Consider the following 113,599-nt stretch of genomic DNA (forward strand, 5'->3'; position numbering starts at 1 on the left):
CAATCACCACCGCGGCCACACAGCACTCGGCGGTCAACCACCAGCCAGCCGTGTACCTAACCTCTCAGGTCAGTACATCTAGCCACGCGAAATATTATGGATCCGCGCGAGGACCAGACGGGCGGAGCGCATGTTGTTACCCTTTAATCGGCTATGGACTGGCTAGCTGCAGGGCTTTGGCGAGGTCAGCGCAGCCGCACTGGTTCTCGATGAGGCCGATTTGGGAGGACAGAGCCTGTGAGCTTTTTCACGCTGCCGCCGGAGATCAACTCGCTGCGGATGTTCCTCGGTGCCGGGAGTGCGCCGATGTTGGAGGCAGCGGCCGCCTGGGACGGGCTGGCCGCGGAATTGGGCTCGGCGGCCGACTCGTTCGGCTCGGTGATTTCTAACTTGGCAAGTCAGGCCTGGCAGGGGCCGGCGGCAGCGGCGATGGCCGCCGCGGCGGCGCCTTATGCGGGTTGGCTGGCAGCGGCTGCGTCGCAGTCCCTCGGCGCGGCCGGGCAGGCGCGCACGGTGGTCAGTGCGTTCGAGGCTGCTCGGGCTGCCACCGTCCACCCGGGTGCGGTGGATGCGAACCGCAACGCATTCGTGCAGCTGGTGATGTCGAATCTGTTCGGTCAGAACGCGCCGTTGATAGCGATGGCCGAGAGCATCTACGAAGAGATGTGGGCGGCCGACGTGACCGCCATGACCGGTTACTACGCGGGCGCCGCGGCGGCCGCCGCGCAGGTGGTGCCGTGGCAGACGGTGCTGCAGAGCTTCCCAGCGCTGACCGGCGGGATTGCCGGTGCAGTCGGGGCGCTCGCGAATTCTGCCGGTGCCGGCACGGGTGCCGGAGCCGCGCCCGTCGGGCCTGTCGGTGCCCAGGGTGGCGGCGGTGGTGGCGGCGGTGATGCAGCCGGCGCGGCGGCAGGTGGTGGTGGCGGAAGTTCCGCCGGTGGCGTGGCAAGCGGTGGTGGCGGTGAATCGGCTGGCGCGGCGCCGGTGAGCTACACCAACGGCTATACCGGCGGCGGCGACGCGGCCGGCGCGGGCAGTGCCGCTGCCACGACGGCCAACACTGGCGTCGGTAGTCCCGGAGTTGTCAGTCCCGGGGGCGTCAGTCCCATGGCCGGCTTGGGCATGTTGCCGATGGCGATGGCTGGGCTAAGTCGTGCCGGTCTGCTTGGGGACAGCCCCTCGATGCCGGTCCCCGCCAAGGCTCAGGAGACCGAGAAGGAAACCGAGGAAGTCACTCCGGACGAGGTCGTCGAGGCTCCGGAAGCCGAAACCCCGGAAGTCGAAGTGCCGGCCATGAGCGTATTGCCGTCCGCCGCGTCCGACATCGCGGCGAAGGCGGCCCCGGGCGAAGAAAGGCCGGCCGCCGCGTCAGCGACTACCGGCGCAACCGGAATCCCGGAGACCGGCCTGCGCGCTGCCACGCCGGCACAGGAAACCGAAGAGGTTTCGGAGGCCGAAGAAAATGTCGCGACGCTGCGCCCGAAGATCGCACCCGGGGAATTTCATTCGCGGGGTCCGGCCGCAGAGGAAGAGGCCCCGAAGATCCAGATCCGCGGCGGCTAGCTCGCAGCCTCGGTACGGGCTAGTGGGCCGGGGCGCGCAGCAGGCTCAGCACCGTCCGGCCCAGCACGATGGGGTCCAAGGGATGCGGCACCGCGGCTTCAGCCCGTGACCAGCTCGCCAGCCATGCATCGTCGGGACGTCCGGTAAGCACCAGAATCGGCGGGCAGGACGACAGTTCGTCCTTGAGTTGCTTGGCGATTCCCATGCCTCCGGTCGGCGTGGCCTCTCCGTCGAGAATGGCGAGGTCGATGCCGCCTTCGTCCATCGTCTTGACCACCATCGGACCGGTGGCTATCTCCACGTAGTTCAACTCGGGCAGGTCGGGGTGCAGCCGTTTGCCCAAGGCCTGCATCACCTGTTCGCGGGTTTGGACGTTGTCGCTGTAGACGAGGATCCGAAGTGGGCTGCTGTCAGGCACGTTGCAGATGTTAATTCACGCGCTGTTGGCGGGACGCACGAAGACGGTTTCAGCCGACACGGTCACGGTGTCAGACATCACGCCGAGTTTGTTCCAGTCCAGGTCAAACCGGGTGCGATCGATTTCGCCCTTCCCCGATATCCGGACCGAACCGTCGTCGAGTTCGGCAATCGTCACCAATAGCGGCACCGGTTGGGTGACGCCCTTGATCGTGAATTCGGTCTGCAGCTCGGCCGCCTTGCCGCCGTCCGGAGTCAGGCCGTTGACGACGACACTGATCTGCGGGAACCGTTGGACATCGAAGAAGTCCTCGGATCGCAGATGCCGGTCACGCTGGCCGATGCCGGTGTTCAACGACGCGGCCTCGATGTCGACGCGGCCCGAGACGGTGCCCGCACCGGTGAGCTGGCCCTGGCCGCTGAACTCGGTGAATTTGCCTTTGACCGGTATCAGGCCCCACATGTTCTTGATCTTGAAGCCGATCTCTGAACGATCGGGAGACAGCGTCCAGGAGCCGGCTGTCTCGGGATCGGTGAGCAGAGTTTCCAGTGTCGTCATCGTTGGTCCCCCTTGTCTGCGGAGGTGTCGAGTAGGGGCGCCAGGTCGGCGGGATCGAAATACTCCTCGATTCGGTTGATAAGACCTTCTTTGTCCAACTTGATCACGATGCAAACCCGCATCGCGATCGCCTCGCCGGTGTGGCCGGTGGCGTGCAGTACATGCTGTTGGACGAACCCGTCCTCGAACAGTTGTCGGTCCAGGGTTTCGTAGCTGCGTTGCGCGGTGGTTGAGATGAACCAACTGATCACGCGCAGCGCGCGGTGCTTGTTGTCGTATCTGGTGGGCCCGCCGCGGCCACCGGTTCGCCACACCGCGATGTCGTCGCTCCACATCCGCTCGACCGCTGCCTGATCGCCCTTCTCGATTGCGCTGAAGAGTCGATCGGCGATCTCGGTGACAGACATGGGTGAGCTCCTACTCGTTGTCGTATCCGGGATGGGCGGCCGCCAACCGATGACGTACCAGGGTGCGCAGGCATGTGGTGAGCTGGTGTTCGCGGTCGCCACCATCGAACTCGCCCGCGCGGATGGCGGCGGCAAGCGCGGCCTCGTCGGCGAAACCCAGGCCGTCCAGGGCGGCACGGACCTCAGCTTCGCCGGGATTCTGCAACTCCCGCTCGATCATCCGTAGGGCATTGGCGGCCACCCGGGAGTGGAAGTTGACCTGCCCGGTGGTGGCCTCCCGGACGTCGCTCTCCAGAAATTCCGCGACGGCGGCGACGAGTTCGGCCGCGGTCGGTCGGCCATGCAGATTCACGACGCGGCCCCTTCGAGCAGATCAAGCAGATCCCATTCGTTCTCGCAGACCCGGCGGCCGATCGTGGCCAACTCCACCGAGCGGGTCTGGCCACTGAGGTGGCGTTCGGCCTGATAGCGGCAGATCACCCCCCAACGCAGCGTGGCCAACACCAGCCACCAGCGAAACGTGGCCCGATCGAGGGTAGTTGCGCTGGCTTCCTCGTAGGCCTGCAGGAAGCTCTCGATACTGCCCAGGCCGCCAGCCGCGTGGCTGGCCGGCGCGCCGAACCGCCACGCGCGCACGCAGAACCAGGCCAGGTCCTCATAGGCCGCACCGGTGTGTACCAGCTCCCAGTCCAGGACGGCGGCAAGGTCGGATCCGTCGACGATGAGGTTGCCCATCCGGTAGTCGCCATGCACCAGCACCACCGGCGCCGGGTCGGGCTGGTGCGCGACGAGCCAGCGGAAGGCCCACTCGAAGGTTGCGGTGGTGTCGCCCATGCCGTCGAGCCGTTCGCGCCACTGGCCGATCGGGTCCTCCCGGGTGAGGCCGGGGTCGGTGGCGTCGGCGCGGTGGATCGCGGCGATGGCCTGCGCGCACTGGCGCAGCAGACGCTGCGGGTCGTCAAGTTGACGATGGATGCGCCGGACGATCGTCTCGCCCTTGATCTCTTCGCAAATCAGGAACGGATTGCCCAGTGTGGCAACGGAATCGTCGGCGATCAGGACATGGGGGACGGGAGCCCCGGCGGCCGCCGCCGCGGCTTGGACCCGTGCCTCGAGTTCCATGCCGGCGTGCACGTCGTCGGGTGGTCCGGTACGCAGGATCAGCGCTCGTCGGTCGGCGCCGGTGACCGCGTCGAACGCCCAGGTGGTCCGGCTGGCACCGCCGGTGAGCGCTCGCAGGTTGTCGATCGTCACCTGTTCTTTCAAGACCGACCCCAATAGCGCGCCGAGGTCCGTTGCCAGCGTCACCTCTTGCCGAACTTGAACAGCCGCTGGGCAACCCGGCGGATCTGGATCTCCTCGGCACCCTCGGTGATCCGGTAGCGGCGGTGGTGGCGGTAGATGTGCTCGAGCTGCTCGTGCCGGCTGTAGCCGATGCCGCCGAGCACCTGCATGGCCCGGTCGGCCGCCTCGCACACCAGCCGGTTGGCGCGATAGTTGGCCATCGAAACCTTGTCGGAGACCTCCATGTGGTGGTTGGCGTCCAACTGGGTGGCCGCGTAATACACCAGCAGCCGCACCATTTGCGCTTCGGTCTGCAGTTCGACCAGTGGCCACTGCACCGCCTGGTTCACCGCCAGCGGTTTGCCGAACACGATCCGCTCACCGGCGTAGGCCACCGCGCGATCGATGCAGTATTGCGCGGCCCCCAGGCTGCTGGCCGCTTGACGAATCCTGTTCTCGTGCAAGAACGTTTGGCCCACTTCCAGGCCGCGGTCCACTTCACCGAGCACCGCGTCGTCGGGCACCCGGACGTCTTTGAGTTCCACTTCACCGTGGTCGGTGGGCATGTTGAACGTCCACCAGTAGTACGGCACGGTGAAGCCAGGGGAGTCGCACGGCACCAGGAATGCGGATATTCCGCGGGCCTGTCCGGGTTCACCCGATGTGCGGGCGAACACCAGATCGTGCGTGGCTCTATGCACCCCGGTGTTGAATCGCTTGGCGCCGTTGATAATCCAGCCGTCGCCGTCTTTGACCGCGGTTGTCTCCAGCCAGGTCGCGTCGGAGCCGTGGTTGGGCTCGGTCAGACCGAACGCCATCGAGCGTTCGCCGGTGATCAGTGCCTCGGTCCATTCCTTTTTCTGCGACTCGGTGCCGAACCGGTCCATCATGATGACTTGCGGGAAGTTGCCGACTATCGACGATTCGTCCTGCAGGTCGTTGTGCAGCCCGAGTCCCTTGTGCGCCAAATGTTCCCGGATGACGGCCATGTCGATGTTGCTGCCGTCACGACCGCCGAACTGCGACGGCAGACCGTAGCGCAGCCAGCCCGCTTTGTCGGCCCGGCGGCGCATTTCGCCGAGCAGGTCTTCCCACTCACGTCGAGGGATGCCGCCGTTGTCCCAATCGGTGCGGGCGTTCTCCCGTCGATGGTCGAAGTACTGGATGTGTTCGCGTTCGAGCGGCTTGATCTCGGCGTCGATGAATTGGTCCATCTCAGCGAGTAGGCCCGGAAGGTGTTCTGGGAGACTGAAATCCACGTTGATAGCTCCTATTGGTCAAGCATTGGTCAAGCTTTGGTCAAGCACCGTACAAAGTTTTCTTCCAAATCCTGGACAGCATGGCAATGGCGTCCTCGTCGCTGATCGTCACCCCCAAATCCTGCTTACCGACGAAGACAGTGGTGAAATTCTCGAACAACAGCGCGATGGCCGCCGCAGTGTGTTCCGGGTTGAGCTCGGTGCCGTAGCCCTGCTCTTGGGCGCGGAGAACCGAGGCGGCCACGATGTTCATCCCGAAGCGGCGAAACTGGTTCTGCACAGCGGCGAAACGCTGTTGGGTGGCCGCCAGTTGGGCAACGGCGATCATGATGCCGATGTTCTGTTTGAACATTCCCCAGTAGCCGGTCACCACGGAGGTGAAGAATGCATCGTCGGCGGGGGAGTCGGGCAGGTGGACGCTGAGCCCGGATGGTTCTACGACGTCGTGCAGGAACGACTCGGCCAGAGCGGCCAGCAGATCTTCCTTGTCGGTGAAATAGCGGTAGAACACCGCCGAGGACTTGCCCGCAGCCGAGGTGATGTCGGCCAGTGTCGTTCCGTGAAATCCCCGCTCGGCGAACAGCTTCCGGGCAGCCAGTTCGATGGCCTGGCGGGTCTGCCGGCCTTTGGCGCTCACCAGTTCAGCGGGCATCAGGTTCTGATCCGGTCTCCTGCACGCAGTAGCGCGCTCGGCAGATCATGGCCGACGGCCACTTTCGCGACCTGTGCGGCCGCGATGGCGGCCTGCAGATCCACGTCGACCTCATATCCGCTGTCGGTGAGGAGGTACACCAGGTCTTCGGTCGCGATGTTGCCGGTGGCCCCCGGCGCGAACGGGCAACCCCCGAGCCCGCCCACCGATGCGTCCAGTCGGGTGACGCCGGCGCTCACCGCCGCGTAGGCGCAGGCCAGTCCGGCGCCGCGGGTGTTGTGGAAGTGGCCGCCCAGCGGCAGGTCCCCGATCACCGGACGCAGTTGCGCGATCAGCGAACTTACCCGGCCCGGGGTGGCGGTGCCGATGGTGTCGGCGATGGAGAACCGGTCCACCCGCTGCTCGAGGGCGGCGGCCCCGATGTCCAGCACCTGCAGCGGGTCAGTGGGTCCGTCGAACGGGCAGTCCCATGCGGTGGCGACGATGATTTCGACGGCGGTGTCGCTGTCGTGGGCGATGGCGACGATCTCACCGATCTGGGCGGTGGCTTCGGCGCTGGAGCGCCCGACGTTGGCCCTGCTGAACGCGTCGCTGGCCGCCACCACGTATTCGATGGATCGCAGCCCCGCGGCGACGGCGCGCTTTGCGCCGTTGGGACTGGCGACCAACGCGGAGAATTCGATGCCGGGGAAGTTGTGCAGTTCGGCGGCCAGTTCGGCGGCATCGGCCATCGACGGCACTTTCGACGGCGAGACGAACGCGGTGGCTTCCACCTCGCGGACCCCGGTGGCGGCTATCGCGGCCAGCAATTCCAGCTTGGCCGCCAACGGAATTGGCCGCTCGATCTGCAGGCCGTCACGAAGTGCTACCTCGCGAATATCGACACGGTGTGCGTTCACAGCACCTCCTCGGCGACGAGTTGCGCGATCTCGTCGGCGGTCTTGCCCAACAGCCCCGTGTAGACGTCCTCGTTGTGCTGGCCCGGGCGGGCCGGGCCGGCATTGCGCACGGCGCCAGGGGATTCCGAGAGCACCGGCACAATACCCGGCCCCAATACGTCGCGGCCGACACGTTCGTCAAAGTGCGGCACCAGCATGCCGCGAGCCCGCAACTGCGGGTCGTCCACCACCTCGGCGACGGTGTTGATCGGTCCAGCGATTACGCCTGCGGCCGAGAGGGTTTCGATGATCTCTGCGGGCTGACGTTCGGCTGCCCAGGCGCCGATGATCTCGTCGAGTTCGTCCTGGTTGCGGCCGCGAGCGCCATGCGTGGCGAAGCGGTCATCGGTCACCAGTTCGGGACGTCCCATGGCCGTACACAGCCTAGCGAACACGGTGTCCTGGTTGGCTGCGATCACCACCCAGGATCCGTCGGCGCTGCGATAGATGTTCGATGGCGCAATGCCCTCCAGCCGGGTGCCGGAGGGCCCGCGGATCACCCCACCAACGTCGTAGTCTGGGATCGTGGATTCCTGTACGGCCAAACAGGATTCGGTCAGCGCGACGTCGACGACCTGCCCGCGCCCGGTGACACTGCGACGGTAAAGCGCGGCAAGTGCGCCCTGAGCGCCGAACATGCCGGCCAGGGTGTCGCCCAGGGACAGTGCGAGCCGCGGCGGCGGACCGCCCGGGAAACCGTTGAGGTGACGCAGCCCGCTGGCCGCCTCGGCCACCGATGCGTAGCCGGCCTTGTGCGCGTCCGGACCGGTCTGCCCGTAGCCGGAGACCCGGACCAGGATGATGCCCGAATTGCGTTCGCTGAGCACGTCGTAGCCCAGGTTCCACTTCTCCAGCGTGCCGGGACGGAAGTTCTCCACCACGATGTCGGATTTCTCGACCAACTCGAGGAACAGTTCGCGACCACGAGGCTTGCGCAGATCAAGGGTGATGGCGCACTTGTTGCGCGCGTGCACCGTCCAGAAGACTCGATGGCCGTCCACCTCGGCCTGACCCCAGGTGCGCAGCGGATCCGGGGCACCGGGTGGTTCCACCTTGAGGACTTCAGCGCCCATGTCGCCGAGCAGCCTGCCGACGAAGGGGCCGGCGATCAGGGTGCCTAGTTCGAGCACCCGGACACCGTCTAGCGCTCCGCTCACTCAACCCTCGCGAAGTCATGCCGGACCAGCCAGTCGGTGACGATGTCGACCGCTTGGCGCAGCTTGTCGCGCTGGTCAGGTCCCGCGTAATAGTGTGTGGCGCCGGGGATTTCGTGCATCTCCTTGTCCGGGTGGCCGATCGCCTCGTAGAGCCGTCGGGTATGGCTGGGGGTGCAAGCGTCGTCGCCCAGGTTACCGATTACCAGGGCGGGGATCGCCAGGTCCTGCCCGCACGCTACGCCGTCGCCGCGCGCGTCGTCATAGCTCCACTGAGATAACCAGCCACGGAGAGTGGAGAACCGCGCCAGTCCAACGGGGCTCATGTTCACCACCTGCGGATCACCCAGGTAGCAGGTACCGGGCGTGCGTTCATTGGGGTCGACGGTCGGATCCAGCCAACGCGGGTCGGCCATGGTGCCGTGCACCACGAAGCCGAACTCGTCATCCGGGCGGCCGGCAGCGGCCAATTCGGCCAACTTCTCCTTGACCCACGCCGTAATGCGCCTGTTGCGGTCGATCTGCGCCTGCCGATACCGGGTCAGGAACTCTTCGGAATAGGGCGGCTGGTTCGGGTTGTCCGGGTTGTACAGGTCCAGTTCGGGATCGCGCTTGGTGGGATCGGATTCGTCCAGAATGGACGCGTCCAACCATTCGGTCAGGGTGCCGTGCCTGCTGATGTGCGCGGCCAACAGCATGATGCCGTCGGCGGCCGGCAGTTCGAGCTGAGTCAGGTCGGGTCCGTCGCCGGACGGGCTCGATGTGATGGTCGCGTGCTGGGCCTGCTGTTGGTAGAACACCGACAGGGAACCGCCGCCGCTCCATCCGGCCAGCACCACCTTCTGGTAGCCCAGCCGGTTCTTGGCGTCCTTGATGCACTCGCCGAGATCCTCGACCACCTTCTCCATCTGCAGCGCGGAGTCGGTGCCCCGGAATCGGCTGTTGCAGTAGATGACATGGTGACCGGCGCGCGCCAGCGCATTGATCATCGGCAGATACGCCCCGCCGCCGATCGGATGCATGAAAACCAGAACGGTGTCAGATGGTTTGTCTTTGGGCTTGAGCAGATAGCTTTCCAGCACGGTGATTTCGGCCAGGCCGCCATAGACGTCACGGACACCGGAATTGTTCTGGAAGGCAACGAGATAGGGGATGCGGTCGTAGTCGTGTTTCACGGTCGCCGTTGTCATGAATGTTGTCCTAGGTCGTGGGCCAGTACCTCAGCGGACGGCGTCAGCCGCCGGCGCGTGTCGATGGCGATCACCTGCCAGTCGACCCGCGAGTAATCGTCGAACTTGCGGCGGGCACGCTCGCGTGCCTTCTCCGGTGCTCCGTGGTGAATTCCTTGCGGCGCATGCGAGATCAAGCCGGGCGGCATTGGTATGCCGTACAGCGAACCACCGTGGAAGAACGCGATCTCGTCGTAGTCGACGTTGCGGTGATACCAGGGGGTGCGCTCGGTGCCGGGCACTCCTTCGGCGGGCTTGGGCAGGAAGTTCATTACATAGACACCGGTTGCCTGCATGAATAGGTGCACCGTAGGTGGCAGGTGCATGCTGTCGGAGGTGACGACGTTGTAGTCGGCGATGTTGAAGGTGAACGCGAAGTTGTCGCCCCGCCAGCCTTCGGTGTCGATCGGATTGTGTTGGTAGTACAGCGTTGTCGGGCCGTCTTCCCCCATCTCCCGGTGGACGAGTCGAACCTCGTACTCGTCGCGTCCGTCGTCTTCGATCGGTGCGGGATCGGGGATAACTGCCTGGGACGGATCGAACGGGAAATGCCGTCCCAACGGTCCGGGCGGGGGTACCCGGAATTCGTCGGTGGCCTCGATCATCAGCAAAGTGGTTTGGGCGTCCGGTATTTGGCGCCAGGTGCAGGCCTTGGGCAGGTAAATCCAGTCGCCTGGCCGGTAGCTCAGCGGTCCGAACTCGGTCTCCAGCAGGCCGGCGCCATCGTGTACGAAGCACAGTAAGTCGCCGTCGACGTGGCGCGCGTAGAACGGCATCTCGTCGGTGCGGCGACTCAGCAGCACCCGGCAGTCGGCATTGCTGAACATCAGCAGTGGGCCGCCGTTGGCGTCGGCGGCGTCGCTGGGTTTGAGTTGGTCGGCCAGCACGTCGACCGGACGTAATGGCCCGACCGCCCGGAAGGCGGTGGGGTCGTTGCGTCGGTAGATGTTGGCGGTGCGTCCGGTGAAGCCACCGCGACCCAACTCGTCGTCTTTAAGACCGTCAAGATCGGCGTGCACACGCCGCGGCGTCCTGCCTTTGCGCAGGTGGATGAAGGATTCCATGGCCCGCTTCCGATTGTCAGAGCAGCAAAACTAAAACTGACGTTACTTTTTGTTTTGCTCGGAAGCAAGCCTTTGCCCGCAGGAGTTTTGGATCAGCGGACGCGCAGCACGACCTTGCCTTTGGCGGTGCGATTCTCCAGCGACGCCACGGCCGCCGCCGCCTCCTCCAACGGGAAGACCTCGGGTTCCGGAGCCGCCAATTTGCCGGAAGTGAACAGTTCCTCCAGCGCGGCCCACTGCTGCTCGAGCGCGCCCGGGTGGCGTCCGGCCCAGGCTCCCCAGCCCACACCGACAACGTCGATGTTGTTGAGCAGCAACCGGTTTACCTTCACGGTTGGGATCTCGCCGCCGGTGAAACCGATGACCAGCAGTCGGCCGGCCGGGGCCAGCGAACGCAACGAATCGGTGAACCGGTCACCGCCGACCGGGTCCACCACGATGTCGACACCGCGGCCGCCGGTCAACTCCTTGACCGCGTCTTTGAATCCGTCGACCCGCACCACATCGGTGGCACCCGCGGCCGTGGCGATCTGACCCTTTTCCTCGGAGCTGACTACCGCGATGACGCGCGACGCGCCCAGGGCCGGTGCCAATCGCAGCGCCGAGGTACCGATCCCGCCGGCTGCACCGTGCACCAGCACCGTCTCGCCCTGTTGCAGCCGGCCACGGACGGCCAGCGAGAAGTACACCGTCAGATCGTTGAACAGCACACCCGCGCCGGCTTCGAAACTGAGGTTGTCCGGCAGCTTGAACAGGCGGTCGGGGGCAAGCACCGCAACCTCGGCCATCGCGCCGGTGAGCATGGTCAGACCGAGAACGCGGTCGCCCGCGCGCACGTGCGCACCGTCCGGGGCCGACCGGACCACTCCGGCGATTTCCGCGCCGAGCACGAACGGCGGGTCGGGACGGTACTGGTAGAGGCCGCGGGTGAGCAACGCATCGGGGAATGCCACCCCGGCGGCGTGTACGTCGACCACCACACCGTCACCGGTGGGTTCGTCGATGTCTGCCACCTCGATCGCGTCCGGACCATCAAGTCGAGTCACCCGTGCTGCGCGCATGCCGATCACCCTACTTCCGGGACGCTAACCTCAGTCCATGGACCCATTTCCGCTCGGTCGCGTTTCGGTGTCACGGCTTGGCTTCGGGGCGATGCAACTTCCCGGAACAGGTGTCATGGGGCCGCCGCGCGATCACGACGAGGCGCTGGCGGTATTGCGCCGGGCGGTTGAGCTGGGTGTCAACCACATCGATACCGCACAGTTCTACGGGCCGGACGTGGCCAACCAACTGATCCGCGAGGCGCTGCATCCCTACCCGGCGGACTTGGCACTGGTCAGCAAGGTGGGCGCGCGCCGTGACGACCGGGGCGCTTGGCTGCCCCTGCCCGACCCGGCCGACCTGCGCCGCGACCTGGAGGCCAACCTGCGCACCCTCGGCGTCGAGCAACTCGCTGCGGTCAACTTGCGGATCTTCGAAAGCAAAGAGCCGGACCAGCTCTTCGACGACCAGCTCGCGGTCCTGATCGCCGCCCGCGACGAGGGGCTGATCGGCGGAATCGGGCTCAGCGAAATCACCATCGAGCATCTGCTGCACGCCCTGGAGGGAACTGAAATCGTCTGTGTGCAAAACGCTTTCAACTTAGTGCACCGCGCTGCGGGGCCCGTTCTTGACGAATGCGCCGCACGCGGCATTGCCTTCGTGCCGTTCTTCCCGCTGGGCGCGGCCTTCACCGGCCCAAACAATCCGGTACTTGGACACGAGTTGGTGCGTGGTGCCGCGCAGCGCCTCGGTTGTACTCCGGCGCAGGTCGCTTTGGCGTGGACGCTGAGCGTGGCGCCCAACATCCTGCTGATCCCGGGCACCTCGTCGGTACAGCATTTGGAAGAGAACTTGGCGGTCGCCGACATCGAACTCGACGACAAACTGCGCGCACAGCTGGACGCTGGCTAGTGCTTGTTCGTGCCGCGACCAGTGCCGACGCGAAAGCCTGCGTCGAGATCTACCGGCCGTATGTGCTCGACACCGCAATCACCTTCGAGACCGAAGTGCCGACGGGTGAGCAGATGTCGGCCCGTATCGAGGCCGCTCGTCCGACCTTCGAGTGGCTGGTTCTTAAGGCTGACGACGCCGACGACGCTGTCATAGGTTATGCCTATGCGCACCAACTCAATCCACGCGCCGCTTACCAATGGTCGGTGGAGACGAGCGTGTACCTCGCGCCGGGCCGGGTGCGCTCCGGAGGCGGACGCATGCTTTACGCCGAACTGCTGGACAGACTCGCCAACCGCGGATTCCGGCAAGCATTTGCGGGCATCACCCAACCCAACGACGCCAGCAACGGCTTCCACACATCCTTCGGTTTCGCACCCGTGGGCCATTATCGGCGGGTCGGGTGGAAACTGGGCGCGTGGCACGACGTGCAGTGGTGGCAGCGCGACTTGGGCGCTGACGACGGACCGCCGGCCCCGATCCAACCCTGAGTGCGTCTGCGCGCGGGCTACTTAAGCTCGGAGGAGGACAGACCCAGCAATCGGCGGGCGACCACCAGCTGCTGAATCTGTTGGGTCCCTTCGAAGATATCCAGGATCTTGGAGTCCCGTCCCCACTTCTCCAGCAGCGTCTGCTCGGAATAGCCAGTGGTGCCGGCCAATTCAACGGTCTTGAGCGTCACGTCGCTGGCCATCCGGCCGGCCTTGGCTTTGCTCATCGACGCTTCTTTGGAGTTGGGAATGTTGTTGTCGGCCTGCCATGCGGCGCGCAGCGACAGCAGATAGCTGGCTTCCCAGTCCGATTCCATGCGCAGGAACTCGGCGGCCGCCGCGCTCTGGACGTGAGACGGCCGGTCGTAGTCGATCTCGACCCCGGCGTCGGTGAGGATCTTGCGGATCTCTTCCAGCGCGGCGCGACCAATCCCGACGGCCATCGCCGCGACGATCGGACGGGTGTTGTCGAAGGTCTCCATTACCCCGGAAAAGCCTTTGCCGACTTCGATTTCCGGGTTGCCCAGGATGTTGTCCTTGGGGATGCGGGCGTTGTCGAATCGGATCACCGCGGTGTCGGAACCCTTGATGCCCAGCTTGTGCTCGAGTCGTTCGACGGTGACGCCGGGGTGCTCGCGCGGCACGACGAAAGACTTGATCGCCGCGCGCCCGACCGACTTGTCCAGCGTCGCCCACACCACGATGTGAGTGGCGCGGGAACCGGCGGTGACGAAGATCTTCTCGCCGTTGATCACGTATTCGTCGCCGTCGAGGCGGGCGGTGGTGCTCACCGCCGCCGAGTCCGAGCCGAATCCTGGTTCGGTGATGGCCATTGCGGCCCACACCTTGCCCAGGCGTTCCAGTTGCTCGTCGGTTGCGACAGCGGAGATGGCCGCGTTACCGAGCCCCTGATACGGGATGGACAGCATCATCGCGACGTCGCCCCAGCTGGCTTCGAGGGTCTGCAGCAGCGCGGCCATGTTGGCGCCGTTGTGGTTGTCCTCTTTGGCCGCGCTGCCGCGCAGCTCATCGGCCCCAGCGAAGCTGAACGACTCTGACGCTCCCTCAAAGAGATTGATGAGCGTGTCCAGTTCGACCGGGTAGGCGTGCTCCTTGAGGTCGTACTTGCGGGCTATCGGCCGCACCAGTTCGGCGACACCTTGGTGGGTCTTGGTGATGACCGCTTGCAACTTGCCCGGAAGCTCCAGATTGATTGCCATGATTGATCTCTCGCTTAGAAGTCTGGTCTTAGATGACGTCTTAGATGAGTACGACACCCTCGGCCACGCCGATGGCCCGCAAGTCGCGGTACCAGCGTTCGACCGGGTGCTCTTTGGTGTAGCCGTGGCCGCCGAGCAGCTGCACCCCGTCCAGACCGATCTGCATGCCCTTGTCCGCGCCAAAACGCTTGGCCAGCGCCGCTTCTCGAGCGAACGGCAGACCTTGCTCGGCGCGCGATGCCCCGCGCCAGGTGATCAGGCGCAGGCCGTCGAGTTCGATGGCGATGTTTGCGCACATGAACGCTACGGCTTGACGACGGGCGATCGGCTCACCGAAGGCTTCGCGTTCCTTGACGTAGGGAATGACGTAGTCGAGCACCGCGTGGGAGGTGCCGACCGCCAGCGCTGCCCAGCCCAGTCGCGACAGTGCGATCGCCTCGGAATAATCGGCGTCGGTCGCTTGGTCCTCGCCCAGGCGTGCGCTCAACGGCACCGAAACCCCGGCCAGCTCAATCTGTCCCAGCGCCGCCGCGCGGATTCCCATGCTCGGGTCAGGCTTTACGGTCAGGCCCTTGGTCGAAGATTCCACGATGAACAGCGCCGGCTTGCCGTCGAGCTGAGCGCCGACGATGAAGAGCTCGGCCTGCGCCGCCGCGGGCACCAGCGACTTGACGCCGTCGAGCCGGTACCCCGATGGGGTGCGCACCGCGGTGGTCTTGAGGCGGGTGGGGTCGAACAGCGGCTGGGGCTCCGCGATGGCCACACAGGCCTGCGGGACGTTTTCGCCGGCGAACTCCTTCAGGTACGTCGCCTGTTGGTCGGCGCTGCCCCAGTGGGTCAGCGCGGACGCCACCCCGCCAGGCGCCAGGATGGGCAGGGCCTGGCCCATGTCGCCGTACGCCAACGCTTCGGCCACCAGCACATTGGTGACGGTGGAGCGATGTTCGGCGATGCCGTCGAAGTCCTCGGGGATGTTAAGAGCGGTGATTCCCAACTCCGCGGCCTTCGCGATCAGGCCGTCCGGGTAGCTCGCAGCCTCGTCGGCGTCATGGGCGGCCGGACGGAGTATCTCGGCGGCGAACTCCTCGACGGTCTCGACGATCATCTTCTGGTCGTCGTCGGGGGTCAGGTCGAAGTAGTTCTTGCCGCTGGACTTCAGCCGCGTCGGCCCGCTACCTAGGCCCTGCACCCGCTTGAACTGTCGCGTAGCTGCGGCGGTGGTGGAGAACACCTTGGCCGTGCCGTAGCGCAGAGTCCGGTTGAGCGGGTCGCGCAGCTTGTACTTGTCCAGAAATTCCTGGCCGACGAGCGGCGTGATCAGCGCGATGGCCACGTCGACGGCAGTGCGCTTGTGTGGTTTCATCCCGATCGCAGTCTGGCCATCACGGCCCTTCTTGGTGCGTGAGCGGGTCCCGGCAGCGGGAAGTGTGTCAGTCATATCAGCAGCCTCGGTCGTTGGGCGATGCGTTTAACCGTATCTTACTCCGGAGTAAGATCTACAGGGCTGTGTTAGCTAATTCACATCGTTGTGCAGGCGTTTCAGCACCTGATCGTGCAGCAGACCGTTGGTCGCCACGGCGCTGCCGCCGTGCGGTCCCGCGTCGCCGTCCAAGCTGGTGAACCGCCCTCCGGCCTCGCGCACCAGTACGTCGAGCGCGGCCAAATCCCACACCGATACCTCGGGTTCGGCGGCGATGTCGACGGAACCTTCGGCCAGCAGGCAGTAGGACCAGAAGTCTCCGTAGGCGCGCACCCGCCAGACGGAATCGGTCAATTCGACGAACCGTTCGCGCAATCCCAGCTCGAGCCATCCGGACAGGCTCGAGAACGACAGACTCGCCGAATTCAGTTCTGCGACAGCCGAAACCGAAATCTGACGCGGATCGCCGCCGTCGACCAAGGCGAACGCGCCCTGCCCGCGCGCCGCCCACCACCGCCGCTGCAGGGCGGGCGCACTCACCACGCCGACGGTCGGGACACCGTCCTCGAGCAACGCGATCAGGCTGGCCCACACTGGTACCCCGCGCACGAAGTTCTTGGTGCCGTCGATCGGGTCGATGATCCACTGCCGGCCGCGCGCGGTAGTCGTGCCGCCGAACTCTTCGCCTAGGACGCTGTCGTCCGGGCGCTGAAGGGCGATCTGCGCGCGCAACTCGGTCTCCACAGCCTGGTCGGCGTCGGTCACCGGGGTCAGGTCGGGCTTGGTATCGATACGCAGGTCCAGCGCGCCGAACCGGGCGCGAGTCACCGCATCCGCCCGGTCGGCCAGCGTCAAAGCGAACTGCAGATCGGTTGGCGTCATGGCAGCAGTCCTACCATGGCTCTATGTGGGAATTCATGGTGCTGCTCTTGCTGGTGGCGGTGCTGGCGGCGTTTGTGGTGCCACGGTTCATCCGGCCCGGCCCGCGCGGCGCCCTGGCCAGCGGCACCCTGCTGGTGACCGGGGTCAGCGGCGGGGCAGCTGACGGCGATGAAATGGCGGGGGAGCGGTTCGTGACCATCTCCGGCGTCATCAATGGACCGACGGTCAACGAGCATGCGGTGTACGGGCGCATGGTCGTCGCTGCCGGCACGCCGTGGCCCACAACCGGACAGCAACTGCCCGTCGTGTATTCGCCTAACAATCCGGACAATTGGAGCTTTGCGCCACCTGAGGAACCGGAACCGCTGGACGGGTGACGCACGGGATTCAGGCAGGCCTCAACCGTGGTGATTGATGTTGTCGATCGCGGTGCGCAACGCGTCCGGATTGCGCAAGAACGGCGTGATGATGTCCACCGGAAGCGGGAACACAACCGTCGAGTTCTGATCCGCTCCCAACTCCAAAAGGGTTTGCAGATAACGCAACTGCAGTGATGCCGGACTCTTCGAGAGGGTCTCGGCCGCTTGGCGCAACTCCTCGGAGGCCTGCAACTCGCCACGAGCGTTGATTACCTTCGCGCGGCGCTCCCGTTCCGCCTCGGCTTCGCGTGCCATCGCCCGCTGCATCGACTCGGGAATCTCCACGTCCTTGATCTCGACCACCCGCACCTGCACTCCCCACGGCTCGGTCATCGTCTCGATGATCGTGCGCAGGTCGCTGTTGAGGTCCTCACGGTGCGCCAGCAGGGTGTCCAGATCGGCCCTGCCCAGCAGCGAGCGCAGCGTCGTCTGGGCGATCTGCGAGGTTGCCACGGCGTAGTTCTCCACGGCCAGAATCGCTTTCAGCGGTTCGGTCACCTGGAACATGACCACCGCGTTGACTCGCGCCGGCACGTTGTCTCGGGTGATCACCTCCTGCGGCGGGATGGTCAGCGTCACCAGTCGCTGGTCGACCCGGATCATCTTGTCCACCAACGGAAGCAGGAACCGCAGACCCGGCTGGTAAAGCGGACGCACGTGGCCCATGCGGAACACCACCCCGCGCTCGTACTCGCGAAGCACCGACAGTGACACCACGGCAAGCACGGCCACCAGCACGATCACGACGACGACAACACCGATGACAGTGCCGGTCATGCTTTGTCCTCCTTGCCTTCCCAGCCGCCCCAGCGGGTGGAATAGCGGTCGACCGCCGCGGCCACCTGATCCTCTATCGCGGTGCGGTGCGGCAGATAGTCCGGCGCGTTGGCGGGGGTGTTCCACAGGTGACGGGCAAGCGGTAGCCCCAGTAGCGCGACGATCACGACGGTACCGGCCAGGATCAGCACCTCGGCAGGGGAATGGTTGGCGACCACCATCGCCAACGGCAGCACGATCCCGAAAGCGGCTACGGCGCAAGCGATCCCACGGTGGAAGCGGCCCGCTTCCGAATGCGGCCACGGATCGACCTCGCGGCTGATCTCGCGGCCGTGATCGGAGGTAGTGCAGGTGGACTTGACCGGACAACTGTTGCACACCACCGGCAAAGCCCGATACCGCATCACCCGGTGCTTGGGGTCGAACGACGTCGGCCACAGCCAGTGATCCTGGGGACAGACCCAGGCGTCATGGTCGGGACGGTAGTTGAATTGGCCGGTGCGCCAAGTCGCCGCACGCGCCGAAGCGTGCCGGGCCATCAGGTCGAAGCACCACCCGATGGCCAGCAGCATCAGCGAATATCCGGCAATCAACCACACCGTCGTCGCGGGCGCGGCCACAGGTCAGTCCTTCGCCTCCGCTGGTACCACCGCAGGGTTCTCGGTGTACAGCGGATGCTCGGGTAGCTCCTCCACGGTGGTGCCAGAACGGAAGTGGCGCAGCGCGGTCAAAGCGATCCAGACGAAGGGCAACACGCCACCGACGATCAGGATGATGTCACCGGGCATACGCAGCCATTCGAGCACCGCATTTCCGGGTTTGGTGATGTAGCCCAACGAGCGTGCCTCGTAGTAGCCATCGTTGACAGAGTGGAACAGTTGCATCACACCCAGCGGCAGCAAGGTGACGAAGACCATCCAGGCCAACCCGATGTTCATGCACCAGAACGAGATTCGGGCCCACTTCTCCGGCCACTTGTCGGCCGGAATCACGTAGCGGAACGCGAACATGGCCAAGCCCACGGCGAGCATCCCGTACACGCCCATCATGGCCGCGTGGCCGTGGTTGGCCGTGAGCGCGGTGCCGATCTGGTAGTAGGACACCACCGGAAGGTTGATCAGGAAGCCGAAGATCCCGGCGCCCAAGAAGTTCCAGAAGCCCACGGCCACCAGGAACATCACTGCCCAACGGTGCGGGAACGGATTGGCGTCGCCGGTCTGCTGGCGCGCACCGAGCTGCAGGAACGCCCATGCCTCGACGGTCAGGAAGGTCAGCGGGATGACCTCGGCCGCCGAGAAGAACGCGCCAAGTGCCATGTGCTCCACCGGGGTTCCGGAGAAATACAGGTGGTGCATCGTGCCGATCACGCCGCCCGCGGAGTAAAGGATGACGTCCAGGAAGATCACACCCAGGGCGATGCGTTCGCGCACCACACCGAGCAACACGAACATGTAGGCCACCATCACGGTGGTGAACAGTTCGAGGAAGTCCTCGACCCACAGGTGCACCACCCAGAATCGCCAGAAGTCGGCGACGGTGAAGTGAGTGTCACTGCCGGCAAGCAAGCCCACGGTGTAGAACACCGGAATTGCCAAGCCGGAGAAGAAGAACAACCACGGCATGTTCATCTTCGACTCGCCTTTGAGTCTGGCCCGCATGCCGCGCCAGATGATCGCGATCCACACGAACATCCCGATGATCAGCAAGACCTGCCACAACCGTGGCAGGTCCAGGTACTCCCACTGCTGGGAGAACAGGCCGCCCTCGGGTATCACACCGTAGATGGACAGTGCCTCGGTGATCATCGAGCCGAACACCACGAGCGCAACCGCACCCAGCAGCACATAGGCCAGCAGGGCCTGACGTTTGGGCTCCCGGCGGGCGATGAACGGCACCAGGAAGATGCCGCCGGCCAGGAAGGCTGCCGCGGTCCAGAACAGGGCCAGCTGCAGGTGCCAGGTGCGGGCCAAGTTGTACGGAAGTACGCGGGCCAGGTCGAAGCCGAAGAAGGTGGACAGATCGGCCCGGTAGTGCTCGGCCGCCGCGCCCAGCAGCGTTTGCAACAAGAACAGCACCGACACGACGGCAAAGAACCAGATGCATGCTCGTTGTGCCGGGGTCAGGCTGACCTCGCCCGGCTGTCGGAACGACAGAGTGGACGTCTCGGCGCCGTGCCACCCAACTTTCTGGCTCCACCTCCCGTAGATGGCGAACATGATTCCAATACCGCCCAGCAGAGCAATCAAGGACAACGCCGACCAGACGACCACCGACGCGGTCGGGCCGTTGTCGACGCGCTGCTCGGCCGGCCAGTTGTTGGTGTAGCTGTACTTGTGTCCGGGTCGCTCAGCCGAGGCCGCCCATGCGGTCCACGCATAGAAGGCTGTCAACTGCCGGATTTGCGTTTTGTCAGTGATCAAATGCGGCAGCAAGCCGTACTTCGTGGAGTTCTCACCGAAGATCTCGGCATAGTGGCTTTGGATCCGGTCGAAGGCCGCGCCCTGCCGATCGGTGAATACCAACGTTTTGGTGTCGGCGTTGTAGCGGTTGGTGCGGAACTCTTTGACCACTTTTTCGCGCGGCTCGGCGACACCCTCCGCGCGGAATTGATTGGCGACTTCGTCGGTTGCCATCCGTAGGTAGTCGGCCGTGTAGTCGGGTCCCAGGTAGGCGCCGTGGCCGAGCACCGATCCGTACTCCATCAGCCCACGGGCCTGGAAGAGTTCTTGGCCCTTAGTGATGTCGTCCGCGGTGAACAACACCTGGCCAGATTCGGTAACCACCTTGTCCGGCATGGGCATTGCCGCGGTATACGTGCGGTAGGCCAAAATGCCCATTACCAAAAAGCCGAAGATCATGACCAGGGCGACGCCCTGAACCCACCCTCTACCGATCAGTGGTTGATCTGATTGGTTGCTGGGACTCGGCGATGCAGGATTCGAGGACGGACTTTCCCGTAGGGCCATTCAGATCTCCTGTCTAGGCGGAAAGTTGGGCTATGGGTTATGGGCTATGGCTGTGTCACCGGGCGCCGGACATCTGACCCGCGTGCGGCCCCCGCAACTATCCAATTCGGGTTGTCCCGCATAAGCAAGATTAGATTTCGCCCACCTGGATTTTCCTAGGGACTTATGGCCCTAGAGCCGGGACCAACGCCTCTGGGTCCGAAGGATGACGGGCAATAGCGTGGAACGTAGTCAGAAGGTCTAGGTAAGGGAGACCGCGATGAGCACCCGCGAGTCAACTCCTGCAGTCGTAGTTGGTATCGATGGATCCAGGGCGGCAGTGCAGGCGGCCCTGTGGGCCGTGGACGAGGCCGCCGATCGGAACGTGCCGCTGCGTCTGGTTTACGTCGTCGATCTTTCGAAGCTCAGCGGTGGCGTCGAGCAACGCCAGGCAACCGCCCGCACGGCACTGTATGACGCCTTCCGCGCGGTCGAGGCCACCGGCAAACGGGTCACCGTCGAAACCGATGTGCTGTGGGGCAAGCCGCTCAACAAGTTGATGGAGGAATCCAGGTCAGCGGCCATGATCTGTGTTGGCTCGATGGGCCTCAACCACGCGCGCAGCGGCCAGGGCTCGGTCGCGGGCACACTGGCCGGATCGTCGCTGTGTCCGGTCGCGGTGATCAACCGGTCGCCCGACGCGGCCGACGCCGCTCGGACCCCTAGGGTCCAGCGGGTGGTCGCAGAAGTGGACAATGGTGCCGTGCTGCGACACGCATTCCGGCAGGCTCGGCTCCGTGGCGTCCCGCTACGTGCCGTCTGCGTACAGGCGGCGCCGGCACTGGTGGCCGCGGGCGGTGAAAGTCGGACGGAGCCAACAAAATTGGATCGGCGGCTGAGCCGGTGGACGCGACTGTACCCAGATGTGCCGGTCGAGCAGGCCGTCGTCCGCGGCCATCCCTACCGCTACCTGGCCGACTGCGCCACACCGAACCAACTGTTGGTCACCGACTCGCATACCGCCCAGGTGTGCAGCGTGTACAACGCGGGATCCTCGGTATTGACGGTGCGGTGTGGCAACTTGTAGGGACTGACTTCGGAGGGTGCGTTGGTAAAAGTCTTCTTGGTCGACGATCACGAGGTGGTACGGCGCGGCCTGATCGACTTGCTCGGCGCCGACCCCGAACTCGACGTTGTGGGTGAAGCCGGTTCGGTAGCCGAAGCGATGTCCCGAATCCCGGCGGCCAACCCGGATGTAGCGGTTCTCGATGTCCGGCTACCCGATGGCAACGGCATCGAACTGTGCCGTGATCTGTTGTCCCGGATGCCCGAACTGCGCTGCCTGATCCTGACTTCCTACACTTCCGACGAGGCGATGCTCGACGCGATCCTGGCCGGCGCCAGCGGGTACGTCGTCAAAGACATCAAAGGCATGGAACTGGCCCGCGCGGTCAAAGAGGTGGGTGCTGGCCGGTCGCTGCTGGACAACCGTGCCGCAGCCGCCCTGATGTCCAAGCTGCGCGATGCCACCGAGAAGCCGGACCCGTTATCGGGCCTCACCGACCAGGAGCGAACCCTGCTCGGACTCCTCAGCGAAGGTTTGACCAACAAGCAGATCGCCGACCGGATGTTCCTGGCCGAGAAGACGGTGAAGAACTACGTCTCCCGACTGCTGGCGAAGCTGGGGATGGAACGCCGGACCCAAGCCGCGGTATTCGCAACGGAATTGAAACGCTCCCGGGCACCCGGTGACCGTCGATGAGTTCAGACGACGCCGGTCTGCATCCGCTGCGCCAAACGCTGTCCCAGCTGCGACTGCACGAGCTGCTGGTCGAGGTGCAGGATCGGGTCGAGCAGATCGTCGAGGGCCGGGACCGCCTCGATGGCTTGCTGGAGGCCATGTTGGTGGTCACCTCGGGTCTGGAGATCAACGAAACCCTGCGATCGATCGTGCACTCGGCCACCAAACTCGTCGAGGCCCGATACGGTGCGCTGGAAATCCACGATCGGGACAACCGGGTATTGAACTTTGTCCACGAAGGTATCGACGAAGAAACCGTGCGGCGCATCGGCCACCTTCCCGAGGGGCTCGGCGTCATCGGTCTGCTTATCGACGAGCCTAAAGCGCTACGGCTGGACGATGTTTCGCAGCACCCAGCCTCGGTGGGTTTTCCCACCCACCATCCGCCGATGCGGACGTTCCTCGGGGTGCCGGTGCGGGTGCGCGACGTGGCGTTCGGCACGCTGTACCTGACCGACAAGACCAATGGACAACCCTTCAGCGATGACGATGAGGTGCTGGTGCAGGCGCTGGCCGCCGCGGCAGGTATCGCAATCGCAAATGCGCGGCTCTATCAACAAGCCAAGGCGCGCCAGTCGTGGATCGAGGCAACCCGCGACATCGCCACCGAACTGCTGTCAGGCACCGAACCCGCGACGGTCTTTCGGCTGGTTGGCGAGGAGGCGATCAAGCTGACCGCGGCCGATGCCGCGCTGGTAGCGGTACCGCTGGATGAGAATACCCCCGCCGCCGATGTGACCGAGCTGCTCGTGATCGAAACGGTTGGCGTCGATTCATTGACTTCGCTTGCCGGGCAGACCATTCCGGTAGCGGGCACCGCCTTGGGTGAGGTCTTCGCCAACGGCACGCCACGCCAGATCGACCGGCTGGACCTCGACGGCATGGCCGGCCTCGTCCCGGCGGGGCCCGCGTTGCTGCTGCCACTGCGCGCCACCGATACCGTCGCCGGAGTTGTCGTGGTGCTACGCCACGGCGGACTTGGACCTTTCACCGACGAACAGCTCGAGATGATGGTCGCATTCGCCGACCAGGCGGCGCTGGCCCTGCAACTGGCGACCTCACAGCGGCAGATGCGCCAACTAGACGTGCTGACCGACCGAGACCGCATCGCCCGAGATCTGCATGACCACGTAATCCAGCGGTTGTTCGCGGTGGGACTTTCATTGCAGGGGACTGTCCCGCGGACGCGTGAACCTGAAGTGCAACAACGACTTTCAGAGGCTATAGACGACCTGCAGGCGGTCATTCAGGAGATCCGGACCACCATTTTCGATCTGCACGGGGCATCGCAGGGCATCACCCGGTTGCGGCAACGAATCGATGAGGCCGTCGGCCAATTCGCTGGAGCGGGGTTGCGCACCACCGTGCAATACATCGGCCCGGTGTCAGTGGTCGATGCCGGGTTGGCCGATCACGCTGAGGCGGTGGTCCGGGAAGCGGTCAGCAACGCCGCCCGTCACGCACGGGCCGTGACGTTGGCGGTGCGGGTCCGGGTCGAAGACGACTTGTGCATCGAGGTCAGCGACAACGGTTGCGGCATGCCCGACGATTACACCGGCAGTGGCCTGATGAACCTGCGGCGCCGTGCGGAAGAAGTTGGCGGTGAGTTCACGGTCGAAAACCAGCCCGGTGGTGGAACTTTGGTGCGTTGGTCAGCGCCGCTCCTGCAGTAGTGACTACTCAGTGACTACTCGGGCCACTCGACGACCCGGGTTAGCCGACGTCGCGGGGTGGCCGGCAGCGGATCGGCGTTGACCGGGGCCCAGCCCACCCGCAGCAGCATCTGCGGGTAGCCACTGGCGCCGAATACGTCGGCGCGAACAGCAGCACGGGTCTCCGGGATTTCCAGTGGCTCGCTGATCGGACAGCAGGCCAGCCCCATTGCGGTGGCGGTCAGCAAGACGATGCTGGTGGCCTCGCCGGCGCGAAGTTGCGCCAGCGCATCGTCGTTCTCGGTGCCCAGTGCCAGGATCGCGGCGCTGTCGTCGGCGGGCGAGATGCCCGACGGCTGGGCCAGACTGGGATCCGCGAACAAACGGCCCGGGAACGGGGAGTTGACGTCCGACCGTGGCGCGCTGCGAGCCGGAACACCGGCCACCGAACCGTAGCGTCCGCTCCACGTAGTGAGTTCGCGCATATATTCGGCGTCAATCGCGTGACTCGAGACCGCCGTCACCGCAATAGCTTTCATTCTCTCGATGGCATCGACCTGACGCAGCATGACTCCGGCCCGAGCCGCGCGGGCGGCCATTTGTGCGATGTCTCCGCCGGGGACCGGCCAAGAGCTGTAGGCACGCCGGTCGGTCCGGCGCCGCGGGATGGCCGCAGCCAGCGCGATGTCCGCCTGATCGGGAACCTGAGGTACCACCTCGATGGCGGCCAGGTGGCGGGCATCGGCCGGGTCGGGGAAGCGACTCACCTTGGCGTGCCAGCCCATCGACGCCAGCGCGACGACGCAATGATGTAGCGCGATGCCGCAGCTGATCATCAAGTCACGCCCGTCCGGGTCGGTGCTCTGCAGCTGCAGCTCGGGTTCTGCGAACAGATCCAACTGCGCGGCGCCCACTCGCCATCGCCACGGCTGAGTGTTGTAGATGGACGGCGCGCGGGTAGCCAGCGTGAGGACCGTCCGCAGCGTGTCGGCATCCGGGAATTGCGCGTTCATGGGCGCCGAGCCCTTCTTGTCGATGACGGTGATCATGCATTCCAGGATCGTCCGCTTACCGGTGCCGTGGCAGAGCACGAAGCCCTGGTACCGAGGGACCTTTGGCCCTGCTGTGGACCACCCCGGCGAGGGGATAGTGGGACTACGAGTAGCAGATAACTTCCACCGTGATGCAAGGGGCGTTTGTCATGGACCAGCTGACCACACTGGATGCCGGGTTTCTCAAGGCCGAAGACGTGGATTCGCGGGTCAGCCTGGCCATCGGGGGCTTGGCCGTGGTCGAAGGACCGGCCCCGCAACAGGAGGCGCTGGTTGCGGCATTCGGACAACGCATCCGCAGCTGCCCCCGGTTCGGACAGCGGCTAAGGTTGCACCCGTTGGACCTGGGCGCCCCCGAGTGGGTGGACGACCCCGACTTCGACATCGAGAGGCACGTGCGGCGTGCCGCGTTGCCGCAACCGGGCGACGAGCGCGAGCTGTACGCGCTGATCGCCGACGTGATGGCCCGCCGTCTGGACCGCGATCGGCCGCTGTGGGAGGTCTGGGTCATCGAGGGCCTCGCGGAGGACCGCTGGGCGATGCTGACCAAGCTGCACCACTGCATGGCCGACGGCATCGCGGCGACACATGTACTTGCCGGGCTGTGTGATGACGGCATCCGCGGCAACAGTTTTGCCCACCACGTCCAAAAAGCCCACGCGAGCAAAAAGGGGGCCGACAGCGCCAACCAGAGCCGGGGGTTGCTCGGCGGGTTGTGGGCCGCTTCGGCCGCGCTGACCGCGGGCATCATCCAGGCCGCGCACGGCGCCGGCGAAATCGCCGCGGGCCTAATGAACCCAGGGGGGTCGTCGCTGAACGGCCCGCTCAGCGACCTGCGTCGCTACAGCGGGGCGCGGGTGGCCATGTCCGACATCGAGCAGATTTCGAAAAGCTTCGATGTCACCGTCAATGATGTTGCCTTAGCAGCGATTACCGAGTCTTACCGCAACGTCATGATCGAGCGCGGTCTCAAGCCCCTGCGTGATTCGTTACGGACACTGGTGCCTGTATCGGTGCGTTCGGCCGATGCGTTCGAAACTGCCGACAACCGAGTGTCGTTGCTGCTGCCCAATTTGCCGGTGGACGAGGAGAATCCGGTGCAGCGGTTGCGGACCGTCCACGACCGCTTGAATCGGGCAAAGTCCAGCGGTCAACGGCAGGCGGGAAATGTGTTCGTATCCCTGGCAAATCGTGTTCCGTTCGCGTTGAGTGCCTGGACGGTGGGTTTGTTGATGCGACTACCCCAACGTGGGGTGGCGACCGTGGCAACCAACGTGCCCGGGCCGCGCTTGCCGTTGCGGGTGTTGGGCAAGCAGATAGTTGGGCTGTACCCGGTGCCGCCCCTGGCGATGGATTTACGGACCGGGGTGGCAATGCTCAGCTACGCCGATGACCTCTTCTTCGGGATACTCACTGACTACGACGTGGTCGTCGACGCAGACAAACTGGCACGGGGAATTGAGGCGGCCGTGGCGAGACTGGTGAAAATCAGTGAGCGGCGCCAAAACCCGCCCCGGCGTGGACCGCTGTCCCTGGTGGTATGACGTGAGCCGACCTTGCGCGGATTTGGCTGATCGTGAGGACATTGCGGCCCTGCTGCAACACTTCTACGGCATGGCGCTGCAGGACGAGGTTTTGTACCAGCCGTTCAGCGACCTCAGGGCTGCCGGGCTCGACGGGCATATCCCGACGATGTGCGACTTCTGGGAGACGGTGTTGTTTCGCGCCGGCCGTTATCGAGGCAGTGCGCTGACGGTGCACCGGGCACTGCATGACCGGACGCCATTGGCGGGCCGCCACTTCGTCCGGTGGGTGACGCTGTGGCATGCGGCCGTCGACGACATGTTTGACGGACCCGTTGCCCGGCACGCCAAGGTGCAGGCCGGACGAATCGCGTGGTCGATGCACCGACGGCTTTGCGGCGCTGATGCCCAGGCACCTGAGCTCGATGCGCTGCTGGTGCGCTGAGACCGCTTACGAAACGGTTTCGTTGCGGTCGGGCTCCGGCCCGAAAACGAAACGGCGGCCGGTGATATCGGACGGAACCACCCGCACATAGTTGGGCTTGACGGTCGCGATCCACGGGTACAGTCCGGCCCGGTCGGCTTCGGCGATGTCGGCGTCGGTCTTCAACAGTTGGGCGCGGCCGCGCACGATCACACTCCAGCCCTGCTCCACGGTGTGGTCGTCGGCCTCGAAGAGCACCGTGCGGTTGGCTATCGCCGAGAACAGCTTGGTGCCGGCGGCCGTCCGGAACAGTATCGAGCGGTGTTGGACGACATAGTTGACTGGGAAGATCTCCGGTTCACCGGCGAAGTTGGTCACCAGCCGACCGAGCGTGGCGGTACCCAGCAAGTCCCAACTCTGGCTTTCGGATAGGACGGTGATCGGTTCGTCGGTCATCGGCTCAACCTTTCATGGCGAATTTCCAGGACAGTCTCAAGGGGTCGGCGTGGAGTCGGAGCCGGAAGTGCCTCCATCGCGGGCGTTATTCCCACGCGGATCAAGACTTGCGGTTCGCCGCGTCTGCCGATCAGTTCGCGGACGATGTCGCGACTCTCGCTCGATTCGATCAGGTGGGTCAAGGTGCAGGTCGCCATTCCGGACATGGTGCATTCCAGTAGCACCGTTGAGAGTACTTCGCCGCACCGCAGTACATCGGCTCTTGTGTCATCCGGTGTCGACAACACCAGAATCTTCGAGCAGTCCGAAGCTACTTCCGGACGCCGATCCTGGTGGCCGCGCACCGGAAATTCCCGGGCCACGCCGACCCGCGAACGTTCGGTTTCAGACAACAACGCCGAGGGCGGCATACCTTCGGACAAGGTGAATTGCGAAGTCCACCAATCTAGTTCGGCGTGATATGACGCGTCGTCTCGGCGCAGCGCCTCGCTGAGCTTGGAAGCCGCAACGAGGTCTGCGCGGTGATCGTTGCGCAAGACCTCAACCGTTGCTATGTCGTCAGCGATCATGGTGCGCAGCACAGGTTCGAACTGGCCCCAGAAGCTGGGCCGGTCGAAGGGCAGCCGATCGGTGCGGCGCTGCAGAATCGCCGCCGCCCGGGTGTGCTGGGCCGAGGTTACGTGGTCGAGCTTGCTGAAGTGCAGCGTCGCCAGATGCGCGGGATTGTTCGGATTTGGGAAACGGTCGGTTCCGGCCCGCCAGCCCGCAGCGGTCATCGCCACCCGAAAGTGGTCAAGTGCGGCGCCACAGCTCAGCAGTGCATCGCGCCCGGAATGATCTGTGGCGGGCACGGTTCGGTTGCGATCGGCGAAAAGATGAACCGCGTCGTTCTCGACAACCCATCGCCACGGTTGGCTGTTGTGCACTGACGGCGCCCGGCAGGCCACGAGGATTGCGCTCTTGACGACCTCGATGTCCACGCCAACGACGTTACGGATTCGGACCGTGGATCAATAGGGACTTCGGTCCTCACCATCCCTCGCAACCAAGAACGCCGTATGTGCTCAGCTGCGGCGGGCCTGGCGAAATGGGATGTCGCGGTCAGCCTCGGGCTCTTTGGGCAGACCTAGGACTCGTTCCCCGATGATGTTGCGTTGGATCTGATCGGTGCCACCACCGATCGAGGTGAAAAATGCGTTGAGCGCAAGGAAGTTGACGTCGTCGGCTTCGGGATTCTCACTGCCGGCAAGCAGCGCTGAGGCCCCGATCAGCTCGGTTTTCAGCCGCGCCTCGGCGTGCAGGATTCGTGACATCGCCAGCTTGCCCAACGACATGATCGAACTCGACGTGCCCTGCGCGGCGGTGGCCTTGGCTCGAGCGTTGTTGAGCGCGTTGAGTTCTCGCATGGCCACCACATCAGCCAGCGACTGCCGCACCGCGGGATCTTCGAGGCGTCCGTGCTCTCGTGCCAGAGCGATCAGGTCGTCCGCCCGAGATCGGTTGCGGGAAGCGCGCCCGGTGTCACCCATGATGGACCGTTCATAGGCCAGCGCGGTCTGCAGTGCACGCCAGCCGTTGCCCTCACCGCCGAGTAGATGATGCTCCGGAACGGTGGCGTCGGTGATGAAGACCTCGTTGAAATGAGATTCGCCGGTGATCTGCACCAGCGGACGTACGTCGATGCCGGATTGCTTCATCGGCAGCAGAAAGAAGCTGAGGCCCTTGTGTTTTGGTACATCCCAGTCGGTACGGGCGATCAGCAGCGCGTAGTCGGCCGTTCGCGCACCCGATGTCCACACCTTCTGCCCGTTGACGACCCAGTGGTCGCCCTGCTCCACCGCCGTGGTGCGCACGGCCGCAAGATCGGATCCGGCGCCAGGTTCGCTGTAGAGCAGACACGTACGGGCGCGCTCGGACAGGAAGTCCCGTAGCAGTTGCTGTTTGAGCGCCTGCGAACCCAGCTTCAGGATGGTGTTGGCAGGGATGTTGTATTTGTCCTGACCCGCCCCGGGTGCCTTGACGGCGGCGAACTCCTGACGGATGACCGCCGCCAAGTCGGTGGGATACCCACGGCCAAACCACTCGGCGGGATAGGTCGGTACCGCATAGCCGGCATCGAGGACCTGCTCGAGCCACTCGATGCGCTCTGGGGAACTGCTCCACGGGTCATCGTGTTTGGGCAGACCAGTCCAGTTGTGGCGCAGCCAGTCCCGGACTTCGACCCGGAGTTGCTCAGCGGTGGGCAACGAGCTTTCCGACATTTCACGCGCCTTTCGAGACGAGGTAGCGCTCGCGGTAAAGCGCCGGGGCGCCGAACAATTGCATGCCGGTGCGGGCGCGGCGCAAGAACAGATGCGCGGGGTGCTCCCAGGTGAACCCGATGCCGCCGTGCATCTGGATGGCGTGCATGGCGGTGGACTCATAGGTCTCGGCGCACACGAATCCCGCCAAAGCCAGTGCCTCGTCTGCTTGTTCGTGTCGCGAAGCATTCATCGCAGCCGCATGGTGTGCCGCCGACATCGCGGATTCGTTCTCCAGCAGCAGGTCGGCGGCCATGTGTTTGAGGGCCTGAAAGCTTCCGATCGCTCGGCCGAACTGAACCCGTGTCTGCAGGTATTCGACGGTGATGTCGAAGATCCGGCGGGATCCGCCGACCTGTTCACCGGCCAGCGCGATCACGGCCGAGTCCAGCGCGTCCTGGACCGCTTCCCAGCCCGCGTTACCGAGCCGACGCGCTGGGGTGTCGTCGAAGGTAAACGTCGAGAGCCGCACGGTGGGGTCGAAAACCGTTGCTGCGCTGCGGGTGAACCCTTGGGCGCTTGGCGCGACCTCGAACACACCGGGGCCCTCTGCGGTGTCTGCCACGATCAAGATGACGTCGGCCAGCTGGCCCCAGGTGACGTAATGTGCGCTACCCGACAATGTTTCGGTGGGGCTGGCCTGAACACCAACGTCTTTCGGAGTCCAGGTGCCGCGAGCACCGGTGATGGCGACCGTCCCGATCGACGTGCCGTCGGCGAGACCGGGCAGCAGCCGTCGCTTGTCCTCCCGGGATCCGGCGGCCCGAATCAGTGCGACGGTGAGCACCGCGCTCGATAACCAGGGGGAGGGGAGCAGCGCCGCACCGATCTCCTCGGCGATCGCCTCGACCTCGAGTGCGCTCAGACCGATGCCTCCGCAATCGCTGTCGACCAACACCCCCGTCACACCCTGCTCGGCGAGCATCTCCCACAGTTCGCGATCGAACCCATCGTCAGTGCCGATCACGCGGCGCACGTCTGCCTCGGTGCACCGTTCGTGCAACAGCCCGCGCACCGCCGCCTTCAACTCGGCGCGCTCGTCGACACTGATCGTCATTCTGGTCGCCATCCCTTCCGGCTCGTCGTGTCCATACTCGCTGATCCGCATGACGGGTTGCATTGTGGTGCTCACCTGGCATTCTGAACGGATGGCAGGCAAGGAAATCGACCCTATCCGCGCCAAGAGTGCGTTGGCGGTGCTCAGGCAGAACCCCGGGATCGCCCTTTTCGCGGCGTCGCCGTTTCTGGCGCTGATCGTGGTCACCTGGGTGTTCGCCGGCACCGGATGGGGAATCGTGCTCACCCTGGCGCTGGTGCTTGCGGCAGGCGCACTCGTTCTCCTCAAGCGCTGATAACTGCCCCCGATGCGTTCGTGGTGGGGCTGGGGCACGCTCGAAGAAGCCCTGACGGAGCAGGAGACGAGAGACCTCGTCGCGCGCGTGTCGGCCATGCTGCCCGGACACGACCTCACCGACCACCGACCGCCGGACCCGAATGCGCTTGGGTTGCCAAGTCCGCGGATCGCCCCGCCGGCTTCGTTGTCCGCGTTGTGCTCGTCGGATGTCGTCGACCGGGCCGGTCACGCGCGCGGAAAGGCATTCCGCGACGTCGCGCGCAACCTGCAGGGTCGGCTCGATCACCTGCCGGACCTTATCGTGCGTCCGCGCCGCGAGCAGGATGTGGTCGATGTGCTGGATTGGTGTACGCGCCAACAGATTCCGGCCATACCCTATGGCGGCGGCAGTTCCGTGGTGGGTGGGGTAGAACCTCGATTCGACCAGCCGGCAATCACTTTGGATGTCAGCGCGATGAGCGCGGTAGTGGAGGTAGACCAGGTCAGCCGGGCGGCCCGGATTCAGGCAGGCGCATTGGGGCCGTGGATCGAGGACCAACTGCGCCGGCACGACTTGACGCTGCGCCACTTCCCGCAATCCTTCGCGTTTTCCAGCCTGGGCGGCTGGCTGGCCACCCGCGCGGGCGGACATTTCGCCACCCTCTACACCCACATCGACGACCTGACCGAGTCGGTGCGCGTCGTAACCCCCGCTGGGGTCAGTGAATCTCGCCGGTTGCCGGGTTCCGGCGCCGGGCCGTCCCCGGACCGGCTCTTCATCGGCTCCGAGGGCACGCTCGGCGTGATCACCGAGGCCTGGATGCGGTTACAGAACCGCCCGCGCTGGCAGGTCACGGCCTCAGTGGCGTTCGAGGACTGGTCCGCGGCCGTGGCGGCGACCCGCACCGTTGCGCAGGCCGGGTTGTTCCCGGCTAACTGCCGACTGCTCGACCCCGCCGAGGCGTTCTTGAATGCCGGAACCCCGGTTGGCGGTGGCTTGTTGGTGCTGGCCTTCGAATCGGCTGACCATCCGATAGACCCGTGGCTGCACCGAGCGTTGGAGATCGCCGCGGAACACGGCGGCAGGGTTATCGCGCAGCGCAGCCGCGACTCTCAGGGCGAGCGAACGGAAGCGGGTGCTGCGGACGCCTCGGAGAGCTGGCGCTCGGCCTTCTTGCGAATGCCGTATCAGCGCGACGCGCTGGCCCGTCGCGGCGTCATCGCCGAGACGTTCGAAACCGCATGCACCTGGACCGGATTCGACGAGTTGCACGCCGCGGTCACTGGTGCGGCGCAGGCGGCGATCGCAAAGATTTGCAGCGCCGGGGTGGTGACCTGCCGGTTCACCCACGTGTACCCCGACGGGCCGGCGCCGTACTACGGTATCTACGCCGCCGGGCGGTGGGGCTCGCTCGACGCGCAATGGGATGAGATGAAAGCCGCTGTCTCCGAGGCGATTAGCTCCCACGGTGGCACCATCACCCACCACCACGCAGTCGGCCGCGACCACCGTCCGTGGTATGACCGGCAGCGCCCCGGCCCGTTCGCCGCCGCACTGCGAGCCGTCAAGCGCGAGCTGGATCCAGCCGGAATCCTCAACCCCGGAGTGCTACTGGGGTAGTGGCGGCCCGCTTCGTCCGGCCCCGGCCGGGCTCAGCCGTGGCCGATCTGCAGTAGCTTGGCCAGGTTCGCCAACTTCACCCGGGGGCGGCCGTGCGGTTCGCCGGCCGCGCGCTCGAACTGGTCGATGGCGTCCCAGTGCGCCGAGGTGACCACCTTCGGCTGACGCTCGGTCAACCAGCCGAGGAGCTTGTCGGCGTGGTCGTCGGGAAAGTCCGATAGTTCGGCAGCAGCCAGATCAGCGAGCAGGGTGTTGACAGTGTCTTGGGAATCGGATTTGTTGGTACCGATCACCCCGGTGGGACCGCGCTTGATCCAGCCGACGACGTATTCGTTGCGGCTGCCTTCGATCCGCCCGTCGCTGTGCGGGATGGTGCCGCGCTTTTCGTCGAAGGGCAGTCCGGGAGTAGGAATACCGCGGTAGCCAACCGAGCGGACCACCAGTTGCGCCGACAACTCCTCGCGTTCTCCGGTGTCCTTGGCGGAAACCCAGCCGCTTTCGTCGGTCACGAGTTCGTTGCGGCCCAGCACAATCCGTTCGACGTTGTGCTCACCCTTGATTTCGATCGGAGATGTCATGAATTTGAAGACGATTCGACGATGGCCGGGCCGTGGCTCGCGCTCGCTGTAGCCGCGCAACACCTTGATGTTCTGCTTGGTGGTCTTGCCCGCGGCCTCGGCGTCCTCGTCGGTGATGTCGGCGAATTGCGCCGGGTCGACAATCACGTCGACACCCTCGAGTTCGCCGAGCTCACGCAACTCCAGCGTGGTGAACGCGGTTTGCAGCGGGCCGCGTCGGCCGATGATCACCACCTCGGCGACCCCGCAAGGACGCAGTGACTCCAACGCATGGTCGGCAATGTCGGTCTGTCCCAACACATTGGGATCGGTGACCAGAATGCGGGCAACGTCGATGGCGACGTTGCCGTTGCCTACCACCACCGCTCGGGCGCCGGAGAGATTCGGTGTCTTGTCCTCGAAGTGTGGATGCGCGTTGTACCAGCCCACGAAATCGACGGCCGAGATGCTGCCGATCAGGTCTTCGCCCGGAATGTTCAGCGGCTTGTCCGACTGGGCGCCGACGGCGTAGATCACCGCGTCGTAGTTCGTGGCGAGTTCGGCGGCCTCGACATGCTCACCGATGACCACATTGCCGAAGAAGCGGAACCGCGGGTCCGCGGCGGTCTTCTCAAACTGTTTGCTGATCGACTTGATCTTGGGGTGATCGGGTGCGACGCCAGAGCGCACCAGACCCCACGGCGTCGGCAACATCTCCAGCATGTCCACCGCTACGTCGATGTCTTCCGACGCAGCGGCGGCCTTGAGCAGGGAGGCGGCGGCAAAGAAGCCCGACGGCCCAGAGCCGACGATCGCGACATGGTAGGGACGCATACTTACCTTCTGTTCGGGCCCGGCTGCCACGCGGACGGAGCTAAGCGTCGCAGTCACGGGGTGCACCTGATGGTCTCTGATGCTAGACGGTGCTGCCGGTAACGTGGTCGCCTGTGGAACCTGATCGTCAAGCAGATATCGCCGCCCTTGACTCCACCCTCACCACGGTGGAGCGGGTGCTTGACGTCGACGGCCTGAAAAGCCGCATCGAGAAGCTGGAGCAGGAAGCCTCCGACCCCAACTTGTGGGACGACCAAGCCCGCGCCCAGAAGGTGACCAGTGAGCTGTCCCACACCCAGGGTGAGCTTCGTCGCATCGAAGAGTTGCGGCAACGCCTAGATGACCTGCCAGTGCTCTACGAACTCGCCGGCGAAGAGGAAGGCGCGGAGGGCGAAAAGGCGCTCGTCGAAGCCGACGCTGAACTCAAAGCCCTGCGCGCCGATATCGAAGCGACTGAGGTCCGCACTTTGCTGTCGGGTGAATACGACGAACGTGAGGCGTTGGTCACAATCCGTTCCGGAGCGGGTGGGGTAGACGCCGCCGATTGGGCCGAGATGCTGATGCGGATGTATATCCGGTGGGCTGAACAACATAAGTACGGCGTTGAGGTGTTCGACACGTCCTATGCCGAAGAAGCCGGAATCAAAAGCGCCACCTTCGCCGTCCACGCGCCTTTTGCCTACGGCACATTGTCGGTCGAACAGGGCACGCACCGACTGGTGCGAATCAGTCCATTCGACAACCAAAGCCGACGTCAGACGTCGTTCGCGGAGGTCGAGGTGCTGCCCGTGGTGGAGACCGTCGACCACATCGAAATCCCCGAAGGCGACATCCGCGTCGACGTCTATCGATCCAGCGGTCCGGGCGGCCAGTCGGTCAACACCACCGACTCAGCGGTTCGACTCACTCACCTGCCAACCGGTATCGTGGTCACTTGCCAGAACGAGAAATCGCAACTGCAGAACAAAGTTTCAGCGTTACGAGTGCTTCAGGCAAAGTTGTTGGAGCGCAAGCGTTCCGAAGAGCGCGCGGAGTTGGATGCCTTGAAAGGCGACGGCGGCAGCTCCTGGGGAAACCAGATGCGGTCTTACGTACTGCACCCCTATCAGATGGTCAAAGATTTGCGCACCGAGTTCGAAGTGGGTAATCCGGCGGCTGTCTTGGATGGGGACATCGACGGATTTCTGGAAGCGGGAATCCGGTGGCGTAACAGGAAAGATGACGACTAATACAACGGTTCTTGCGACAAACGCGCTAGCTTCCGCAGCGCGGCAATGGCATGACTTTTGGCACGGCCATATCGGTGAATGGATCATCAACAAGGGCGTGCGGGTCGCGATGCTGGTGATCGCGGCGGTGCTGGCCGCGCGGTTCGTCAACTGGGTGGCTCAACGCATCACGCGCAGTCTTGACGAGGGCTTCGCCGAAAGTGACGCGTTGGTCCGCTCGGAGGCCACCAAACACCGCCAGGCCGTTGCGTCGGTCATCTCCTGGGTGTCGATCGTGCTGATCTCCATCTTCGTGATGATGCAGATTCTCAGCGTGTTGCAGTTCTCGGTGGGGGGCCTCATCGCGCCCGCGACAGTGGTCGGCGCGGCGCTGGGCTTCGGTGCTCAGCAGCTAGTCAAGGATTTGCTCGCGGGATTTTTCATCATCGTCGAGCGGCAGTACGGCTTCGGGGACCTGGTGTCGTTGACCGTCACGGGCGTCGCCGCCGAGGCCCGCGGCACGGTGGAGAACGTGACGTTGCGCGTCACCAGGCTGCGCTCCTCGGATGGCGAGCTGTTCACCATCCCCAACGGCACCATCGTCAAGACGATCAACCTGTCGAAGGACTGGGCGCGCGCCGTCGTCGACATCCCCGTCTCCACGAGTGCCGACCTCAACCGCGTCAACGAGGTCCTGCACCAGGAATGCGAGCGGGCACTGGATAATCCGTTGCTGGGCGAATTGCTGCTCGATGCACCAACCGTGATGGGCGTGGAAAGCATCGAGGTCAACACCGTCACGTTGCGGTTGGTGGCCCGCACCCTGCCAGGCAAACAGTTCGAGGCCGGACGGCAACTACGGGTGCTGGTCATCCGCGCTCTGGCCCGCGCCGGCATCGTCACCGCTGCCGACGCGACGGTAGGGGTTGTCGACGACGGCGGCGTCCCTTCACCGGAGGCTGGCGAGGTGACTGGCGCAGACAAGGGTTCGGTGGCGCAACGATGAAATTCGAACTGAACCTTTTGCAGCGACGTCGCAAGAATGAAGAAGGCCGCAAGCCCAGCCACCTGTTCGGCGGGCGCGTCCGCACGTCGACACTGGTGTTGATCGTGGTGTTCGTCGCGCTGTGGTGGACCTACGAGACCTACGGTCCGAGTCAGGAGCCGGCGCGCAGCAACACGCCGCCGTCTCAGGTGGTGCCGCCGGGCTTCGTCCCCGACCCCAACTACACGTGGGTGCCGCGCACGCGGGTGCAGCAACAACAGCCGACCACGCCCACGCCGACGCCGACACCGACGACCACGGTGCCGCCGACGACCACCACGACGACACCGTCTCCGTCGCCGCCACCGTGCCTGCTGCCGCCACCCTTCTGCCCGGCCAGCTCGACCCCGACCAGCCCACCGTCGTCGTCGCCTCCGGGCCCCGGCCCGACGCCCACCACGACCCCGGCGCGCTGAGTTTCGCCTCCCGGCGAACCACCCGGCTACACTGGCGTGCCGTGATGATCACCCTGGAACATGTCACCAAGCAGTACAAATCGTCGGCACGTCCGGCCTTGGATGACATCAACGTCAAGATCGACAAGGGTGAGTTCGTCTTCCTCATTGGACCCTCGGGGTCGGGCAAGTCGACTTTCATGCGGTTGCTGCTAGCTGCGGAGACACCGTCATCAGGTGACATCCGGGTGTCGAAGTTCCACGTCAACAAGTTGCGCGGACGCAATGTGCCCAAGCTGCGGCAGGTGATGGGCTGCGTCTTCCAGGACTTCCGGTTGCTGCAGCAAAAGACGGTCTACGACAACGTCGCTTTTGCGCTGGAGGTCATCGGCAGGCGCGCCGACGCCATCAACCGGGTGGTGCCCGAAGTGCTCGACACGGTGGGCCTGTCAGGCAAGGCCAATCGGTTGCCGCACGAACTGTCGGGCGGGGAACAGCAGCGGGTGGCGATCGCGCGCGCGTACGTCAATCGGCCGCTGGTATTGCTGGCCGACGAGCCCACCGGCAACCTCGACCCCGATACCAGTAAGGACATCATGGATCTTTTGGAGAAGATCAACCGCACGGGGACGACCGTGCTGATGGCCACCCACGACCACCACATTGTGGACGCGATGCGGCAGCGGGTGGTGGAGTTGTCGCTGGGCCGGCTGGTCCGCGACGAAGAGGGTGGCGTCTACGGGATGGATCGCTAAGTGCGCTTCGGATTCCTTCTCAACGAAGTCCTGACGGGCCTTCGTCGCAACGTCACGATGACGGTTGCGATGATCCTGACCACCGCGATCTCCATCGGACTGTTCGGGGGCGGACTGCTGGTAGTCCGGTTGGCCGACAACTCGCGGGCCATTTATCTCGACCGCGTCGAAACCCAGGTGTATCTGACCGAGGATTTGTCGGCCAACGACCCCACCTGCAGTGGTGATGTGTGCCGGGCACTGCGCAACAAGATCGAGACCCGGCAGGACGTCAAGTCGATCCGTTTCGTCAACCAGCAGGACGCCTACGCGGACGCGATCAAGAAGTTTCCCGAGTTCAAGGACGTTGCGGGCAAGGACTCTTTTCCCGCGTCCTTCATCGTCAAGCTGACCAGTCCCGACCAGCACACCGAATTCGCCGCGGCGATGGAAGGCCAGCCCGGGGTGCGCGGCACGCTGAACGAGAAGCAGCTGATCGACCGGCTGTTCGCAGTGCTCGACGGCTTGAGTAATGCGGCGTTCGCCGTGGCGCTGGTTCAGGCCATCGGGGCGATCTTGCTGATCGCCAATATGGTCCAGGTCGCGGCGTACACGCGGCGCACCGAGATCGGCATCATGCGCTTGGTCGGTGCCAGCCGCTGGTACACCCAGCTGCCGTTCCTCGTGGAGGCGATGTTGGCCGCGACGGTGGGTGTCGTCATCGCCGTCCTGGGCCTGATCGGGGTGCGTGCGCTGTTCCTGGAAGGCGCGCTGAGCCAGTTCTACCAAGCGCATCTAATCGCCCGAGTCGACTACGCCGACATCATCTACATCTCGCCGATCCTGTTGCTGCTCGGCGTGGCGATGTCCGGCTTGACGGCATACGCGACGCTGCGCCTGTACATACGGCGGTAGGCGTGGCGAACAAGCCGCGCCGGGACGGCAAGCAGATCATCGCCAGCAATCGCAAGGCTCGGCACAACTACTCGATCCTCGAGGTGTTCGAGGCCGGGGTGGCGCTGCAGGGCACCGAGGTCAAGAGTTTGCGGGAGGGACACGCGTCTTTGGTCGATGCGTTCGCCACCGTCGACGACGGCGAGATCTGGTTGCGCAACGTGCACATCCCGGAGTACCGGCACGGAAGCTGGACCAACCACGAGCCGCGACGCAATCGCAAACTTCTGCTGCACCGACGCCAGATCGACAGCCTGATCGGCAAAATCCGCGAGGGCAACTACGCGCTGGTGCCGCTCTCGATGTACTTCTTTGAGGGCAAGGTCAAAGTCGAACTGGCGCTGGGACGCGGTAAGCAGGCCCACGACAAGCGTCAGGACATGGCCCGTCGCGACGCCCAGCGCGAAGTCGTGCGGGAACTGGGGCGCCGGGCCAAGGGCATGAACTGATGGGTACCGGGGACGAGGACCCCGTCATCAGGGAACTATCGGCGGCGGTGGAACGCAGTCCCGACGTCGTCGAACTGCGGGTGCATCTGGCGAGCCTGCTGGTGGACAAGGGGCGCTACGCCGAAGCACTCGGACACTGCAGTGCGGCACTGACCCGCGACGCGGCCAACGCCGCCGCGCTGAGCTTGCTTGGGCGGTGCAGCGCCGCGCTTGCCGGCGGGCCGGCTCCCGCTGCGCACGCTGACTTCGACTGGTCCAGTGCTGAAAAACAGGTCGCCGACATTATTGAGCCTGCGTTCGTCGAAGATGCCGCCGACGTTGTCGCCGAGGGCGACTTCGACGTTGTAGGGCGCAGCAACGTGCGGCTCGCCGATGTGGCCGGTATGGCCGATGTCAAACGGCAGCTTGAACTTTCGTTGCTGGGCCCGATTCGTAATCCCGATCTGATGAAGGCGTACAAGATCTCAGCTCGCGGCGGCCTGCTGCTGTACGGTCCGCCGGGTTGCGGCAAAACCCATATCGCCAAAGCGATTTCGGGTGAGCTTGGAGCCAATTTCTACCAGGTCGGCATTGCCGACGTGCTGCACCGCTGGCTGGGGGAGAGCGAACGCAGCATTCGCTCGGTGTTCGACAACGCCCGTCGCAACGCGCCGTGTGTGTTGTTCTTCGACGAGGTCGACGCGCTGGGGCACCGGCGTTCCGCACTCAGCGGCAGTTCCGGCATGCGCACGGTGGTCAACGCCCTGCTGGAGGAGCTCGACTCGGCCGGTTCGGTCAACGAGGGGGTTTATGTGCTCGGTGCGACTAATGCTCCGTGGGATGTCGACCCCGCAATGCGGCGCCCGGGACGCTTCGACCGGACGATCTTCGTGGGGTTGCCTGACGCCGATGCCCGAGCCGGAATCGTCCGCTATCACCTGAGGGATCGGCCGGTGGCAGGTGTCGATCTGAAGACTGTCGCCGGGCGCACCGAGGGCTTCTCCGGGGCCGACCTCGCGCATGTCTGCGACAGCGCAACGCAATTGGCGATGGCCGACTCGATGCGCAGCGGACAGGTGCGGCCCGTGTCGATGAACGACGTCACCGCTGCGGTCGCCCAGATCCGTCCCAGCACCGGGCCGTGGTTCGAAACCGCGCGCAACGTCGTCGAATTCGCAAACAGCGACGGTACCTACGACGAGCTGGCAAAATACTTGCGGCGCCGGAAAATTCGGTAATGGCAGGGTCCGGCCCCGAACCGGTGGCCGAAGCCATCGTCGTTGCTGAGGCGTACATCAACTCGAAGAACTACGAGCGGGCGCGGGACGTGCTACGGGGTGTGCTGGCCGAACACCCAAGCGATCCAACGTTATTGGCACACAACGCACGTGCCGAGTACCTAATCGGCAACCACAACGAAGCCGCGTTGAGCGCGTACGCCGCGCTGTCCGCCGCACCCCTGGACGAACTGGCCATGCGGATTTATGCGCTCTCACTGGACGGGCAGGGCCGCGGTCAAGAGGCGCTATGGATGGCGTGGCGCACAGTGACCACGCACCCCAATGAGGTTCTTTCACACCGGCTCTACGCCAGAGTGCTGCAGAAGGCGCACCGGCCGCGCGATGCGCTCATCGAGGTAGACGAGGCGATGCGCCTGGGTCCCGCGGACGTCGACACGCTGGTGCTGCGGGGATCCATCCTGCACGACCTGGGTCGCCTCCCCGAATCGTCTGCGGCCTACGAGCAGGCGTTGGCGCTGGACCCGCGCAGCGCGGAGGCGCTGAACAATCTGGCGGTGAATCGGCTGCGCGGCGGCAAGTTCGGCCACGCGCTACGCGGTTTTCTCGGCGCGGCCGGTAGTGACCCGACATTGGGAAACCTGTTCCGCCGCAACATCGGTGCCGTGGTGACCAGGATGTTGCGGATCGTGACACCGGTTGCCGTCGGGCTCAGCGTGTTTGTCGCGTTCGTCGGCTCGGCGCACAGCGACGGTCATTCGACCGTGGTGCCGCGCGTGCTGACCGGGATTGTCACTGCGGTGCTTGTTGGCATCCTGGTGTGGTTGTTTCGTTCTATTCCTCGTCGAGTATTGGTTTCAGTGTTGCGCGACCGCTTATATGTCGGCGCTCGACTCGTCCACGCGCTACTGGCGGTGGTGCTCGGGGTTGTGGTCGTCGCCTTCGGCGGGTCGGCCTGGACGATCGTTGCCGGGGTTCTGCTGGCCGTCGTCGGTTTGTTCCTGGTGCGCTACGGGCTGGCGTTCGGTCTCTAGGCTCCTGCGACCCGCTACGCGGCTCTTGCGATCCCCACTAGCCCCATGGTGGTGACCCGCTGCGACCCGCTACGCGGCTCTTGCGATCCCCACGGGGCCGATGGTGGTGACCCGCTGCGACCCGCTACGCGGCTCTTGCGATCACCACGGGGCCGATGGTGGTGACCCGCTGCGACCCGCTACGCGGCTCTTGCGATCCCCACTAGGATCCGACCATGGCAGCTGACCGGCCCGTAACTCTGCTCGACAAGTCCGAGGTGCTGACGGGTCTCTTCTCCGTCTGGGACGACCTCGATGGGCTTTTAGACGGCCTGTCCGAAAAGGACTGGGAAACGGCCAGCGCGTTGCGCGGCTGGGACGTCAAGGCGGTCGTGTCGCACATCATCGGCACTGAGTCATTCCTCCAAGGCGTCTCCGCACCCGAACCGGACATCGACGTCAAGGCGCTCGAGCACGTGCGCAACGACATTGGCGTGATGAACGAATGTTGGGTCCGCCATCTCAGTGCCGAGTCGGGATCTCAAGTTCTGCAGCGGTTTCGCGAGGTGACCGCTACGCGCCGCAAAGTGCTGGAAGGCATGTCCGAGGACGAATGGAATGCGGTGTCGTTCACCCCGGCAGGTCCGGACAGCTACGGACGGTTCATGCGCATCCGAGTGTTCGACTGCTGGATGCACGAACAGGACATCCGAATCGGCTTGCGCCGCCCGTCATCGGACGAGGATCTGCAGGGTTCGGCGCTGCGTTTGTCCCTCGATGAGGTCGCGACGTCAATGGGGTTCGTCGTGGGCAAGCTCGCCAAAGCACCCGAGGGATCGCGGGTGCTATTCGAGCTGACCGGCCCGCATAGCCGCGAGATCCGCGTCAGCGTCGACGGCCGAGCACAGGTGGTCGATGACTTCGGCGGACCGGGACCGACGGCGACGATCAGGGTCGACGCGCTGCAGTTCACCAGGCTCGCAGGTGGGCGACCGTTATGCCCCGCGCGCAGCCAGGATGTCGAATTCGACGGCGACAAGGAACTCGCCGGTCAAGTTGTCCAGCGCATGAATTTCGTGATTTGACAGCCTGATTCGTCGCGCGCACCGCCGATTGCGACCTACGTCACAAATCCGGGCGGACGATGTTGATCTACCGGGCGAGATGGGTAGCCGACCTAGTACGGGCGCATATTGCGTCGATCCCCGACCCACTAGGAGGCCGAATAATAATGACTGCACCGGATACGACCAGATTGCTCGCGCAGCTTCGCACTCTGCTCGATCTGACGAACACCGAAGTTCAAATCGCCGAAACCCGTCTGGTTCAGGCACGCACCGACGCTGTGCGGCGTGAACTCAGCCGCAATGCCGAAAATGGCCGCGAGCGGGCCGAAGCCATCCAGTCGGCGATACGGAAGCTTGGCGGGTACCCCGACGTGCTCGGTCCATTGCTGGGCCGTGCCGCTGCGGCAGTCAAGGCGCTGACCGAGCAGGCCGAACCATTCGAAGAGGCGCTACTGGGCGACCTGGCCCTCGAGGACCAGCTGCTGGACCGTGCGCGCTACACCAAGGCACTGGCCGTCGCGGCCAAACAAAAGGACGTCGAGAACCTGGCCGACCGACTGATCACCGCGCACTCCGCGACGGTGGACTGGCTGACCACTGTGCTCGCCGAAGACGCGCTCGGCGGTCCGGCAGCGCTGCGCCGCACACCGTTGCAGGTGGCCACAGGCACGGCGGTGAAGCTGGTCAACCTTCCGGTTGCCTGGTCGACCCGTGGCCTCGACAGGGCCGTTGAAGCATTGCGCTCCAGCGGGCCGGCGTTCAACGAGCTGGTCCAGCGCGGCGGCAACGCCACCGAAATCGCAACGAAGGCCCTCGCCGCTTCGCGCGACGCGGCCTTAGGTGCGGCGGAACGGGTGACCCGCAGCGAAGGCGCCGGTCGGGTAGCGAATGCGTTGCACACAGGACGCAGCGCCGCTGGCGTGTTGGACGCCTCCGAGCTGCCCATCCCCGGCTACGACGAGCTGAACGTCACCGAAGCCGTCGCCGCGGTGAAGGAACTGACCGCCCCGAGTGACATTCGGGCGATCATCGCCTACGAGGAAGCGCACAAGGATCGCAAGAGCATCGTCTCGGCCGCGCAAACGCGCGTTGCTGCGATCGCGCAGGAAGTCGTTGGCATCAGCTAGCGCAGCACATTTCGAGCACCCCCAGTCGTTCCCCGGCTGGGGGTGCTCGTCTTTGTGGCGCGCGGGAAGAAAATTGAGTTGCCCGTTGTTTATAGCGGCGTACCATGGGATGTCCTGCCGAGCAATCGGCGGGGATGCGAGGGGCTGAACGGTTTCGACTTCGCGCATCGAATCAAGGGAAGCGTGCCGGTGCAGGCAAGAGACCACCGTAAGCGTCGTTGCAACCATATAAGCGCCGATTCACATCAGCGCGACTACGCTCTCGCTGCCTAAGCGACAGCTAGTCTGTCGGACCGGGAACGCCCTCGCCCCGGACCCCGGCATCAGCTAGAGGGATCCACCGATGAGTTCGGTCGCGGGACTCATCGGGACACGAACAGCGACTGGGATCGTCATCCTGGCTAGTTCGCGTGACCAGGAGATCCAAGTAGAGACATAGCGAACTGCGCACGGAGAAGCCTTGAGGGAATGCCGTAGGACCCGGGTTCGATTCCCGGCAGCTCCACAAGAGAACATGCAGTTCAGTGGGTACTTTCATCCCCAGATTCGACCCGCATGGGCACACTTTGGGCACACTTTGCGGACGGGTCGACTAGTTGGTCCATCTTGTCGGCCACGTCATCAAGATCATCGGGGAACAGATGCCCGTACTGATCGAGCGTCATGGTCGCCGTTTTATGGCCTAGCTGAGATTGCACCGTCTTGACGTTCGCACCGCTGGCGATCATGAGCGAGGCGGCCGTGTGCCTAAGCTCGTGCACGGTCACCCGAGGAAACTTCGCATCGACCGCCTGGCACCGCCTGACCGCCGCGCCGAACCAATGCGTCGTCGTCGGAGGCCGCAACGGCTGCCCATCTGCGCGGCACCACAACAGCTCATCGGGGGACTTGCCGAACACGGCCGGGGCCAGAAGCTTGAGCACCGACGCGGACACCGCTACCGAGCGTGCTGCGCGCGTCTTGGTGGTGCCGATGACCGTCTTGGAATTCACCTTGGACGCTGACCGCTCGATGCGGATTCGGCCACGCCCGATGTCGATGTCGCGTACGCGCAGCGCGGCCATCTCGCCCCACCGCAGCCCGGTCGTCCTCGCCCCACCGCAGCCCGGTCGTCGCGAGCAGCAGCACGATGTCAGGGTGCTTGGATTCGTCGGCGAGGGCCGACACCTGCGCTGCGGTCAGGTAGCTGCGGGGCTTGGTAATCGTCTTCCGGGGTAGCTTCACGCCGCGAGCGGGGTTCGTGGCGAGACGGCGGTCAACTACCGCGTCATCCAGAATGCCGGCCAGCACCGTATGCGCGTGAGCCACCGACGAAGCCGAGAGTGTCAATTGTGATACCCATGTTTGGATTTGGGTTCGTCGGATGTCACCGATACGGCGCTTTCCCCACGCTGGTTCGACGTGGACCCGCCACACTGATTCCAGCCGCGCCGACCAACTCGGTTTGTGATGGGCCTGGCGGGTGAGCCATTCTGCGCCAAGGTCACCTACGGTAATCTGGCCGAGCGCGGGCGCAATGTATTTGCCGGTCATTTTCTCGACTTCGACGGTGGCGGCGAAAACTTCTGCGTCCCGCTTAGTGGTGAAGCCGCGCTTTTTGGTCTGCGTGTGTTGTGGTGTTCGATATCGAACCATATAGCGCGTCACCGGCTTTAAGGCCTTGCCGTCTTTGCCTTTGCGGGGCAGCAGGTAGCTCTCAATCGTTGCCACGGTCGTCTTTCTCTGACTCGGGCAGTTGTTGTTCGCTGCGGCGTACCGAATATTTCCGGCTGTGGGACAGGCCGCTCTCGACCAGCTGGTAGTCAGTCCCCAGTGCCCAGTCCGGCACCGACCGCGCGACGAACGCGAACACTTCGGAGGCGGTGTCGGCGACCAAAGGCGTTTCGGCGGTTAACCATCGCCACAAGCGACGGGCAGTCACCTCCCCAACCGTCGCGTCCGTCGTCTCGTCAGCGTTGTCGGTCAGCGGCATTAGTAGCGTTGCCGGCGAGACTCCAAGCGCGGCAGCAAGAGCTATCAGGTCGTCCACGTCGACCCGCCTCGCGCCGCGCTCAATCTCTGAGATCGTGTTGTGCCCCATTGGTCTGACCACCTGTTCCATGCGGTCGGAGAGGTCGCGCAGAGTCAGTCCAAGCTTCGCCTCGACATGCACGCCCGCGTATTCACCCCCGGGGCCGGCCCGGCCGACACGAACCGTCTTGCCAAGGCTTCCCCGCACGTATCGTGGACGGTGGCGGTTGACCTTGCAAGGTCGATGACACCGCCGCCACCAAGGCGCGCAGCCTTCGGGCCAAGGGCATCGCGGCCACCGACATCGCCAAGATGCTGGGTGTATCTCGCGCCACGATATACCGCCATCTCGCCGACGCTCTGTCATTCAGTGAGTAGCGGAACCCACTTTCGCGTCACACGAGCTGCCGAACCCCTCAGCCCATCGCTATCGAGAATTCGTGACCAAATCGTTGACGCGCCCGGCACTGACAAGATAAAACAGACAAGTCTGTTGGTTTGGCGGAGGAGCTGAGTTCTCGTGGCGACGACGGGCCATGCAGTGGTGATCGGGGCGAGCATCGGAGGGTTGTGTGCTGCGCGCGCTCTGCAGACTCGGTTTGCCAAGGTCACGATCCTCGAGGCCGATATGTTGCCATCCGAACCCCAGGGGCGGCGGGGCACACCGCAGGCCTGGCATAACCACTTTCTGCTCGCCGCTGGGCGCGAAGCGATCGAGAGTCTGTTCCCCGGATTCACCGAACAGTTGATGGCCAACGGGGGCTGCGAGATCGATCCCGGTATGCAGGCCGCCAATTGCCTGATCAACGGCTGGGCTCCGCGGTCTAGGACAAAGATGCGTGTTTATTTCGCGTCGCGTCCGATGATCGAGATGACGATCCGAGAGTTCGTAGCGGCTGACGCGGACTTGACGATCCTGGAGGGTGTTCGGGCGACTGACCTGGTGTCGAATGCGGAGCTGGACGGCCACGTTGTCACGGGCGTCAGGTACCTAGACGTAAACGGGCGGATTCAAGATCTCGCGGCGGATTTTGTGGTGGACGCCGGCGGCCGAGGAAGTAAAGCCGCCACCTGGATGAAAGAGCTCGGCCAGGACGTTGAGGTGATGACCCTCGATGCGAAGGTGAGTTACTCCTCGCGTTGGTACCGGTGGCCAACCGAGAATGTGCCGTGGTACCGATTCCTTACGACGTTTCCGGATCCGAATCCCAAAGCTCCTGAGCCGCACCAGTATCTGTGTTCGATATTCCCAATCGAGAACGACTCGTTCATCGCGGTCATGGGGTCGTGGGGACTTGACATGCCGAAGGATGTCGAGTCGTATGAGGCCGCGGCACGCAGGACTCGGACCCGCGAGTTCGCGCGGATTCTTGATGCTTCGCAGCCGCTCTCGGACGTCCATCACACTCGGTCTACGCGCAACGTGTGGCGGCGCTTCGATCGGTTGGAGCGTCCGCCCCGAGCATTTATAGCTATTGGTGATGCCGTGTGCGCCTTCAATCCGATTTATGCGCAGGGCATGTCTTGTGCTTCGACAGCGGCTTTGATGGCGCGCAGGCTATCCGAAAGCATGGATCCGCGGTCGGCAGAATTTCCGAGAAGCTTTTACGCTGAACAGGCGGCCTTCCTCAAGGGCGCCTGGACATTGGCTCTGTCTCGCGACAGCGGCTACGAGCACGCCTCGGGAACGGAGGCTTTGCCTGACGGTTTCAGGAAGCGGTTGATGCGCAAGACCACCTGGCCGGTCTTCCATTTCGTATCTCAAGCGTGCTGGGAAGATGAGGTCGTCCACACCCACTTCGACCGTGTCTACAACCTGCAGGAGACCGTGTTCGAGCTTTCGAAGAATCCACGGGTGATCGCCGGGCTGGCGCGCTATGGGGTGAAATCGGCACTGAGGTTGAGCAAGATCCCACCGCCGATCCCGCCGCATATGGATCCGTCAGAGACCGACTACTCCGACTTGCGCGACAAGGTCCTGGGTAAAACCATGGTACGGCAATGAGATTCAACAACCCCCTCGAAATCGGATGGCAACTCCATGCGCTCGACGCCATCATGATCCTGATCAACGTTGTCGCTGTGTTGTACTCAATCCGGCAGTACCGGTGCGGGCGACCCACCTATCTGGTTTTGTGGTTATCGGCGCTGTTCTACGGGATCATTCTCGAATTCACCACCGGCATGCTGATTTCCAGAAGCTACATCCAAGGTGAGTTCACCGCGATGCTCACGACGGGCAGCATCCCCGGCTACAAGACCGACATGCCGTTTTACATTCTTCTGTTGTATCCAGCGATCAATTTCCTCGGCTTCAAACTCATCGAATCGTTCGGCATCAGATCGATCCTTGCGCGAGCGATGTCAGCCGGCGTTTTCGCGATTCTGATTGATGCGCCCTACGTGGTCAACGGCCCGTTGTCAAATGTGCGATGGTGGCAATGGCTGGACTGGACGCTCGGCGGCCGCCACATGTTCCAGTACTGGTATGGATGGCCGATGGCCGACGCAATGTGGGAGCTGACATGGCCTCCGCTGCTGATGTGGCTGGTTTGGCAGTGGGAACGTCGGCGGGCGGAATCCACCGCGGAAATCGCCACGGTAAAAAGGTCACCGCTCAAGACCCTGATTGGCTTCCCGCTGTTGATCGGTCTTCTGGTCAATACCGGAGGTATCCTCCTGAGCTTCCCGATCGGCATCGCAATTGGGTTCGACCTCCCGCATTACCCGTTCGTGCTCGCGGTCGCATTGCTGCTCTTGGTCGTCCTGCTTTATAGCGACAAGCAGCCAGTCGGGCTCGATCGTGTCGGCTGGATCCTGTTGGCAATTCACGTCGTTGGGTACGCAATTGTCACGGTCGCGAACTTCGCTCATCAGCCGGTTCCCGCAGGCCAAATTGTCATCGTGACAATCGCATTGGTCGTCACTGCGATTCTCGCGAGCTATCCCGGGTATCGATGGCGACGTCAGGGTTCAATCATTGTTGGTCTAGGGTCCGCAGAAATGGGCCAGACAGCGCCTAAGCGTGATCCGGACACCGCACGGGTGGCATCATGACGCAGGTGGCGCAGCAACGCAGAGGGGGCCGCACCACCAAGCTCGGCCGTCCGCCCGGGAGCTCGGGGGAGGAGACAGTTGCGCGCCTCGTCGAGGCGGCACTGATCAACTTCGGCGATAAGGGATACGCGGGCGCCCGAATGACCGAGATCGCCGCGGCCGCGGGCATATCGCACTCGTCGATCTATCAGTACTTCACGTCTAAGCAAGAGCTCTATGGTGCCGTCTTCGACGCTGCACAATCGGAACTATTGCCCGAGTATCTTGCCGCAATGGCAGAAGCGAAGACCTTCAAGGCTCAAATCGGGGCGATCTTCCGGGCGTCCGCACGGGTCCACGAGCGTCGTCCAGCGATCACCCCATTTCTCGCGTCGATGCCGGTCGAGCTGCGCCGGCACCCCGCTCTGCTGCCGTCCCTGCAGGCTGAAGGCAGTCCGATGGTGGGCGCGCTTCAAGAGATGTTCGGTGATGCGCGCCGTCGGGGCGAAATCGCGTCGACCATCAAGGACGACGACATGATGATCGCGTTCATCGGGTCGGCCATGGGCGTAGGTCTGTTGAGCCACGGCATGTCGAACGGACGCATGAGCGCAGCGGTGGATATCTTGCTCGACGCTTTCGGCGGACGCTTCTTCAATAACTCCGTCGAGGATTGAACAGCCGTCGCCGCAAGGATGCCGACCTTTCCCGGTCGCGGCGGGATGGCGAGGTCCTCACACTGAAGGTGGTCAGCAGTAGGCGGTCATGATGCGGAGCGGCGCCGAGAACGTTGGGGCAGTCCGACTTTGGTGACCGAGTCCATCGCCCCGGCGAACCGCGGGTAGACGACGGCGGGACCGACCCAGCGGGCCAGGAATGTGCGCAGTTCTGCGCCGTTGCGCGGGTCCTGGTGGCTGTCAACGAGGTACGAGTACAGAATCCGAAGAAGGAACTCGGACAGCTCGCCGAGGGCGTCCTCGTCGAAACCGTTTGCTTCCCAGTCGACCTCGTACCGGTGGAGCATTGATCGACTGAAGGTCAAAGCGGTATCGGATGCGAGCGAGGGCGCGACCTCTCCACGCGACCGCTTGCTCAGCATGTAGACGATGCGATCGTCCCTCGTCAGCTTCTCGATGGCGAAGGCCAAACCCTCAATCACCGCGGTGACCGCGTCGGTCTCGCTGCCGACGTGGTTGGCCAGCTGTTCGAGAAAGCCGTCGCCAGAACGCATGACGGTGGCGAGCAGGAGTGCTTCGGTACCGGGAAAGTAGCGGTACACCGTTTGGCGCGTAACACCCAGCGATCGCGCGACATCGGCAATGCGCATCGCCGAACCACGCTCGGCGATGATCTCGTCGGCCGCGTTGAGGATTCGGGTGATCGCTTCCTCGTCGCAGGTCGGTGTGTTTCCCGACCAGCCGTGGCGGCGTGCCATTATTCGTTCACCCGCGCGACCCGCATGCCGCCATCATATCGGCGGCGTCCTCGCCCACAGTTGCGCTGCTACCTGGCCGCGCCGATCGAATACCAGCGGGCAGCGCATTTCGGCTCGTGCTCGTACCTGTCGAACCAGCGTCCGGCGAATGCCGGAAGGTCCTCGTAGGTCGGGTCGTGGCTCGGTCCCTGTGATCGCACCAGTCCGGTCAGCATGGCAAGCATTTCTCGTTTCGGTACGCCGGCGTATGTGGCCTGTCCCCGTTCGGTCAGCCGTCGGGACGCGAGTATCGCGGAGATCAGGGACCGCGGCGCCAAGCCGCTGGGAAGGAGTTGGCCGAGATTGCCGCCGTCAGCCGCCGGGACGTGCTTCTGGAACCCGCGAGAAACGATCGAAAGGACTTCGCCGATGTGCTTGACCACCGCCCCGATCGCCCTCAATCGGTAGGGGAAGTCGCCATGCACTGCGTCGTAGACCATCAACGCGGAACTGCGATGCTCGATCTCCTCGACGAAGTGCCAGAGAAACAGCGACGCGACGCGCTCATCGCCCGGTTCGAACAGCTTGTCCTCGTGATCGAGAAACACCTTGAAGTACGGCGTGAAGGTGTTCTCGATGACGGCGGTATAGGCAAGTCGCCACGCCAAAGGCTTTGTAACCGTGAGCCGATCGTAGGAGGCGATGACCTCATCCATCGTCTCCTGCAGCCCCGGCCAACGCCGCACGAGCGCACGGAAATGGCTCATGTGTGCCGCGGAGTGCTGCGCCTCCTGGCGCAAGTAGTCGTTGGCTTCCTTCGCTTGGCACGGATCGCGCATGAGCGGAATCGCCTCACGGGTGGCGTCGACGATGAGCTTCTCGAAACCAGGTGCGAAGAACGTGATCAAGTTGCACTGCATCGCGAACGCCGGCCGCGTCGGATGCCAGTTGAACGGCACATCATCGCCGGCGAGATCGAACCGGACGCGTCGCACTTGCAGATTCGTCAACTTCGACGGACTCCTCTGGTCGAGTGAATCGGTTTCTCTGACCATACGCCTGTCTGATTATGTATGGTAACCGAATGGGATACTCAGCGGTAGACGAAGCAACATTCCGCGGTGCGATCGACGCATTGCTCGGGCTACCGTTCGATGACCCCGACGAGGTCATCCGTTGCGCCGTCGCCGAGGCGAGCGTGCCGGCCCTGTTGATGTCGATGGTGCACATGACCGGTGACATCGGCCTGCTCGACGAGCTGCCCGGGCCATACGCGCTCATCGCGATGGACCTTCAAGGCGCGATGAGCGAGCCCGACAAGCAGAAGGTGCGTGACCGCGCTTTCGAAGTGATCCGCAATTATCGGGATCGCGGGTGCCCACCGCCGTTCGTCCCGGACGCCGAGCAGATGCGGGTGATGTTCGCCGTGATGTCCGCAGGGACGGTGACCGAGGAGTTCGTCGACTACGTCGCCGCGGACTTGCGGTTCAGTGATGCCGATCAATGTGGACCGGTGTTGGCGTCGACACCGGAGCAGCGCAGCGACTTTCCGGTCGTCGTCATCGGGTGCGGCGAGGCGGGGCTGCTGGCCGGGATCAAGCTCAAGGCGGCAGGCGTGCCGTTCACGATCGTCGAGAAGCAGCCTGCCGTTGGCGGTACCTGGCTGGCCAACCGCTATCCGGGATGTCGCGTCGACATCGCCAATCAGTACTACGCCTACTCGTTCGAACCCACGGATCACTGGACGCACTACTACTCCGAGCAGCCTGAGATCCTCCACTATCTCCAGGGCGTCGCCACCAAGCACGACATCGTTTCCCACGTGCGCTTTAACACCGCGGTGACCGGTGCGGCTTGGGACGAGGACTCGGCGACCTGGCGGGTGACGATCCAGGGGACCGACGGCCGAGCCGAGGTCCTGACCGCGCGCGTTGATCTGTGCAGTCGGACAATTCAGTAACTCGGTAATTCCAGATATCAAGGGCGCCAGGAGCTTCGGCGGGCTGTCGTTCCATACCGCGGACTGGCGCGATGACGTCGACCTGAACGGCAAGCGAGTCGCGGTGATCGGCGCAGGCGCCAGCGGATTCCAGCTGGTGCCCGCCATCGCGGATTCAACCCAGCAGGTCGACGTCTATCAGCGAACTCCGCAATGGATGGCGCCCAACCCCATGTACCACGACGTCATTCCCGACGGGGCCAGGTGGGCGATCCGCCATCTGCCCTACTACGGACGGTGGTTGCGGTTCGTGTCGTGGTGGCCGATCGCCGATGCGCTTGACGAGCAGGTGAGGATCGACCCCGAATGGGACAACGGCGGTCTCTCGTGCAACGAGTCGAACCACGCTATTCGGGAGATGTTCATCGCGTGGATGCGTGTCTTCTGCAACGACGAGGAACTCTTGGCCAAGGTCACACCGAATTACCCGCCGATGGGCAAACGGACGTTGCAGGACAACGGGACCTGGCTCACGACGCTGCAGCGTGACGACGTTGAACTGATCACCGAAGGCATTGCGGAAGTCACTCCCGATGGCGTCACGACGGTCGACGGCGTGCACCGCCGCGCCGACGTGCTGGTGTGGGCCACCGGCTTCGACGTCAACCATCAACTCGGTCCGATCAACGTCCGCGGGCTCGACGGGATAGAACTGAACACTGCCTGGGGCGATTCCGCGTATGCGTATCTCGGCATCACCGTGCCGGGATTTCCGAACTTCTTCTGCATGTACGGTCCGGGCACCAATGGGGTGAACGGTGCGAGCATCATCTACAACTCAGAGTGCCAGATGCGCTACATCATGGGGTGTATCGACATGGTGATGGCGGGCGGTTTCGGCTCGGCGATGCCGCGAGTGCAGGTGTGCGACGACTACAACCGGCGTGCCCAGGAGCGGCTGAGCCAGATGGTGTACAGCCACCCGGCCATCACCAGCAGCTACTACAAGAACGCTGCGGGCGAGTTGCCCACGTTGTACGGGTTTCGCATCTTCGACTATTGGCGATGGACCAACCGTCCGAACCCGGACGATTATGAACTGCGGCCCAGGGTGGCGCCGCTCGGACAGGAGCTGGGATGACGGGACGATTAGCGGGCAAGGTCGCGCTGACCTTTTGACGTCAGCCGACCTTCCAGGTACTCGAGGATGGCTTTGCCGACGGCCTCCGGCTGATCGACCTGCAGAAAGTGCCCGGCGCCCGGAATCGTCTTGACTCGACTACCCGGTGGCAGCGCGTCGATGACCCCGTCAAAATAGCCGACCTGAATCGCGCCGTCCTGCTCACCCTCCAGCACAAGCAATGGACCGCGGGGGAGCTTGAATCTGAACCGATGTAGCCCCGCGTATTGCGGTGCGGCTCTGGTGAATCGGACCAGGGAACGGTAATACGAGACCGCAGCCTTGCGGTATGTGAGGGAGGGCAGCGCGGCCAACGTCGTCGCCACGCCGTCTCTGACATCAGCCCCCGGTGGTGACCAGTCCTTCCAGAGCCTAGGGATCACCCGAGGCAGCACCCGTTCCGGCACGAATGGCAGCTGGAAGAACAGCACGTACCAACTCCGCCGCAACTGGATCGCTGTCATCCGCAGATTCTGCGCAAGCCCGCGCCTGGAGTTGTCGAACGCGGCCATCGGAGGGATGGACATCGCGATGTGGGCGCCGAATGGCGAACCGGGGTACGCGGCGAGCCCGTTGGCAGTGAACGCGCCCCAGTCGTGCCCGATCAACACGGCGTCGTCGGGTTTCCCCAGGTGCGCATGCAGGTCGATGAGATCGCTCATCAGCGCACCCAGGTGGTAGTCGCCATCCGGTGCCGGTTCTGTCGGCGAATACCCCCGAGTAAACGGAGCGACAACGCGAAAGCCGCTGGCAACCAACATGGGTGCGAGAGCCCGCCAGCTGTGGGCGCTGTCGGGAAAGCCATGGACGCACAATGCGAGCCTGCCGTCCTCCGGTCCCCAGGTCAGTGCGGTCATCCGCAGACGGGGAAGTTGGAATTCGACGACTTCAGGCGCGGCCACACCTTGACCATACAATATTGTATAAGTGTATTGTTACGCTACGGGCCCTGGACAAGGAGCGGACTCCCGATGAGCTTCGACGTGGTGATCGAGAACGGTCGGTACTTCGACGGCACGGGTGGTCCGTCCGCGGTGCGAAATCTCGGGATCCAAAACGGCCACGTCGCCGAGATCACCGAGGAACCGATCGACGGTGTCGAAGTGATCGATGCGACGGGAAAATGGGTGGTGCCCGGTTTGATCGATATCCACACGCACTACGACGTCGAGCTTCTCAATGGCCCAGGTTTGTCCGAATCGCTGCGACACGGCGTCACGACCGTGGTGGTCGGATCGTGCTCGATCTCCACGGTTCACGTCGACGGTGTCGACGCAGGCGACCTGTTCGGCCGCGTGGAGGCCATCCCGCGCGATCACGTCATCGCAGCGGTCGACCAACACAAGACCTGGTGCAACGCCGAGGAGTACGTCCGCGCCGTCGAGGCCCGTCCGCTCGGACCCAACGTGACTGCGTTCATCGGCCACTCCGATATGCGCACTGCTGTCATGGGACTCGAGCGTGCGACGACCAAGGAGGACCAACCGACGAAGGCCGAGCTCGCGCAGATGGAACGGTGGCTCGTCGAGGCGCTGGACGCCGGCTTCATCGGTTTGTCATCACAGCAGTTGCTCTTCGATCGACTCGACGGCGATTTATGTCGGTCCCGCACGCTGCCATCGACCTATGTGAAGCGGCGGGAGATGCGCCGGCTCACCGGGCTGGTGCGCAAGCGTGGCCGTGTGCTGCAGAGCGGGCCCGACATTCAACACCCGCCGAAGGTCGCGGCACAACTCGCAAGATCCATCGGTGGCCTTCGTCGCTCGCTGAAGATCAGCTTCCTGGCTGCCGCGGATGCCAAGTCGAACCCGATCGGATACAAGTTTCTGACCGGCGCCGCCCGGCTCATCAACGCGCTCGGCGGCGACTTCAGGTGGCAGCACCTACCGGTACCGTTCGAGGTCTACGCCGACGGCATCGATCTCGTGATCTTCGAGGAACTGGGCGCCGGTGCCGCGGCATTGCATCTGCGCGACGAGGTGGAACGCAACGGCTTGATGCGCGACGAGACGTACCGGCGTCAGTTCCGCAGGGAGTACGACAACAAGTTCAAGATCGGGGCCTGGCACCGCGACTTTTTCGACGCCGACATCGTCTCCTGCCCGGACGTTTCGTTGGTCGGTAAAACGTTCGGACAGATAGGACTCGACCGCGGGCTTCATCCAGTGGATTCTTTCTTGGACCTTGTCCTCGAACACGGCCGTGCGCTGCGGTGGCGCACCGTAATCTCCAACCACCGGCCCAAGGTGCTCAAGAAGCTGGCCGTCGACCCCGGCGTCCAGGTCGGCTTCTCCGACGCCGGGGCTCATCTGCGCAATATGGCGTTCTACAACAGCGGGCTGTGTCTCCTACGCCACGTTCATCAGAGCGCCGAGGCCGGCGCCGAGTTCATGACGATCGAGCACGCTGTGCATCGACTGACCGGTGAACTGGCCGACTGGTATTCGCTGGACGCGGGGTACCTGCGCATCGGCGACCGCGCGGACGTCGCGGTGATCGATCCCGCGCACCTGGACGAATCGTTGAGTGCGTACGCGGAGGAAACCGTGGACCAGTACGACGGGTTGAGCCGCATGGTCAACCGCAACGACGACACGGTCACGGTGGTCCTCGTCGGCGGCCGGACGGTCTTTCGCAACGGGTCTCCTACCGATCTAGTCGGAAACGTGCGCACCGGCAGCTTTCTGCGCGCCGGAAGAAAAATTGCGGCGCCTGCCGTTCAGTCGGCGGCGGCGATCGGTGGGTGACATCGACTACGCGCAGTTCGATCCGGAACTTCGGAGGCTGGCGCGCTTACTGCCGAAGGGCTATGCGCTGCACCGCGGTTTGACGTTTCCGCGCGCGCTGATGACCCTCGCAGGATGGGTCGGGCGGGTACACGGCGTGGAGGTAGACAACGTCAATGCAGATGTCACCGTCCGAATCCACCGCTCCACGAACGTGCCCGAGCCTGGGCCCGCGTTGTTGTGGATTCACGGGGGCGCCACATTGATGGGTACCGCGGCACAAGAGGACCGCTTCTGCCGCAAGCTGGCCAACTTCACCGATGTCACTGTGGTGGCAGTGGATCACCGTCTCGCTCCGGAGCATCCGTATCCGACACCACTCGAGGACTGCTATGCGGCCCTGCAATGGCTTTCGCGTCAGAACTGGGCAGACCCAGCGCGAATCGCCGTCGGCGGGGCAAGTGCCGGTGGCGGACTCACCGCCGCCGTGGCGCAGGTGGCCTACGACCGCGGTGAGGTCAAACTCGCGTTGCAGATGATGGTCTACCCGATGCTCGACGATCGGACGGGGGCAAAACCGGAGTCACGACGGCGCGTGATGTGGAGTGCGGGCGACAATCAACTCGCGTGGCAGTGGTATCTTGCCGGCGCCGATCCGGAGACGGCCGCACCGGCGCGGCGCGCCGACCTCTCCGACATGCCGCCCGCATGGATCGGCGTCGGCACCCGCGACCTCTTCTACGACGAATGCCGAGTCTACGGCGAACGACTGCGGAAGGCGGGGGTCTCGGTCCACGAGGAGATCGCCGACGGCGCCTTTCATACGTTCGATCTCGTGGCCCCGAATGCTTCGGTGTCGCAACGCTTCTTTGCCAGCCAATGCCGCGCCGTCCGGTCCGCGCTCGTCGAAACCAGCTGAGGTTTGCTATGCCCCGTCAAGAATCCTTAGAACTGACCCGCAGGGTGCTCAAGCACTTCGAAAACGACACCCTGGACACCGTCGACGACCTATGGCGGGAACCTCGGGCGGCATTCGTCGATCGCAAACGGTTCGATGCAGAGGTCGCCATGCTGCGGCGCGTGCCTCACGTGATCGGTTGGGCTGGAGAGGTCGCCGTGCCCGGCCAGTACACCGCCAAAGAAGTGATGGGCGTTCCCGTCCTCGTGGTACGCGGAAAGGATGGGTCTCTGCGGGCGTTTCTCAACGGTTGTGCACACCGCGGCGCCCAGGTCGCCGCCGGCTGCGGCATGACGAGGCTGTTCACTTGTCCGTACCATGGATGGGCGTACGGCTTGGACGGGCGTCTGGTGGGCGCACCCGCGCGCAGGATGTTCTCTGGCGCCCTGGACGACAGGCGATTGACGCCGCTGCCGGTGAGCGAACAGGCAGGTCTCATCACTGTCGGTCTCACACCGGACGTGACGGTCGACGATCCATTCGGTGCGATCGCAGAGCCCCTGGGGCAGTACGACTTCGCCAGCAGACATCACGCTGAGACGAGACGGTTCGTGATCGCGGCCAACTGGAAGCTGGTCGTTGACGTCAACTTTGAGGGGTATCACTTCCCCTATGTGCATCCCGACACCTTGGATCCGATCGCCACCAACAACTCTGTGTTCGATGTCTACGGCTGTCACAACCGGTGGGCCTTCCCATTCCGCGACATCGTCCAGTTCCGTGACAAGCCTGAATGCGATTGGCCGGACCAATTCTTCGGCACCGTGGTGTACGGCCTGTTCCCGGGTTGTGTGCTCGTCGAGGCTCCGGCGTCGTATCAGATGTTGCGGATCTATCCGGGGAGCAACCCGGCGGAGAGCATCGTGTACATGACCTATGGATCGCCGAACCCGATCACCACAGAACAAGAGCGTGAGTGGTATCGCCTGTCTATGGATGCGGTGTGCAACGTGTTGTGCAATCAGGACTTTCCCATGGCGCAGGCATGCCAGCGCGGGCTAGACGCTGGCGTCGTCGAGGTCCTGTTCGGTCGCAACGAGCCGATCTTGCATCACCTTGCAGCGTCCCGCCGTCAGGCACTCGGCGCGCAATGATCAGCACTGTACGAAGGTTCTTTCGCCGACTACATCGTCGTTCAGCTCGTCGTCTTCCCGTCGCCGTATTGCGCACGGCCCACATGATTTCAGGGCGACGGGAACCGCCAGCTGGACCTTCTCGTCGTCCTCGCCGTTGCAGTTAGGGACTGTTACTTCGCCGAGCGTGCTATATGGGGACTAGGTTCCTGCCATCGCAAAGTCCTTCGGCTGAGACTCGCCGTCGTGTGCAAATTTCAGCAGGCCCGGCCGAAGGCCCGGTCTAGTAGAGGGCTAGTACGGCGAAAACGGCGTTGCGCTTTTGCGGCCAGCGGAGACGCCGACGTAGTACTCGCCACGACGCTTAGTGCGGAGCTTGGCCCCGACGTGCACGCCCGCATACTCACCGCCCGGGCCGACACGGCCGACTCGCAAGGTCTTGCCGAGGCTTCCCCGCACATAGTGTGGGCGACGGCGGTTGATTTTGCGTCTGATCCGCTTGACTCGGGTGCTACCAGTCGATGCGAAGCGGCCCCGCTTGTCGCGCTTATAGGTACGTCGTTTGGCCATCAGGTGCTCGCAACACAAGTACAGCGGGGAGGCGGTCAACTGGACTCTGTTCCTCGGAACCAGTCCTATTCATCCCCAGCACCTCACATCTATGATTTCGCTTCTACTCGATTCTATCGTCGAGAGGCACCAAAGTTGTTGAACTACAGCCTATGTCGCTGATGAATGTTGCCCGCCAGCTGGGCACATTTTGGGCACACTTAGTGTCAACAGAGGTCAATTCTGGTGAATCACATTGAATGTCATTCCGCAGCTCAGCGCCGATTCAGCTCTCGGACCAGGAACCCGAAACGGGTTCGATTCCCGGCAGCTCCACGAATGGCTGCACTGATGTTAACCATCAGACGCTTTGTCAAACGATCCCCGGCGGGCGTCCATCCGGGAACGGGTCCGCAGCAACGGCGAATTGACCTTCGCGGTGCTGTTCCGGGTCGATGGTCGACAGTCCTCACTGTCCTTCAAAGACCGCCACCAAGCCGATGGGTTTCGGTCCCCGATCAAGGGCCACGGTGCTGAGCGCGCCCTGGAAATGCACTGCATCGACTCGTCGCCGCGTCAGACTGATGGGTCCGGGCGGATGACGGTCGGGCGGTGGATCGACCGGCACATCGACAGTTTCTCGGGATTTGAACGCAAGACGCGCGCCGAGTGCCGGAGGTATCTGACCCGTGACATCGAACCGGTGCTCGGCAACATCCCGCTGGCGGCGCTGAGTCGGTCGATATTTCCCGGACACTCCGGGCGCGACCAACTACAGCCTTCAAGACCGGCTGCCAATCAGACTCCAGGAACAGGACCCTCAGACCGTGGTCGTCGTTAGGCCCCCAGGAGCGTAATGAGCAATTTCGCTGTTGCAAGACGGGCTCGATGGTGGTTCGTTGCTGCCGCGATACTGCTTGCCGGTTCATTGGTGGCGCTGTATGCGGGTGCATGGCGAGTTGACGCCTGGGTGCGTCAGCTGGAGAGCAATCACTGCGCCACGCCCTGGCCGCCTGCACCAAACCTCACCGCGCCGGGGTGGGCGACCGTCGGGCTTGTTATCCCCACCATGGTCTGCCTAGTTGCTGCGTTAGTGCTAGTCCTGATTGGAGCGCACCGGTGGTGGCTGAAAGTTCCTGCGACACTTGGCGTGTTGGGTGTTCTATTGGTGACGTTGTTTATCCTGCTCATCGGGTACAGCGACGCGACCTTCGGTGTGGACCGGTATACGGTCAGTGGCAGCGACGGGGGGCCGTTGTGTCCGGCACCGGGATAGTTCCTAGGGGAAGATCGAATGAGCGGTGACTTCGTTCAAATCGCACCCGCCGAAGTCAAGAACGCTGGCAGCATCATCGAGACCGAGGCAGCCACGGCACGCGCCGCACTCGTCCCGCTATTCGACTCGGCGCACCGTCGTCACCAACGCCAGCTCGGCGGCCTCGGTCCTGGCGGCGTCCGGCAGAAGTCGGTGTTGCCCTCAGTCACCTTCTCGCCGTCAGAGCTCGATCGTTCCTCGTCCATGGGGGTCACTGTAGGACGCACTGCAACGACATCAAGGCGGTTGGTGAAACTTTCACCACTGCTTCGCGTTTCGGCAGTTCGCAGCCGGTCGTCAACCTTCCCTGCCGGTCTGTTTGGCAAAGGCCAGCGCCGCTAATCTACGAATTCGATTCCCGGCAGCTTCACCATTTTGACCTCCGATTTAGGATTCGTGGCTGAGTGCCACTGGATCACCAGCAGCGGTGTATCCAGACCACCGTCGACGTCTACGGCCACCTCGATCGGCGCGGCGCCCAGCCTGCCCCCGACGTCATGGAGGAATTTTTGGCTCAGTAGGCCCATCACAGAGGATCCCATGCAGTCGCGATCCACATGTCCTCGCCGTACTGTGCAATATCGGACCAGCGTGCGTAACTACCGAACGGCAGATGCTCTTCCATGAAATCCGAGATCGTCGTGTACCAATCGCCGTCGTAATACCCAGTGTCGGCGATATTGATTGCGGCCAGATAGTTTCGGTTGAGCATGAACCGCACAACGGCCAGCTTCTGCCGTACGAGATTGACCTGTTGTCGGACAAGGTCCCATGAACTGGCCTGCTCGAACTGACGACTTCGTCGCGCCAGATCGCTCCACTTCATCACCTGCGTGACAGCTCCTCGATTTGAAGTCGCAGTGGTTAGCCATTCAGGGCCGCAGCGTACAGCGACATACACGTACCGCCCTTCGCTCCTGCTGAATCGCACAACTTCACCATCACCCGGCTCTGCCGGAATCGGCCGCTTGAGGACTGCCATGGGCGCAACAGGTCTGACCAACTGCGCTGCTGAGTTCAGGTCGTACGCTTTCGGGTTTTGCTGGTTCGGATGCAAGCCCGGAAGGTTGATCGGTGCTTCACCGCTGAGGAATTCATCGGATACTTCGTTCGCTTTCATCGCGTGAATCCGCACCTCGGCAGCGACCGCTGAACCGACAATCTCGGCACGGCACACCGTGAGCAGCCCGTGTCGTCTCAGGTGGCGAATCATCGGCAAGAACCGGGCACTGGTCTGCGGGGTCAGTTGACCGATGCGCTTATTCCCAATGCGAACCTCGACGTGCGACTTCGATCTCGCATCTAGAGGTCCCCGTTCATGCAACGTGACGAACAAAACACCGCGACCAGCCTCGGGGACAGACTTGAGCAACACATCGAAATGCTGGTCCACTTTGGTCACTCGCACTGATGAGGACTGAGGCACCAGCGTGTACGGCTCCCGAGGCGGATCATTAAGCGGCACAGCTTCATGTGGCTGGCCAAGGCAAATATACAAAGAGGCTTCGAACTCGTCCGGGCCATCCCAGCTTTCGTAATTGCGTCCCCAGACTTTGCCGTTCGTGCGGGGAACAAAACCAGATGTGACGATCCGTCGAACTACTGTCGCCCACGCGTATTCGATTGTCGCGTCGAGGTAGCCCAGAGTTCGGCCGCGCGCACGAATTGATACCGCCCATTCGCCGCGGGGACAATGCGGTTCGGGAATCAGATCTACTGGCAGTTCGAGCATTTCGCTGCCTTCGAACCATGGATCACTAAACAGGCTGCGAATTGCCGGCAGGTGCTCGGGCTCAACCGCTACTTCGTACTCACACCACGATTTGCCACTCGTCCACAGCGCATACGGTCCATTCATGACAGCTCCCCGGTTGTGCCGGGTGGATACGCTACGCGCGCAACCTTGCCCTTTTGTCCGAATTTACGGATCGTAAACTCCTTGGCGGTAGATCGGCTGCGTCTTACGGATCCAGGGCGGTCGATCGTGCCGACCCGCACCTTTCTGCGCGCCGCGGCGCCGCCCGGCCTATCTCGCCCGCACGAACCCGCTCCGGTGGCCCCCGGGCCGCGTCTGTTCCGTTGGTCAGCTAACCCCTTCGCCCGCAGCGTCAACAGAATGCGCTACGCGCCGAAGAGAGTTTCCTCAGCATGGGCCCACATGCGCATCTTAGGTAACGCGCAGTGCCCGCAAAGGTCAATTCCGTTGCGCCACAACCATTACAACGCTGCCCGCTTACCAACAGAAGTCGCACGAATCTTCTTTAACCGCAGGCGGATTGTCGCCGTCCCACACATCGCTCGGTAGCTGGCCCTTGTACGGAACGTTGCCGGCCGAGTTCTGGACCCAGTACCACGTGTGACATACGTTCATGTCCCATTGGTAGGCGGATCCGGGTCCAGACGACAGGTCGTAGCGGGAGTACACCATGGAATTGCCTGGGCACCACGTGTGCGGCGGCAGGGGTCTGGCCTGGGCGACAGGTGCCAGCCCCAACCCACAGCTAGCCAATACGGCGGATGTCAGTGCTGCGATTCGTTGGTTCATGTTCTGATCTCTCGATAGCTGGTCGCCCCAGCGTGCGCTCGAGAGCTTGCGGAACTCTTGCGTCGGCGAAGTGGGTACCGACTGCGGCCAGAACGGCTAATCAGCGGCTGCCGGGCAGGCGGCGGACCACCCCGTCGTCGAGCATCTGTTGGAAGTGCTCGGTGACGGTTTGCTCGACCGGCCGATAAGTCAGTCCCAGCTCGTCGCGGCTGCGGGCGTTGTCGAATGCCAGCGGGTAACCCATATTGCGGTCGACGAACTTTCGCGTCAGCCCCACAACGGGTGCGACAGCCTTCACCATGATTTTGGGCATCGTGGTCCTAGGGAATGGGTAGAGCTGGCCGTACCGGCTGCGCAATATCTTGCCGATCTGCAGCAAAGTCACCGAATCCGCGTTGACGATGTAGCGGCCGTGGGCTTCGGGGGTGAAGCCGGCACGCAGATGAGCGTCGGCGACATCACGCACGTCTACCACGCCCATGGTCAACGCGGGGGCTCCGGTAAGCAGGGTGCCGTCGGTGAACTGTTTCATCGTGCTCAGGCTGGCCGAGTCGCTGGCACTGGTCAGGGCCGGCCCGAGCACCAGGCCGGGGTGGATGGTGACCATGTCCCAGCGGTCCTGCGCCTCGCAGTAGCGCCACGCCTCGCGCTCGGCCACCGTCTTGGAGTACGGATACGGTTGGTGGTCAACGCTGCTGGTGGTATTCCAGTGCTCGTCGGTGAACACACCGCCGGGGACATCTAGAGATTCACAGGCGTCGCCGTAAATCGCTACCACGCTGCTGGTCAGCACCACCCTTTTGACGGATTGCGTGCGGTTGACCGAGTCCAGCACGTTGCGGGTGCCCTCGAGCGCCGGGCGCACCAGAGCTTCCTCCGCATCCTTGAACCCGGAGAGCAAAAACGGCGATGCGGTGTGCATGACGAGTTCGCAACCACCCATGGCTTCGTCGAAGCTGTCGCGTTCGAGAAGGTCGGCCTTGAACAGCCGGAGGCGACCGGGGTGATCATCTGAGAGCTTGTGCAGATGCTCCAGACCGGAAGCCTTCTGCGGGTTGCGGACCGTGCCGTGCACGGTGCGTCCTGCTTCGAGGAGCAATCGCACAATCCAGCTGCCGATGTAGCCGCTGGCGCCCGTGACCAGGACTGGCGCGTCCACGTCGATCACCGTCGATGATGCGCTCATATGGGTGTTCCTCTCTAGCGGGATCACGTCGACGACGCCTTCTACCGCCCGCCAGCGTATCGCCAGCGGGGTCTCGCCGAGCTGACAAAGATACTCGCAGCCGACACCCAGGACCGCATCACCTCAAGGAGGTGGTCCGCCGCAGCAACATCTGATCAGGCGATAGATTGCTTCTCGTGAGCGAAAATAGAGTCCGCGTGCGCGTCGCCGACAACGGCGTGGCAACAGCAACGATGGTGCGCGCCGACAAGCACAATGCGCTCGACCAAGCCATGTTCGAAGGTTTGGTGGCCGCCGCGGAGCAACTGGCACGGGATGCATCGGTCCGCGCGGTAGTTCTGCACGGCGAGGGAAAGAGCTTCTGCTCTGGCTTGGACGTGGCAAGTTTCATGGGCGGTGAACGTGGCACGGGCGTGCTGCTGACTCGGGACGACGACGGGCCGGCGAACCTGGCTCAGCGCGTGAGTTACGACTGGTCGTTGGTTCCGGTGCCCGTCATCGCCGCAATCCACGGCAACTGCTTCGGTGGCGGTTTGCAGATCGCGCTCGGCACGGACATCCGGATTGCCGCGCCGGACGCGAAGCTGAGCATCATGGAGATCAAGTGGGGACTCGTTCCCGACATGGGCATTACGCAGACGCTGCCGAGGCTGCTACCTATCGACGTCGCGAAAGAGTTGACGTTCACCGGCCGCATCGTTTCTGGCAGCGAAGGTGCCGAGCTCGGCTTGGTGACTCGCACTGCCGAGGATCCGCTTCAAGCGGCCCTGGAGCTCGCGGGCGAGATCGCATCGAAGTCACCGCATGCCATCCGTGCGGCCAAGCGCCTGTACGACGAAACCTGGCTCAGCAGCGACCCCGCGACTGCTCTCGCGCTCGAATCGGAGCTGCAAACCGGGCTGATCGGCTCGCCCAACCAGATCGCTGCCGTGGTCGCTGGAATGTCCGGGGAGCAAGCAGTTTTCGAAAATCCCGACTAGCGACGCTCAGATCAGATCAGTCCAGGTATCAGCGCCTTGCGCTCGGCGGGGTAGTCGGAAAACTTTTCGCGGTACCACTTGTGGGTGGCGAACGCTCGTGGGACCAGGTTGCCGGCCGTGATCAGAAAAATGACCACCCCCGCGAGCGACCAGGTCAACAGGGCGAAGCCGGCCCAGGCGATCAGCTCACCGAGGTATGCCGGGCTAGTGACGAATCGGAACCCGCCGCCGTAAGGGATTTTGTACTCGCTTGCGCCTGGATTCTTCTTGTCGCGCAGATTGCGCACGATCGATTCCGACCGGACCAAGAGAAGGAAGCCGCCGAGGTACACAACCGTCCCGACGAGAAACCGTGGATCGGTCAACCACTCGGTGCCGTACTGGTGCTTGTAATCGTGGCTGAAGAACGCGCCATTGAGGTAGCCGTGCATCGTGGTGATCACCATGCCGAAGGCGAGCACAACGACGTTGAAGCTGCCGACTTTGCCTGGCACCTGCCTGATCGACAAGGGGAAGAACCACCCCCGATTCCCGTAGTGCAGCAACCAGATGGCCGCGAGCACCAGAGGCACGACGTCGAACCGGCGCGGCCCGGTGAGGTAGAACACGACGAACACCACGGTTGCGGGTATCTCCATCAGCCACCAGCCCAGCTTCGGGTTGAGCTTCAATCCGCGCGCCGCGGAGCCGAATCGGCCATAGGGACTCTGCTGGAACAAGCCGCCGATGATCACCAATCCTGCGATGACCAGGCCGAGCGTCAGGACGGTGTCATAGGTGGTGTTGCCGGTGTACCAGTGCATCGAGTTCCCTTCGAGAGCTGACGCGTGAGCGTGTGAGCAGAACCTGCTGCGCCGTCCAGACTCTACAAACCGGTCCTCGTCACCCCGGGGGCGTATCGGCTTCGGCGCCCGCAATCGAGACGGTGTTTTCGACAAGACCGCCCGACGGGACTCGTCGCTTCGTAGAGTCAGCAATAGCTGCGCGCTGCCGGCGTCCTATGCGGTCGTGTACGCCGGCTCGTTCGGAGCTTGTCAGGAGGTGCAACCGTGACGACGGAGGCCGTCCGCCAGCTGAAAGCAGATCTCGTCCGCTTCGGCTACCTCGCCGATGATGGCCTGGCCACTGCCATTCATCTCGCCATCCGGCTGCGGCGTCCGTTGCTGCTCGAGGGTGAGGCTGGGGCGGGCAAGACCGAAGTCGCCAAAACCTTGTCACGCATGTCGGGCGCCAAGCTGTTGCGGCTGCAGTGCTATGAAGGCATTGACGTGTCGCAGGCGGTCTATGAATGGGATTACGCCCGCCAGCTACTGCACCTAAAGGCTGCGGAAACCATTAGCGCAGAAGCTATTTCGGCTGCAGAGGATGAACTGTTCTCCGAGCGCTTCCTGGTTCGACGGCCACTGCTACAAGCCATCGACAATCGCGACGGCGCCCGACCGGTGCTACTCATCGACGAAATCGACCGTGCCGATGATGAATTCGAGGCGTTTCTGCTAGAGATGTTGTCCGACTTCGCGGTAACGGTACCGGAGCTAGGAACATTCGTGGCCGAGGTGCCGCCGCTGGTGATCCTGACCTCCAATCGCACCCGCGACCTGCATGACGCGCTCAAACGACGCTGCCTTTATCACTGGGTCGACCATCCCAACATCGACCGCGAAGTGGCTATCGTGCGGCTGCGCGTGCCGGAGGCAAGCGAACGGCTGGCACGCCGGGTCGCGGAAGCCGTAGAAGCCTTGCGGGGACTCGACCTTTACAAGCCACCCGGAGTAGCCGAGACCATAGATTGGGCCCGAGCACTGGCCGAACTGGGTGAGTCGGAACTGTCCGACATCGACATCGAACACACCCTCGGCTGGGTGCTGAAGTATCGCGAAGACATCGAAAAAACAAGGGCCGCAGGGCTTAACACGTTGCTACGGGTGGCCGGCGACGATGTCTGACGGCGCGGATCGGCTGGCGGTGATATTCGCACGCCGCCTACGCGCGGAGGGAATGGCAGTTCCCACCGGCTCTGTCGCGCTTTTCGTATCGGCGCTAGGCGAGCTGGACCCGGCAGACCGCGACAGTCTGTATTGGGCGGGTCGTACCGCTCTGGTCAAGCGCCCAGAGGACGTCGATACCTTCGATCGCATATTTCGTTCGGTTTGGCTCCGCCAACCAACCGATAACCGCCCCGGCGCAATCACGACAGAGGACTCTCCAGAGCCGGACACCGAAGACGACGCTCAATGCCCCAGCCGAACGCCTACCACCGTTATGCGTTATAGCCCGGTAGAGGTTCTGCGCCGCAAGGACTTTGGTGAGTACACCGCAGCAGACTTCGTCGATGCGCAGCGACTGATGGCCAACTTTCGTGCCAGGGCGGCGATGCGACGCAGCAGACGGCGGCGGCCAGCGAAGGGGCGTCGGCACCGGCACCCCGATATCCGGGGCACGGTGCGCCGTGCGTTGCGCACCGGCGGCGAGCCCATTCGCCGGGCCTGGTACGCCCCGACCCGGCAACCCCGCAGGGTTGTCTTGTTGTGTGACATCAGCGGCTCGATGGATTCCTACTCCCGGGCGCTACTGCGGTTTATGCACGCGGCCGTGGCCGGCCGCCGCCGTGTCGAGGCCTTCACCATGGGAACACGCCTGACCCGGCTGACGCGGGAGCTGTTGTCCCACAACCCCGATCGCGCACTGCGTTGCGCGGGCGCTGCGGTACCCGACTGGTCGGGAGGTACGCGGATCGGGGACACCTTGCGCGACTACAACAATGGATGGGGGATGCGCGGCATGTCTCGCGGTGCCGTGGTGGTCATCCTCTCCGATGGCTGGGAGCGGGGCGACCCAACCGTGATGGCCGACCAAATGGCGCGCCTGTCGCGGGTGGCTTACAAGGTGGTGTGGGTCAACCCACTCAAGGCGTCGCCCGGTTACGCCCCGCTGGCCCGAGGTATGGCCGCTGCACTGCCGTACGTCGACGAATTCATCGAGGGCCACAACCTGAACGCATTGGACGACCTGCTTGATGTCATCTCGAGATGACGTGCCATTTCTCTAAGCGGTGAGCGGCGGGGGAGGCGGTCCCGCGCACCAGGGCCGCCGCCGCGAGCGTGCAGAGATTGCCGCCGACACGCTGACGCAGGTGGCATTCTGCGCACCCTCACGCGAGAGGCGGGCGGGCGAGAGGCGGGCACGGGAGAGGCTGGCGCGCCACAAGCGGGGCGGAGGACCGTACCTCACGCGGCCTATCGGTCGGTGCGTTCAGGAATGACGCCTGCGAGCTCGAGGATCCTGGTCGGCGGCAGGTGCTGTTCGGTGACCCGGACACCGAGGTCGGCCAGCGCATCCTCCACCGCATTGGTGATCGCCGCCGGGGCGCCGATCATGCCCCCTTCGCCGACGCCGCGGTAATTGAAGGCAATGTCCGTCGGCGTCTCGACGTGGTGTATCTCGATTTCGGGAATCTCCATCGTGGTCGGGATCAGGTAGTCCATGAACGTCCCCGTCCTGGGCTGCCCGTCCTCCCCGTAAATCGTCTTTTCGTAGAGCACGGCGCCCACGCCTTGCGCGACGCCACCGCGGATCTGGCCGTCGACGATGGCCGGGTTGATCATCTCGCCGCAGTCCTCCACGACCGCGTAGCGAGGAATCTTCACTTGGCCGGTTTCGAGATCGATTTCGACCCAGCACACGTGTGTGGCCTGCGCCCAACCGCCTTCGCCGCCGTTCCACTCGCCGTGAGTGCGGATAGCCTCATCGCGTCCGGGCCGGTCGGTCTTTCCATTCGGGCCACGCCGCACCGCCTCCTCAGCAACCTCGCGGAAGGTTCGCGAGATCGTGGGCACACCCGCGACGTGGATCGCACCGTCTTGGATGACAACGTCGGCCGATGACGCTTCCAACAGGTCCGCGGCGATATCGACAATCTGCTCGCGCAGGGTGTTCGCAGCGAGCGCAACGGCACCGCCCGCCATCGCTGCCGACATGCTTCCGCCGGTGCCGGTGATGCCGAATGGCGCGAAGTTCGTATCGCCGTACCTCACCCGGATGGTTTCGACGGGTACGCCGAGCTTGTCGGCGGCCACCTGCGCGAGCGTCGTCTCATGGCCTTGGCCATGGGGCACCTGCCGAGTGTGGAGCGTGACGCTGCCGTCGGCTTCCAGGACTGCATAGATCGGCTCGGTGCCTGCGAACGCGGATAATCCCGGCATGACAACGTCGACGTAGTTCGGTGGCCCGGGCGCCGCTTCGATGTAGGTCGCAATCCCGAGGCCGAGGCGGCGGCCCTGCTCCCGAGCCGCCGCTTGATGATCCGCCCAATGTTCGAAATCGGCGATCTCGAGGGCCCGTTGCAGAGTGGTTTTGGCCGACATGCGCACATCGAGGGTCGGACCCGTGACCATCGTCGTCGGGAGCATGTCGGGACCGACGATGTTGCGCAGCCTGATCTCGGCGCGGCTGATCTCCAACTCGCGGGCTATGACGTCGAAAAGCCGTTCGCGGACCCAGGTTTCGACTGCCCAGGGTCCCCGATAGGGCACATAGCTCGCCTTGTTCGATGAGACGATCTCAGTGTCGAACTGCATGGCGTCGAACCGATACGGACCGGGGAACATCGTCTGGATGAAGCGACAGAACAACGGTGCCCCGTACGGGATTGCCGGATAGGCACCCCCATCCATCGTGAGCTTGGCGCGCAGGCCCCGCACCGTCCCGTCGTTCATTACCGCAGCCTCGACAGCCACTTGTTCGTCACGGGCTTGGCCGCCGAGTACGAGGTGCTCGTTGCGGTCCTCGATCCACTTGACTGATCGGCCCAGTCGCAGCGCGGCAGCGCACAAGGCGATTTCCTCACGCAGCACTGTGCCCTTCGATCCGAACGCGCCGCCGATGTCGCCCGTCACCACCCGCGGGAGTTGGTCTTTGGGCGTTGCCATCAATCCGAGCAGCGTCCGGTTGAGGTGGACCATCCGCATTGGATCCCGGGCGATCTGGCGCAGCATGATCGCCATCATCGGAGCTGCGTCCTTCATCATCGTCGGGTGAGCGCGGACGAAGTCGCGGACACCGGCGAAGATGGCTTTCGTCTGATCGCGCTGGCGGAACATGTCGCGCATCGACATCCACACCGGCTGCCGTGCCAAACACATCGCCATGAGCCACTTGAGAACGTGCGCGGCCTGATGGGCCGCGTGCAACGTGAGCTTGCCGTCGGCGTCGATCTCGGCCACCATGCCTCTGGTTTCCATCGGTTGGTTGGCGTGCCGGTGCTGACGGAACGTTTCAGTGATCACCCGATCGGCCCCGGCGAACGCCGCATCGACGTCGCCGTAGGACTCCGACAATGCCCAGACGACGTTGCCGTTGGCCTTCGGCCAGATCGCCGCCCGGCGGGGATCGTGGGCGTGTGCCAACGTCGCGATCGGTTGCAGCTCTTCGTATTCCACGTCGACCAGCTCTGCGGCATCCTCAGCCACTGCGCGTGATGTCGCTACCACGATGGCAACTGGGTCTCCGACCAGGCGAACACGGTCGACGGCCAGCGCCCAGTGCCACGGGTCGTAGAGGCCCGGCAGGGCGAACATCCCGATCAACGGGTTGGTCATCGCAGCGATTTCGGAACCGGTGATGATCGCGTGCACGCCCGGAACGGCGGCGGCACGGGTGGTGTCGATACCGCGGATCAGGGCATGGGGCCAGGGGCTGCGGACGAACGCCGCGTGCGCCATGTCCGGGACGACGACATCGTCAACGTAGTGTCCACGCCCGCGCAGCAGTCGGCGGTCCTCGACCCTGCGGACGCGGGCGCCGACGAATCGCCCCATGATCTGTTCACGCATCGTTCGCGCCTTCCACGACCGCCTTCGCGGCTGATTTGGACATCTTGTCCAGGGCTTCGGCGACACCCTCGAGAATCGATGCGTATCCCGTGCAGCGACAAAGGTTTCCGGAGAGCTCTTCTTTGATCTGCGCCGTCGTCGGTGTCGGATTGTCTGCCAGTAGGCAGCGCACGGTCATCAGGAATCCCGGTGCACAGAAAGCGCATTGAAATGCGTGGCGCTCCCACATCGCCTGCTGGATGAGCCCGAGGCCGTCCCCGTCGCCGAGTGACTCGACGGTCTCGACACTTGATCCCTCCGCCTGCAGCGCCAGCATCAAGCAGGAACGAACAGGCTGACCATCGACCGCGACCGTGCACGCGCCACATATTCCGTGCTCGCAACCGAGATGCGTGCCCGTAAGACCGAGCCGCTCGCGAAGCAATTCGGCCAGGGTCGTGCGACCTTCGACCATCGCGCGTTCGTCCCGATCATTGACCCGAAGATTGATCTCCCGCATCAAACACCCGCCCCTGCTGTGGCCCGTTCGCTGGCTCGCTTTGAGGCCTCGGCAAGCCCGCGCCGGGTGAGCACTCCCGCAACATGCGCCCGGTATTCAGACGATGCGTGGTCGTCGGCGCGTGGCTCCAATGCGCCCGACACGACGCTTGCCGCCTCTGCAAACAGCGCCGGGTCGGGAGCGTTGCCGTCGAGCAAACGCTCGGCTTCCGCAACGCGCACCGGCGTGCTGGCGACACCGAAGAACGACAACGACGGTCGCCGCAACAACTCGGCCTCGTCGACCTCTAACGTCGTCACCAAGCCGACCAACGCGAAGTCCCCCTGCCGTCTGCTTATCTCGAGCACCGACCACCCCGCCCGAGGAGCCCATGCGGGGAAGCGAACTCCTAAGAGCAACTCGTCCTCGGCCAGCGCGGACGACAGGTAACCCTGGAAGAAGTCACCCGCGCCGATCGTGCGCTGTCCGGCCGCGCCGCCCACGATCATTTCGGCACCGAGCGCCAATGCAACCGCCGGCAGTTCCGCTGCCGGATCGGCATGGGCCAGACTCCCGCACACCGTCCCTCGGCTGCGGATCGCCCGATGACCAATGTGCGGCATGGCACCGGCTACCGCGGGCGCGGCGGCGGTCATGACGTCGGACCTCTCGACGCGTGCGTGTGTGACTGACGCTCCGACCGAGACAGTGCCGTCGTCAGTTGCGTCGATCGACTGCAGACCTTGAACCCGCCCGATGTCGATGAGATGCCCGATCTGGGTCAGCCGGAGGGCGAGGATCGGAAGAAGGCTCTGCCCACCAGCTAGCACCTTGCCGTCGCCGCCATAGGTTTGCAGCAGTGCGATCGCCTCGTCGACCGTGTCCGGTCGGTGGTAGTCGAATGGCGACATCTTCACGGCGAGTCTCCCTTTGACGAACAGGGATTTTACGCGCAATACGACGGCAGGTCACTGATGTTGCAGACCGTTTGGAACTCACCGCTCCGGGGTCGCGGGCGGCAAGCTGGGCACCTTGTTGTCTCGCTTGCACTGCCAGCACACGAAAGACGAGTCTTCGATCGGAATATCTTGTGCCGCAGTGCATCTCCCGCAATAAACTTTTCGGGTACCGTGCGCAGCACCGGGTGTGGCAGCAGGAAGCATGGCAATGATCACGATGCCGACGAGGCTGAGCAACGCGCCGATCAGAAACCATCCAACTGCGCTGCGATTCTTCCTGACGGCGATCCCGGCGGCGATGGCGCCGCAGATCAGTGCCACCACCAGGAGCGCGACTCCTTCCACGATCGCCAGTTAACGGGGTTCGCCCGGCGTAGCGCAATGCTGATTGTCGGCGCCTATCGCTAAGCTGCACTTTGGCCCGGCGACTGGAGGATCTGCGGTGCGCGTATTCGTCCGAACGATGGCAGTGTTGCTGGCTGCTTGCCTAGTGCTTGTCGGGTGTGGTCGTCCGGCCCAGCCGTCTGCCAAGCCGAAAGTTGGCGCCTGGGGCGTTGATTTGGCCGACATGGATAGATCCGTTCGGCCCGGCAACGACTTTTTCGACTACGTCGTCGGCACCTGGGTCAAAGGCGCGAAGATCCCCGCGGACAAGGTGTGCGCGGGTGTCAATCTCGACATTCAGAACCAGCTCAATGACGACCTGAAGGCGATCGTCCAGGGCGCAGCTGCCAAACATGCACCAGCAGGGGACATTTCACAGCAGATCGGCGACCTCTACGCGTCCTACATGAACGAAGAGCTGCTGAACAAGAAGGGCGTCGAACCGGTGCGGCCCCTGCTGTCGTCGATCGAAGGAATCAACGACAGGCCAGCCCTCAACGCTGTCGTGGTCTCGTTCAACGGGAAGACGCGGGTGTCGGATCCCTTCCCTGTCTCAGTAGGGATCGATCCGAACCAACCCACCCGCTACCTGCCCATCATCTGGCAGGGCGGCCTGTCACTTCCTGACCGCGACTACTACGTCAAAACCGATGCCGAGTCGGTCGAACTGCGCAGCAAGTTCGTCGCGCATGCGTCCCGGCTTCTCGGCCTCGCTGGCTACGCCGATTCGCAGCAACAGGCCGAACAACTGCTTGCCCTGGAAACCAAACTGGCCGAGGTCCAGGTGCCGCTCGAGGAAGAGCGCAATGTCGTCGCGACGAACAACATCATGCCGCGCGCCGCAGTCGAGCAACTCGGTGAGGGCGCGCCGTTGCGGGAGCTGTTCGATGCCCTGAAGTTGCCAGCGGTGACCGACTTCCAGGTCGGTATGCCCGACGTATTGCGCAAGACCTCAGGGCTTTTCGCCACGGAGTCGTTAGACGCCTGGAAGTCCTACCTGCGCTACCACGTGCTGGATGCCTACGGTGGCGAGCTTTCGACACCGTTCGCCGACGAGCTGTTCGACTTCTACGGCCGCACGATCTCCGGTGCTCAAGAGCGCGCGCCGCGAGAAAAGCGCGGCGTCTCTCGAGTGAGCAACGGACTCGGCGACGCTGTCGGCGAGCTCTACGTCCACGCACACTTCAGTCAACAGACTCGCGAGCGGGCCCAAGGGCTGGTCGAGAACCTCCGCAAGGCGTACAGCGCACGCATCGAGGGTGCCTCGTGGATGTCGCCGGAAACGAAGAAAGAAGCTCAGGCCAAGCTCGCAGCCATGGTCGCCAAGATCGGCTACCCCGACCGGTGGAAGTCGTATGCGACGGTCAAGATCGACGCGGGCGAGCTCGTCGGCAATCAGGACAACCTGGCGATCTGGTCGTGGAATGACGACGCCGGCAAGTTGGGCAAGCCGATCGATCGCGCCGAATGGAGCATGACTCCGCAAACCAACAATGCCTACTACTCTCCGCGCCTCAACGACATCGTGTTCCCCGCGGCGATACTGCAGCCGCCGAACTTCGATCCCGCAGCCGATGCAGCGGCAAACTACGGCGCAATCGGGGCCACCATCGGCCACGAGATGAGCCACGCGTTCGACGACCAGGGCCGCAAGAGCGACGGCACCGGGATGCAGCGCGATTGGTGGACACCCGCGGACGCCGAGCGCTATGACAATGAGTCGGCAAAACTTGTCGACCAGTTCAGTGGATACGAACCACTACCGGGAAATCGGATCAACGGGAAGCTGACCCTGGGCGAGAACATCGCGGATCTCGCGGGACTGCGCATCGCTTACGACGCCTACAAGTTGTCTCTCGGTGGAAAAGAGGCGCCGGTTATCGACGGGCTTACCGGCGATCAGCGATTCTTCCTCGCCTTCGCGGCGAGTTGGAAGGAGATCTGCCGGCCCCAAACCGAACGCAACCAACTGTTGTCGGACGTCCACAGCCCCGCGAAGTTCCGGGTCAACGGGATCGTCCGCAACATGGACGAGTGGTATACCGCGTTCAACGTCCAGCCCGGCGACTCGTTGTATTTGAAACCAGAGGACCGCGTCCGAGTCTGGTGATCAGCAACGACGGGCCTCTCCGCGTTCGTGGGACCGGTGCGGTCAGCCCGCCGCTTGCAGGGTAATGTCGGAGAGTTCCGTCCGGCTCTCGCCCTTGGTGGTGCCCAGTTTGGAGATCCACACCAGCACATTGGACGTCTTGGTCTTGTTGTGTACCTCGATGCGGTTGCGTCCCGGCTGCAGGGCGGTAGTGGGGGTCAACTCGGTAGTGTCGGACAGTTTGCTCGGCTTGTCCGTGGAAGCCGCACGGATCTGAACCTCGGTGCCGCTGCTGGGCACTTCCAGAGTCACCGCGCTCAACGCGGTCGGCTGAGCGAGATGCAGCAACAGGCCCATTCCGGAGATGAACTTCGGGAAGGGGACGGCGTCCATATAGGTGACGGTCGACCAGCCCGTGCTGGAGTTGCCGTCGATTGCCAGCTTGGCGTCCTGCGGATTGTCCGGCGCACCGTCTGGTGAGAACACCGTTGCACTCACTGGCTTGACGATCGGTCCGGGGCGAGTCGACTGACCGAACCCATGTGTGAACCACACGACCGCGGCCGCGGTCACCGCAATAACCACGAGAGCGGCGGCAACGGCGGCGAGGATGCGACCTTTGCTGCGCTTCGGGGCTTCCGGAGCCTTCTCGCGCGGCGGTTCGGCAGGGACCTCGGACCGACCGCGCTTGGGACGAGCTATGGCCGAAAGGTTGACGACCTTGTCGGCGTCGAGGGTTTCGCCGTCCCAGATGCCGCTGACCTCGACGGCATCCCCTTCGGCGAGCTGTCCCGCGACGAGATCGGTTTGTATTTCCACCGGAACTCGAGCGGGACCGCTCTCCAGCGGCTCGTCGGGAATTACCTGGAACGATATGGTCCCGATTTGATCCTGCGGACCGGCTGCAGTTTGCCGCACGCCGCGAGCAGTCCCGGTGAGGATCAGTTGTTCAAGACGCTGAGTAGCCGGCCGCCCGGCCGTCTCCCGGACCGGACCCGGCTGCGTCAGAGCCCGGGCAAAGTCGGCACAGGTCGGGTACCGCTGGGTCGGGTCTTTCGACAGCGCGCGTGCCAGTACGGCGTCCACGTGCGCGAGGTCCGGGCGTCGCTGCGATATCGGTGGTGGCGGCGTACTGAGATGGTGGCTGACCACGACAGCGCGGTTCGAGTCCTGAAAAGGTGGCGCGCCCGTCAACAAATGAAAGGTTGTGGCAGCCAATGAATATTGATCCGCTCGCCCGTCGAGCGTCTTGCCTAAGAGCTGCTCTGGCGCCACATAACTGATGGTTCCGACCGCGACATTGGCTTCGGTGAGGTTGCTGACGTCGTCGATCTTGCGGGCGATGCCGAAATCGGTCAGTAATACCCTGCGACGGTGCCCGTCGGCCGCTGTCACCAGAATGTTCTCGGGCTTGACGTCACGGTGAAGCAACAGGTGATCGTGCCCGAAATCGAGCGCATCGGCGACTGCCGTCACGATCTCCCAAACGTCTTCTTCCGGCATGCCGCGCGGGTGCCGCTCCCGAACCAGTTGACCTGCGTCGGTGCCGTCGACGTAGTCCATCGAGATCCAGAGCCGGCCGTTGAATTCGCCGCGGTCGAGCACGCGCACGATATGCGGATGCCACAGCGTCGCTGCCAGTTCGGCTTCGCGATTGAATCTCGCGCGGAACTCCTCGTCGGCTGCTGAGGCCACCGACAAGATCTTCAGCGCGTCTTGTCGAGGCAGACGAGGATGTTGGGCGAGGTAGACCTCGCCCATGCCACCAGTGCCGAGCAGGCGCTGAATGACGTAGCCAGCGAAGACCTCGCCGTTGTTGAACGGCATGCCCGAAAGCCTACAAACCGGCACGCTCGGGGAGCGAATCGCGCTGTTCCGGCCGGGGGACTCCGATCGCAGAGTCAGGCGTTACCGAGCACCACCGTGCTGAACAGCGTCACGGCCCAGTAGGCGGCCAGGAGAGTGGACGCAAAGCCCAATAAAGCAACGAAAAGGGGCGGTGTCAGGGCTAGCGCACCCAACTGGATCAGGGTGGTCCAGCCGTTGTCTTCGGCGGGCAGGACCGGCCCCAGCGCCGCTGCGCTGGCGGCCTCCGCGCTCGCATAGGCGTTCGCGCTCCCGTTCAACTGCTGGGTGAACTGGTCATGGAATGCCGCCGCTTGCTCGGCGACTTTCTGGAAATCCTGAGCATGCGCGCCGAACACGCCCGCCACCGCCGTGGAAATCTCGTCGCTCGCGGCGCTGGCGATGTTGGTGGTGGGGGCTGCAGCTTCGAGATGTGCGACTCTCAGGTCGGATCCGATAGATCCAAGATCGCGTGTGGCGGTGAGCAAACTTTCCGGCGCTACCTGCATCTTCGGCAGCCTAACCAGGCAGCCCTAATGTTGCTGCGTTTTCCCGATATTCCCGTTGTTTTCTGGCGGTTCTGCTGACGGCGGGTTTTGCTGCCGATAGATTCCGAATGGGGTTGATGACTTATCGGGTTATCGAGCGCGATTTGACGGGTGGGAGGCTCTCATGTCGGTGATGGTGGTGCCGGAGTGGGTCACAGCGGCAGCGGCAGATGTAGTGGACGTCGGGGCGGCGCTCGGGGCAGCCAACGCTGCGGCCGCGGCGCCGACCACTGGGTTGCTGGCAGCGGCTGAAGACGAGGTGTCGGCCGCGATAGCGGCACTGTTCGCAGCACACGGCCGCGGCTACCAAGTCCTGAGCGCCCAAGTCGCCTCGTTCAACGACGGCTTTGTGCAGGCATTAACCAGCGCGGGCAGAACATATGCCGCCGCTGAGGCGGCCAGCGCCGCGCCGCTGCAGACTTTCGAGCAGCTGGTGCTCGGTTTCGAACAGGGCATCGAGCAATTCCCCACGACTGTGGGCACCGGGTTCAACCGAGTGGCCAACACGATCTTCACCGAGATCTTCGGTGCGACTGCCGACCCGCCGTTCCCCGCAACACAAGCCGGCGGTTTCACCGGCCAACCGTCACTGTTGACCAGGTTCGAAGAGGCCGCGCTGTTTCCGTTGAAACCCCTGCTGAGTTTGTCCGGACTCGAAAGCCAACTGGCTTCGCCTACTAACCCATTTCTCCAACTGGTTGCCAGCGATATTCCGCCGATATCTTGGTTTGTCGGCAACTCGCCGCCACCGTTCTTGAATTTGCTGCTCGGAGAAACGGTGCAGTACACGACATCCAACGGGATGAGCATCGTGCAGATCACGCCGGCGCAGCCGACCGGCGAATACGTGGTGGCCATTCACGGTGGTGCATTTATCTTCCCGCCTTCGTTCCTGCACTGGATCCACTACTCGGTGATGGCCCAGCAGACCGGCGCGACGATCCAGGTGCCGATCTACCCATTGCTGCAGCAAGGCGGAACTGCTGGCGTCGTGGTGCCTCAAATGGCCGGTTTCATCGCCGACCAAATCACTGCGCATGGGAGCAGCAACGTGAGCGTGATCGGCGACTCCGCCGGCGGCAACCTCGCGCTCGCCGCTGTCCAACACATGTTGGTCGCCAACCCGCTCGCCACCATGCCGTCCAGGATGGTCCTGCTGTCCCCGTGGCTTGACCTGGGCATGACCAATCCGAATATCGGGTTCGTTCAGGATCCGCTGCTTCCACTTGGACCTGCACAGATGATCGGCAAGGTGTGGGCAAACGGCCTTCCGCTGACCGACTACCGGGTGAGCCCGCTGTACGGGTCGCTCGCGGGGCTCCCGGAGACCTATGTCTACTCGGGCAACCTCGACATCCTTTCGCCCGATGTGTTCCGTCTGCAAACGTCGGCCGTGAACTATGCGGCTCCGTTCAACTTCGTCCTGGCCAACGGCCAGATTCACGACTGGCTGATTCTCACCTTGGACGGGGTCCGCTACTGGCCGCAGATCAACCAGGAACTGGGTATCGCGGCCTGATCCGTGCGTGTGACGCTTGCTCGTCACACGCGTCACACCCGCCCCGCGGAGCTGACGGTGTGTATGTTTGCCCGGCTCCGAGCGACACCGCACGACGGCTCAGCTGGTTGTCGCTCGGAGTTGGGCAAATATATACATCACCCTCGGCCCGTGACAGTTGTGACGCCTGGGGTTCGATCGGGTTGTGCTCTGCCGGCACCTGAACGTGTGCATGTTTGCCCGGCTCCGAGCGACACCGCACGGCGGCTCAGCTGGTTGTCGCTCGGAGTCGGGCAAATATGTACATCACCCTCGCCCCGTGACAGTTGTGACGCCTGGGGTTTAACCGGGTTGCTTCGCCCGGCGGCGTCAGAACTTCGCGACGGCCCCAGCGTCCACCGGCAACGCCGCGCCGGTGATGTATTGGGCTTCGTCGGAAGCAAGGAACAGCACGGCGTTGCTGACGGCGCGGGCTTCGATCACGGGTTTGGGCATCATGTGGAAATGCCCGATGACCCCGGCGATGTCGTCCATTGTGGGTTCGTCCAGATCCGGCCGTAACGTGCGACGGAACTGGTCGTTGTCGATCATCGGCGTCAAGATGTTGCCTGGATGAATCGAATTCACTCGAATCCATTGGTAGGCAAGCTCATTGGCGAGCGAGTTCATCAACCCGACGACAGCGTGCTTGGCCGATGCGTAGTGGGCCATGTAGCCGCCGCCGCGGATACCCAACATCGAGCTGACCAGGATGATCGATCCGCCACCGTTCGTCATATGCGGTAGCGCGACCTTGACGGTGTGCCAGACCCCGGTCAAATTGATATCCACCATGGTCTGCCAGGCGGATTCCTCGATCTGGGCGGCCGGTGCCGGCGATCCGCTGATGCCGGCGTTGGCCACGACGATGTCAATCGCGCCTATTGCCTCGACTCCCTGCTCCACGGCAGCACGCAGGCTCTCTAGCTCTCGGACGTCGGCTTTGGCGGTGAAGATGCGACGACCCGTCTTCTCCACCAATGCCGTGGTGTCGGCGAGGTCGGCATCGGTTGCGCCCGGATAGGCGACGCCGTCGATGTCTTCACAGATATCGACGGCGATGATGTCCGCGCCCTCCTCGGCGAGACGGATCGCGTGCTCTCGCCCCTGGCCGCGCGCGGCACCGGTGATGAACGCGACCTTGCCGGCGACTCTGCCGAGCTTGTTGCCTGTCATCGCAATCCTTTCCCAGGAGGATCTGCTTCCGGAAACAGTCAACATACAACGCGGCGAGCGCCGCGTTGCGGGTCGGCGGATCCGGGTGGGCGGCCATGACTCGCGGCGGGTCTTTTTGGGTACAAGATCCGCAAGCAACCGAGCGTCCACTGGTCAATTGGAGATTGGACATGGATCGACCCGACACCATCATCGAAATTCATCGTGAGCGCGTCCAGGATCAGACCGCCGAGATGTTCAGCGGAGAGAAGCGCTCCGAGTCCGTCGACGGCACCGGTTACTCCGCGACGGCCACTCTCGATCTGACGCTGGACCGCGTCTGGTTTATCCGTGATGCGCACGAGCGGGCATGGCAGGAACAGCATGACGGCGAATTGCGGTACCCGCTAAGGCATTTCGCGATTGATCTGGTGATCTTCGATTCCAGGATCACCATTGATTCGGTTACCTGTATCCCGCTGGTTGAACTGCCGCCCGCGACGATCACGATTTCGGACGGTCCGCGCGCCGGCGAGTCGCGTGAGATCCCGTACAACGAGATCCCACTGTTCGGGCGGTTGACGATCCACGACCAACTCGAGCCCCACCAGCTAGAGCCCGGCAAGCAGACCATCGCGCTGAACTTCACTACGCAGGACGCGCCCGTGTTGGTCGTCGATCCGTTGGCGGATGAGTACGCGCCGCGATTGTTCGGCGCCGAAGTGGAGCGCAGCGCAGACGGCGTGACCATCTTCAAAGGCCAAGACCCACGGGTTAGCTGGGAACTCGACTACGCCGAGGCGCACTGGATCACGCACAGCATCGCCGGCGAACTGCTGGTGAACCTGGAGAAGCTGCAGCACCCCACCATCTCCGACGACGAGGCAAGGATCAGGGTGCTCGACTCGCTCGCTACGCAGATCGCAGATTCGGTCCGTCCGCAACTTGCCGACATGGGCGAAGACGGCATCCAGGACCTGCTGCCGACGCCGCTCGAGGTCGACGCGCAGGCTCAGGACGACAGCACGATCAAAGCTCTCGACGTCATCGTGCATCGCTTCGAGGTCGGCGAGGTTACCCACGAATCCATGGTGGTGCAGGTGCAGACGCTGCGTGAGCTGCCAAACGGTGAGGAGCTTCCGTCGTCCGTTCTCGCCGAAAACCCAAGAGAGAAAACGGGTTTGGCGGTGACCGGATGGAGCATTCTGCGGCAGGTTCGCGACACCGTGATGAACAGCTTCGGTCTTGACGAGTCTGACTTCGCTGACGCTCCCTGTCTGCTCGACGGTCCGAAAAAAATCAACATCGGCGGCGAAGAACGCTGTCTGGACGCCCTGGACGCCGATATCCTGCCCCGGACCCAGGACGGTCGACTCGTTGTCGACGGCACGGTGAGCGCCGAAACCAAGCTGTACGACTTCAAGGCCAACTTCAAGGTCACCTACGAGATGGGCCTCGACGACATTCCTCGCGACCCGAAGGAGAACGAGCCGTGGCGAGACGGCGTCGAAACCATCGAGGCGCTCGAGCGGGCACTGAGTGAAGCTGCCGACAAGAAGCGCGCTGGTGAGCTGACCGATCAGGACTATGAGGCCGAAGTCAAGCGAGTCAGCGAACGCTTCGAAGAACTTCCGCGGACCGTGGGTGTGCGGCCGACACAGAATCCTGCCGAACCGGAGGTGAGCGCTGATTTCAGTCTGTCGGCGGGTGGAAAGGTCGCCGCGGCCGCAGGGGCTGCGGCGATCGTCGGTCTGCTCGCACTGCCGGTCACCTGGGTCGCCGGTGCCGCCGGGGTAGGCGTTGCGGGGGCGGGCGGTCTGCTGTCGCTGGCCATCGCTCAGTACTTTTCGACCGTGTTGACCATCGACTGGTTCGGCACCGGACTCGGCTCGCGTCAGGTCAAGAAGTCACTGAACGACCAACCCGAGGGCACATCGCTGCCGCCGATCGGAATTCCGGTCGACGTGAATCTCACCCGCCAGCGGCTCGCGGTGTACTTCCGGCCGCTGCCGGCGAAGCTATGGGTCGGTTGCCTCACACTAGGCGCGACCGACGACGAGAAAGATGACGAAAAGGAACCCGACCGCACCGACATCCGGTTGGTCGGTGGCAAATGGCCGACCGACGATCAACCCTGGAAGTTATCCAACGACGACGCCGTGTGGTACCTCGATTCTGAGGAGTTGGAGTTGCTCACCGAACCGGACAGCGCCGGCGGCGAGCTGCCGATCAGGTTTGCCGAAACAGTAGACAAACGAAGGTATTTGCGCGTCGACGGTGATGATCCAGATATTTTGCACCGCCTGCCGGGTTGTTCGGACGCCGGCAAGGCGAGCGAGGAGTAAACCGGCACATCATCGGGGAGGCACCGCCTCGACCGATGAAGTCAACATGTCTTAGTGTCTTAAGCCTCTTACGGAGACTTCGCATGACACGACCGCTGAATCGAGGCACAGACGTGACCGGGTTGCGAGTTGGGTTCGTGGGCCTCGGATCTCAGGGCGGCCCGATGGCCCGCAAAATCATTGAGCACGGATTCCCGACGACGCTGTGGGCCCGCCGGCCCGAATCGCTCCAGCAGTACGACGGTACCGGCGCCGCCTACGCCGCGGATCGCCGAGCCCTCGGTGCCGCCTCGGATGTGTTGTGCCTGTGCGTGGTTGGTGACGCGGACGTCGAGGAGGTGCTGCGCGGCGATGACGGTGCCCTGGCCGGAATGCAACCGGACGGAATCGTCGTGATTCACAGCACCATTCATCCCGATACCTGTCGCCGGCTGCAAAGCGATTTCCCGGGGTTGCATTTCATCGACGCTCCCGTCTCTGGAGGGGGACGCCGGGCGGCGGCGAAGACGCTGTTGGTTATGGTCGGCGGCAACCAGGACGTGGTGAACCGGTGCCGGCCGGTCCTCGACACGTTCGCGAATCCGCTTGTCCACCTTGGTGATCTGGGAGCCGGACAGACCGCGAAGCTGCTCAACAACGCGCTGTTCAGCGCACACCTCGGACTGGCCGCCAGCACGTTTTCCATTGCCGATGAGCTCGGCGTCGACAAGGACGCACTCACCACAGCTCTGTCGAATGGGAGCGCCCGTAGCTACGCGGCTGAGGTGATCGGCCGCCGGGGGCACGACCTTTCGCGGATGGCGCAGCTTGCGGGCGCGCTGCTGACCAAAGACGTCGACATCCTCGCCGACCTGGTTGGGTCCCGGACGCCCGAGGTGCTGCGCGTCGCAAGCAACGCGATCAACGTGATGAACGAACAGGGGAGCGCCGGTGCGCAACGACCAACCTAGCGATCCTGATCGCTGTCCAGCAGCCGCAACGGGTGAAGGCCGTCGACCGCGCCCACAAACGGCGGATGGATGCTGTAGCCGAGCATGCGGCGAATGTCGTCGGAGACCGTTCGGGCGATGTCACGCGATATCGACAAGGTGAAAGCCTCCATCGGCCGCAGCCACGGCTGGCAATACTGGGCGGTGACGGCCAGGCGGTCGCGGCTGGTGGTGTTAGCGCCGCCGCCGTGCCAGAGGGTGCCCACGAAAAATACGCACGACCCGGCCGGCATCACCACAGGCACCGCGCGATCGTCGGGGCCCGGCGGCCGGCGCCCCCAGCGGTGACTGCCGGGCATGAGGACCGTGGCGCCGTTATCGGCGGTGAAGTCGTCGATGGCCCAGATAGTCGCCGCCGCAAGTGGATCGCGTGGCCGTGGGATGGGGTAGAAGCCGTCGTCGTGGTGCGGCAATTGCGCGGTCTCGCCGGGTTGAATGTTGATGGCTTGCAACGCCGATAGCAGATAGTTGGGCATCAGCAAACGATCCAGCACCGCCAGCACCCGCGGATTGTCGACCAGCCGGTCGCAGACGCGCGTCCTGCTCAGCACGCTGTAGATGCGCTGAGTGTGCCGGCCCTCGAAGGAATTGCGCCCGGTGTGCCCCAACCACGGCCCCACGACCGCACGGATCTCCTGGCACTGCTCGGCGCTGAGCAGGTTCTCCCAGATCACATAGCCGTCGCGGTCCAGTGCCGCCATGTCGGCGTCGACGATCGGGCTGTCGACAGTGTTGCCACCGGTTGGTGTCCGCCTGTATCGATGCGCCAGATCGCTCTTGAGGTCCTCTAGCGTGGTGACGGAATCATCGTTGCTCTGCATTGGTGCGCGCCCGTGCTCGTGCTTCTGACCACACCTTAAGCCGTGCCCGCGTCACTGTGGCGTCATCGCGGGTTGACAAGGCGTGCCGACGCACCCAGCATCGTGGCGGGACGACCAAGGGGGTGAGTCGATGCGTCAGGCTATCGCCGCTCTTGTTGTCGTGCTGGCCTTATTGCCGGCCTGCTCGCGTGGCTCGTCGGCACCGCTCGCCGTGACGCAGAGCGCGCCGGCAACTACCGCGACGACGCCGACGGTGTCCTCACCAGTCGAGGTCTCGACCACTGATTTCACCACCGTCTCCAAACTGATCAACGACGCGATCGCGGCTGAGAAGCTGCCAGGCGCTGTGTTGCTGGTGGGGCACGACGGCAAAATTGCTTTTCACCACGCCTACGGCGTGCGCAGACTGGCGAGCGAACCTGCCCTGAATGGATCGCCCGCCCCCGCGGAGCCGATGACCATAGACACCATTTTCGATCTGGCCTCGTTGACGAAAATCCTGGCAACGACCACCGTGGTCATGCAGCTCTACGAGCAGGGCAAGGTCGAATTCGACAGTCCGGTGCAGCACTATCTGCCCGACTTCAACATCGGCAACGACCCTCGCCGCGCGAACGTCACCGTTCGGATGTTGCTAACCCACACTTCTGGTGAGACGGGCGACGTCGAACTCAAAGATCCGTGGGGACTGAGCGGTGTTGACCGAGCCCAAGGCATTCGTCGTGCGCTCACGACGCCGTTGGAATCGGGCCCGGGTGAGATGTTCCGCTATTCCGACATCAACTTCATCGTGCTCGGCGTGCTGGTCGAGAGGCTCACCAGTGAGCCGTTGGACGTTTATGTGCAGCAACACGTATTCGATCCGCTCGGCATGGCAGACACCCGCTACCTTCCGCTGGCGAAAGCCTGTGGGCCGCATACGATCAACGGATCGGCGATCGGGTGGGCTCCTTCGCTCAACGGCAGTGCGCGGGTCACGTGTCCGCCGGGTACCTGGAGCACCGACGTTCTGTCGCGCATCGCACCGACTGCACGTGACGAGGAGAACAGCGGGGAGCCGAGCAAGAATCCCGACTTCAATCATCTGCTGCGCGGCAGTGTGCATGACATGACAGCCCGACGAATGGGGGGAGTTGCCGGGCATGCCGGGGTGTTTTCGACGACAAGTGACGTCGGGATCTTTGCCCAGGCGCTGCTCGACCGGCTCGCCGGACGCCCCAGCCAGTTCCCTTTGGCGCAAACCACTTTGGAGTTGATGACCAGCCCGCAGCAGCCCGGGCACAACGCTGCGCAAGTGAGCGCGGCGAACAATGCCACCCGCGAAGCCATTGCGCGCAAAATGAACACCTGGAATCCTCTGATGGCTCCTCGCTACCCGGCTATCCCAATGCAGAACCTGCGCGGCTTCGGCTGGGACATCGATACACCCCTTTCCGGGCCGCGGGGCATGGTCTTTCCGATCGGCAGCTTCGGCCACACCGGCTTCACCGGAACATCGATCTGGATAGATCCCGCCTCGAACACTTACATAGTGCTGCTGTCGAACTCCATCCACACCCGGGGCAGTCCACCGATGTCGATGCTGCGCGGCGAGGTCGCGACGGCGACGGCCCGCGCGTTGGGTCTCTAGGAGCGTTCGAAGTGTTGGTAGTCGGGAGTCCGCCAGTAGCCACCCCATTGCCAGCCACGATCTGTGAAGACGCGTTCGGCAGGGTCACCACCGTGTATTAGTCCGGGGTCGGTGCGGGTCCGGTCCAGGTACGCGGCCGCGTTACGCGGCTCGAAATACCCGCTGACGTAAAGACACGGATTGATCAGGGGATTGAGGTCGATGGCCCGACCGTAGGCATGCGGCGACCATTCGTCGGTCCCGGGAATGAGTCGGCAGTTGAACGCCGAAGTGTTGTTGTCCTCCATGGACAATTCGTCGTCGGCATCCGGGTACTGGTCGACCGTCCGCATCTTGTCGACGGGATAGCCCTGCTGGTAGAGCTGCTCGAAGATGGCGACGACGTCCGCCGCCAGGTCCTCATGCACGACCAACTGGCCGCGGTGGGTCAGGCCGTCAAAACCCAGGTAGTTGACCTCGACCCGGCGCAACTGTGCCGGCTCGACGGGGCACCCTGCTCGCCATGTGGTGCCGAGTTCGGCGGCAGTGACGGGCTGCACCGTTGCAGCAGCAGGTGACGGCGGTGCGGTGGGCGTCGGGGTCGACGGCGCGGTGGCAGTCTTCGAGGAGTACGGGGTCGCCGGAGGTGCGGATGGGGCCGCCTGCGGTGGCACCTTGGCGGTGCACTGCACCAAGACCGCAATCGCCACAAGCGCATGCACCACTGTGGCCACTGGGCGCTTCATAAGCCACCATCCGGGTTGAGCAGGCCGGGAATGACGAAGTCGCGGAACACTTTCCGGCGGTCCGGGGTTTGCTCGCGCAGTCCTGCGGCGCGTTCCATTAAAAGCATTTGGGCCACCCGCACCAACCAATCCGCTGTCGCATCCGGGTCGAGTTCCGTGCGCAATTCGCCGCTGAGCTTGGCGGCTTGGACATGTGGACGGAGGACGTCGCGGATGCGATCCCGAAAGGCCCCGGACGCCGACGCCGACACCGCCATGGTCAGGCTCTCCGCTGAGAACAGGATGCTCAACCAGCGAGACTCCTCCACGATGCTCAGCGCGCCGTCCAGTGAATCCAGCAGCCGCTCGCCAAATGGCCCCTCACGTTCGAGTGCCGACTCGGCGACCGCGATCACCCCCTCGGTTTCGCGGAGCATGACGAAGGCCAAAACGTCGTCGCGGGTGCCGAAATAGCGGTAGACCGTAGTACGGTGCACGGCAGCCTCTTTCGCGATGTCGTCGACCGTCGTGCGTCCGACACCGCGTCGCTCGTAGCAAATTTCGGCTGCGTCGAGCAGGCGCGACCTGGCCTCGTCGTCGTCGACGGGAGGTCGATCGCCCCAGGGTGTCGGCCGGGTGGGGCGTTCGGAGAGTCGCAACTTGCGCTGCGTCATGCTCGCCCGCTCGCCTCGAAGGTCACGTGCAGCGCGCTTGGTCCGCGAAGTGTCGTGCCGACCTGGCTGGTGATCGCCGAGGATTCAGCATGGTCTGGGTCGAGCGCAAGGCCGGGCAGGCGGTCCAGAAGCGTCCGAAGTGCCACCAGCACTTCGGTATTGGCGAGCCAGTTGCCGATGCAACTGTGCGGTCCCTGGCCGAAGGAAACGGGCGGCATCACGTTGCGGGTGATATCGAAGTCGTCGGGCCGTTGGTATACGGCCGGATCGCGGTGAGCGGCGTTGATGGCGAAGATCATTGGGGTCAGCGCGGGAATTTCGATTCCATGCCACGTGGTCTGTACCGGACAGACCCGCGGCAGCAGACCCACCGCGGGCTCCCACCGCAACGCTTCCCAAATAGCCGGCTGCAGATAGGTTTCCGGATCCGACCGCAGCAGATCGAGTTGGTCGGGGTGGTTCAGCAAGGCCGACAGAACGTTGCCGAGCGCGTAGGTGGTGGTGTCGGCGCCAAGCGGAAAAAGCATGCGCAGGAAGGTAAGAATGGCTTCGTCGTCGAGATACTCACCGTCCTCGGTCCTTTCGGCGGTGAGCAGGGAGATGATATCGCCGCCGGGACTGCGGCGACGCTCCGCTAGCAGCGGGGCGACGTAGGCGGTGAACTCCGCGGCGCTGTCGATCGCGGGCTGGGGATCGAAGGCGTATTCGATCATTGCCTTGGCCCACTGCTGGATTCGCGCCTCGTCGTCGGTGGGGATGCCAAGCAGCCGGCTGATGGTCAACAGCGAGACACGGTGGGTGAACTCGGTGACCAACTCCGCGGACCCGCGGTGCGCGAACCGGTCGATGAGCTCGTTGACAACGGGTGTGATAACCGGATCCACGTAGGCCTGCACTCGCCCGCGTCGCAGCGGCGCGGACACGAGGGTTCGACTGGCGCGGTGTTGCGCGCCCGACATGTTCAACACGGTGTTGCCGAACACGGGCTGGGTGGTCATCGCGTAGACGGGTGCCGCCGGAAACGTCGCCTCGTCCCGGAACGCAGCGCGGACCAGCTCATCGGTGAGCAACAGCACGGCGCTGGTTCCGGCGAACGGCACGATCGCGAATGGTCGGCGTTTACGCAGGCGAGCAAGCGTGGCGTGCAGGTCGGGCTGATCGTCGAACGCGAAGTCGACCCCCGTGATGTCTAGCGGGCCGAGAATCGCCATAGGCGAAAACTCTAGATGCATGCAACAAACTACGCAATATGTCGTACGTATCTTGCAATCAGGTGCGCCCGCCAGCCGGCTCGATCAGCAGCGTCGGTACACCGCACGTACCGTCCTTGACGCTCACGACGCGAGTGCCGGGCTTGCGTCCCGCGCGTACCTCGGAGACATCGAGACCCGCGTCCGCGAGCCGCGCCCGCGCGGCGTCGGCGTTGGGGACGCGCCAAGATAAGCCCCACACCTGGTCGGTCTGACCCGGTGCTTGCGACTCGTGCAGCGGCTGTGCAAGTTCCACCGTGACTCCACCCACGCGCAGGAACACCAACCGCATGCCCCAGTCCGGAAAGCTGCGGTCAAGCGCGAGCCGCAGGCCGAGCCCGTCGCGGTAGAACGCAATTGCGGCATCGGCAGCGGGCGTGCGCACCACCGCGTGGTCGATCCCCGTGACAATCGCCTCCCCGGCACCCAGCGGCGTGGCAGCAGGCAGCCTGTCCGGGGACTCGTGCTCGATCGCGATGACCAGCACACCGCGCGTGCGGGTCTCCGGCAGCAGCACGCTGCGCCACTGCCGGGTAAGTCCCGAGCCGGTGTCGCGGCCGAGGCCGGGTGAAACGGGCGGCGGTTGAAGGCCGTTCGCGGCGAGCTGAGCGTGCGCGGCGTCGATATCGGTGGTGGCGAACGCAAGCCCGATCGCGCCCTCGCCCCGTTGCTCCAAATGCGCTGCGACCGTGTGGCCGAGTGGTCCGTCACCCTGCGGGGTAATCAGTTCGAGGTAAGTGTTGTCGAGCCGGAACAATGCGTTCGCCGTGCCCCAGCCCGGATGTTCCCCGCGCCACGACGGGCGCCGGGACAGCAGCGTGGCATAGCGGCGCGTGGCATCGTCAAGATCGCGCACTGCGAGAATCACGTGGTCGAGTGCGTCGAACATCGACTCAGCATGCCTGAAAAGATTGTCGGCGTCAGTCCCCGCGGCTAAAGATCAACGATGGTGCCGGCCGCCGGGTCGAGGTTGCCGTCGAGTAACTCAAGATATGCCCGCTGGATCTGATCCTCGCTTGAAATACGTTCCACGCGAAGCCAGTTCGATGCCCACTCGGCGAACGGTGTCCAAGCGTCGGCGACGTTCTGGTCGAGTCTTGCGGTGCCCCAATCAGCGCCGCGCTTCTTGATACGGTCTGGCGCGAAGAAGAAGACGGGCTTTGGGCCTGCGAGTTCACTGCTACCTTGCGCCATTCGGGTCCAGTGGGTCATGCCGACCGCGGAGCTATGCGCCAGGCGCTCGCCGTAGTGGGTGTGGACATCGGTCCGGACCGCGCTGTCGCCGGAGATGTCGATGTACACGACTCGATCGCCCGGCAGTTCAGAGACGTTGTCGTACAGGACAACTGAGTCGTAGACGTCCAATCCCGCAACGAAGTCACGGTTTCCGCCCGAGGTGAGGCCCACTACCTCGATGCCCTCCCGCTTGGCGAGCAGGTAGGCCGCGATGATCGCCGTTTTCGACGAGGCGCTGGAGATCACGATGGTGTCCGCGCCGAAGAAGTTCTCGTCGGCCACGAAGTCGTCGATGAGGAAGGACGTGAAGAACAGCGGGAAGAACAAGATGTGCTCGGCCTCGCGGTCGGCCGAGTAGACGGGATCGGTGGTGACGTCGCGGTAGCCCTGATAGGCCGATGGCAACGACACCCGGTGCGGGGCGGCGTCGATGAACCCTTTCTCGTTTATGCGATCGGGTACGACCAACAGATGACTGGCGCACGGCAGGTAACCGTAGACGCGCAGGCCTTGCGCCAGATCGGGGTGCCGCGATTCCTCCACGTGGGCGTAACCCCAGACGTTCAGCTTCCCCCAGTCCGGGTCGGACGCCGGGAAGAAATCCCAGTACTTCATCGCTTCGCCGAACACGGCGTAGGTGATGTTGTTCGACGTCAGTCCGAACGATTCGACGCGCAGCAGCGCCTGGCCGTCCGCCGGTGCGGGCGAATCACCGGATAGGAATCTGGTCTGGTGTAGATCTTTGCGGTTCAACTCGAAGTCCATGTGCCGAAGCCTATGGGCGCCGCCGACGGTGTCCAACACCAAATAGGGCTGGAGACGAACCGGCCAATTGATGTACCATCTGGTACATGATTACCGAGAGCAGTATCGAGATCGCCGCTCCGGCGTCTCTGGTCTGGGACGTGTTCACCGATGTCGAGTGCTGGCCCGAATGGACCGCATCGGTCACCGCGCTGGTCGCCCTCGACGGACCGGGCATCGCGGTCGGCAAGCGCTTTGCGATCAAGCAACCCAAGCTGCCGAAGCTGGTGTGGGAGGTCACCGATCTCGTGCCCGGGGTGTCGTGGACCTGGGCGCAGTGTTCCCCGGGCGGGACGACGTCGGCGCTGCACGTCCTGACGCCGATCGACGACGGTCGGACGTTGGTGCGCCAGGAACTCGACCAGCGGGGCCCGGTGGGCGGGCTCGTCGGTCGACTGATGCGTCGCACCACCCGTCGCTACCTGGAGATGGAAGCCCAAGGCCTCAAGGCTCGCAGCGAGCAACTGCGGCACTCCCTTGGGCCGCACGCCTGACGTCCAGCGCCGCCAGCAGCTACTCGATGCGCTGATCGACGAAGTCGCTGCCGGTGGTATCGGGAATCGTTCGTTGCGTGACCTGGCCGCTGCCGTCGGCACCAGCCACCGAATGTTGTTGCACCACTTCGCATCCCGCGACGAGTTGTTGCTGACGATCGTGGCGGAGGTCGAGCGTCGTCAGATGGGGATCCTCTCCGACTTGCCTGCCGAGCCGGACGCCGGTTTCACCGCGATGTGGGCCAGCTTGTGCCGGCCTGAGTTGCGGCCCTTCGAGCGCCTGTTCTTCGAGTGCTACTCCCGTGGCGCCCAGGGCGAAGAGCCGTTCGCCCGGATGGTGCCAGGCGCGGTCGACGACTGGCTGGCAATGCTGGAACAGCGGGCAACCGAGATCAAGGCCGCGGGCGACCCGGCGCTGATGCGCCTGGGGCTGGCTGTCACGCGCGGGCTGCTGCTCGACCTGGTGGCCACCGACGACGACACCGGTGTGACGTCGGCGGCGCGGGCATTTGCAGAGCTGCTACGGCCGCAGCGTTAACTGGCATAGGTGACGCCTTGGATCGGAGTGGGAATTGACTGAACTGCGCGCCGGAGTGATCGGCTTGGGAGAAATCGGTGGGGGCGTCGCGATAAGCATGGCGCGACGGGGGCGGGCTCCGAGCGTTTTCGACGTGCGCCCGGATGCGGCAGCAAACCTCGAAGGCGTCCCAGCGCAGCTGGATTCGGTTGCCGCCGTTACCCAGGACTCTGACGTGGTACTGATCGCGGTGATCAACGCCGAGCAGGCACGCGATGTGCTGGCGGGGTCGGGGGGACTGCTGCAAGCGGCGCGGCCGGGATTGATCGTGGTGCTGCTTTCCACGGTTTCGATCACGGTGCTGCACGAACTCGATGCGTTGTGTCGCGAAGCGGACGTCACGCTGCTGGATTGCGGTGTCACCAACGGCGACAAGGCGGCCGAGCATGGCATTGTGGCGATGATCGGCGGGCCCGAAGAGCAGGTCGCGCAAGCGCGCCCGGTGCTCGACGATTTCGCCAAGGCCGTCGTGCACTGCGGACCGGTGGGATCGGGCATGACAACCAAGATCGCGCGCAACCTGATTCAGTACGGGTGCTGGGCGGTCGTGGACGAGGCGGCGAATCTGGCTGCCGCCAACGGTGTTTCGCTGCAGACGCTGCTTTCGGTTATGCGCGAAGCGGATTCAGACGGCAGGCAAACTTTGCGTCTGCTCGATGTACGCGCGGCGGGCATCACGGTGCCCTCCGATTACGCCGATCGCGTTGCAGCGCTGGCTGATAAGGATCTCGACGCCGCGGCCGAACTTGGCATGGTGTTGGGCGTGCCCACTCCGTTGGCACAGGCGACGAAGCCGACCATGCGTGACGTCTATACGGGTCACCGCGGCTGATAAGCGCAGGTGCGGGTCAGCGGGCTCACTTTCGATGCAGGAAGCCGTGCAGGCTCGCCTGTACCAGCTCGTCGACGATCGCGTCTCGCGACGGCGGCTTGTCTGCAAAGAAGGTCGATCGCAGGGCCACCATGCCGACAATCATCGCGACGGTGGAGTGTGCCGGTAGATCGGGCTGATCGGAGCGCAGTCCGCGTAATTGCATGCCTTCGGCACTGATTCGGCCGAGCACCGCGATCGCGCGCCGGATATCGGCGATGCCTGCGTCGGCGATGTCCTGTTCGGTGAATGCCTCGGACGCCGCCAACGTCAGTAGCAGACCGCGATTTTCGACGAGCACGTCGTAGAGCTGCCCGACGAAAAGTCGGGCCAGTTCGTCTTCGTCGGTCTGTTCGGGCACAACTCCCTGCCAGGTGCGACCGAATTCGTCGACGAAGCTGGTGAACGGCACCACGAGTGCCTCGCGGAAAAGCCCGGCTTTGGAGCCGAAGTTGCGGAAGAGCAGATATTCGGTGACACCGGCGGCTTTCGCGATCTCCCGCGTGGTGGTACTGCGATAGTCCTTGCGGGCGAACAACTCACGCGCGGCATCGAGCAGGAGCCTGCGGGGCTCGCCCCGAGGCCGGCGCACTGGCGCCGAGGATGAGGCCTGCTTCTTGGTAGAAGAGCGTTGAGGCACGACCATCTACGATAGTCGGCCTTGACCTCCGCTTTAGAATAGTGTCCGCTATTAATATCGGTCGATGGCGAGGGGAGTTGTTGTGGGTGCAGTCATCATGCTCGGCACCTTGTTCGGATTGATCGTGCTGGTGTTCGGCGTCGTCCTGTATCTCGACCCCGAAGCTCGCGGCGGCGCACCGGAAGACCGCGGCTGATGGGCAGCGGTCTGAGCCCGCTGCTGACGGGCGCGGTCATCTTCGGCTGGGGGAGCGGCATCGTCTTCGCGGCAGTCGGTGTGTACCTCAGCATCCGTCGCCGCCGCTTGCACCCGCTCATGCTGCTGTGCATCTCGGCAATCTCGTTCTCCTGGATCGAAGCGCCCTACGACTGGGCGATGTATGCGCAGTTCCCGCCTGAGCTGCCCCGGATGCCGTCGTGGTGGCCGTTGAACATGACCTGGGGCGGGCTGCCGTCGTCGGTACCGCTGGGGTACATCGGCTACTTCTCGATTCCGGCGGTTCTCGGTGCCGCGATCGGGCAACGGCTGAGCGCCCGGTTCGGCTGGCGCCGGCCGATCACGCTGCTCAGCGTCGGCCTGGTGGTGGGCTTCTGCTGGGCCTTCTTCTTCAACGCCTTCATCGGCGCTCGGCTGGGCGTCTTCTACTACGGCTACGTGATCCCCGGACTCGCCGTCTTCGAGGGCACCAAGCACCAGTACCCGGTGTATGACTCCCTGGCGATGGGCGTGCAGATGATGGTCTTCACCTACCTGCTCGGCCGCACTGATGCTCAGGGGCGCAATGTGATCGAGGCGTGGTCGGACAGGAAGGCGAAGAATGGCCTGCAGTCAGCACTGCTGTCCGTCGCCGCGGTAGTGATCATCGGGAACCTTATGTACGGCGCGGTCTTCGCGCCGCACCTCATCACGAAGTTGGGCGGTTGGGTGACGTCCGGTTCGACCGAGCAGTTGTTCCCCGGAGTGCCGAATCAACCAAAGTAGCCTTCTTGCCACTCGCCAGGTCACTTCTTCGACACAATGTCGCAGCAGTCCTACCAGCCGGGATGACATAACGCGACCATTGAGTGCAGCCAACAGGGAGGCATGTTTCGATGCGAGTAGTTGTCCTGGCCGCGTTAGTCGCCGCGCTGTGCGTGTTGAATCCGCTGCCAACACCGGCCCATGCCGACCCCACGTGTGGAGTCAACCTGAACGCCCCGGCCATTGAAACCGCGCTCACCTCGGTGCCGGCGCTGCCGCAGGGATCGGCATGGGATCACAATGTGCGCAGTTTCGACCCGAGCAGCAACTACAACCCGTGCGCGACGCTGTCGACGGTCATCATCACCGTGGTCGGGGCCACCGGCAGTTCGCCGGACCTTGCGCTGATGTTCCACAAGGGCAGCTACGTGGGTGTCGCGACGTTGAAGGCATACGCGTTTACGACGGTGAATACGGCCAAGACGACAGATGACACCGTCGCCCTCGACTACAAGGACGGCAGGGATGTCTGTACGGCATGCCCCGGACCGACCACCACCGTGCGCTATCAGTGGCAAAACGACCACGTTGCGATGTTGGACCCGGCGCCCGTCTGGTGAATTGCTCCCGCTTAGCTCAGCGGCTTGGTTAATCGGTTCCTCACCGGACAAGATGTAGTGCGGAATACCCGCGCGAGCCGTCGACGGCGGCCGCACCCCAGCGTCGAGGTCGTCACTATGAATGCTCGCCACAAAATGCTCGCGAATCGTGCGATGCGTTGCAGCGCAGCGATTTTCGCTGTCCTGATGATCCTTGGAATGGTGGTCCAGGGCTCAGCGGCGGCCAACCCACTGCCCACGGCGCCGGCGTTGGCGGCCGACCCCGCGCTGCTGGCCCGCGATCTGGTCACCGATGAGCTGGCGCTGCGCGACCCATCATCGTCGGAGGCCGTGCTGCAGGCCGCGGCGCTTCGCGAGCAGGCGGCCTACCGGGCAATCGGACGACACCCCGAGTGGGAACCGATCGTGCGACCGGTCATTCCGGCGTCGCTGGTCGGAATTTATGACCTCAACATCGACGCGCGTCACCACCTGGTAGCCCTCAACGGCGGAGACGTGAAATCGACGCTACCCGCGTGGCGGATCGAACAGCCCGCGCCGCTCAGCGAACTCGTCGGTTACTACCAGGCCGCGGAGGCGGCAAGCGGCGTCGGCTGGAACTACCTGGCCGCGATCAACATGGTCGAAACGGACTTCGGTCGCATCTCCGGCACTAGCACCGCTGGTGCGCAAGGCCCCATGCAGTTTTTGCCCTCGACGTTCGCGCCCTATGGCCAGGGCGGCGACATTCACTCGCCGCGCGACAGCATCATGGCGGCCGGTCGCATGCTCGCGGCCAATGGCTTCGCCGGCAATCGCGACGGCGCCATCTACAGCTACAACCACTCAAGCCACTACGTCGCCGCGGTCAACGACTACGCCCGGGTGATTGCCGCCGATCCAGCCGCCTTCGCCGGCTACCACCGCTGGGATGTCTACTACCTGACCACGTCCGGAGACGTGCTCCTGCCGGTCGGGTATGCGGCATCCGAACGGATTCCCGTCGCCGACTACCTCGCCAGCCACCCGCAGTAACCGTTCTCAGGTCATACAGACGTTGGAGAACAGCAGGACCGGCCACGAGACGATCGAGCCGAGATACGACACGACCATGTCGGCGCCCTGCATCTGCTGCAAGTGGTCGGTGTGGGTCGACGACCAGATAACTCCCACAATGAAATACGGGACACCGAGAATGATCGCCACGCCCAGCAGTTCGGCGACGGTCAGTTTGTAGTCGAGCAAGTTGCGAAGTTTGGTCAGCATCTCTGCCCCCATGGTAAGTGACCGCAAGTGCGTCCCGGTCTGCGACGAAACCATAGTATGTTAATGCTGATTCCTTGAGGCAGTTGCCTGGCCAACTCAGCTATGAGAGTCTGGCTAGTAGCTGGTAGCCAGGTAGTTGAGGGTTATCGGCGCACCGATCGTAGGATGGTGGTTAATGTCTGTTTCGCACGGCCGAGACGTTGGACACCAACCACTGTCTATCGACGACACACGTATTCGCGCTACCCGGCAGACTGCCCGTTGGAGCGATCGTCCGGTCGATATCCGCGAGGCGATGGACTTCTGGGCATTCGCGGCCGGAGCGGCGAATGTGATCATGCAACTCTCCCGGCCCGGGGTCGGCCACGGCGTCGTTGAATCGAAGGTGGATTCCGGCAATCTGCTCAAGCATCCGTGGAAACGGGCCCGCACCACGTTCCAATATCTGGCCGTCGCGGTGTTCGGCTCGCAGCAGGACCGCGACGCGTTCCGGGAGGCGGTGGATGGCGCACATCGGCACGTCAAGTCCACCGCCGAGAGCCCGGTTCGTTACAACGCCTTCGATCTCGACCTGCAGATGTGGGTGGCCGCCTGTCTGTTCGTCGGCTTGGAAGACACCTATCAACTGCTGCGCGGGCCGATGAACGACGAGCAGGCCGAACAGTTCTACCGTTCGGCGTGGCCGCTGGGCACCACCTTGCAGGTGCGGGAAGACCAATGGCCGCCGACCCGAAAAGCGTTCGACGACTATTGGATTGACGCATGTGAGCACGTGCGGATCGACGAAGTGGTGGGCGGGTATCTGCACAACCTGATCGATCTTCAGATGATCAATCCGGTACTGAGACTGCCGTTTCACCGATTGCTGAAGTTCTTGACCGCCGGCTTTCTGGCACCCGTCTTCCGCGAAGCACTCGGGGTGTCCTGGAGTGATGCCAAGCAACGACGATTCGAATGGCTTTTCCTGCTAGTAGCATTCGCCAATCGCTTTCTGCCGCCGTTCATCCGCCAGGGCGGCAGTCATCTTTTGTTGGCCGACGTGCGTCGCCGGGTACGACGGCGGCGACCGCTGATCTGAGAGATTGCTGCGATGGACCGGCTCCGGCGACTGCTCAATCGCCAGGTCAGCATCTCCGCTCTGGTCGAAGTGGCGTTCTGGCTGGCGATTCCGTATCTATGCATCGGTCTGGTGTGGGCGACCGTGCACGAGAACCAGGTTGAGCGGATCGAGGCACGACTGATGAAGGTGATGCCGGCAGGTGCCGACATTGCGGCGTTCGGCGTGACGGCGCTGTTGTGGCCGGCGTCGCTGCAGATCGCCGATGCGTGCCCGGCAGCCTAGCCGCGCCCGCTTTGACCGCGAGCCGAACCCGGCTGCGGTTTTGGGGTGTCGTTTTAGCTGTGTGGTTCGGCTCGTGGGGGGCGCGGCCGGCCGTCAGCGCGAAAAGCCCGGCCCCGCTTCGGGAGTCACGTTTCGCGCGGTGATCTCCTCGCCGCAGTGGGCACAGATCAGGTTGGGTTCGGCGACCTCGCCGCAAGTGTGGCGCAACACGATTGGCGGACCGCCCGGATGCGGTAAGTGCGTGTCACCCCAGCGCATCAAAACGACTATCGCACCGAACAATTCGTGTCCGGCTTCGGTGAGCCGGTACTCGTGGCGCTCGGGATCCTGCGAATAAGGCACCCGCTCAAGAAGTCCCATTTCCACAAGCATCCTCAGCCGGGACGACAGCGTCGGCCGGGGAATGCTGAGGTTGCGGGCCAGCTGCCCGAAACGCTGCACACCAAAGAAGGCTTCGCGCAAGATGAGCAGCGTCCACCGTTCGCCGACCAGTTCGAGCGCCCGGCCCACGGACTCACCTTCGAAGCGGTGGGACAGATCGTTAGCCGACATAGTTCAATCACTGTACCGGTTCAATGAGTGAACCGCAGGTGGTAACGTGATTGAACCACATGACTACCGGGAGCCGTCGATGAGTCACGTAGCCACCGAGATCGAGACCCTCGCCGAGAAGCTCGCGCTGACCGCCCGCGATATGTGGGCCGCGATCGATCGAGAACGCAGGCTGCCACCCGAGCTGGTATCCCGCCTCAACGAGGCTGGACTGCTGCGCGCCACCATGCCCCGCGAAGTCGACGCGCTCGAGCTATCGCCGGCCACGTCGTTGCGGTGCGCCGAGGCCCTGGCGCGCGGCGACGCGGCAACCGGTTGGTGCGTATCCATCGCGGTCACCAGCGCCCTGCTCGTCGCTTATCTCCCAGAGGGCGCCCGCAACGAGATGTTCGGCGGCGGAAAGGGTGTCGCGGCCGGGGTGTGGGCGCCACGCGGTGTGGCCAAGAGCGTGGACGGCGGTGTCTTGGTCTCCGGGCGCTGGCCGTTCTGCAGCGGAATCACCCACGCGGACTTGATGTTTGCGGGCTGCTTCGTCGACGGCGGCAGCATTCCCTCCGTCGTCACGCTGCAGAAGGACGACCTGCAGGTGCTGGACAACTGGCACACCCTGGGTTTGCGCGGCACGGGCAGTCACGACACCGTCGCAAAGGACGTCTTCGTCCCGGCAGACCGGGTGTTTTCGATTTTCGACGGACCCAGCGTGGACAGGCCGCTGTACCGCTTCCCGGTGTTTGGATTCTTTGCGCTGTCGGTCGCCGCAGCGGCACTCGGTAATGCGCGCGCCGCCATCGACGACCTCGTCGAACTCGCCGGTGGCAAGAAGGGACTCGGTGCCACGCGCACCTTGGCGCAACGCTCCGCCACTGCGGCGGCGGTGGCCACCGCCGAGTCGGCACTGGAGGCGGCGCGCGCGCTCTACTACGAGGCGATCGAACAGGCCTGGCAGGCCAGTCACGAGCCCGGCCCGGTGCCGGTGACGCTGCGCAACCGGCTGCGGCTGGCCGCCACGCACGCGGCCCGGACTTCTGCCGACGTGGTCCGCGCCATGTACGACTTGGCCGGTGGCACAGCCATTTACGATACGTCGCCGCTGCAGCGCCGGTTTCGCGATGCCTTCACCGCCACCGCTCATTTCCAGGTCAACGAAGCATCGCGCGAGCTACCAGGTCGGCTGTTGCTGGATCAGCCCGCCGATACGGCGATGTTGTGAGGAACCTGGAAGTGGTCCTGCCGTTCTGGCTGGACCGCCCCGATCAGGAGGCGATGGAGATCGCGCTGGCGGCGTCGCAGAACGGCTTCGGCGCACTGTGGATCGGTGAGATGGCGACCTATGATGCGTTCGCGCTGGCGACCGCGATCGGCTTGCGCGCACCGCAACTGAGGCTCAAGATCGGTCCGCTCGCCGTCGGTGTGCGCGGCCCCGTGACGCTGGCGCTGGGGGTGAGCACGGTCGCCTCCCTCACCGGCAACCCAGTCGATCTCGCGCTGGGTGCCTCCAGTCCGGCGATCGTGTCCGGGTGGCACAACCGCCACTGGACCCACCACCTCACGGTGATGCGCGAGACCATCGAGTGCCTGCGGCCGATGCTGGATGGTGCGCGGACCAACTACACCGGCCGGTACGTCGGCAGCCATGGCTTTCGGCTGCGCAGCCCCAGCCCCGAAACGCGAATTGCGTTGGGGGCGTTCGGACCCGGCATGATCCACCTGGCGGCACAGCATGCCGACGAGGTAGTGCTCAATCTCGCGTCTCCCGCCCGTGTTGCCGAGGTCCGTAGCGCGATCGACGGTGCGGCCAGCGGCCGGCCCGCGCCCCGCCTCACGGTGTGGGTGCCCGTCGCGTTGAACCCCGATGCCGCCGCGCACACTCAACTGGCCGGGCAGCTCGGGGTGTACCTCGCCCCGCCGGGATACGGAGAGATGTTCAGCGCGTTGGGTTTTGACGATCTCGTCCAGCGGGCCCGCAGCGGAGCGACGCGGCGCGAACTGGCCACCGCTATTCCGGTCGAGCTGCTCGATCAGGTCTGCGCGCTGGGCTCCGCCTATCGAATCGCCAAGCAACTGCAGGCCTACACCGACGCAGGTGCTGACTGCGTGGCGGTAGTGCCGTCCACGGCACAGGATGCGGGCGCCCGCGCAACCCTGGCCGCGCTCAATGGCGGTTGATTGCCCCTGATTGGTTTCGTTTGCCCTGCTGGCGGCTAGTTAATTACGGCACCTTGAGGAGGTCTCGTGAGCAAATACAACGTCGTAGTAGTCGGAACCGATGGATCGGACACGTCTTTTCGCGCTGTCGACCGCGCCGCGACAATCGCCGCGGACTCCGGGGCGAAGCTCGTCGTCGCTTCGGCGTTCCTGGGTGAAGAACGCGACGGAACGGATCCCGATCAACTGCGTGACGAGAAGTATCGGACTCAGGGCAACGCCCCGGTCTACGACATGCTGCGCACCGCGGCGTCCAGAGCCCGCGAGGCCGGTGCCACCGACGTCGAGGAGCGCGCGGTCGAAGGCGCCCCAGTGGATGCGCTGCTGGAAGTTGCCGACGAGGTCAACGCCGACTTGATCGTGGTGGGCAGCGTCGGCACTAACTCGCTGGTCGGGAAAGTCCTGGGTTCTGTTCCCAAGGCCGTTTCCCGTCGAGCGAAAGCGAAAGTCGAAATCGTCGAAACCGAAGACTGACGCTAGCTTCGTCGAAACCCGGTGTGGCTGCGGACCAGTGGCAGCGACGCCATGGTCGCAAATCCGGCGGGCGCTGCGCACACCGCCGGTACCGCGTTGAGGACCTGCATCGCCGTGGCCACATTTGCCGAGCCGACGTGTTCTGCCATGCTGGCCACCCGGCTGAAACTGGCCAGTGCGAAAAAGTGCATCCGCATCGACGGGTCGCCCTCGATCTTCAACGTCCAGCCATGCTCGGGTTTCGGCCAATGTTGCGGGTATTCACCGCCGACCGTCCACAAGGCTTCGATCTCGACAAGAGTTTGCCCGGCGCGCCGCCCAGACCATGTCCAACGTTGGCCGGCGGTGGTTCCGGCGCGCAGCACATGGTCGAAAATCTGGTGGTCGGCCTTGGCCGGTACCGCCTCGACCTCGGCCACCACCTCGTCGATATCGGCGCCCAACTCGTCGGCGATGAACCACACCTGATTCTCGAACAGTGCGCTGTTGAACGCCAGGAAATCGCTTGCGGCGGGGCTGATCTGGTCGACTGGCTGCCCAAATGCCATGTTCTCGAACGTGATTGACGTGCTCTCATACACCGACCAGTCGGCCCGCTCTTGCAGGACGATCTTGTCGATGGTTCGGCTCATACCGGATAACGCCAACGGCAATACGCCCGACAAGTTGCCCGGATTCAGGCCGCTGCCGTGCACAGAGCTGTTGCCGGTTTGGCAGGCGGCGGCGACGCGGTCCCGGTCGGCGGAGGAGATGCGCGGCGGGTGAAACAGAAACGCGGTGGTAGCAACGTTTTTGCCGCTGGCCAACAGCGCGCACACGTCATCGAGGTCGGCGTTGCGTGGCGTGTAGAGCACGCAGTCTGCCTCGACGGCCAATATCTCTTCGACGTCAGTGGTGGCGCTGACACCGATCGGATGCCGCCCGACCAAGGTGCCGAGGTCAACGCCGTGCTTGTCCCCGGAGTACACCCGGGCGCCAACGAGACGCATGTCTTGCCGGTGGTCGAGGATCGTGGTGAGCAGTTCCCGGCCGACAGTGCCGGTGCCCCAAACGATGATGCGGTGCGGGTCCGGCGGCATGCGAGCTAGATTTTGAATCGGCCGGCAAAGCCGCGCAACGGTATGTCGGCACTCGTGATCAGCCCCGGGGAGCTGCCAGGACCGACTTGATGGCGTTGAGCGCCGGTAATCCGGTAACCGTCATGCCGATGGACGCGAAGTTATCGGGGTTGGACAGGTCGACACCCGGCTTGGGGAAGATCATGTGCTTGTTGTAGATGCACGGGTCGCCCTTGATATGAGTTATGTAGCAGCCCTTGATATCCCAGCTCGGATCGGTGTGCGGCGTCATCTGCCACTCCAGGTGCGTTTCCACCCGCGGTATGCCGTTCACCATGCCCTGGTACTTGATGTAGTTGCCGCCCAGCGAACCCTTGGGCAGGGTGTACCAGCCCAGGTCGACATCCTTGGTGCAGGCGCCCAACTCATAGTCGAACTTGACTTCGTCAAGCTTGATGTCGAAGCAGTCGGCCATCATCAGCACGCTGTCAGCGAAGACGCGGGTGTACTTTTCCAATTTCGCCGGTATCGACGGATCGTCCACGGGCAGGCCGTAGCCCACCTCGATCCAGGTGTCCTTGGAGTGGTGGCAGGACACGTCAACCGATTCGATGGTGGTGACGTTCTCGATTTCGGCGACGTCGGCCGAGCACACGACGCCGAGAATCTGGTTGACGCCGGGGTTCATGCCGGTGCCGTAGAAGGTTGACCCGCCCTTGTCGCACGCTTCGGCCAGCAGTTGGGTGACCGGTTTGCCGGAGTGGTGCGGGTGGTTGCGGTCGCGATGCCATCCGGTGATCCAGTCCGCGGTGGTGACGATATCTATCCCGGCCTCAAGAACTTTCACGTACAGATCTTCGTCGGGAAAGACGCCGTGGAAGGTCAGAACGTCGGGCTTCGCGGCAATGATTTCGTCCACGCTGCCCGTCGCCGTGACACCGTTGGGAGGCAGGCCGACGAGTTCGCCGACATCCTTGCCGACCTTCTCCGGTGAGTAACAGTGCACCCCAATGAGTTCCAGGTCGGGGTGGGCAGCGATGCGTTTGACCATCTCGGATCCGACGTTGCCGGTCGCTACCTGGAAAACTTTGATCGTCATGGCGTGGCCCCTTCCAGGGATCGAGTTGAGTCGGTGCCGTCGGGGTAGAACTGCTTGGCCCAGTTGCGGATTGCGGTGAATCCTTCGTACTCGGCTGTCGCGAGCGCGGGTGGATCGGAGTAACGCTGGTGTGCCCAGATGTGCACATCCTGAGTGAACTGCCGGATCACTTCGTCGCCGAACATCCGGGCTTTGTCTTGCGCGCGCTGATCGTCGCGACCCGGGACCCGCCCGATGTAAACCATGAAGCGCACATCGGACGTACGCTCGTCGACCGGCGTGATCGCTGAGATGGTGCGGTTGTCGACCATTCCCCAACTTTTGGTCACGGCAATGCCGAGGCCGCCGTTGATGGCCTCCACACCGCTCTTGACGTCCTCGATGCTCTGCTGGTCATCGCCTTCAAAGGTGATGGTGAAGTCGACATACGAGACCGGTTCGTCGAATTCGTGTCGGGTGAAGATCGGCACTATCGGTGTTTTGTGCACGTACTTGAAGTGGGCGAAGTCCACGCCGTTCTCCAGCACGTACTGCGGATGGAGTTCCAGGTCCCCTCGGAAGAGTCGTTGTTGCGGGTAGTAGTCGGCTGAACCGCTACCGTCGGCGAAGTCGCCAAAGACATCAGGCGCATCGAAAAACGGTGCGCGGCCGTCGATGTCGTGCCAGATATAGACCGACTCATTGCGTTCCACGACCGGATACGTGCGTATCCGCCGTCCCCGATTGGGCCGGTCCTGGTAGGGGATGCAGACGTTGCGGCCCTCGTGACTCCATTGCCAGCCGTGGAAGGGACACTGTAAGACTTCACCAACCACCGTGCCGCCGTAGCCGAGATGCGCCCCGAGGTGTTCGCAGTACGCATTCATCACGCTGAGTTGGCCAGAGTCCGCGCGCCAGGCGACCATTTCCTGGTCGAAGTACTTCATCTTGTGGACGTCGCCGATGCCTATCTCGTCAGACCAGGCAACCTGAAACCAACCGGTGGGTTTCATCGACAACGGCGGCTTGGCCATGCACGCGGTCCTCTCTGTCTGATCATCAAGCACTCTATGAAAAAGTCATAGATGCGTCAACGAAACCGCATTTTCCGCGTTAGGATGCGGAAATGGCGGTGGCGGACAGCGCGGGACGCAGAGCCAACAAGCGCGGGTTGGCCACTCGCGAGGCGATGTTGCAGGCGGCGGTCAGCGCCCTGGCCTCCGGAGATCCGGGCGCGGTGTCGGCCAACCGCATCGCGAAACAGATCGGCGTCACCTGGGGGACTGTGCAATACCAGTTCGGTGACGCCGACGGATTCTGGGCGGCGGTGTTGCACCACACCGCCGAACGGCGGGCACACGTATTTGCCACTCCCGACAGCGGGGCGTCGCTGCAGGCTCGGGTCTCGCAGATCATCGACACCCTCTACAGCGGGCTGACCGCACCCGACTCGCGGGCCATCGAGAACCTGCGCGCGGCGTTGCCTCGTGAGCCCGGCGAGCTTGATCGGCTCTACCCGCACACCGCGGCCGAGTTGCGCTCCTGGGGGCGCGGTTGGCACGCCACTTGTCAGAAGGCGTTCGCGGACTTGCAGGTCGATTCGCAACGGGTCCACGAGGTCGCCACCCTAATTCCGGGCGCGATGCGGGGCCTGGTGTCCGAGCGGCAACTCGGTAGCTATGCCGACCTGGATGAGGCGCGCCGTGCACTCACCAACGCCATCGTGGCCTATCTCTCGGAATCCGCTGTGCGAGTGTGAGATTGGGTCGCGGAAATGTCGCCGTGCTGTCCCGGTCACGATCGGGGCGCCTCGATGGTGGCGTCGGTCAAACCCAGCGCCCGCCCGAGCAGTAGCGCGATGTCTTCCTCGGGAAGTGCATTCGGATTTGCAGCGCGTTCCAGCGCCGCACCGGCAGCACTGGCCTGTAAGAACTCGGCGACGGTTCGAAGCGAAACGGTCGGTTGCAAACCGCTCGATTCGTAGAGGCGCTCCAGTGCCGAGGCGATGCCGGTGATGGTGAGGGCGTGCGCCTCGGCGTAGCGGCGGTTCAACTCGGCGTCGCGCATCGCCAGCGCGCGGAACTCGACCAGCAGGTGCGCCCAGCCGGGCTCTGCGGCGTCGTATTGCTGCGCCGCCCGCAGCAACCGCGCCAACCCGGCCGGGCCGGCGAACTCTGCGGCTATCTGCTCGTTCTGGATCGCCCGCTGTGAGATCCGGCGTTCGAGTAAGGCAAAGAACATGTCCGCCTTGCTGCCGAATTGCGAGTAGACGACGCCGCGCGAGAACCCCGCTTCGTCGGCAATCGCGTCCAGGGTGGCACCGGCATAACCGCGGGCCACGAACACCCGCTGCGCGGCGGCAAGCACCGCTTCCCGATTGCGCTCTACCTGCTCTACCCGCCGTAACCTGGGCATACGCAAGATCGAATAATGTCGTCATTTAAATGTCAAGGGTAGTTGAATGGCTGGTGACTCAACCGTCACGCGTGCGGGTACCAAGAATGCGTGAACTTTGTCGGATCTACTGTTGGTTCTGTTGCTCTCGCCGGTCAGCGACTCGCCGGGCTCTATCGGCGCACGGGCGCTGACCTTCCGTTCGGAGATCCGCTTCCCTCGCACGGCACCGAGATGGAGGGCTGGTTCTGGCGACTGTCTGACGCGGCAACAGGACGCGTCGTCGTCGCTCTGTGCAGTGAGAACCGGCACCCCGACGGCGAGTGGTCGACCGCCGCGATCGCATTGCACCCGGGCGGGGTGGTGCGGTCGGCCGCCGTCGATGGCGTCCGGGCGGACCGGAACCAATTCTCGGTTCAAGCCGACTCGGGCGGCAACGTGATCGATGCGAGCCAAGACCGGCTGAGGATGTCACTCGGTGACACTGAGGTCGACCTGACGTTTCGAGATGCGTACCAGTGGCCGAAGGCTTTCGGCGGCGGGGGAGTGTTCTCGTCAGTGCCTTTCCTGAACCAGTACTGGCATCCCTACCGACTGGGCGGCAAAGCCAGCGGAACCGTAACTCATGCCGACCAGCGATGGGCGTTCACCGATGCCAAGCTTTACTGCGAACGCAATTGGGGCGCGGGGTTTCCGGTGCGCTGGTGGTGGGGCCAGGCCCACGACTTCGGTGAAGCCGACATCTCGCTCGCCTTTTCCGGCGGCCTGCTGGAACTCGGACCGCTCAAACGCGATGTCACCGGAGTCGTTGTGCGCCTGGGGGATCGGGTGCTGCGGATCACGCCGCCGGCGTTGGTGTCGTCGACCTGCGACGTAGAGCAATGGCACATCACCGCCCGTACCGCGCGCTATCAGGTTGAGCTCAAGGGGGAGGGAACCCCGGACGGACCCCACGTGCTGCCGGTGCCGCTGCCGGCAGAGCGCCGCAACATCGACACCGACTACGAATATCTCGCCGGGACGCTGCACTGCACGGTTCGGGAGTGGGGGCGCACCATCTTCGAAGGGACCTCCGAACTCGCCGCTCTAGAAGTCGGCAGCCGACCTTCCTGATAAGCCGGATGAGCCACGCAATGAGTTCGGCCGCACGGGTAGTGTCCAACGCCATGAGGCAGACGCGATGAGCGCGGGTCTGTTCGCGTTGCTGGATGATGTTGCGCTGCTGGCGCGATTGACCTCCGCTTCGCTACGCGACGTCGGCGGTGCCGCCGGCCGCGCGACCGCGAAGGCGGCGGGCGTCGTCGTCGACGACACCGCGGTGACTCCGCAGTATGTCGAGGGAATCTCGGCCGAACGTGAGTTACCCATCATCAAGCGCATTGCGCTGGGCTCCCTGCGCAACAAGCTGTTTTTCATCCTGCCCGGCGCGATGCTGCTCAGTCAGTTCGCCCCGTGGTTGCTCCATCCAATCCTCATGCTCGGCGCCACCTACTTGTGTTACGAAGGCGCCGAGAAGATTTGGAGCAGTCTGCGCGGTCACGATCACGGAACCGAGCAGCCGCGAAGCGAGAGTCAAATGGTGGCCGGGGCGGTCCGGACCGACCTCATCCTGTCCGCCGAGATCATGGTAATCGCGCTCAACGAAGTCGCCGATGCGGCGTTCGTCCCGCGCCTTGTCATTCTCGTCATCGTCGCGCTGGTCATCACCGTCGCGGTGTATGGCGTCGTCGGCGGCATAGTCAAGATGGACGACGTAGGTCTGCACCTGGCCAAAACGGATTCCCGCTGGGGCAGCGCGATCGGTCGTGGTCTGGTCGCGGCCATGCCCAAACTGCTTTCGGTGCTCTCCGTGGTCGGAATTGTGGCGATGCTCTGGGTGGGTGGTCACATTTTGCTGATGGGCGCCGACCACCTCGGGTGGCACGGCCCGTACGGCGTGGTGCATCACGGCGAGGTGTGGTTGCGCGACGCCACCGGGGCGGTGGGCCCTGTGCTGGCGTGGTTACTCAATACCGCGGTCTCCGCGGTGGTCGGATCGGTGGTCGGAGCCATCGCTCTGGGTCTGATGTCGTTGTTGCGGTCGATTCGGCGCCCCCGCAAGCCCGCCGATGCCGCAGCCGATATGCAAGGGTCATAAGTCCCAAATGCGTTGTGTCTCTTGGCTGACCGACGGGTGATGGGTCTGCTGGAAGTTCCGGCCGCCGCGTCGGAAGGTCGCGACTACGGCGGCGGGAACGCCGGGTTCCAGCAGCGGCTCAGAACGCCACTCGCAGTGCCGCACGTGCACCAGATCGACCGCCACGGCATCGTCATCGTCGTCGAAAAAGTACGGTCCGGCGATCCGGCCGAGCCAGTAGAGGCCATCTGGGTCGCGAGTCCATACGAAGGAACCGTCCGCAACGTCGGCAAATCGGGCAACGCGGCGCTCCAGACGGTCCACCGCGCCGGCTTTGTCCACCAGCTGCCCGAACCCACATAGACCCAGCAGCAGGGCACGGTCGAGGGTGCCTCGAGAGTCGACGGCGTCGCTGCGAGAGCGCATGGGTGCGCGGTACACGCCGGGCAAATCGGTCATCGTGCGCGATATGCTGATGCGGCTGAATCGACGGGAGGTTGCACGTGTCCACCTTTCGCCGCTATCTCGTCATCCAACTTATGGTGTTCGTGTGCGGCATCGTCGGGCCGATCTTCTTAATCCTGTTCTTCGCCTCGGACCCGGATCCGCAACTGAAATGGGCGTTCTGGGCCGGTCTTTTCATCACCTACGCCGACATCATGATCGCACTCGGAATCACGGCGACAACCAGTCGAAATCCCCGGGCTCAAGTGCCGCAGAACGTTCGGTAGACGCCGAAGTCCGTGGGTGCCGGAGAGGCGTAGCGGTCCAACCCCGGCCGCTCGACGTAGGGACGGCTGACGGCGTCCAGCAGCCGATTGAGCGGATCGAGCTCGCCGGCCGTAGCCGCGGTCAATGCCTCCTCGACGAGGTGGTTCCGGGGGATGTAGATCGGATTGACGCGGTCCATCCATTCGGCATCCGGGCTCAGCGCCCGCCAGCGCAACGCCCAGTCGTCGAATTGGGCGGGATCTACGAAGTGTCCACGCGCCGAGGCGCTATCGCCGCGCGCGGCGTTGCTCAGGTGACGGAAGAACGACGTGTAGTCGACGTGGCTCTCCTGCAGCAGGGGGAGCAATTCCTCGATCAGCGCCGCGGTGTCCTCCGTGTCGCTTGCCAGGCCGAGCTTGGCGCGCATGCCCGATTGCCAGCCGGAGTGGTACTGATGGAATCCGTCAAATGCCTGTTCCACCAAGCCGACTGAGGCGTTGACATCCTCGCCGAGCAGCGGGAGCAATGTCTCGGCGAACCGGGCGAGGTTCCAGGCGGCAATCGTCGGCTGGTTTCCGTACGCGTAGCGGCCCCAGGCGTCGATCGAGCTGAAGACCGTGTCGGGATCGTAGGCTTCCATAAAGGCGCACGGCCCGTAGTCGATGGTCTCTCCGGAGATCGTCATGTTGTCGGTGTTCATCACCCCATGGATGAAGCCGACCAGCATCCAGCGAGCGATGAGTGCGGCCTGAACCCCGACCACCGCCTCGAACAGTGCCAGGTAGGGTTGCTCGGCGTCGGCAGCCTCGGGATGGTGGCGGGCTATCGCATGATCGGCCAACCGGCGTAGCAGTCCGAGATCGCCTGTCGCAGAGGCATATTGGAAGCTGCCTACGCGCAGGTGGCTGCTGGCGACGCGGACCAGTAACGCCCCCGGGAGCATCGTCTCGCGCGTCACCGAGCGACCGGTGGCGACCACTGCCAAAGATCGCGTCGTCGGGATGCCCAGGGCATGCATCGCCTCGCTGATGATGTACTCGCGCAGCATCGGACCCACCGCGGCAAGCCCGTCACCGCCTCGAGCGAACGGCGTGCGCCCGGAACCCTTGAGGTGAATGTCGCGCAACCGCCCGTCGGCACCGACGAGTTCACCGAGCAGCAAGGCGCGCCCGTCGCCCAACCGCGGCACATATCCGCCGAACTGGTGGCCCGCGTAGGCCTGGGCCACCGGCGCCGAGCCCTCGGGCACCAGATTGCCCACCAGAAACCGCAGCCCCTCGGAACTGCGTAGCCATGCCGCATCCAGACCGACTTCGGCGGCCAACGCCTCGTTGAGGACCAGGAGCTGCGGCTGCGGCGGCACCTCGGCCTGCCAGGACACCGCCATCTCGGGCAACTCGCGAGAAAAGCGGTCCTGCAGGGTGAAGCTCATAACCGGGGTGACACTCACTTCGTTCAGACTACGCAGCGTGCTCAGCCGTCTTCGTTGCCGGCCAAACCTTCCGGGGGAGGGGTGGAATAAGCGGGGTACGCGGGCGGCGATACGACGCTGTCGTCGGCACTATCGTGGCTGGCTGGCTGGCTGGCTGGTCGTCGTCTATCCGTGGTTCGGGGCTGCTCATCGGTCCTCCTAACGAACGGCTTGCTGAATCAGGTCACGGGCGCGGTCGAGCATGGACGCGAAGGGTCCGACGGCGAAATTCAACTTGGCCGATTCGACTCCGGCATGCGGGCGGGTCGGTGCGATCGCCTCGGCGACTTTGACCGCGGTTCCCATGCGTTTCAGGTCGTCGGCGTCGACTTCCCGCTGCAGTTTCGGGAACTCCTCCAGTTCTTCGTGTTCGGCATGCGCGAGCACCGCCTCGCGAAGTTTCGTCAGCTCGTCGATGAACTCCTGCGACGTGACGTCCAGACCTTCGATCGTCGACAGCAACGTCTTTGCCTCGTGCTCTTCTTGCAGCAGCACATCGACAATCGCGTCACCCTCCTCGACCTCGCGACGCAGGCGCGGATGCACCAACATCTCCTCGGCCGTCTCGTGGACGGCAAGCAGCTGGCGTAACGCTATGAAGGGCTTCTCGCGTGCCTCCGGGTCCGACGCGCAGAGGACCTCATCGAACATGTCCTCGATCAGGGCATGCTGCGCTTTGAGAAACGCGACCACTTCTTCCGGCGTTTCGACAATCATTTCGGCCACGAGAAAACACCTCCGTGGAGTTGGCATAGGCGGGCAGTGGGCTGAGCACCGCTAACGGCCGCATACCCGGGCCGGGCGGTGCTGAAACGCCGGCGCAGGTGCGTCTGCTCGCGGCGGCGGGCGCCGCCGCTAGCTGGGGGCTGCGGGCAGTTTGATTGCCGATACATACATTTCGACGATCGGTCGATAAAGGTCGATGTCGTCGAGTTCGCTGCCCAGCATCACCGAATCGCTGGTGGCGACCAGCACGTGCGCGAATGTCAACGGCGGGATCAGCAGGGCCCCGCCGAGTCGGTCGACACCTTGGACGATGAACTTCGCCAGTGCGGCAACGACTTCCAGTCTTTTGGCCGCGACGCGTTCGCGCGCTTCGGGATTGCGTAGCAGGTAGAGGGTGAACTCGTGTCCCAGCGCGGCGTGCTCGGCGCCTCTGTCGCGACCCAACTGGCGCCAGCGTCGGGCGATTTCGTCCAGCTCGCGGGTCCCGACCTGGGTCGCGGTAGACATGACCTCGGCGAAGTTGTCGAAGTAGCGACGCCAATACCGGTCGCTGACCGCGAGGAAAAGCTCGTCCTTGGCGGTGAAGTGCTTGTAGATGGCACCCTTCGTATAGCCCGCGGTATGCGCGATGTCATCGAGAGTCGCTGCCGTGAAGCCTTTTTCGGCAAACACCTCTTCCGCCGCGTCAAGCAGTAGCGATCGGGTGTGCTCGAGGCGTCGCTCGCGCGTCCAGCGCTCCACCATGGCGTGATTGTGCCAAACTACTAGAGATTCTGGTTCGTCTTTCAGATACTGACTGGTATATTACCCGAAATGAGCAATGCGGCGAACCGGGAAAGTTCCACCGTCGTGACTGAGTCGCTCAGCGCGGCTCAGGTGCGGGCCGAGGCTGCGCCGTCGGTCGGGCCGGTCCGTATCTGGGCAGTGGTGGGCGGGGCTGTGTTGGCTCTGCAGCTCTATGTGTGGATCAGCTGGATCACCGGACCGTACTTCCAGCGGGTGCCGTCTGGGCCGAGTGATCCCCCGATGTACATGAAAGTGCCGCTTCTGGCGAACGGGATAATCCTCTGGGTCGGCGCGCCGTTTGCCCTGTGGTGGTTCATCATCAGGCCCTGGCGGCGTGAGAGGCGCATCACCCTTGACGGAATGCTCTTTGGCGCAATGGGTTTGATGTTCTTCCAAGATCCGCTGCTCAACTACTTCAACACCTGGTGCACCTACAACACCTGGCTGTTCAATCGGGGCTCGTGGTCGTCGCATATCCCGGGTTGGGTCTCGCCGGAGGAACCGGGCCGTCAGGTCGCCGAACCACTGTTGACCAACACGCCGGGTTACGCCTACGGCGTCCTGTTGATCACGATCGTCGGGTGTTGGGTCATGCGCAAAATCAAGGCGCGCTGGCCCAACATCAGCAACTTGCGATTGATCGCCGTGACTTACGCGTTCACCGTGTTCTTGGACCTGATCATGGAGGGCTGCATCCTGCTGCCCATCGGGTTCTACTCGTATCCCGGTGCGATTCAGGCTGTTTCACTCAATGCCGGCCATTACTACCAGTGGCCGGTCTACGAAGGACTGATGTGGGGAGGCGTGCAGGCGGCGCTGTGCTGTCTGCGTTACTTCACCGACGATCGCGGCCGGACCGTCGTCGAGCGTGGATTGGACCGGGTGTCCGGCGGGTTCGTCCGGCAGCAATCTGTCCGATTCCTGGCGATCTTCGGCGGCGTCAGCGCGTGCTTCTTCATCTTCTACAACGTTCCGGCGCAATGGCTCGGCATGCACGCCGATCCGTGGCCGCAAGACGTCCAACGCCGCTCCTACCTCAACGGCGGAATCTGTGGCGACGGCACGGACAAACCGTGCCCCAATCCCGTCCTGCCCTTGCCCACCAAACGCTCGGGCTACATCGATTTCGACGGGCGTCTTGTGCTTCCTGACGGGGCGCAGTTGCCAACGAGCGTTCCCTTCGACCGAGGCAAGTGAGGTGGGGCCGTTCTACCGGGCCGTCGGTGACGAAGTGGAAGTCTTCTGTGCGGCGGGCCGTCGCGGTCTGCCGGTGCTGCTGAAGGGACCAACGGGCTGCGGCAAGACCCGGTTCGTGGAGGCCATGGCGCACCGCCTGGGCCGGGATCTGATCACCGTAGCGGGCCACGAGGACATGACGTCGGCGGATTTGGTGGGCCGGTTCCTGCTCAAGGGCGGCGAGACAGTGTGGGTAGACGGGCCGTTGACTCGTGCGGTGCGTGACGGCGCGATCTTCTATCTGGACGAAGTGGTGGAGGCACGCCAGGACACCACCGTCGTCATCCATCCACTGGCCGATCATCGGCGCGAGCTACCGGTCGATCGCCTCGGCACCACACTTTCGGCGGCACCGGGCTTTCAGCTGGTGATCTCCTACAACCCGGGCTACCAGAGCGTCTTGAAGAACCTCAAAGAGTCGACGCGCCAACGCTTCATCGCCATCGAACTCGACTTCCCGCCCGCCGAGATCGAGATCGAGGTGGTAGCTCATGAAGCGGAGATCGATTGGGAGACAGCGCAAGTCTTGGTCAAGTTGGGAAACGCGATCAGGACCCTGGACGGGTCACCGCTGCGCGAGGTGTCGTCCACCCGAATGCTGATCCTGGCCGGAAGTCTGGTTGCCGCAGGGCTCAACCTGCGCAGTGCCGTCCATTCGGCCGTCGTCGGAGTCCTCTCCGACGATCGAGACGTGGGGCGCGCCCTCGGTGAACTAGTGGACGCCGTGCTGCCGGCGACGTGACCCCATTGAGTGCCACTGACTTCCGGCTGCTCGCTTCGTTCGTTGCGGGCAGGTCTGTCGACGTTGCCGAAGCGCCTATCGGCCAACCCGCCCACACCGACGGCGCGGTCATCTTCGTCTCGGCAAGCCAAGACGCCGTGCGGCAGCGCCGCGAGGTACTCACCCAGAGCGCTCTGCTCGGCGCGGGCAGTTTGGATCGGCGCCTCGTCACGGCCTTGCGGGCACGTCCGTCGCTGGCGCGACGGTATCTGGCGGTCGAAGGTTGCCGGGTACTGACCGCACTCGCCGCCCGGCTTCCGCTGGCGGCCGCGCTGTGCCCAGCGACACCACTCACCGCGACCGCTGACGAGTCACTCGAAATGGCCAGGGGCCGAGCACAAATCGACGAACCGCCGGACTGGTTCGGCGTCATCAAGCCTGCCCGACTGCTGAGCACCCCAGCCCAGCCGGGCGGTAGGGCCACTGATCAACAGCTGGAGTTCCGCCGCGCCGGTATCGAAGAAGGCATGGAAGAAGACGAAGACGACGATCCAGCGGGGGAAAGTAAGATCCTCAAGCTGTTTCAGGCTCCGCTGTTCAGTTCGTCGGCTTTCGCCGATTACCTCCGCAAGTTGTTCGGCAGCTCGCGCTCGTCGGGTAACAGCGCTGCCGGCGCCGAGTTAGGGGTCGGCTCGGTGCGACGTGGCGCAGTGTCCGCAGCAACCGCCCGGCCGCTACCCAAGCGGATCCGCTTCACCGACGACGGTAAGCCCGGTGCTGCCGTCGGCGTGGGCGGTGCGCTCTACCCGGAATGGGATGTGCACAAAGGACGCTACCGGCCGCAGTGGTGTCGGGTCATCGACTATCCGCTTGCCGTTGCCGACGTCAGTGCCGTCGCGTTTCCGCGCGATGATGTAATGCGACAACGCCTGCGTCGAATCGGGTTGGGGCCCAAGGTGTTGCGTACCCGACCGGACGGTGACGAACTCGACCTCGAGGCGCTCACGGCGTTGTTCGTCGACCTGCGCTCCGGCTGGTCGCCGCCGGAACACGTCTATGTGGAACGGCGAAAACTCGAACGCAATCTGGGCGTCCTCATCCTGCTCGATTCTTCCGGGTCCGCCACCGATACCGATGCGGAAGGCCGAGCGGTGCACGACCACCAGCGCCGGGCGGCAGGCACGCTCGCCGCAACGCTCGACGAACTCGGGGACCGCGTCGCGGTGTACGCCTTCCGGTCACACGGCAGGCACGCCGTTCATCTGCCGGCGATCAAGACGTTCGAACAGCGCTTCAACGCCGTGAGTCGAGCCCGGCTCGCCCAGCTACAACCGTCGGGCTATACGCGGCTCGGCGCCGGAATCCGCGGTGCGGGCGAAATCCTGAAGACCCAGGCCGGCACCCCGAACCGACTGTTGGTCGTACTGACGGACGGTTTCCCGTATGACGACGGGTACGAGGGACGTTACGCCGAGGCCGACACGTCGAAGGCGATCGACGAACTTCGCCTGGACGGCGTTGGCTGCCTGTGTCTTTCAATTGGTGCGGCCGGGTCCGGCAACGCGCTCGAACGAGTCTTCGGCTCCGCGGGTTATGCCGCAGCACCGAACCTGTCCGACCTCAGCCCGCGGATGGATGAGTTGTTCCTGTCTTCGCTGAAGGAACTCGCCGCGCCGAAACCATTGCGAGGGACCGCAT

General features: G+C 64.0%; 112 protein-coding genes, 1 other RNA gene and 3 pseudogenes (2 of these 116 running past the window's edge). 60 read left to right on the plus strand and 56 right to left on the minus strand.

What is annotated here, in order from left to right:
- Positions 1-237 precede the first annotated feature (237 nt).
- Complete coding sequence (locus A5634_RS02300; protein ID WP_065142472.1) at positions 238-1,563, plus strand: PPE family protein; 1,326 nt, start codon at positions 238-240, stop codon at positions 1,561-1,563.
- Positions 1,564-1,582: 19 nt separating this feature from the next.
- Here the strand turns inward: A5634_RS02300 and A5634_RS02305 are convergent, their stop codons facing one another.
- The 12 genes from A5634_RS02305 to A5634_RS02360 form a co-directional block, all read right to left on the minus strand.
- On the minus strand, positions 1,583-1,981 hold the full coding sequence (locus tag A5634_RS02305; protein ID WP_065142473.1) for an Rv3143 family two-component system response regulator: 399 nt from the start codon (positions 1,979-1,981) through the stop codon (positions 1,583-1,585).
- Between the two features lie 15 nt (positions 1,982-1,996).
- Positions 1,997-2,539 (minus strand): YceI family protein, encoded by a 543-nt coding sequence (locus A5634_RS02310; RefSeq protein ID WP_065142474.1) that lies wholly within the window; start codon positions 2,537-2,539, stop codon positions 1,997-1,999.
- Positions 2,536-2,946: a nuclear transport factor 2 family protein gene (locus tag A5634_RS02315; protein ID WP_065142475.1), complete on the minus strand. Its 411-nt coding sequence runs from the start codon at positions 2,944-2,946 to the stop codon at positions 2,536-2,538. The genes A5634_RS02310 and A5634_RS02315 overlap by 4 nt, the downstream gene beginning before the upstream one ends.
- 10 nt (positions 2,947-2,956) lie before the next feature.
- Positions 2,957-3,298, minus strand: a complete 342-nt coding sequence (locus A5634_RS02320) for a DUF6285 domain-containing protein (RefSeq protein WP_065142476.1) — start codon at positions 3,296-3,298, stop codon at positions 2,957-2,959.
- On the minus strand, positions 3,295-4,224 hold the full coding sequence (locus A5634_RS02325; RefSeq protein ID WP_437339935.1) for a phosphotransferase family protein: 930 nt from the start codon (positions 4,222-4,224) through the stop codon (positions 3,295-3,297). Before A5634_RS02325 ends, A5634_RS02320 begins: the two co-directional genes overlap by 4 nt.
- Before the next feature lie 26 nt (positions 4,225-4,250).
- Positions 4,251-5,489, minus strand: coding sequence for an acyl-CoA dehydrogenase family protein (locus A5634_RS02330; RefSeq protein WP_065142478.1), 1,239 nt, complete (start codon positions 5,487-5,489; stop codon positions 4,251-4,253).
- Positions 5,490-5,529: 40 nt separating this feature from the next.
- The gene (locus A5634_RS02335) at positions 5,530-6,141 is read right to left on the minus strand and encodes a TetR/AcrR family transcriptional regulator (RefSeq protein ID WP_065142479.1); all 612 of its coding nucleotides are present in this window, start codon (positions 6,139-6,141) and stop codon (positions 5,530-5,532) included.
- Positions 6,141-7,040: a hydroxymethylglutaryl-CoA lyase gene (locus tag A5634_RS02340; protein WP_065142480.1), complete on the minus strand. Its 900-nt coding sequence runs from the start codon at positions 7,038-7,040 to the stop codon at positions 6,141-6,143. The genes A5634_RS02335 and A5634_RS02340 overlap by 1 nt, the downstream gene beginning before the upstream one ends.
- Positions 7,037-8,236: a CaiB/BaiF CoA transferase family protein gene (locus A5634_RS02345; protein ID WP_065142481.1), complete on the minus strand. Its 1,200-nt coding sequence runs from the start codon at positions 8,234-8,236 to the stop codon at positions 7,037-7,039. The genes A5634_RS02340 and A5634_RS02345 overlap by 4 nt, the downstream gene beginning before the upstream one ends.
- Positions 8,233-9,408, minus strand: a complete 1,176-nt coding sequence (locus tag A5634_RS02350) for an alpha/beta hydrolase (RefSeq protein WP_172831597.1) — start codon at positions 9,406-9,408, stop codon at positions 8,233-8,235. Before A5634_RS02350 ends, A5634_RS02345 begins: the two co-directional genes overlap by 4 nt.
- Positions 9,409-9,419: 11 nt before the next feature.
- Positions 9,420-10,526: a homogentisate 1,2-dioxygenase gene (locus A5634_RS02355; protein ID WP_065142483.1), complete on the minus strand. Its 1,107-nt coding sequence runs from the start codon at positions 10,524-10,526 to the stop codon at positions 9,420-9,422.
- A 92-nt stretch (positions 10,527-10,618) separates the two neighbouring features.
- The gene (locus A5634_RS02360; protein WP_065142586.1) at positions 10,619-11,587 is read right to left on the minus strand and encodes an NADPH:quinone oxidoreductase family protein; all 969 of its coding nucleotides are present in this window, start codon (positions 11,585-11,587) and stop codon (positions 10,619-10,621) included.
- A 37-nt stretch (positions 11,588-11,624) separates the two neighbouring features.
- Between A5634_RS02360 and A5634_RS02365 the strand changes: the two genes are divergently transcribed.
- On the plus strand, positions 11,625-12,479 hold the full coding sequence (locus A5634_RS02365; RefSeq protein WP_065142484.1) for an oxidoreductase: 855 nt from the start codon (positions 11,625-11,627) through the stop codon (positions 12,477-12,479).
- Positions 12,479-13,009 carry a GNAT family N-acetyltransferase gene (locus A5634_RS02370; RefSeq protein ID WP_065142485.1) on the plus strand — a complete coding sequence of 177 codons (531 nt, stop codon included), beginning with the start codon at positions 12,479-12,481 and terminating at the stop codon, positions 13,007-13,009. Before A5634_RS02365 ends, A5634_RS02370 begins: the two co-directional genes overlap by 1 nt.
- 17 nt (positions 13,010-13,026) lie before the next feature.
- On the opposite strand, the gene A5634_RS02375 is transcribed toward A5634_RS02370, so the two are convergent.
- From A5634_RS02375 to hisN, 3 genes are all read right to left on the minus strand, one after another.
- Complete coding sequence (locus A5634_RS02375; protein WP_065142486.1) at positions 13,027-14,229, minus strand: acyl-CoA dehydrogenase family protein; 1,203 nt, start codon at positions 14,227-14,229, stop codon at positions 13,027-13,029.
- 40 nt (positions 14,230-14,269) lie between these two features.
- The gene (locus A5634_RS02380; protein WP_065142487.1) at positions 14,270-15,667 is read right to left on the minus strand and encodes an acyl-CoA dehydrogenase family protein; all 1,398 of its coding nucleotides are present in this window, start codon (positions 15,665-15,667) and stop codon (positions 14,270-14,272) included.
- Between the two features lie 75 nt (positions 15,668-15,742).
- Positions 15,743-16,531: a histidinol-phosphatase gene (hisN, locus tag A5634_RS02385; RefSeq protein ID WP_065142488.1), complete on the minus strand. Its 789-nt coding sequence runs from the start codon at positions 16,529-16,531 to the stop codon at positions 15,743-15,745.
- Positions 16,532-16,554: 23 nt separating this feature from the next.
- Here hisN and A5634_RS02390 point away from each other — a divergent pair, with 23 nt between their 5' ends.
- Positions 16,555-16,908 carry a hypothetical protein gene (locus tag A5634_RS02390; RefSeq protein WP_065142489.1) on the plus strand — a complete coding sequence of 118 codons (354 nt, stop codon included), beginning with the start codon at positions 16,555-16,557 and terminating at the stop codon, positions 16,906-16,908.
- 21 nt (positions 16,909-16,929) lie between these two features.
- Here the strand turns inward: A5634_RS02390 and A5634_RS02395 are convergent, their stop codons facing one another.
- From A5634_RS02395 to A5634_RS02405, 3 genes are read right to left on the minus strand one after another with little or no spacing between them, the layout of a single operon-like run.
- The gene (locus tag A5634_RS02395; RefSeq protein WP_065142490.1) at positions 16,930-17,727 is read right to left on the minus strand and encodes a slipin family protein; all 798 of its coding nucleotides are present in this window, start codon (positions 17,725-17,727) and stop codon (positions 16,930-16,932) included.
- Positions 17,724-18,347 (minus strand): hypothetical protein, encoded by a 624-nt coding sequence (locus tag A5634_RS02400; RefSeq protein ID WP_065142491.1) that lies wholly within the window; start codon positions 18,345-18,347, stop codon positions 17,724-17,726. The genes A5634_RS02395 and A5634_RS02400 overlap by 4 nt, the downstream gene beginning before the upstream one ends.
- A gap of 3 nt (positions 18,348-18,350) precedes the next feature.
- Positions 18,351-20,693 (minus strand): nitric-oxide reductase large subunit, encoded by a 2,343-nt coding sequence (locus A5634_RS02405; RefSeq protein WP_065142492.1) that lies wholly within the window; start codon positions 20,691-20,693, stop codon positions 18,351-18,353.
- A 259-nt stretch (positions 20,694-20,952) separates the two neighbouring features.
- Between A5634_RS02405 and A5634_RS02410 the strand changes: the two genes are divergently transcribed.
- Genes A5634_RS02410 through A5634_RS02420 form a run of 3 tightly spaced genes read left to right on the plus strand, consistent with a single transcriptional unit; the run spans position 20,953 to position 24,146 of the window.
- Positions 20,953-21,759, plus strand: coding sequence for a universal stress protein (locus tag A5634_RS02410; protein WP_065142493.1), 807 nt, complete (start codon positions 20,953-20,955; stop codon positions 21,757-21,759).
- Positions 21,760-21,780: 21 nt separating this feature from the next.
- Entirely contained in the window at positions 21,781-22,434 is a 654-nt protein-coding gene (dosR, locus tag A5634_RS02415; RefSeq protein ID WP_065142494.1) for a hypoxia response regulator transcription factor DosR/DevR, read from the plus strand.
- The gene (locus A5634_RS02420; RefSeq protein WP_065142495.1) at positions 22,431-24,146 is read left to right on the plus strand and encodes a GAF domain-containing sensor histidine kinase; all 1,716 of its coding nucleotides are present in this window, start codon (positions 22,431-22,433) and stop codon (positions 24,144-24,146) included. Before dosR ends, A5634_RS02420 begins: the two co-directional genes overlap by 4 nt.
- Positions 24,147-24,160: 14 nt before the next feature.
- Here the strand turns inward: A5634_RS02420 and A5634_RS02425 are convergent, their stop codons facing one another.
- Positions 24,161-25,138, minus strand: a complete 978-nt coding sequence (locus A5634_RS02425) for an Acg family FMN-binding oxidoreductase (protein ID WP_065142587.1) — start codon at positions 25,136-25,138, stop codon at positions 24,161-24,163.
- Positions 25,139-25,326: 188 nt separating this feature from the next.
- Between A5634_RS02425 and A5634_RS02430 the strand changes: the two genes are divergently transcribed.
- Positions 25,327-26,721 (plus strand): WS/DGAT/MGAT family O-acyltransferase, encoded by a 1,395-nt coding sequence (locus A5634_RS02430; RefSeq protein ID WP_065142496.1) that lies wholly within the window; start codon positions 25,327-25,329, stop codon positions 26,719-26,721.
- Positions 26,722-26,791: 70 nt separating this feature from the next.
- Entirely contained in the window at positions 26,792-27,145 is a 354-nt protein-coding gene (locus A5634_RS02435; protein ID WP_253861461.1) for a group III truncated hemoglobin, read from the plus strand.
- Between the two features lie 6 nt (positions 27,146-27,151).
- On the opposite strand, the gene A5634_RS02440 is transcribed toward A5634_RS02435, so the two are convergent.
- The 4 genes from A5634_RS02440 to A5634_RS02455 all read right to left on the minus strand — a co-directional run bounded on the left by A5634_RS02440 (position 27,152) and on the right by A5634_RS02455 (position 30,937).
- On the minus strand, positions 27,152-27,580 hold the full coding sequence (locus A5634_RS02440) for a pyridoxamine 5'-phosphate oxidase family protein (RefSeq protein WP_065142498.1): 429 nt from the start codon (positions 27,578-27,580) through the stop codon (positions 27,152-27,154).
- Complete coding sequence (locus A5634_RS02445) at positions 27,577-28,554, minus strand: Acg family FMN-binding oxidoreductase (protein ID WP_065142588.1); 978 nt, start codon at positions 28,552-28,554, stop codon at positions 27,577-27,579. Before A5634_RS02445 ends, A5634_RS02440 begins: the two co-directional genes overlap by 4 nt.
- Positions 28,555-28,644: 90 nt before the next feature.
- Positions 28,645-29,841, minus strand: coding sequence for an acyl-CoA dehydrogenase family protein (locus A5634_RS02450; protein WP_065142499.1), 1,197 nt, complete (start codon positions 29,839-29,841; stop codon positions 28,645-28,647).
- Between the two features lies 1 nt (position 29,842).
- Positions 29,843-30,937, minus strand: coding sequence for an acyl-CoA dehydrogenase family protein (locus A5634_RS02455; RefSeq protein ID WP_065142589.1), 1,095 nt, complete (start codon positions 30,935-30,937; stop codon positions 29,843-29,845).
- Positions 30,938-31,028: 91 nt separating this feature from the next.
- On the opposite strand from A5634_RS02455, the gene A5634_RS02460 reads away from it, so the two are divergent.
- Both A5634_RS02460 and A5634_RS02465 read left to right on the plus strand, forming a co-directional pair.
- Positions 31,029-31,232: a hypothetical protein gene (locus tag A5634_RS02460; RefSeq protein ID WP_065142500.1), complete on the plus strand. Its 204-nt coding sequence runs from the start codon at positions 31,029-31,031 to the stop codon at positions 31,230-31,232.
- Between the two features lie 12 nt (positions 31,233-31,244).
- Positions 31,245-32,834 carry an FAD-binding oxidoreductase gene (locus tag A5634_RS02465; protein ID WP_065142501.1) on the plus strand — a complete coding sequence of 530 codons (1,590 nt, stop codon included), beginning with the start codon at positions 31,245-31,247 and terminating at the stop codon, positions 32,832-32,834.
- A 32-nt stretch (positions 32,835-32,866) separates the two neighbouring features.
- Here the strand turns inward: A5634_RS02465 and A5634_RS02470 are convergent, their stop codons facing one another.
- Positions 32,867-34,225, minus strand: a complete 1,359-nt coding sequence (locus A5634_RS02470; RefSeq protein ID WP_065142502.1) for an FAD-dependent oxidoreductase — start codon at positions 34,223-34,225, stop codon at positions 32,867-32,869.
- Between the two features lie 113 nt (positions 34,226-34,338).
- On the opposite strand from A5634_RS02470, the gene prfB reads away from it, so the two are divergent.
- The 11 genes from prfB to ssrA all read left to right on the plus strand — a co-directional run bounded on the left by prfB (position 34,339) and on the right by ssrA (position 43,942).
- Positions 34,339-35,454, plus strand: a complete 1,116-nt coding sequence (prfB, locus tag A5634_RS02475; protein ID WP_065142503.1) for a peptide chain release factor 2 — start codon at positions 34,339-34,341, stop codon at positions 35,452-35,454.
- The gene (locus A5634_RS02480; protein WP_065142504.1) at positions 35,444-36,439 is read left to right on the plus strand and encodes a mechanosensitive ion channel family protein; all 996 of its coding nucleotides are present in this window, start codon (positions 35,444-35,446) and stop codon (positions 36,437-36,439) included. The genes prfB and A5634_RS02480 overlap by 11 nt, the downstream gene beginning before the upstream one ends.
- The gene (locus A5634_RS29110) at positions 36,436-36,894 is read left to right on the plus strand and encodes a hypothetical protein (RefSeq protein WP_081290139.1); all 459 of its coding nucleotides are present in this window, start codon (positions 36,436-36,438) and stop codon (positions 36,892-36,894) included. Before A5634_RS02480 ends, A5634_RS29110 begins: the two co-directional genes overlap by 4 nt.
- A 44-nt stretch (positions 36,895-36,938) precedes the next feature.
- Positions 36,939-37,628, plus strand: a complete 690-nt coding sequence (gene ftsE, locus A5634_RS02485) for a cell division ATP-binding protein FtsE (protein WP_065142590.1) — start codon at positions 36,939-36,941, stop codon at positions 37,626-37,628.
- Positions 37,629-38,522, plus strand: coding sequence for a permease-like cell division protein FtsX (gene ftsX / locus A5634_RS02490; protein WP_065142505.1), 894 nt, complete (start codon positions 37,629-37,631; stop codon positions 38,520-38,522). It abuts the gene before it with no gap.
- A 2-nt stretch (positions 38,523-38,524) separates the two neighbouring features.
- Positions 38,525-39,010: an SsrA-binding protein SmpB gene (gene smpB, locus A5634_RS02495; RefSeq protein WP_065142506.1), complete on the plus strand. Its 486-nt coding sequence runs from the start codon at positions 38,525-38,527 to the stop codon at positions 39,008-39,010.
- Complete coding sequence (locus A5634_RS02500) at positions 39,010-40,227, plus strand: AAA family ATPase (RefSeq protein WP_065142507.1); 1,218 nt, start codon at positions 39,010-39,012, stop codon at positions 40,225-40,227. The genes smpB and A5634_RS02500 overlap by 1 nt, the downstream gene beginning before the upstream one ends.
- Positions 40,227-41,261, plus strand: a complete 1,035-nt coding sequence (locus A5634_RS02505) for a tetratricopeptide repeat protein (RefSeq protein ID WP_065142508.1) — start codon at positions 40,227-40,229, stop codon at positions 41,259-41,261. The genes A5634_RS02500 and A5634_RS02505 overlap by 1 nt, the downstream gene beginning before the upstream one ends.
- 215 nt (positions 41,262-41,476) lie before the next feature.
- A complete protein-coding gene (locus A5634_RS02510) occupies positions 41,477-42,325 on the plus strand; it encodes a maleylpyruvate isomerase family mycothiol-dependent enzyme (RefSeq protein ID WP_065142509.1) in 849 nt (282 codons plus the stop codon).
- A 146-nt stretch (positions 42,326-42,471) separates the two neighbouring features.
- Positions 42,472-43,434, plus strand: a complete 963-nt coding sequence (locus A5634_RS02515) for a hypothetical protein (RefSeq protein WP_065142510.1) — start codon at positions 42,472-42,474, stop codon at positions 43,432-43,434.
- A 140-nt stretch (positions 43,435-43,574) separates the two neighbouring features.
- Positions 43,575-43,942: a transfer-messenger RNA gene (gene ssrA / locus A5634_RS02520) on the plus strand.
- A 13-nt stretch (positions 43,943-43,955) separates the two neighbouring features.
- Here ssrA and A5634_RS29115 read toward each other — a convergent pair.
- A complete protein-coding gene (locus tag A5634_RS29115) occupies positions 43,956-44,498 on the minus strand; it encodes a site-specific integrase (protein WP_081290140.1) in 543 nt (180 codons plus the stop codon).
- Positions 44,499-44,880: 382 nt separating this feature from the next.
- On the opposite strand from A5634_RS29115, the gene A5634_RS29120 reads away from it, so the two are divergent.
- Positions 44,881-45,090 carry a hypothetical protein gene (locus tag A5634_RS29120; protein WP_155769314.1) on the plus strand — a complete coding sequence of 70 codons (210 nt, stop codon included), beginning with the start codon at positions 44,881-44,883 and terminating at the stop codon, positions 45,088-45,090.
- Between the two features lie 40 nt (positions 45,091-45,130).
- On the opposite strand, the gene A5634_RS29125 is transcribed toward A5634_RS29120, so the two are convergent.
- On the minus strand, positions 45,131-45,586 hold the full coding sequence (locus A5634_RS29125; protein ID WP_253861457.1) for a helix-turn-helix domain-containing protein: 456 nt from the start codon (positions 45,584-45,586) through the stop codon (positions 45,131-45,133).
- Positions 45,587-45,711: 125 nt separating this feature from the next.
- Here A5634_RS29125 and A5634_RS28545 point away from each other — a divergent pair.
- The 4 genes and pseudogenes from A5634_RS28545 to A5634_RS02545 all read left to right on the plus strand — a co-directional run.
- Positions 45,712-45,822 (plus strand): annotated as a pseudogene (locus A5634_RS28545) (helix-turn-helix domain-containing protein); the annotation flags it as partial.
- Between the two features lie 484 nt (positions 45,823-46,306).
- Positions 46,307-47,449, plus strand: a complete 1,143-nt coding sequence (locus tag A5634_RS02535; protein WP_155769315.1) for an NAD(P)/FAD-dependent oxidoreductase — start codon at positions 46,307-46,309, stop codon at positions 47,447-47,449.
- Entirely contained in the window at positions 47,446-48,501 is a 1,056-nt protein-coding gene (locus A5634_RS02540; RefSeq protein ID WP_065142513.1) for a hypothetical protein, read from the plus strand. Before A5634_RS02535 ends, A5634_RS02540 begins: the two co-directional genes overlap by 4 nt.
- Positions 48,498-49,157 carry a TetR/AcrR family transcriptional regulator gene (locus tag A5634_RS02545; protein WP_065142514.1) on the plus strand — a complete coding sequence of 220 codons (660 nt, stop codon included), beginning with the start codon at positions 48,498-48,500 and terminating at the stop codon, positions 49,155-49,157. Before A5634_RS02540 ends, A5634_RS02545 begins: the two co-directional genes overlap by 4 nt.
- Positions 49,158-49,243: 86 nt before the next feature.
- Here the strand turns inward: A5634_RS02545 and A5634_RS02550 are convergent, their stop codons facing one another.
- Together A5634_RS02550 and A5634_RS02555 are read right to left on the minus strand one after the other, a co-directional pair.
- Positions 49,244-49,915, minus strand: a complete 672-nt coding sequence (locus A5634_RS02550) for a TetR/AcrR family transcriptional regulator (RefSeq protein WP_065142515.1) — start codon at positions 49,913-49,915, stop codon at positions 49,244-49,246.
- A gap of 68 nt (positions 49,916-49,983) precedes the next feature.
- On the minus strand, positions 49,984-50,904 hold the full coding sequence (locus tag A5634_RS02555) for a metal-dependent hydrolase (protein WP_065142591.1): 921 nt from the start codon (positions 50,902-50,904) through the stop codon (positions 49,984-49,986).
- Between the two features lie 74 nt (positions 50,905-50,978).
- Here A5634_RS02555 and A5634_RS02560 point away from each other — a divergent pair.
- Positions 50,979-52,974, plus strand: a pseudogene (locus A5634_RS02560) (flavin-containing monooxygenase).
- 8 nt (positions 52,975-52,982) lie between these two features.
- On the opposite strand, the gene A5634_RS02565 reads toward A5634_RS02560, so the two are convergent.
- On the minus strand, positions 52,983-53,870 hold the full coding sequence (locus A5634_RS02565; protein WP_065142592.1) for an alpha/beta fold hydrolase: 888 nt from the start codon (positions 53,868-53,870) through the stop codon (positions 52,983-52,985).
- 114 nt (positions 53,871-53,984) lie between these two features.
- Between A5634_RS02565 and A5634_RS02570 the strand changes: the two genes are divergently transcribed.
- From A5634_RS02570 to A5634_RS02590, 4 genes are all read left to right on the plus strand, one after another.
- Complete coding sequence (locus A5634_RS02570) at positions 53,985-55,760, plus strand: N-acyl-D-amino-acid deacylase family protein (RefSeq protein ID WP_065142516.1); 1,776 nt, start codon at positions 53,985-53,987, stop codon at positions 55,758-55,760.
- Positions 55,753-56,658, plus strand: coding sequence for an alpha/beta hydrolase (locus A5634_RS02575; protein WP_065142517.1), 906 nt, complete (start codon positions 55,753-55,755; stop codon positions 56,656-56,658). The genes A5634_RS02570 and A5634_RS02575 overlap by 8 nt, the downstream gene beginning before the upstream one ends.
- Positions 56,659-56,666: 8 nt before the next feature.
- Positions 56,667-57,791, plus strand: a complete 1,125-nt coding sequence (locus tag A5634_RS02580; protein WP_065142518.1) for an aromatic ring-hydroxylating oxygenase subunit alpha — start codon at positions 56,667-56,669, stop codon at positions 57,789-57,791.
- Between the two features lie 898 nt (positions 57,792-58,689).
- Complete coding sequence (locus tag A5634_RS02590) at positions 58,690-59,160, plus strand: hypothetical protein (protein ID WP_065142520.1); 471 nt, start codon at positions 58,690-58,692, stop codon at positions 59,158-59,160.
- A gap of 1,000 nt (positions 59,161-60,160) precedes the next feature.
- On the opposite strand, the gene A5634_RS02605 is transcribed toward A5634_RS02590, so the two are convergent.
- Together A5634_RS02605 and A5634_RS02610 are read right to left on the minus strand one after the other, a co-directional pair.
- A complete protein-coding gene (locus A5634_RS02605) occupies positions 60,161-61,492 on the minus strand; it encodes a hypothetical protein (RefSeq protein ID WP_155769316.1) in 1,332 nt (443 codons plus the stop codon).
- Positions 61,493-62,279: 787 nt separating this feature from the next.
- Positions 62,280-63,365, minus strand: coding sequence for an SDR family oxidoreductase (locus A5634_RS02610; RefSeq protein ID WP_081290144.1), 1,086 nt, complete (start codon positions 63,363-63,365; stop codon positions 62,280-62,282).
- Between the two features lie 176 nt (positions 63,366-63,541).
- Here A5634_RS02610 and A5634_RS02615 point away from each other — a divergent pair, with 176 nt between their 5' ends.
- Positions 63,542-64,345, plus strand: a complete 804-nt coding sequence (locus A5634_RS02615; RefSeq protein WP_065142524.1) for a crotonase/enoyl-CoA hydratase family protein — start codon at positions 63,542-63,544, stop codon at positions 64,343-64,345.
- 11 nt (positions 64,346-64,356) lie between these two features.
- On the opposite strand, the gene A5634_RS02620 is transcribed toward A5634_RS02615, so the two are convergent.
- On the minus strand, positions 64,357-65,148 hold the full coding sequence (locus A5634_RS02620; RefSeq protein ID WP_065142525.1) for a methyltransferase: 792 nt from the start codon (positions 65,146-65,148) through the stop codon (positions 64,357-64,359).
- A 246-nt stretch (positions 65,149-65,394) separates the two neighbouring features.
- Here A5634_RS02620 and A5634_RS02625 point away from each other — a divergent pair, with 246 nt between their 5' ends.
- Both A5634_RS02625 and A5634_RS02630 read left to right on the plus strand, forming a co-directional pair.
- Entirely contained in the window at positions 65,395-66,291 is an 897-nt protein-coding gene (locus A5634_RS02625) for an AAA family ATPase (RefSeq protein ID WP_081290145.1), read from the plus strand.
- Between the two features lie 316 nt (positions 66,292-66,607).
- Positions 66,608-67,378, plus strand: coding sequence for a vWA domain-containing protein (locus A5634_RS02630; protein ID WP_253861459.1), 771 nt, complete (start codon positions 66,608-66,610; stop codon positions 67,376-67,378).
- A gap of 203 nt (positions 67,379-67,581) precedes the next feature.
- Here the strand turns inward: A5634_RS02630 and A5634_RS02635 are convergent, their stop codons facing one another.
- The 4 genes from A5634_RS02635 to A5634_RS02650 form a co-directional block, all read right to left on the minus strand.
- Positions 67,582-70,176, minus strand: coding sequence for a xanthine dehydrogenase family protein molybdopterin-binding subunit (locus A5634_RS02635; RefSeq protein WP_065142528.1), 2,595 nt, complete (start codon positions 70,174-70,176; stop codon positions 67,582-67,584).
- Positions 70,169-70,675, minus strand: a complete 507-nt coding sequence (locus A5634_RS02640; RefSeq protein ID WP_065142529.1) for a (2Fe-2S)-binding protein — start codon at positions 70,673-70,675, stop codon at positions 70,169-70,171. Before A5634_RS02640 ends, A5634_RS02635 begins: the two co-directional genes overlap by 8 nt.
- On the minus strand, positions 70,675-71,565 hold the full coding sequence (locus A5634_RS02645) for an FAD binding domain-containing protein (protein ID WP_065142530.1): 891 nt from the start codon (positions 71,563-71,565) through the stop codon (positions 70,675-70,677). Before A5634_RS02645 ends, A5634_RS02640 begins: the two co-directional genes overlap by 1 nt.
- Positions 71,566-71,649: 84 nt before the next feature.
- Positions 71,650-71,937, minus strand: coding sequence for a hypothetical protein (locus tag A5634_RS02650; RefSeq protein WP_155769317.1), 288 nt, complete (start codon positions 71,935-71,937; stop codon positions 71,650-71,652).
- Positions 71,938-72,181: 244 nt separating this feature from the next.
- Between A5634_RS02650 and A5634_RS02655 the strand changes: the two genes are divergently transcribed.
- A complete protein-coding gene (locus tag A5634_RS02655) occupies positions 72,182-74,107 on the plus strand; it encodes a M13 family metallopeptidase (RefSeq protein WP_172831594.1) in 1,926 nt (641 codons plus the stop codon).
- 42 nt (positions 74,108-74,149) lie between these two features.
- Here A5634_RS02655 and A5634_RS02660 read toward each other — a convergent pair whose 3' ends face one another.
- Entirely contained in the window at positions 74,150-75,913 is a 1,764-nt protein-coding gene (locus A5634_RS02660; RefSeq protein ID WP_065142532.1) for a serine/threonine-protein kinase, read from the minus strand.
- Between the two features lie 74 nt (positions 75,914-75,987).
- Positions 75,988-76,440 carry a PE family protein gene (locus A5634_RS02665; RefSeq protein WP_065142533.1) on the minus strand — a complete coding sequence of 151 codons (453 nt, stop codon included), beginning with the start codon at positions 76,438-76,440 and terminating at the stop codon, positions 75,988-75,990.
- Between the two features lie 163 nt (positions 76,441-76,603).
- Between A5634_RS02665 and A5634_RS02670 the strand changes: the two genes are divergently transcribed.
- Positions 76,604-77,998, plus strand: coding sequence for a PE domain-containing protein (locus tag A5634_RS02670; RefSeq protein WP_065142534.1), 1,395 nt, complete (start codon positions 76,604-76,606; stop codon positions 77,996-77,998).
- Between the two features lie 348 nt (positions 77,999-78,346).
- Here A5634_RS02670 and A5634_RS02675 read toward each other — a convergent pair whose 3' ends face one another.
- On the minus strand, positions 78,347-79,192 hold the full coding sequence (locus A5634_RS02675) for a mycofactocin-coupled SDR family oxidoreductase (protein WP_065142535.1): 846 nt from the start codon (positions 79,190-79,192) through the stop codon (positions 78,347-78,349).
- A gap of 170 nt (positions 79,193-79,362) precedes the next feature.
- Between A5634_RS02675 and A5634_RS02680 the strand changes: the two genes are divergently transcribed.
- Together A5634_RS02680 and A5634_RS02685 are read left to right on the plus strand one after the other, a co-directional pair.
- The gene (locus A5634_RS02680) at positions 79,363-81,516 is read left to right on the plus strand and encodes a hypothetical protein (RefSeq protein WP_065142536.1); all 2,154 of its coding nucleotides are present in this window, start codon (positions 79,363-79,365) and stop codon (positions 81,514-81,516) included.
- Positions 81,517-81,638: 122 nt separating this feature from the next.
- Complete coding sequence (locus tag A5634_RS02685; RefSeq protein ID WP_065142595.1) at positions 81,639-82,466, plus strand: NAD(P)-dependent oxidoreductase; 828 nt, start codon at positions 81,639-81,641, stop codon at positions 82,464-82,466.
- Here A5634_RS02685 and A5634_RS02690 read toward each other — a convergent pair.
- Positions 82,463-83,326 (minus strand): phytanoyl-CoA dioxygenase family protein, encoded by an 864-nt coding sequence (locus A5634_RS02690; protein ID WP_065142537.1) that lies wholly within the window; start codon positions 83,324-83,326, stop codon positions 82,463-82,465. The two genes, A5634_RS02685 and A5634_RS02690, sit on opposite strands and share 4 nt — an antisense overlap.
- Before the next feature lie 130 nt (positions 83,327-83,456).
- Here A5634_RS02690 and A5634_RS02695 point away from each other — a divergent pair, with 130 nt between their 5' ends.
- Positions 83,457-84,956 (plus strand): serine hydrolase domain-containing protein, encoded by a 1,500-nt coding sequence (locus A5634_RS02695; RefSeq protein WP_065142538.1) that lies wholly within the window; start codon positions 83,457-83,459, stop codon positions 84,954-84,956.
- Here the strand turns inward: A5634_RS02695 and A5634_RS02700 are convergent.
- The 5 genes from A5634_RS02700 to A5634_RS02720 are packed head-to-tail and all read right to left on the minus strand — an operon-like array spanning position 84,953 to position 89,585.
- A complete protein-coding gene (locus A5634_RS02700) occupies positions 84,953-85,681 on the minus strand; it encodes a M15 family metallopeptidase (RefSeq protein ID WP_065142539.1) in 729 nt (242 codons plus the stop codon). The two genes, A5634_RS02695 and A5634_RS02700, sit on opposite strands and share 4 nt — an antisense overlap.
- Entirely contained in the window at positions 85,678-86,334 is a 657-nt protein-coding gene (locus tag A5634_RS02705; RefSeq protein ID WP_065142540.1) for a TetR/AcrR family transcriptional regulator, read from the minus strand. The genes A5634_RS02700 and A5634_RS02705 overlap by 4 nt, the downstream gene beginning before the upstream one ends.
- Entirely contained in the window at positions 86,331-87,545 is a 1,215-nt protein-coding gene (locus tag A5634_RS02710; protein WP_065142541.1) for a cytochrome P450, read from the minus strand. The genes A5634_RS02705 and A5634_RS02710 overlap by 4 nt, the downstream gene beginning before the upstream one ends.
- Positions 87,546-87,603: 58 nt before the next feature.
- Positions 87,604-88,473: a VOC family protein gene (locus tag A5634_RS02715; protein WP_065142542.1), complete on the minus strand. Its 870-nt coding sequence runs from the start codon at positions 88,471-88,473 to the stop codon at positions 87,604-87,606.
- Between the two features lie 44 nt (positions 88,474-88,517).
- The gene (locus A5634_RS02720; RefSeq protein WP_065142543.1) at positions 88,518-89,585 is read right to left on the minus strand and encodes a DUF2855 family protein; all 1,068 of its coding nucleotides are present in this window, start codon (positions 89,583-89,585) and stop codon (positions 88,518-88,520) included.
- Between the two features lie 86 nt (positions 89,586-89,671).
- Between A5634_RS02720 and A5634_RS02725 the strand changes: the two genes are divergently transcribed.
- The 3 genes from A5634_RS02725 to A5634_RS02735 are packed head-to-tail and all read left to right on the plus strand — an operon-like array spanning position 89,672 to position 91,527.
- A complete protein-coding gene (locus A5634_RS02725) occupies positions 89,672-90,118 on the plus strand; it encodes an SRPBCC family protein (protein ID WP_065142544.1) in 447 nt (148 codons plus the stop codon).
- Positions 90,102-90,656 (plus strand): TetR/AcrR family transcriptional regulator, encoded by a 555-nt coding sequence (locus A5634_RS02730; RefSeq protein ID WP_065142545.1) that lies wholly within the window; start codon positions 90,102-90,104, stop codon positions 90,654-90,656. Before A5634_RS02725 ends, A5634_RS02730 begins: the two co-directional genes overlap by 17 nt.
- A gap of 34 nt (positions 90,657-90,690) precedes the next feature.
- Entirely contained in the window at positions 90,691-91,527 is an 837-nt protein-coding gene (locus tag A5634_RS02735) for an NAD(P)-dependent oxidoreductase (protein ID WP_081290148.1), read from the plus strand.
- Positions 91,528-91,552: 25 nt separating this feature from the next.
- Here the strand turns inward: A5634_RS02735 and A5634_RS02740 are convergent, their stop codons facing one another.
- Complete coding sequence (locus tag A5634_RS02740; protein WP_065142597.1) at positions 91,553-92,206, minus strand: TetR/AcrR family transcriptional regulator; 654 nt, start codon at positions 92,204-92,206, stop codon at positions 91,553-91,555.
- A gap of 64 nt (positions 92,207-92,270) precedes the next feature.
- Here A5634_RS02740 and A5634_RS29810 point away from each other — a divergent pair, with 64 nt between their 5' ends.
- The 4 genes from A5634_RS29810 (at position 92,271) to A5634_RS02755 (ending at position 94,800) form a co-directional block, all read left to right on the plus strand.
- The gene (locus A5634_RS29810) at positions 92,271-92,402 is read left to right on the plus strand and encodes a hypothetical protein (protein ID WP_301337095.1); all 132 of its coding nucleotides are present in this window, start codon (positions 92,271-92,273) and stop codon (positions 92,400-92,402) included.
- Entirely contained in the window at positions 92,402-93,187 is a 786-nt protein-coding gene (locus tag A5634_RS02745) for a spirocyclase AveC family protein (RefSeq protein ID WP_065142546.1), read from the plus strand. The genes A5634_RS29810 and A5634_RS02745 overlap by 1 nt, the downstream gene beginning before the upstream one ends.
- A 110-nt stretch (positions 93,188-93,297) precedes the next feature.
- Positions 93,298-93,786 (plus strand): LppP/LprE family lipoprotein, encoded by a 489-nt coding sequence (locus A5634_RS02750; RefSeq protein WP_065142547.1) that lies wholly within the window; start codon positions 93,298-93,300, stop codon positions 93,784-93,786.
- A gap of 186 nt (positions 93,787-93,972) precedes the next feature.
- The gene (locus A5634_RS02755) at positions 93,973-94,800 is read left to right on the plus strand and encodes a lytic transglycosylase domain-containing protein (protein WP_065142598.1); all 828 of its coding nucleotides are present in this window, start codon (positions 93,973-93,975) and stop codon (positions 94,798-94,800) included.
- Positions 94,801-94,806: 6 nt separating this feature from the next.
- On the opposite strand, the gene A5634_RS02760 is transcribed toward A5634_RS02755, so the two are convergent.
- A complete protein-coding gene (locus A5634_RS02760) occupies positions 94,807-95,031 on the minus strand; it encodes a hypothetical protein (RefSeq protein ID WP_065142599.1) in 225 nt (74 codons plus the stop codon).
- Between the two features lie 175 nt (positions 95,032-95,206).
- Between A5634_RS02760 and A5634_RS02765 the strand changes: the two genes are divergently transcribed.
- Both A5634_RS02765 and A5634_RS02770 read left to right on the plus strand, forming a co-directional pair.
- On the plus strand, positions 95,207-96,109 hold the full coding sequence (locus A5634_RS02765; protein ID WP_172831595.1) for an oxygenase MpaB family protein: 903 nt from the start codon (positions 95,207-95,209) through the stop codon (positions 96,107-96,109).
- A 12-nt stretch (positions 96,110-96,121) separates the two neighbouring features.
- Positions 96,122-96,373 (plus strand): hypothetical protein, encoded by a 252-nt coding sequence (locus A5634_RS02770; RefSeq protein WP_065142548.1) that lies wholly within the window; start codon positions 96,122-96,124, stop codon positions 96,371-96,373.
- A 93-nt stretch (positions 96,374-96,466) separates the two neighbouring features.
- On the opposite strand, the gene A5634_RS02775 is transcribed toward A5634_RS02770, so the two are convergent.
- Positions 96,467-96,925, minus strand: coding sequence for a winged helix-turn-helix transcriptional regulator (locus A5634_RS02775; protein WP_065142549.1), 459 nt, complete (start codon positions 96,923-96,925; stop codon positions 96,467-96,469).
- A gap of 79 nt (positions 96,926-97,004) precedes the next feature.
- On the opposite strand from A5634_RS02775, the gene A5634_RS02780 reads away from it, so the two are divergent.
- The 3 genes from A5634_RS02780 to A5634_RS02790 all read left to right on the plus strand — a co-directional run bounded on the left by A5634_RS02780 (position 97,005) and on the right by A5634_RS02790 (position 99,604).
- Positions 97,005-98,135 carry an acyl-CoA dehydrogenase family protein gene (locus tag A5634_RS02780; protein ID WP_065142550.1) on the plus strand — a complete coding sequence of 377 codons (1,131 nt, stop codon included), beginning with the start codon at positions 97,005-97,007 and terminating at the stop codon, positions 98,133-98,135.
- On the plus strand, positions 98,132-99,091 hold the full coding sequence (locus A5634_RS02785) for an LLM class F420-dependent oxidoreductase (protein WP_065142551.1): 960 nt from the start codon (positions 98,132-98,134) through the stop codon (positions 99,089-99,091). Before A5634_RS02780 ends, A5634_RS02785 begins: the two co-directional genes overlap by 4 nt.
- 66 nt (positions 99,092-99,157) lie before the next feature.
- The gene (locus tag A5634_RS02790; protein ID WP_065142552.1) at positions 99,158-99,604 is read left to right on the plus strand and encodes a universal stress protein; all 447 of its coding nucleotides are present in this window, start codon (positions 99,158-99,160) and stop codon (positions 99,602-99,604) included.
- 2 nt (positions 99,605-99,606) lie between these two features.
- On the opposite strand, the gene A5634_RS02795 is transcribed toward A5634_RS02790, so the two are convergent.
- From A5634_RS02795 to A5634_RS02805, 3 genes and pseudogenes are all read right to left on the minus strand, one after another.
- Positions 99,607-100,683: an NAD(P)H-dependent amine dehydrogenase family protein gene (locus tag A5634_RS02795; protein WP_065142553.1), complete on the minus strand. Its 1,077-nt coding sequence runs from the start codon at positions 100,681-100,683 to the stop codon at positions 99,607-99,609.
- Positions 100,684-100,688: 5 nt separating this feature from the next.
- Positions 100,689-101,761 (minus strand): annotated as a pseudogene (locus tag A5634_RS02800) (NAD(P)H-dependent amine dehydrogenase family protein).
- Complete coding sequence (locus A5634_RS02805; RefSeq protein WP_065142554.1) at positions 101,758-102,774, minus strand: Rieske 2Fe-2S domain-containing protein; 1,017 nt, start codon at positions 102,772-102,774, stop codon at positions 101,758-101,760. Before A5634_RS02805 ends, A5634_RS02800 begins: the two are co-directional and overlap by 4 nt.
- A gap of 92 nt (positions 102,775-102,866) precedes the next feature.
- Here A5634_RS02805 and A5634_RS02810 point away from each other — a divergent pair, with 92 nt between their 5' ends.
- A complete protein-coding gene (locus A5634_RS02810) occupies positions 102,867-103,499 on the plus strand; it encodes a TetR/AcrR family transcriptional regulator (RefSeq protein ID WP_065142555.1) in 633 nt (210 codons plus the stop codon).
- A gap of 35 nt (positions 103,500-103,534) precedes the next feature.
- On the opposite strand, the gene A5634_RS02815 is transcribed toward A5634_RS02810, so the two are convergent.
- Positions 103,535-104,155, minus strand: a complete 621-nt coding sequence (locus A5634_RS02815) for a TetR/AcrR family transcriptional regulator (protein WP_065142556.1) — start codon at positions 104,153-104,155, stop codon at positions 103,535-103,537.
- A gap of 90 nt (positions 104,156-104,245) precedes the next feature.
- Here A5634_RS02815 and A5634_RS02820 point away from each other — a divergent pair, with 90 nt between their 5' ends.
- Positions 104,246-105,247 (plus strand): tocopherol cyclase family protein, encoded by a 1,002-nt coding sequence (locus A5634_RS02820; protein ID WP_065142557.1) that lies wholly within the window; start codon positions 104,246-104,248, stop codon positions 105,245-105,247.
- A gap of 67 nt (positions 105,248-105,314) precedes the next feature.
- The gene (locus A5634_RS02825; RefSeq protein WP_065142558.1) at positions 105,315-106,271 is read left to right on the plus strand and encodes a DUF808 domain-containing protein; all 957 of its coding nucleotides are present in this window, start codon (positions 105,315-105,317) and stop codon (positions 106,269-106,271) included.
- Here the strand turns inward: A5634_RS02825 and A5634_RS02830 are convergent.
- On the minus strand, positions 106,266-106,700 hold the full coding sequence (locus tag A5634_RS02830; RefSeq protein WP_172831600.1) for a GAF domain-containing protein: 435 nt from the start codon (positions 106,698-106,700) through the stop codon (positions 106,266-106,268). The genes A5634_RS02825 and A5634_RS02830 overlap by 6 nt on opposite strands.
- A 53-nt stretch (positions 106,701-106,753) precedes the next feature.
- On the opposite strand from A5634_RS02830, the gene A5634_RS02835 reads away from it, so the two are divergent.
- Positions 106,754-106,981 (plus strand): hypothetical protein, encoded by a 228-nt coding sequence (locus tag A5634_RS02835; protein WP_065142560.1) that lies wholly within the window; start codon positions 106,754-106,756, stop codon positions 106,979-106,981.
- On the opposite strand, the gene A5634_RS02840 is transcribed toward A5634_RS02835, so the two are convergent.
- From A5634_RS02840 to A5634_RS02850, 3 genes are all read right to left on the minus strand, one after another.
- Entirely contained in the window at positions 106,957-108,393 is a 1,437-nt protein-coding gene (locus A5634_RS02840; RefSeq protein WP_437339936.1) for a protein adenylyltransferase SelO, read from the minus strand. The genes A5634_RS02835 and A5634_RS02840 overlap by 25 nt on opposite strands.
- A gap of 198 nt (positions 108,394-108,591) precedes the next feature.
- Positions 108,592-109,158, minus strand: a complete 567-nt coding sequence (locus tag A5634_RS02845; RefSeq protein ID WP_065142562.1) for a hemerythrin domain-containing protein — start codon at positions 109,156-109,158, stop codon at positions 108,592-108,594.
- A gap of 129 nt (positions 109,159-109,287) precedes the next feature.
- Positions 109,288-109,902, minus strand: a complete 615-nt coding sequence (locus A5634_RS02850) for a TetR/AcrR family transcriptional regulator (protein ID WP_065142563.1) — start codon at positions 109,900-109,902, stop codon at positions 109,288-109,290.
- A gap of 69 nt (positions 109,903-109,971) precedes the next feature.
- Here A5634_RS02850 and A5634_RS02855 point away from each other — a divergent pair, with 69 nt between their 5' ends.
- Positions 109,972-111,141, plus strand: coding sequence for a spirocyclase AveC family protein (locus A5634_RS02855; RefSeq protein WP_065142564.1), 1,170 nt, complete (start codon positions 109,972-109,974; stop codon positions 111,139-111,141).
- 1 nt (position 111,142) lies between these two features.
- Positions 111,143-111,922: a CbbQ/NirQ/NorQ/GpvN family protein gene (locus tag A5634_RS02860; RefSeq protein ID WP_155769318.1), complete on the plus strand. Its 780-nt coding sequence runs from the start codon at positions 111,143-111,145 to the stop codon at positions 111,920-111,922.
- A protein-coding gene (locus A5634_RS02865; RefSeq protein WP_065142565.1) for a nitric oxide reductase activation protein NorD crosses the window boundary here: on the plus strand, positions 111,919-113,599 show its 5' portion. The gene runs 2 nt beyond the window's last position; 1,681 of the gene's 1,683 nt are visible here — the first part of the coding sequence; the start codon lies at positions 111,919-111,921; the stop codon is cut by the window's right edge — 1 of its three bases falls inside, at position 113,599. The genes A5634_RS02860 and A5634_RS02865 overlap by 4 nt, the downstream gene beginning before the upstream one ends.
- Positions 113,598-113,599, plus strand: a 2-nt sliver of a protein-coding gene (locus A5634_RS02870; protein WP_065142566.1) for an NAD-dependent epimerase/dehydratase family protein. Its footprint extends 982 nt past the window's final position; a 2-nt sliver of its 984-nt coding sequence is all that appears in the window; only part of the start codon is in view: it crosses the right edge, with 2 bases visible at positions 113,598-113,599; the stop codon falls past the right edge of the window. The genes A5634_RS02865 and A5634_RS02870 overlap by 4 nt, the downstream gene beginning before the upstream one ends.

Origin of the sequence: Mycobacterium asiaticum, from assembly GCF_001673365.1 — a bacterium.
GTDB lineage: Bacteria > Actinomycetota > Actinomycetes > Mycobacteriales > Mycobacteriaceae > Mycobacterium > Mycobacterium asiaticum_A.

Coding starts and splice junctions, on each gene's coding strand:
- A5634_RS29110 (WP_081290139.1), top strand. CDS start 36,436: ATGAAATTCGAACTGAACCTTTTGCAGCGACGTCGCAAGAATGAAGAA.
- A5634_RS02395 (WP_065142490.1), bottom strand. CDS start 17,727: ATGACCGGCACTGTCATCGGTGTTGTCGTCGTCGTGATCGTGCTGGTG.
- A5634_RS02775 (WP_065142549.1), bottom strand. CDS start 96,925: ATGTCGGCTAACGATCTGTCCCACCGCTTCGAAGGTGAGTCCGTGGGC.
- A5634_RS02630 (WP_253861459.1), top strand. CDS start 66,608: ATGCGTTATAGCCCGGTAGAGGTTCTGCGCCGCAAGGACTTTGGTGAG.
- A5634_RS02535 (WP_155769315.1), top strand. CDS start 46,307: ATGATCGAGATGACGATCCGAGAGTTCGTAGCGGCTGACGCGGACTTG.
- A5634_RS02505 (WP_065142508.1), top strand. CDS start 40,227: ATGGCAGGGTCCGGCCCCGAACCGGTGGCCGAAGCCATCGTCGTTGCT.
- A5634_RS02715 (WP_065142542.1), bottom strand. CDS start 88,473: ATGTTCGACGCACTCGACCACGTGATTCTCGCAGTGCGCGATCTTGAC.
- A5634_RS02355 (WP_065142483.1), bottom strand. CDS start 10,526: ATGGAATCCTTCATCCACCTGCGCAAAGGCAGGACGCCGCGGCGTGTG.
- A5634_RS02745 (WP_065142546.1), top strand. CDS start 92,402: ATGGGCAGCGGTCTGAGCCCGCTGCTGACGGGCGCGGTCATCTTCGGC.
- A5634_RS02500 (WP_065142507.1), top strand. CDS start 39,010: ATGGGTACCGGGGACGAGGACCCCGTCATCAGGGAACTATCGGCGGCG.
- A5634_RS02565 (WP_065142592.1), bottom strand. CDS start 53,870: ATGACCGCACTGACCTGGGGACCGGAGGACGGCAGGCTCGCATTGTGC.
- A5634_RS02380 (WP_065142487.1), bottom strand. CDS start 15,667: ATGACTGACACACTTCCCGCTGCCGGGACCCGCTCACGCACCAAGAAG.
- A5634_RS02765 (WP_172831595.1), top strand. CDS start 95,207: ATGTCTGTTTCGCACGGCCGAGACGTTGGACACCAACCACTGTCTATC.
- A5634_RS02515 (WP_065142510.1), top strand. CDS start 42,472: ATGACTGCACCGGATACGACCAGATTGCTCGCGCAGCTTCGCACTCTG.
- A5634_RS02440 (WP_065142498.1), bottom strand. CDS start 27,580: ATGACCGACGAACCGATCACCGTCCTATCCGAAAGCCAGAGTTGGGAC.
- A5634_RS02805 (WP_065142554.1), bottom strand. CDS start 102,774: ATGGCCAAGCCGCCGTTGTCGATGAAACCCACCGGTTGGTTTCAGGTT.
- A5634_RS02315 (WP_065142475.1), bottom strand. CDS start 2,946: ATGTCTGTCACCGAGATCGCCGATCGACTCTTCAGCGCAATCGAGAAG.
- A5634_RS02360 (WP_065142586.1), bottom strand. CDS start 11,587: ATGCGCGCAGCACGGGTGACTCGACTTGATGGTCCGGACGCGATCGAG.
- A5634_RS02795 (WP_065142553.1), bottom strand. CDS start 100,683: ATGCCGCCGGACCCGCACCGCATCATCGTTTGGGGCACCGGCACTGTC.
- A5634_RS02655 (WP_172831594.1), top strand. CDS start 72,182: ATGGATAGATCCGTTCGGCCCGGCAACGACTTTTTCGACTACGTCGTC.
- A5634_RS02430 (WP_065142496.1), top strand. CDS start 25,327: ATGGACCAGCTGACCACACTGGATGCCGGGTTTCTCAAGGCCGAAGAC.
- A5634_RS02780 (WP_065142550.1), top strand. CDS start 97,005: ATGAGTCACGTAGCCACCGAGATCGAGACCCTCGCCGAGAAGCTCGCG.
- A5634_RS02570 (WP_065142516.1), top strand. CDS start 53,985: ATGAGCTTCGACGTGGTGATCGAGAACGGTCGGTACTTCGACGGCACG.
- A5634_RS02840 (WP_437339936.1), bottom strand. CDS start 108,393: ATGAGCTTCACCCTGCAGGACCGCTTTTCTCGCGAGTTGCCCGAGATG.
- A5634_RS02510 (WP_065142509.1), top strand. CDS start 41,477: ATGGCAGCTGACCGGCCCGTAACTCTGCTCGACAAGTCCGAGGTGCTG.
- A5634_RS02645 (WP_065142530.1), bottom strand. CDS start 71,565: ATGTCGCCATTCGACTACCACCGACCGGACACGGTCGACGAGGCGATC.
- A5634_RS02310 (WP_065142474.1), bottom strand. CDS start 2,539: ATGACGACACTGGAAACTCTGCTCACCGATCCCGAGACAGCCGGCTCC.
- hisN (WP_065142488.1), bottom strand. CDS start 16,531: ATGACGCCAACCGATCTGCAGTTCGCTTTGACGCTGGCCGACCGGGCG.
- A5634_RS02755 (WP_065142598.1), top strand. CDS start 93,973: ATGATCCTTGGAATGGTGGTCCAGGGCTCAGCGGCGGCCAACCCACTG.
- A5634_RS02375 (WP_065142486.1), bottom strand. CDS start 14,229: ATGGCAATCAATCTGGAGCTTCCGGGCAAGTTGCAAGCGGTCATCACC.
- A5634_RS02750 (WP_065142547.1), top strand. CDS start 93,298: ATGCGAGTAGTTGTCCTGGCCGCGTTAGTCGCCGCGCTGTGCGTGTTG.
- A5634_RS02365 (WP_065142484.1), top strand. CDS start 11,625: ATGGACCCATTTCCGCTCGGTCGCGTTTCGGTGTCACGGCTTGGCTTC.
- A5634_RS29115 (WP_081290140.1), bottom strand. CDS start 44,498: ATGGCCGCGCTGCGCGTACGCGACATCGACATCGGGCGTGGCCGAATC.
- A5634_RS02460 (WP_065142500.1), top strand. CDS start 31,029: ATGGCAGGCAAGGAAATCGACCCTATCCGCGCCAAGAGTGCGTTGGCG.
- A5634_RS02695 (WP_065142538.1), top strand. CDS start 83,457: ATGCGTCAGGCTATCGCCGCTCTTGTTGTCGTGCTGGCCTTATTGCCG.
- A5634_RS02610 (WP_081290144.1), bottom strand. CDS start 63,365: ATGAGCGCATCATCGACGGTGATCGACGTGGACGCGCCAGTCCTGGTC.
- A5634_RS02425 (WP_065142587.1), bottom strand. CDS start 25,138: ATGAACGCGCAATTCCCGGATGCCGACACGCTGCGGACGGTCCTCACG.
- A5634_RS02710 (WP_065142541.1), bottom strand. CDS start 87,545: ATGGCGATTCTCGGCCCGCTAGACATCACGGGGGTCGACTTCGCGTTC.
- A5634_RS02815 (WP_065142556.1), bottom strand. CDS start 104,155: ATGCCCAGGTTACGGCGGGTAGAGCAGGTAGAGCGCAATCGGGAAGCG.
- A5634_RS02675 (WP_065142535.1), bottom strand. CDS start 79,192: ATGACAGGCAACAAGCTCGGCAGAGTCGCCGGCAAGGTCGCGTTCATC.
- A5634_RS02720 (WP_065142543.1), bottom strand. CDS start 89,585: ATGGACTTCGAGTTGAACCGCAAAGATCTACACCAGACCAGATTCCTA.
- A5634_RS02465 (WP_065142501.1), top strand. CDS start 31,245: ATGCGTTCGTGGTGGGGCTGGGGCACGCTCGAAGAAGCCCTGACGGAG.
- ftsE (WP_065142590.1), top strand. CDS start 36,939: ATGATCACCCTGGAACATGTCACCAAGCAGTACAAATCGTCGGCACGT.
- A5634_RS02550 (WP_065142515.1), bottom strand. CDS start 49,915: ATGGCACGCCGCCACGGCTGGTCGGGAAACACACCGACCTGCGACGAG.
- A5634_RS02810 (WP_065142555.1), top strand. CDS start 102,867: ATGGCGGTGGCGGACAGCGCGGGACGCAGAGCCAACAAGCGCGGGTTG.
- A5634_RS02580 (WP_065142518.1), top strand. CDS start 56,667: ATGCCCCGTCAAGAATCCTTAGAACTGACCCGCAGGGTGCTCAAGCAC.
- A5634_RS02770 (WP_065142548.1), top strand. CDS start 96,122: ATGGACCGGCTCCGGCGACTGCTCAATCGCCAGGTCAGCATCTCCGCT.
- A5634_RS02725 (WP_065142544.1), top strand. CDS start 89,672: ATGATTACCGAGAGCAGTATCGAGATCGCCGCTCCGGCGTCTCTGGTC.
- A5634_RS02825 (WP_065142558.1), top strand. CDS start 105,315: ATGAGCGCGGGTCTGTTCGCGTTGCTGGATGATGTTGCGCTGCTGGCG.
- A5634_RS02420 (WP_065142495.1), top strand. CDS start 22,431: ATGAGTTCAGACGACGCCGGTCTGCATCCGCTGCGCCAAACGCTGTCC.
- A5634_RS02850 (WP_065142563.1), bottom strand. CDS start 109,902: ATGGTGGAGCGCTGGACGCGCGAGCGACGCCTCGAGCACACCCGATCG.
- A5634_RS02540 (WP_065142513.1), top strand. CDS start 47,446: ATGAGATTCAACAACCCCCTCGAAATCGGATGGCAACTCCATGCGCTC.
- A5634_RS02760 (WP_065142599.1), bottom strand. CDS start 95,031: ATGCTGACCAAACTTCGCAACTTGCTCGACTACAAACTGACCGTCGCC.
- A5634_RS02405 (WP_065142492.1), bottom strand. CDS start 20,693: ATGGCCCTACGGGAAAGTCCGTCCTCGAATCCTGCATCGCCGAGTCCC.
- A5634_RS02680 (WP_065142536.1), top strand. CDS start 79,363: ATGGATCGACCCGACACCATCATCGAAATTCATCGTGAGCGCGTCCAG.
- A5634_RS02855 (WP_065142564.1), top strand. CDS start 109,972: ATGAGCAATGCGGCGAACCGGGAAAGTTCCACCGTCGTGACTGAGTCG.
- A5634_RS02640 (WP_065142529.1), bottom strand. CDS start 70,675: ATGCGGGAGATCAATCTTCGGGTCAATGATCGGGACGAACGCGCGATG.
- A5634_RS02605 (WP_155769316.1), bottom strand. CDS start 61,492: ATGAATGGACCGTATGCGCTGTGGACGAGTGGCAAATCGTGGTGTGAG.
- A5634_RS02665 (WP_065142533.1), bottom strand. CDS start 76,440: ATGCAGGTAGCGCCGGAAAGTTTGCTCACCGCCACACGCGATCTTGGA.
- A5634_RS02410 (WP_065142493.1), top strand. CDS start 20,953: ATGAGCACCCGCGAGTCAACTCCTGCAGTCGTAGTTGGTATCGATGGA.
- A5634_RS02545 (WP_065142514.1), top strand. CDS start 48,498: ATGACGCAGGTGGCGCAGCAACGCAGAGGGGGCCGCACCACCAAGCTC.
- A5634_RS02620 (WP_065142525.1), bottom strand. CDS start 65,148: ATGCACTGGTACACCGGCAACACCACCTATGACACCGTCCTGACGCTC.
- A5634_RS02670 (WP_065142534.1), top strand. CDS start 76,604: ATGTCGGTGATGGTGGTGCCGGAGTGGGTCACAGCGGCAGCGGCAGAT.
- A5634_RS02660 (WP_065142532.1), bottom strand. CDS start 75,913: ATGCCGTTCAACAACGGCGAGGTCTTCGCTGGCTACGTCATTCAGCGC.
- A5634_RS02700 (WP_065142539.1), bottom strand. CDS start 85,681: ATGAAGCGCCCAGTGGCCACAGTGGTGCATGCGCTTGTGGCGATTGCG.
- A5634_RS02335 (WP_065142479.1), bottom strand. CDS start 6,141: ATGCCCGCTGAACTGGTGAGCGCCAAAGGCCGGCAGACCCGCCAGGCC.
- A5634_RS02690 (WP_065142537.1), bottom strand. CDS start 83,326: ATGCAGAGCAACGATGATTCCGTCACCACGCTAGAGGACCTCAAGAGC.
- A5634_RS02450 (WP_065142499.1), bottom strand. CDS start 29,841: ATGTCGGAAAGCTCGTTGCCCACCGCTGAGCAACTCCGGGTCGAAGTC.
- A5634_RS02455 (WP_065142589.1), bottom strand. CDS start 30,937: ATGACGATCAGTGTCGACGAGCGCGCCGAGTTGAAGGCGGCGGTGCGC.
- A5634_RS02470 (WP_065142502.1), bottom strand. CDS start 34,225: ATGCGTCCCTACCATGTCGCGATCGTCGGCTCTGGGCCGTCGGGCTTC.
- A5634_RS02390 (WP_065142489.1), top strand. CDS start 16,555: ATGTGGGAATTCATGGTGCTGCTCTTGCTGGTGGCGGTGCTGGCGGCG.
- A5634_RS02635 (WP_065142528.1), bottom strand. CDS start 70,176: ATGCGTGAACAGATCATGGGGCGATTCGTCGGCGCCCGCGTCCGCAGG.
- A5634_RS02480 (WP_065142504.1), top strand. CDS start 35,444: ATGACGACTAATACAACGGTTCTTGCGACAAACGCGCTAGCTTCCGCA.
- A5634_RS02705 (WP_065142540.1), bottom strand. CDS start 86,334: ATGACGCAGCGCAAGTTGCGACTCTCCGAACGCCCCACCCGGCCGACA.
- A5634_RS02435 (WP_253861461.1), top strand. CDS start 26,792: ATGGCGCTGCAGGACGAGGTTTTGTACCAGCCGTTCAGCGACCTCAGG.
- A5634_RS29810 (WP_301337095.1), top strand. CDS start 92,271: ATGGCGAGGGGAGTTGTTGTGGGTGCAGTCATCATGCTCGGCACCTTG.